The sequence below is a fragment of the Streptomyces sp. NPDC001889 genome (assembly GCF_053594535.1).
Genome location: NZ_JBSFER010000011.1, coordinates 57,672 through 173,014, shown reverse-complemented (window position 1 = coordinate 173,014; position 115,343 = coordinate 57,672). Strand labels below are relative to the sequence as shown.

The following is a 115,343-nucleotide window of genomic DNA, read 5'->3' as shown; positions in this document are numbered from 1 at the left end:
GGCCCGGGAAACATTCGTCCATTATGCCTCGCGGCTGTGTCACCGCGGCAATTCGGCGGCGGCGTGGTGTCGCCTCCGGTCCGGCGGACCGTGGCCGCGGAGGCATGGCCGCCGCGGCTGCCGAGGAGCGGACCCACCGCTCGGTCCAGGCGTCGACCGGCGGGAACAGGCCCCGCGGGTGGCAGATCGCCGTCGAGGTCTGGCCGCTGTTGCGCCGCGGTCCGGGGGTGGAGAAGGTGCCGCCGCTGCCGTGCGGCGGGACCGGGTCCGGGTCCGGGTCCGGGTCCGGGGAGTGCCGCGCGGATGATTCGTGCGGTGGCGGTGGTCTCCTCGACGGGGGCACCGGTGGAGCGGGTCGGGTGAGGGCCGGGAGGAGACCGGGACCGCTCGCACGAGTCGTGCGGTGCCACCCGGCCCCCCGCCCGTCCCCGGACGGCGATTTTCGGACCGCAGACCATGATCAAGTCATTCATCGCCGGCCAGGCAACCCGAGCCGTGTCGCAGTCATGTCAACCATTGAACGAGGTGCGCGGTGATCATTCCGCCCGCGCCACCCACCAGGAGAAGGAGCCCCCCACATGTCCGAGCTTCCCGTCCACCGCCCCGCGCCGGCGCGAAGAAGAACGACGCGTCTCGGGGCCCGGATCGGCGCCGTTGTGGCCGCCCTCTGCGCGACCATCGCCCTGGCGCCGTCCCCGGCCTCCGCGAACCCGGTGGCCATACGGTTCCAGATGTACATGTACAACGAGTGTCTCGACTCGGACATGTGGGGCAACGCTTACACGCACGACTGCGGTACCAGCAACCCCTATCAGAAGTGGATCGTGTACAGCGGTCCACGGGGCTGGCAGCTCCAGAGCACACAGACCGGGCGCTGCCTCGCCTACACGCACAGCTGGGGACAGGCCAAGCCCCGTACCGTCGAGTGCAACGCGGCCGACGACGAGCAGTGGTGGGTCGACTACGACACGAGCCAGTACGTCAACCTGGTCAACTACTCCGTCCGGAAAGCCATTCAGTGTGTGTGCAACTCCCAGGGCGACCTGGTCATGGTCAACCCTGACCTGGGCAACTACGGCCAGATGTTCCGCGCCATCCCCGTGTAGCGGAAGGCCCCTTCCCGGCCGCGGGCAGTGACGGACGGCGGCACGGACGGCGGCAGCACGAGCATCGGCACGGGTCCGGCCGGCGCGGCCACCGTGTCCCCGCGGGTGGTGCCGTGTCCCGGAGGGCCGGCGCTCGCCCCGGCGCCGTCGCGGCGGCGCGACGCAACCCCCATCGGGACCCGGCGGCTATAGTTCCGGGCAGCGTCGCGTGCCGATGGCGGACGGATCGTCAGGCATGGAGGCGCCGTATCGAAAGGTGGCTCCGGCCATTCCCACTCCGATGTCACAGAGAATCACGCTCCACCCCGCCGAGGACCGGTTCCCCGGCCCCCGGCCCGCCGTCCTCGTCCTGCCCGGCGGCGGCTTCCGGCAACTCCCGCCGCGCGAGTTCCCCGCGCGCGAGCCGCGCACCGCGTCCTGGACGACCGCGCGCGCGGCCCGGCCGCGACGGGAGGACGTTCGTGTCGACTGACCGCGTCACCGCCTGGGGCGGGGAACTGCGGCGGGTGCACGGCAAGCTGCGCACCGCGCTGGCACTGGCCCGGGCGGGACTGGACGGCGGCGACCCCGACGCCGCCGCGACCGACCTGCTGCTGTTCTGCCACGGGTTCTGCGCTGCCCTCTCCGGCCACCACCGCGCCGAGGACGGTTCGCTCTTCCCGGAACTGGTACGGGCGCGACCCGACCTGGCGCCGGTGGTCGCGAAGCTGACGCAGGACCACAACATGATCGAGCACCTCATCGGCGGCTTGCGGAAGGCACTGGCCGACTCGGCCGACCCGGAGGTGGCGCACCACCACCTGGACGGCATCGAGGCGGTCATGGAGACGCACTTCAGGTACGAGGAGAAGCAGATCGGAGCGGTGCTGGACGACATGGACACCGACTTCGACCGCACCGAGATCTTCGGCCCGATCAACTGAACCGCGTCCCGGTCGCGCCGCCGCTTCTGACGGCGCGACCGGGGCCCGGGCGCCGGCCCTCGACCGCCGGGGCTTCGGCGAGGCGGTGAACCGTAGTGGGGACGGCGGGCTCGACGCGGCGCGTGGCGACCGAGCGGGCCGGGGAGAGGGCGTTCAGCCAGGTGGACGGCGGGGCCACCCGGGAATCGGGGTGCTATAGCCGCTCCGGCTGCCAGAAGCACGGCGCCCGCCCCATGACGTACCGCTCAGTGAGATGATCCGCGCGAATCGCGCATGAACCGCTCCGCGCGGGCAGGCGCGCAGCGGGCCCATTCCGCGGCTCCCACGGTTGCCCGCAACCGGCGGCAGCCCGCTGGTCAGCGCCTCTCGGAAGGGCGCGGGCCCAACCCGCCGCAGGGCCGGCGGCCGAGGTCCCCCGGGCGTACGCACGGCTGAGGCGACCGGTCCCGGTTGTCCGGGAAACCGCCACGCCCGCACCGCTGTTGGGGCATCCTGTTGTCGGTGACACGAACTCCCCACCCCGCTCGGCGCACGTGGCTCCGCGTCGTGCTGATCGCGGTGCTGGCCTGTACATCGCTCCTCCTGGCGTGGGGCGCGCGAGACGCCGAGTTCGGCAGCGTCGAACAGCTGATGGCCATCGCGAGCACGTTCGCCGGACTCGGGTCCCTCGGGGCGGCCGTCTTCCAGCTCCTGCCGCCACCCGCTCCACCCCGGGACGCGGGGGAAGTGGCCGACCAACTGGCGGACAGTGTGTCGGGGCAGTGGACGGAGGAAGCCACCGCCCGCGAGCTCCGGGAGCCGCGGGTGATTCCACTGTCCTGGGCCGCCACCGAGAGACAGGTGGCCGCACGGGCCGAGGCCATCTTCGGGACCCGGACAGGCCGCGTTCTGCGCATGTCCCTCGAAGGACGTCTGGAAGGCGACTTCTCCACCGCCTGCGCTCAACTCGCCGACGGATACGGGCGTATCCCCAGCGGACGGCTCGTGGTGCTCGGAGAACCGGGCGGCGGCAAAACCGTACTGGCCCTCATGCTCACCCTCGGCCTCCTCGCCCAGCGCGCTCCCCAGGGCCCTGTCCCCGTGATGCTGTCCGTCTCCTCCTGGGACCCTGTCAACAAATCCCTCGACGACTGGATCACCGACACCCTGGCAGCCCAGTACTACGGCGGCCAGACCCACGCCCCTCGTCTGCTCCTCAGCCGGCAGATGCTGCTTCCGGTCCTCGACGGGCTGGACGAGATCCCCGAAGCGGCCCGCCGAAACGCCGTCCGCGCCCTCAACGCGGCCTGTGGCGACGGCCGCGGTCTCGTGCTGACCTGCCGGTCGACCGAGTATCAGGACGTCATCGAAGGCGGCTCGGCCCCCCTGCGCCGCGCCCCGGTGGTCGAGGTGGCGGCGGTGCCCGTGGTGGACGCGGTCAACTACCTGGCAGAGGTCGACTGGCCGGAGGGCGTGGACTGGCGACCGGTCTACGCCCGACTGGACGAGCACCCCGAGGGCGCCGCGGCCACCGCGCTGTCGACCCCTCTGACACTCACCCTCGCCCGCTCCGTCTACCGGAACTGCGGCCGTGATCCAGCCGAACTCCTCGACTTCGACAGTCGGCACGGGGTCGAGGACCACCTCGTCGACCACATCATCCCCGCCGCCTACGCCCCCGCACCGGGTTCCCTCCCCCTACCGGACGATGACACCTGGCAGCGGAACGCGGAACAGGCGGAGCGGTATCTGACGTTCCTCGCCACCCACCTGCACGGGTACGGGGAGCGGGACCTCGCGTGGTGGCGCATGAGCGGCCGGCTCTTCTCCCGGTGGGCCGGGCTGGTGGTGGGCCTCAGCCTCGGTCTGCTCACGATGCTTCTCGCGGCCGGGGTGCAGAAACTCCTGGGAGGCGATGTCGGTTACGCGGCTGTTCTGGGTGCGGGAGTCGCCGTACTGGCGATGCTGACCTGGTACGCGGCACCGGAACGGCCCCCGGGCCGGGTCTCCTTCGCCCGGCGCGGCTCCCTGCGACGGCTGTGCGCGGGCTTCGGCGCGGGTTTCGCTCTGGCATCCGCGCCGGCCGTCATGGTCCTCGGCACACAAGCTGTCATGACGACCTACGGCGAAGGGTGGACCACCGCGGATGTGGTCGCTCTGTCCCAGATGGCCGCGTTCGCCGCGGGAGCCGCGCTGGCCGTCGGAGCGGCCTTCGCCGTCCACCAGTGGCTCAACACACCGCCCGAGGGGTCCGCCCGCGCGACTCCGGTGGGACTGCTGCACCAGGACCGCAACTCCGCCCTGGTGGGCGCGGGACTCGCCGGCGTCATCTTCGGAGCTGCCGCGGTCCCCCTGCTGGTCACCTCGGTCTCCCTGGCCTTCGTCGTCTTTCTGGCGCTCATGGGCTGGGCCGGCGAGCCCCGGCTCACCGACATCCTGGCCCGGGTGACAGACGAGACGGGAGCCTATGACTCCCTCCCGCGCGTCCTCGCGGCCACCGTGCTGCTCGGCACGGTCTTCTCCGTGCTGATGCTCCTGCACCGCGCCTGGACGAAGTTCGCCCTCCTCCGCGTGTTCCTCGCCGCGGGGGGCAAGGTGCCCTGGAACTTCGTGCGGTTCCTGTCCGACGCGCGCGACCGGCAACTGCTGCGCCAGTCCGGCGGCACCTACCAGTTCCGCCACATCCATCTCCAGGAACGCCTCGCCGGCCGCTCCCTCGCCCGCGACCGCGCCCTCGTTCCCCGAGCTCACCTTGTCCGCCGGCGACGTATTCGACTGGCGAGCGCGGGAGGCGCTCTGGCGGTCGTTCTCCTCCTGATCACCTTGATTGTTCCGGGTGATCCCTCCCGGATTACCCTGTCCACCGGCAGGATCGATGCGATGAGTTTCGGTCCGGCGGGCACGCGGACCCTTGTCACCGCCGACAGGGATGGCATCGTGCGACGCTGGGACACGGAGAATGGTGAGAAGGTCTGGGAGCGGAGAATCAGCGGCCTGGTCGACTGGACCGATTACGACTACGGCGAGGACGAGTACACCTTCGATATGAGCATCGAGGTGAACAGGGATGGGGTCCTGCTGTTCGGAGAGGATGAGAATCAGTCTCCCCGGGAGTGGAAGATCCCCTGGAACCGGTCGGAACGCATAACAGACAAGGAAATCAACAGTTACTCGGTGGTGGACACCGCGGCTCGCGGCCGCTATCAGTTCGGGATCAACGGAGTGGACACCTACTTCATGGACACGCGGGCCGACAGTGATCTCGGTGTGCACGGCGGCGTGTATCTCGGGGAGTACTACGGGGGTGCCGTGAGCGAGAGCGGAGTACTTGTCACCTTTCTCGGTGACTCAAGGACCATTGACGTGTACGAATCGGGTGTGAAACAGCGCAGGTGCGGCGACATGCCGGGGGAGCGGTGGGCGATCGACAACACCGGTGAACGGCTCGCCAGCGCTCTCGGGGCGACCGCCCACGGGTGGGATCGCTGCGCCAAGGACTGGTCGTTCGACACGCACAAGCCGATCGACGCCCTTGCCCTGAGCGGGAACGGCGCGGAACTGGCGCTCACCGTCGACGGCATGACCCGTATCTATGACACGTCCGAGCTCGACTAGGGCCTCGGACGCAGATCGTGGTCTTGCTGGAGCCGTGAACGGCGAACCGCGCGGACGGCGGGGTTCGTCAGGCGCGGCGGGCCGTGCCCGTCCGGGTGGCATGATCGGGGGCATGAGTGATCGTATTGTCGCCGCTGCCGATGGTTCGTCGAAAGGGAACCCCGGCCGAGCCGGGTGGGGCTGGGTGGTGGCCGACGCGCGCGGTCTGCCGCAGCGCTGGGAGTCCGGCCCGCTGGGCACGGCCACCAACAACGCCGCCGAACTCACCGCGCTGCTGCGCCTCCTGGAGTCCACTCCTTCCGGTACCCCGCTGGAGGTGCGGATGGACTCGCAGTACGCCATGAAGGCGGTCACACAGTGGCTGCCCGGCTGGAAGCGCAACGGGTGGAAGACGGCCGGGGGCAGTCCGGTCGCCAACCGCGATCTGGTCGAACGGATCGACGCCCTCCTGGCCGGCCGCGAGGTGAACCTCGTGTACGTTCCCGCGCACCAGGAGGGCGGGGACGTGCTCAACGCACTCGCCGACCAGGCCGCGAGCGACGCCGCCGCCACCCAGGAGGCCGGCGGGACCGCCCTCGGCCACGCCCTGCCCGTCCCCGCGCCGGAACGGACCACCCCGCCCCGGCCCGCGCGACGGGCCGGGGCCCAGCGGAAGAGGAACAGCGGCTCGAACGGGAGTGCCCGGACCATCACCGCGAAGTTCGCCGGCCGCTGCTCCTGCGGTGCCGCCTACACGGCCGGGAGCAGGATCGCCAGAGTCGGCGCCGGATGGGGACACCCCGGCTGCGGGACAGCGGAGCAGGCCACCGCCGGTCAGTGAACCGGAGCAGCCCTCCCCGAAGCCCATGACCGCGCGAACCGCTGCGGACGGACGGCGGCGCCCAGGGACGGCGAAAGACCGTGGGCCGGACCGTGTGAGGAGCGCCGGCCCGCCGAGAGACCTGCCGGGAAACGGCCCCGGGGCCGTTCGCGGACCGTACCGCTCACCCCCGGTCCGTGGCGATCCCCTTCGCCACCCATCGCGGGGCCGGGCCTGCCCGCGCGCCCGTGCGGCACTGCCGGTCGCCCTGCCGGGGTGGGTGCGGCGGCGGGAGCGTGACATCGCCCCGGGGAGGGTGGGTCGAGGGGCGTTGAAGACCCTCCGCGCTCCGGCCCTCCCTGGTGTCGCGTGGTGGGGGAGCGGGTGATGTGCACCGAGAGGCGTACGCACACTCTTCACGTGATATCCCCTCAATGGAGAGATGTTCTCAGCCGGCTTCGTGCCCTGACGCAAGGCTCTGCCGGCTCCCGCGAGGGTGGATCTCCCCTGCGTGCAGAGCTGCTGACGCGCTGACGGGGAACAGATTCGAAGGGGCTCATTCCGTACCGTATAGCTGCGCTCTTCGGGGGAATGGCCGGAGTTTCTGTGAAGGCGCTGTGTCAGCGTGTGGCCCTCCGGGTGGCCGTGAGGTCGCCCGTCCTCCTCCCCTCCTGGAGCCTTCATGGGTTCACGTGCCTTGAGCACGCCCGTTCGGCGTGCCCGCAGACGGTCCGGCCTGTTCCTCGTCTCCGGTCTCGCCGCTCTCTCCCTGACGGTCACGGCGCTCCCCGCGCTGGCCGCCCCGACGGACCCCGGACCGTCGTCCGTCTGGGGAAAGAACGATCCCCCTCTGACCTCTCCTCCGGTCAAGGTCGGTTCCAACCGGCCGGTGCCCAACGAGAACCAGGCCCCGGCCCCGGCGGAGCTGGCCGCGTGGCGGGCGGAACAGGGGAAACGGGTCGCCGCCGGCGGCGGCGCAGCGCAGACACGCCGGGCCGGTGCGGCTACCCCGTTCGAGCCGGAGGGCCAGGGGGCGGTTCCCTGGCACCGGATCTCCGACTTCCGGATCACCGACTCGCTGGTCGCCCGGATCAATCTCTCCAACGGCAATCTGATGCTGGCCGGTACGGACTTCGACATCGCCGGGGTGGGCCAGCGCCTCCGTCTGACGCGCACCTACAACTCGCTGGACGCCCCGTGGGGCAAGGTGTCCCAGCGCTGGTGGCAGGGGTACGAGCGCTATCTCAAGATATCCACGGGCGAGGTCGTCCTCTATGACACGACCGGCGACACGGTCCGCTTCACCCCCGCCTCGGGCGGCGGATTCACGACGCCGACGGGCTACTCGAAGGACCTGAAGAAGAACACGGACGGCACCTACACGCTCACCAGCCGCAAGTCCGGAGCGAAGGACACCTACAACACCCACGGAACGCTGACCGAGGTCACCGACCGGAACAAGGGAAGGATCACCGTCACCCAGCACGACCAGGGCACGGAGCACAAGGGCTTCAAGCTCACCGAGACGCGCTCCGGCCGGTGGGTCGACCTGGTGAAGACGTATCCGAACCAGTGGCAGGCCAAGGACCACACCGGCCGCACGGCGGTCTTCGACCTGAACCCGGCGGGCGATCTGGCGAAGACCACCGACACCGAGGGCAAGGCCACGGTCTTCGACTATGACTCCGCACGGCGACTGACGAAGATCACCACACCCAAGGGCCGGGTCACGGTGTTCACCTACGACAGCGCCGACCGGGTCACCTCCATGCTGCGGGCCACCGCCTTCAACGGCTCCGGGCACACCGGCCCGACGTACACCTACGCCTACTCCGCGGCGAGTCCGCAGGCCGCCGGGACCACCACGGTCACCGATCCGGAACAGCACGCCACCCAGTACGAACACAACGCCGACGGTGAGGTCACCAAGGTCACCGACGCTCTTGGCCGCAACCGTGCCACCACATTCGATGCCAACCGGAACGTGGCGACGGCCACCGACGCGATGGGCGTCGGCGGTGCCGCCGGGAATGTCACCGCCTACGGATGGGACGGGCGGAACAACCCCACCTCCGCGAAGCTGCCCACCGGCGCGACCGCGTCCATGACGGGCTACCAGACGATCGCCGGAGCGGACCTCCCCGGCTCGATGACGACCGCCGACGACGAGAAGACCGACTACACCTACGACACGGCGGGCAACACCACCTCCGTCGCCGTGACCGGCACCGGTGGCGGCACCCGGACCTTCGAGCACAACCCCGCCACACCGACCTGCGGCGGGTTCGAAGGGCAGCGCTGCAAGGCCACCGTGAAGATGACCGCCACGAAGTCGGTCTCCACGGCCTTCCGCTACGACAGCCAGGGCAACCTGGAGAAGGTCACCCCGCCCGCGCCGCTCGGCCACAGCAGCTACACCTACGACTCGCTGGGCCGCCCGCTGACCGTCACCGACGGGCGCGGGACCACCACCACGTACACCTACGACCACCGCGACCGCACCAAGACCGTCACCACCGCGAACGCCAGTGTGCGGTACGAGTACGACAGCGACGGCAACATCACCCTGCGCTCCGACGGCAGCGGCGTCATCCGCTACGAGTTCGACCCGCTGTCCCGGGAGACCGTCCGCACCCTGCAGAACGGCTCCCAGACACAGCTCGCCTACACCCCCTCGGGCAACGTCGACACCTACACCGACCCCGCCGGCGTCACCGACTACACCTGGAACGCCGTCAACAAGCTGACCGCGCTCAAGGAACCGACCGGCAACAGGACGACCACCTTCGAGTACAACCGCAACGACACCCGCACCAAGACCACCTATCCCGGCGGAACCGTCCAGACCGTGACCCCCGACAACTCCGGCCGCCCCCAGAAGATCAAGGCCACCTCGCCCGCCGGGACCCTGACCGAGCTGGACTACTCCTACCTCAACGGCACCAAGGACGGCGGCAAGATCCGCACCCGCACAGACGCGGTCGCCGGACTGAAGACCACCTACAGCTACGACAGCGCGGGCCGGTTCTCCTACGCCAAGGAGGAACAGGGCACGGCCCTCGTCGCGTCCTGGCAGTACTGCTACGACCTGGCCGGGAACCTCACCTCGCAGGGCACCGACCCCGGCTGCCCCCGCGGCACCACCTACACGGTCAACGACGCCCAGCAGATCATCGCGAAGAACGGCTCCACCGCCGGCTGGTCCCACGACGGAGCCGGGAACGAGACCTCCGGGGCCTCCACCCCCGAGGACGCCCGCACCGCCGAGCAGTGGTCGGACTACGCACAGCTCACCTCGCTCACCGTCGGCGCGACCACCTACACCGGGCAGTACGGCTCCACCGACCAGAGCGAGCGGATTCGGCTCGGGAACACCTTCTTCCACAACGGTCCGCTGGGCCTCTCGGCCACCAGCACCGCCGGCGTGGACCGGGGATTCAACCGGGAACCCGGGGGCACCCTCAACTCCATGACCACCGGGGGCACTTCCCACTACTACCTGACCGACGCGGTCGGCAGCGTCGTCGCACTCGTCGACGGAGCCGGGACGAAGGTCAACACCTACGCCTACAGCCCCCGGGGCGTGAAACGCGCCACCACCGCCGAGACCGTCCCCCAGCCCTACCGGTTCGCCGGCGGCTACCAGGACCCCACCGGCCTCTACCACTACGCCGCCCGCTACTACGACCCCCACATCGGCCGCTTCACCCAGCCCGACCCCTCCGGCCAGGAGAAGAACCCCTACCTCTACGCCGAAGGCGACCCCGTCAACCGCATCGACCCCACCGGACTCCTCAGTTTCGGCGACATCGCTGAAGCGGTCACACCGTGGGGAGATGTCAAGACGGCCCAGGCATTCGGAAGCGCTCTCGGAGACGGTGAGTGGGGACAGGCCGCGTCCATCGGTTTCGGGTGGGCAACGGGCGGAGCGGTCGCCAGCGCCTGTACAGCCGGGGCGGTGATCTCCGTGGGGCCGGCCGGAGCGGCCGCCGCACCGGGATGCGCACTTGTTGGTGATGCCGCAGGCAACTTCGCCGAAGATCAGACCACGCAGGCCTGGTCGTAGGATTCTGTTCGGGGCCGGTGGAGGCAGTCAATATCCTCCACCGGCCCCACGAGCTCGACACACGGAGGTCCAGTGCTTCACATCGCAGAAAATCAGGGAAAAGGGTCGTGGATTCCCGACGGGATGGAACTTCCAGTAGCCCTGACAGGGCTTCTCTTCGTCGCGTTCGTCATCGCTTTCATCAAATGGCGCCAGAGGTGACGCAGGTGACTCACTCGCAGTGAACGCCAGGTGGGAGGAGAAGCATCACGTGGATCACAGTACTGCAAAAATAGTCAGAATACTTGGGCTGGTGATACTCGGCCTGACTCTGGTCATGGCAATATCGGTCATTGCCCTGTTGGCTGCGGGGGCAGAATTCACTCTCATCATGACTGCTCCCATCATTTTTCTGGGTATAGGGTTGCTGATATTCAGAACCGGAAGCGGATCGGCGAAAATCCAGAAGGACTAGCCGAAGCGGCCTGCCGATTACTCCGATGCGCGGAGAGGGTTCACCCACCCGCCGGAGGTGGGACACAGCACGATTTTCCCGGGCGGGACGGCCCGGAGGTTCCTCCGCGACGGTCCCGGCTCGCCTCCCTCGCCGACGGCTCCCCGCACACGGGTCACCACCGGCACCGGGTGCGCCGCCGCTCTCGCGGCCACCCGCCTCGGAGCCGACCGGGTCACCGGCGTCGGCATCGCCCCCCACCTGGTCGAAGCCGCCACCGACCGTCCCCACGCCGTCGGGGTGCGGGTGCGCGGGCGGACGGGGGAGTGTGAGGCCGCTGCTCTCACTTCCCGGACGGGTCGGGTGCCTCAGCCCGCGGCCGAGCACTGGCGGGACGCCCCTTTCGCCGCCGGGACGGCCGGCTGATAGCAGCGCCCTGCCCGCCGCGGACGCGACCCCCGGCCAGGGGGCGTCCACGCGGCCGTCACGCGTGCCGAAGGGGAGTGTCCGTATTACGGCCCGGGGCCCGGCGGGTGCCTCACTCGTCCTGGTCGGTACCGTCCTGTCCACGGGAGCGGGCGATCCGGCGCAGCCGGTGGTGCCGTCCGGGCCCGGCCTCGGAGATCGCCTCGCCGACCATCGCCCGTACCGCCTCCCGTACGCCGTGCAGCGCTTGGCCGCGTGCGGGTCCGGCGCCGGGGTCCGCGCGCAGTTCCTTCAGCAGTGCCCAGCACAGCAGCAGCATGACCACCACGAAGGGCAGCGCCACCAGGATCGTCGCGGTCTGGAGCGAGTTCAGCCCGCCGGCCACCAGCAGCACGGCCGCCACCGCCGCCATCAGTACACCCCAGACGACCACGAGCCAGGTCCGCGGCGTCAGCGCGCCTCTGCTGGTCAGCGACCCCATCACCAGTGACGCGGAGTCAGCGCTGGTCACGAAGTACGTCATCACGAGCAGCATCGCCACCCAGGAGGTGACCGACCCCAGCGGCAGCGCGTCCAGCATCGCGAACAGCGACGCCTCTTCGCCGTCCTTGAGCTTCGCGGCCATGTCGACCTCGCCGGTCGCGTCCAGCCGGATACCGGTGCCGCCCATCACGCAGAACCAGACGACGGTGGCCCCGCTCGGGACGAGCAGCACCCCGATCAGAAACTCCCGGATGCTCCGGCCCCGGGAGATCCGCGCGATGAAGGTTCCCACGAACGGTGCCCAGGAGAGCCACCACGCCCAGTAGAAGATCGTCCAGGAGCCCAGCCAGGTGCTGTCCGTGAAGGCGCCGGTCCGGGTCGCCATCGTGACCAGCTGGCTGACATAGCCGCCGATGCTCGCCGGGATCGCGTCCAGGATGTAGACGGTCGGTCCGAGCACGAACACGAAGAGCATCAGACACGCCGCGAGGACGATGTTCATGGTGCTCAGCCACTTCACGCCCTTGTGGAGTCCGGTGAACGCGGAGATCACGAAGGCCGCGGACAGGGTGACGATGATGAGCAGTTGCACGGTCGTCGAGTCCTTCACGCCCGCGGTGAGGTTGAGGCCCTTCGCGACCTGGAGGGTGCCCACCCCCAGGCTCGTGGCGGTCCCGAACACGGTCGCGAACACCGCCAGCAGATCGATCAGCTGACCGGGCCGGCCGTTGGCCCGGCGTTCCCCGAGCAAGGGAACGAACACCGAGCTGAGCCGGTTGCCGCGGCCCTTGCGGAAGCCCGCGTAGGCGAGCGCGAGGCCCGCGATCCCGTAGATCGCCCACGGGGTCAGGGTCCAGTGGAAGAACGAGTACTCCAGCCCTGTTCCCGCCGCCGCGCCGGTGCGCGGCTCCACTCCGCTGCCCGGGGGCGGTGCCAGATAGTGGGTGAGGGGTTCACCGACGCCGTAGAACATCAGGCCGATCCCCATGCCCGCGCTGAACATCATCGCGATCCACGCGAGATTGGTGAACTCCGGCTCGCTGTCGTCCGTGCCGAGCCTGACCCGGCCGTAGCGGGAGAAGGCGAGCAGGACGCACAGGACGAGGAAGGCGTCCGCCGCGATCACGAACAACCAGGCGAAGTTGCCCAGCACCCAGTCCAGGGCTGAGCTGGACGCGCTGTCGAAGGACTCCTTCCCGATGGCCGCCCAGGCGACGACGCCGAGGACGACCGCGACGCCGACGACCACGACCACCACGTCGGGGGAGGTGTCCCGGCCGTCGGGGCGGTGGGACTCCTCCGGCCGCTCTGACTCTTCGATCGATTCGCTGCTCACCGGGGTCACTATGGTGGGGAAAAAGCCGTCATGTGCCCATGGCACGCCGATTGCCCCACCCGTGTGGGTTCCCGCGTTCCCCGGAGCGATGCCCGTGGTCGTCGCCGCTGTGCGGGTGGGCGGTCGCCCCCCGTGCCCGCATCGGCAGCGCCAGAGGGCCGTGCGGACGGTGTCGGCGCCGGCGCGTGGCGGGCGGCTTCGAGGACCGCCCTGTCGCCACCTGGCCGGGGTTGGCCGAGGGCGATGTCCTCCCGGGCGCCGCCACCGGTCCGGTCAGGGGGTTGTCGTCGGTGTGGTGGAGCCGGTGGCTGATCCCCGGGCCGGGTGCGCGGGGTTCGCCGGGGCGCGGCTGATACCGGGTGCGCCCGCCAGGCCATCGGGGGTGTTCGGCGGGCAGCGCGGTGCCGTCGTCCACCTCCCCGGGCCACCGGCCGTCCGGGGTTCGGGTCGTCGTGGTCGCGGCCGTGGACCCGGCCGCGCAGCGGCTGCCCATCACCGTTCACGCCGTCCAGCGTGGCAGCCGCCACTGACATCGGCGCCCGTGGCGCGTACGGGCTCCGGGCCGTCAGGCGGACGCGCAGGACGGGCAGGGGGCCGGGGGCCGGGGCTCGACACAGACGTCGTCGATCACGGGGCCGTTGGGGGCGGCCGCGCCGGTGGTGCTCGTGAAGGCGAGGGTCGTGGTGGGGCCGCCCGCCACGAAGGTGAACCGGCGGGTCACATACCCCATGGCGGTGTAAGTCTTCCCGGTGACGTCGAAGGCGAAGTCCTGCACGTTCTGGCCGTCGACGAGGACGGTGCCGGTCTTCACGGCGGGATCGGTGTCGGTCGGGTTGCCCGCGAGCGCGTAGGTGACGGTGTAGGTGCCGCCGGGAGCCGTGGCGAAGGTCTGGCTCACCGCGCCGGTGCCGTTGAGGTCGACCGACTGATCGCCCTCGGCGGCCTGCCAGGTACCGGCGCCGATCAGGTCGACCGCGCCCCGGCTCACGGACCACGGCCCGATGTCCTCCCCCGGGAAGTACGGGGTGAAAAGGCCGGCGGGGGCCCTGGGGTACTCGAATCCGCCGTCGTGGAAACGGGTGACGGGCGGCACCGACGCCACCGCGCCGGAGCCGGTGCCGGCACCGGAGAGCAGGACCGCGGCGGCCACGGCGACAGCGGAAACGCGCGAGGAAAACATGGGGCACTCCCTGGGAGGTGAGCACGAGGGCCGGGCTCTCGCGATGGCGGGCGGAACACTCCCCGCCGGTCGGGCCCGGCGATCCAGGCTAAGGGGGCCGCGCGCCCCGGGTGCAGACGCTGTCAGCCGCCGTGAGCGGCGCCTATGGGGCACTGAGCAGCGCTCGTCACACCAAGGCGCCCCCTACGGCCTCCCGCGCCCCCGTCCGTACCGGAGGAGCGTCCGGGGCCGCCGGGAGAACCGCCCGCCACGGTCGCCGTGTGATCGCTCCATCACCGCCGGAGGGAGGAAGAACTGCCGGAACCCTCCGGCGAGCAGGACACGACGGGACGGGACGGGAAACGGCGCGAGGCCCGACACCCCGTGGGCCCCGGTCCGGAACGGCGTACGGTACGGACCGGGGCCCACCGGCACGGCGGCCCGGCCACCCGCTACGACAAGAACGACAAGGAATCCGTCACGAGTGGGACACGGGCGCGAGATGCTCGTGTGCCCAGTCGGCGAATGTGGTGGGCGAGATGCCCAGCGCTCGGGCGAACTCGGGCCGGGCGGGCTGGAGGACCTCGTTGTTCCAGTCATGTCCGGCGCCCCACCTCGGCATGCCCGCCGCAAGGGCATCGTCAAGGCTCATGGAGGGCACGGTCACGGGCACGCCCCACGCGGCGGACAGTGTCCGCGCGATCCGCGCCATCGTGAGCAGGTCACCTGCCAGCTCCAGTTCCACTTCGTGGAACCGGTCGGGGCTGCCGATGGCGTGCGCGGCGGCCGAGCCGATGTCCTGCGTGGCCACCAGTGCCAGTTCGGTGTCGGGTCTGAGCACCGTCAGCAGGCCGCCACGGGGTCCGTTGGGCGCCAGCTGGGGCAGGTTCTCCATGAAGAACGCGGGCTTGAGCACCGTCCAGCGGGGGAAGCCCGCAGTCCGCACCGCCTCCAGGATGGCCTGCTTGGTGTCGAAGTAGCCCTCCAGCGCCGCCCAGCGGCCGTCGGCCCAGCCGGGGGCCCGGGTGTGCGCACCGACTCCACTGGTCGAGGACTGCACGAAGTGCCGCACTCCCGCCGCTTTCGCCGCGTCCATCAGGTTGGCGGCCTGCGCGAGCTCTCCCGCGAAGTCGACGCTGGTCTCGGTCATCGGCGGCATCTGCACCGAGAACACCGCGTGGACTCCCTCGACGGCCGGGCCGAGGGAGGCCGGGTCGGAGAGATCAGCCCTCACCAGTTGTGCGCCAAGCGCCTCGACGGCCCTGGCGGACTTCGAGCGGGGGTCGCGCACGAGCGCGCGCACCGGTACGTCGGCGGCCAGAAGCGCGCGGGCGGTGGCCCCGCCCTGGCGGCCGGTACCTCCGGTGACCAGGACAGTGCCGTTGTGGGTGGGCATGGTTGCTGCTCCTCACGGGCCGGAGTACAGAAACGGCGGGGCCCGCCGTTTCCCTTCCGGTAAGATATGGCGGGGCCCGCCGTTGAGCAAATGAGGAGATCATGACCGGTCAGCGATCGGATGCCCGCCGCAACTACCAGCGCATCCTCACCGTCGCCGAAGCCGAGGTCGCCACGCACGGCGCCGATGCCTCCCTGGAGCAGATCGCCCGCACCGCCGGCGTCGGATCGGCCACCGTGCGCCGTCACTTCCCCACGCGCCGCGCACTGCTCGAAGCCGTCTTCCAGGAGCGCATCGAGGGCTTGTGCGAGCACGCCCACCGGCTGAGCGGGGCCGACGACAGCCGCGCCGCGCTCCTGGAGTGGCTCCACGGTGTCGTCGTCTACGCCGTCTCCGCTCGCGGATTCGCGGACACCCTCAGCTACGAGCCACCCACCGACAAGCCCGGCCCGCACTCCTGCGCCGACATCATCGAGGCGCCCGGCACGCTCCTGCTCCAGCGAGCCATCCGCGACAAGGCGGTCAGGCCGGACGTCACCTTCCACGACCTGCTCACTCTCGCCACCGGCATCGCACTGGCCACCGAGCGCCACAGCAATCCCGCGGCCCAGGCCGATCGCCTCTTCCACCTCGCCGTCGAAGGACTCAGCCCCGCCGGGCGGGCCACCGACTCCTGAACCAGCCCGTCCAGCGGCGACAGCGGTGAAACCCGGCCCGCACGCTGCTCACCCACGCCGCAGCGGGCCGGTGCGGGCGGAAGGCAGCGTCATCGAGAATCCGGTTCCGCCTTCGCAACGAGCCAGGCGGACGAGGGCCGCCACGGTCCTTCCACGTCAGCCCAGGTCTTCTTCCCCCAGTCGGCTGCCGCCGCCTCATCGCGCGGCAACGGCCCGCCGCTCCGGCCCCGGCGCCGAGACTGGCGATGGTGTTCTCCAGCAGCCGTACGGCGGCCACCGCGCGGCCCCGGCGGCGCAGCGGGGTCGCGCACACCCGGGTCGCTTCCGCCGGGACCTCCGGACGGCCCGACTTCCCGGTCGCGGCGACGGCCGCTTGGGCGTGCTGCCGGGCCCCGGCGCTGTCGGCGGCGGCCGTGGCGGCGTGATCGCCTCCTGGCCGGGGAGCGCCCAACTGGATGTTCTCGCGTGCGCTCAGGGGCCGGCGGGTGAACGATTGCGGGACCGGGGCGACGCGCTCCGACATGGTTGCCGGGCCGGCGTCGGCGAGAGTCGAGAGCGTCCCACCGGACGGTGCCGCTGGAGCGGCGCGCGCCGTCCCGGGCGCGGCGGGGGTCTGCGCCACACGTACCGCCCCTACCGTCCGTGCCATCGAAAGGAACGCATCCGCTCAACCGCCGCCGCCCGTCCGCCCCTTCCGGCATCCTGCTGGCCCGAGGTGAGCCCAGGCCGCCCGGAACCGGGCGCTCAGGGCCGCACGTCCCCCGTACATGCTGATCATCCTGGGGATACTCTTCGCCGTCGCGCCCGCCGCCGTCTGGATGACGATCGCCCGCACCCGCCCCGTCGGCTTCGCGATCGGCGGCACACTGCTCGCCGGAGCCAGTCTGCTGATCGGCGTCCAGCAGGGCTGGATCGAGGCTCCCAGGCCCGATGCGCATCTCGTGTTCACAGCTCTCGCGCCCCTGCTCATCGCCTGCGGCACCAGACTGGAAGGACGGCACGAGAACCCTCCTTCCCCGAAATGGATCTCCCTCCGCAACAGCGCGATCGGCTTCCTGGGAATGCAGTTCGCCCTCACCCTCGTGGTCGGCCTTCTGTACGCGCTGATGATCAGCGAAGGCTCGGACGCCCCGCCGTCCAAGGCGCTCCCCTCATTGCCGCCAGGCATCACCCTGGTCAACGAAGGGACCAGTTGCGGTTCCGGCGGCTGCTGGCGCGCCGCGACGGTCACCAGCGAGGATGGCCTGTCCCGTCCGGAAATCCTTCGCGCGATGGGCCTCCAGCAGGAGAGCTGCCGCTCCAGCGGCTGGCTGCTCGACTGGCGTGACGTGTGCGTCGGAGCCAAGGACAATGGCGAGAACGTCACCGTCTACGCCAGCTGGGGGTACTGAGGGGTGAGCCCGAAAGGGGCGGGGCCACGCGATGATCTTGTGTGCGGCGTCCCGAGGCCCCAGCGTCACGGGCACCAACCGGGAGGGCGGCGGGGGCGTTCCGGACGTTCCGGTTCTGGCGGAGATCCGGGGGGAACGGAGCAGAGGCCGGCCCGGAACCCGGCTTGTGGTCGTGCCGTCCGACAAGGCGTACTCGTCCCGCGCGATCCGCGGGCATCCGCGCAGACGCGTGATCCGGGCCGTGATCCCACAGCCCGCCGACCCGACCAGACCGCCAACCCCAAACGACGGGACAGCGACGTCGGCGGGCCTCCCGGTCTTCGACCGGGAGGCCCGCAAGCGCCGCAACACCGTCGAACGCCGCATCAGCAAGCTCAAGGTGCGACACGAGGTCGGAGCGCAGACCGTGACGGGACTCGGACCACGGTGCCGACGGTGATGTGCACGGCTTGGCTGCGGTGGCACTGAGCACGCAATACCAGTGGCCCACGCGCCTGGTTAAGGCTGGGCGCGTGGGTTTCGCCGGGATTGTGGCGGAGCGTTAGGCTGCTGTCCGGCAGAGCCCGCCCGCCGGGAGCCGTCGCCGGCTCACGGGGCGGCGGGCCTCAGCGGGCTCCGCCGTAGGTCACCAGCAGACCGATCGCGGGCGCCGTACTGGACCCATGGCGGATCATGCCCGTTGAGGTGTAGTTGTGGCCGTTGATCTGAACCGGGTAATGCTCGGTGTTGTTCAGCTCCCTGTAGACGAGTCGGGACAGGGAGGACCAGTTGTTCTGCAGGCTGATGCCGAATCCGCCTATGTGGTAGTAGCGGTTAGTGCCGTCGAGTTCTCCGTTGTGGCTGATTGACATGGCGATTCGGCTTTCGATCCATCCGAACCGGGCCGCTTCGGAGACCGCTCCAATGAGGACCGCCATGGCGAACTTGCGAGCGCTGAAGTTGTTGGAGTTCATGTTCTGGAGATCGCTGATGGCGGCGCCGAAGCTCGGGCCTCTGTAATCTCGGTTGGCTCGATTTTGATCGGCATCGAGACTTCCGTAGGCCCCGGAGAAGGGCATGGTCCTGACCAGGGTGTTCCCGCCGGGGTAGGCGTTGAAGAATCGCGTGGCGAAGTAACCGGGAGTGTCGTTGAAGGCGAAGGTGCTGCCGTTGGCGGTGAAGGCGTCGACGTAGAGGTTGTCGAGTCGCACATAAATCGTGAGACGGTGGGGAGCCGAAATGTTGTTGTTGTCGATCACCCGTATTTCCGCGTAACGCTCGGTTTCGGTCATGGTTCTCATGAACCCGTTGGTAACATTGTGGGCGGAGAGATTCCTCAGCTCGCTCAGCATGGACCGGTACCGATTCGCGGCCGCGATATTGTTCCCATTGCCCAGGTTGGTGATGTTCCAGTTCATGACGTTCCAGTGATGGCTGGTGGCGGCTTGCGCAGGTAATGCGGAGACCAGTTGCGTACCGCCCAAGAGAGCTGCGATTGCCGTGAGTATGGCGAGGAAGCGTATCGCATGACTGCGGAAGAAGGGTTTCACCGGCATTTTTTCCTGTTCTTGAGTGAGTAGTTCCGGTTCATTCTGTCGAGGAATGGCCGGGTGGCGGGGCAGGTGTGGTGGTGCCCGTTCGGGTGTGGCCCCAACTGTATTGATTTGTTGGGCCTGTGGGCATCTGCGGACATGCCGGCGACTGGTGTTCTCGGGTCGCTACGATTGATGCTGAACAGTGCCGGAGGAGCTTGACCGCCGTGATGTGAGCGCCCCGTTTCCTGACGGCCGATTCGCTGCCCTCCGAGAGACAGGCGTCGGGCACCGGGCCCAGCCATCCGTTGTGGAAGGCGAGTTACGTGTCGTTCCCGGACCGGCGGTGAAAGGAGCCCGGGGACGACGACTCTGCGGGTGGTGGGCAGGCAAGCGGACTGGGCAGGGGGAATCGGCGCGGCCCAGTTCGCTCACCACGGTGCTTCAGGGAATGGCACGGCGTTCCGTGCAGGAATGCCATTCTCGCGATGCCGTGGTGCCGGCGGACGTCCAGTGCGCCGAAACACGTGCTGGCAGGCCGCTGCCGGACGGCGGGGGACACTCTCCAGGCCGGTCCACCGTCCGAGAATCACGCCTTGCCATCCCTCCTGTCGATTTCTCGCACGCGGCCTGATCTCTGCACCTGCGGTGGCTCTCTGAACACGCCCGGAACCGGCCGTTCTCGGCGACCGACTCCGGATGAGAAGTGCGGCGTCACTCATAGATTGGCAGACAATGAGATTCCCGGGCATCGTGGAAAACCACGAACGAAGGAGGTCCTCTTGTTCGGCGTGTCCGCCGCAGTTGACGATGGTGCGGGCGATGCCGGCGCAAGCAGGGTTCTGTTCTACCCTCGTTCGTGTCGGTGGCGGAGCCGGCGGCAGTCGGCGAGCCAGGCCACGGGTGTGTTCGCTCGGCGGCTTCCTGCGGCGGTGATGGAGCCGGTCGACCACCTCGCGCACGCCGCCGAAAGCCGGCGGGACGGCCGCCGTCAAACCGATCCTGCCCACCGGTCACCGGCGCCGGGCTCCCGCCCGTCACCACAGAAGCGGCGGTGCGCGGCAGTGAGGCTCTCGGCCAACTGCACCGCCCGGAGGGGGAGACGGGCGGGACGAGTTCGGCGAGCGGTTCAGGGATCTCGGTCGCGTCGATCTCGACACGGATGCGGCCCTTGCCGGGGCGATGGTTGGTGTACATGCGCTCGCCGGCGTGCCGGCGACACCGACGACCGTATCGCCCGTCCAGCGTCTGCGGGGCGCGCGAAGGGCGGTGGGAGGCCGGTCCCGGCAGTGCGGTGGTCGCCGGTCGCCCCCTGCCACCAACTGTCCGGTCATCCAACGACACCACCGATCGAAAGTGCTGCTGATTTATGAGACCATCCCTGTTCACTGTCGCCCTGCCCGGCCTCGGACAACTGAGCACCATGGCCAAGCCCCGGGGCATGGACTGGCTCGCGGACGAAATGAACGCGCTGAGCACCGCCGGCGTTGACATCCTGGTATGCGCGCTCACTCGGCCCGAACTCGACGAACTCGGGCTCGGGGCGGAAGAGCGGGAAGCAGTGGCCGCAGAGCTGCAATTCGTCGCGATCCCCATAGCCGACCGCACCGTCCCCGATCTCGCCACGGTTCTGCCCACACTTCGCACCCTCGCCGAACGGCTCCGCGAGGGCGCACACGTCGTTACCCGCTTCGGCATTGGACGGGCGTCCCTCCTCGCCGCAGCACTCCTCATCCTCAACGGTGTCGATCCCGAAACAGCGTGGAACCGGCTCGAACAAGCCCGGGGCCTCGCCGTCCCGGATACCGCCGAACAACGGGAGTGGACAGGGAAACTGCTCACACATGCATGATCTCGACAACCGGATTCCACGGAAAGTGTGGGCAGTCAGGGCGCGGGTGGCGCCAGGTGATGCCTGCGGGGGGCGACGACACCGAACGTGAGCAGCGTGCCGAACAGCTTCGGCGCGGGCCGGCTGTTGCGGTGGTGCGTGACGAGCGGGCCGATGGCCGGCGTCAGGCTGTGGAGACGGTCTCCCGGCACCGGTTCGCCCCGGGGGTCCACCCGCCGGCCGAGAAGTCTTCGCCGCGAGGGTTCACGTGGTGGGAGCCGGTCACCGCCGAGCCGGACCCCGAGCGGTGGCTCACCGCCGCCCACACCAACCAGACCCTTGGTTTCCCAGTTCGACGGCGAGGAGTCCGACGGGACAAGCCCGAGCGCCGACCACCATCACCGGGCCCGGCGCCCTATCCACAGGAGCACCGCCCATCAGCGGGCGGCACTGGCCCAGGGCAGCCGGCCGGCCACCTCGCGGCCCTGGAAGCTGTCGAGTGACGCTCTGTCAGGTCTCCGCTCGGCGTGATCACCCTGTTCATCACGCCCCGAAGGGGCATTGCCGCTCAGCGGGCGGTGCGTACTCCGAAACGTGCCAGGCAGTGCCAGACCTTCTTGAGGTCCTGAAGGTTGTACCGGCCAGCGCGGGCGACATCCCCGATGACTCTGGGGTTGAGAAGGCCGTCAACGGCGATCTCAGCACCCAGGTCGACGTATTCCTGCCCCCGGTAGTGTGAGTGACGTCGTAGTTCAGCCACGCTGAGCTGAAAACCTGGGTGCCATTCGATGGGGCACGGAAGGCGATGAGCCGCGGACTCAACCTCTGTGCCGCGATAGCTCGGGTCCAGCACCAGCGCCTCGACGTCACAGCCGAACCTGACCCGTCCGTGAATCTGTGCCTCGATGTGACCGTCCAGGGCGTCCAGCCCGCCCACCTCAGCCAGCCCGATGAGCGAGCAGCGATCCGCTGTGCCGAAGTCAGACGGCTCGGTGGAACTGTCGGGGTAGCAGAACGTGGTGCGCATCAGGGTCTCGGTGGTGAGTCTGAAGTACGAAGAGCCGAACCGCGGTGCGCCACCGACCGGATCACGGCGGTAGTTCAGCGCACCGTATACAGGGCGCTGGTCATCCGGAGCATCGTCGTACGCACCGCCAAAGATGCGACTCTCCCAACGCCACCTGTCTCCACCAGGGTGGGCGGTGAGACCACCGTTGCTCGTTCCGGTCACGAACTGCGACCGGTAGGCACCGTCTTCCACCATCCGGGCCAGAGTCGGACGATCCCCTGCGGGACGGTCGGGATGGAAATGCATCGTCACCCGGAGGTCCCCGGTGAGTGGCTCTCCTCCACAGGAAGCCGCGACATACCGCAGAGCCTTCTCCTGAAGCGATACGACACTGTCAGCACCCATGCGTGGAGTGTGCACGGACGGTACTGCGCAACGCACGTCAGTTTGCGGGACAGCGACAGCCTCGCCTGAAGTCCATGGCATGGGCTCGGCGGACACCGCGTTTGCGCCGGAAGCATGGAGGATCATGACCGCGGACGGAAGGCATTTCGTCCTGCTGACCGCCTCGCCGAGGGCGTGGCTGACCGCCGACCCGGCCGCGGCCGGCCAGATCACCGACGCACGACGCCCTCGGCAAGAGCGCCGCGCCGCCCGCATCGAGGACCGCGTGCGCCAACTGCGCCACGCCGGCGATATCGCCAGCGGCGGACAACTGCTGACCGAAAGCATGATCAGCCTCAAACTCGTCGTACGACTCCTCAAAGACCGCAGCTGCACAGAAAGGCACGGCGCCCGGTTCCACCGCTCCGGGGAGCAGCGCGTGCGCGTACGCACTCAAGTGATTCGGCTGCGGCCCGCGCTGTGCACGGTGCCGCGATCCGCCGGCCGATGGCACCCGGCGACGCGGATGACGGACGGCCCGGACCGGCTGTCGGCGGGGCTCGTGAACGGCTCGGCGGGCGGACCGCACGTCGCGCCACCCCGGCCCCGTCCGGACAGCCCTGCCGGTGCGGAAGCTCGCGGCGCGGGCCGTGCCAAGGGGAGTCCGGCCGGGCTCCTCCCGAGGCGCTCGGTCATCTGGGCGGAGGCGTGACCGCAGTCGGCGACCGCCGCCGGCTCGGGGCGGCGGGTTGGTGACACCACTCGTCGGCCTGCACTTCTGGCCTGGCTCGGGAGGCTCCCGCACCGGCCGAGGGCTCGTACCAGCACAGTGTTCTGTGCGTTCGGGGAGAGCGGTGGACCGCGTCAGGTCAGGCCCCGACAGCGCCGAACGCTCCCGGGGCGGAAGGTGACGAGCCCGACGCGCCCCCGGGATGTGCGTACTCGTGGCACTCAACACCCTGTGGCTGCCCGATGGGTTCACCCGGCGGGCGCGTGCCGGGCCGGTACGGCGGCCCTGGGGCGGGAAGTGGGCCCCGGGCCGGACGCCCCTTGCCTCCGGCCCGCCGGCACGTCCGGGTCGAGCGCGCTCCGCCGAGGGGTGTCGTGCAGGTCGATGCGGACGGTCATCAGTTCGGTGGTTCCCATGACACGTACGACGACCGCGTTGAGGGCGCGCAGGGGGTGGTGGCGGCCGAGTTGCCGTTGCCGGGCGCAGGGGTCGTCGTCGGGGAGCAGATGAGCTGTGCCGTCTCTCCAGACGAAGTGCCAGCCCTGCCGGAGCCTGACGCGGACCTGCGGATTCTTCTCAATGTTGCGTACGTATCCGGCTCGCCGGCCGTGTTCGGCGATGATCCAGAAGGTGTCTCCCCGCCGGCCGTTGCCGACCGGGGTGGCGCGGCGCCGGCCGCTGACACGCCCGCGGGTCTCCAGCAGGGCGTAGCCCAGCGGCATCAGCCCGATGCGCAGCAACAGGCGGATGGGCGGGTTGATCAGATACCGCTGTACGGGGGTGACCAGGGCGCGCTTGAACCGTGCGCTGGACAGTGTCAGGGCGATATTGGCCGCGAGAGCGGCGCTGAGGGCGGCGGGCAGTACGGCGCCCCGCGGTGCGCTGGGGTCGATGAGCCACCAGGCCCACACCAGGACGGCCGCGATCGTGGTGGCGGTGAGCAGTCCGAGTGCTCTGGATGGATTGAATCGGTTATGTCCCATACGACTGTATTGTAGTCCTTATGAAGGAATCGCGTCAGGTGAAGCTTGCCGATGCCCTGCTGCGTATCGCCGCCACTCGCGGGCTCGACCAGGTCAGCGTGCGGGAGGTCGCCTCCGCCGCGGGGGTGTCCATCGGAGCGGTGCAGTACTACTTCTCGACCAAGGACGAGATGCTCGCCTTCGCCTTCCGGCAGGTGGTGGACCGCACACGCGCCCGTATCTCGGGCCTGGAGGCCGCCGCGGGGCGCCGGCGTGCGATGGGGGCCGCTCTGCGGCAGCTCCTTCCGCTGGACGCGCAGCGCCTCGCGGAATGCCGCGTCTACCTCGCCTTCGCCGCGCGCGCGACGACCTCGCCCACGCTTGCCGCCATCCAGAACGCGACCCTGGGCGCCATCCACGACGAGCTGCGGCGGACGCTCGCCTCATTCCCCGCCCCGTCCTCCGGTCACCTCGTTCTCGATCCGGCCCGGGACGCCCGGCTGCTGCTCGCCCTGGTCGACGGCCTCATGTTCGACGCGGTCACCGCTCCCACCGCACTGCCCCCGGCCAGCGCGGCCGAAGCCCTGGACATCTACCTGGAACGGCTCCTGCCGGGCAGCGACTGACCACCTCCCCTCCCCGTGTCACGTCACGAGCGCCCGGCGGACGACGCCGCGGTGGACGAACGGATTCCCGGGGCCGTGCGAGGGCGACGCGGTACGGCCCGGCTGCCTCCGACGACAGCCGGGCCGGCTCTCCGCGGTCCCTCGTCACATGCCCGGGGTCATTCGGTGACCCCGTAGTAGGCGGCGAGAAGCTGGGCGATTTGCTGGGCGTGGGGAGCGAGAGCCGGGAGGTGGGCGGCGAGCGCGGTGCGGGTCGCGTCGGTGAGCGAGGGGAGGGTGGTGGCGGCGGTGGAGACGTAGGGGTCGAGGCGGCGGATGAGTTCGTAGTTGCTGGGGATGTCGATGGTGCGCATGTCCCTGGCCAGGGAGGGGGGTGTGTCGCTGGTGACGGGAGGCAGGACGCGGGAGAGGAAGGTGACGCGGTGGAGGATGCGCCAGCAGGGAGGTTTGGTGTCGCTCTGGCGGGCCTGGCGCAGGGCGTTGGCGTTGGCGTCGTTGCTGTTCGCGAGCCAGGTGGGGTCGATGACCTTGTTGTAGAAGTCGTCGAAGTGGGTGGTGTCCTGGGCGAGGTAGAAGGTCATGAAGCGGTAGGCGTCGACCTTGCCGGGGACCAGGACGGGTTTGTCGTTGAGGTATTCGGGGGTTCCGTCGGCCCTGTACTTCTGGAGGTCGCGGTTCGGCTTGCAGATGACGTCGAGGCTGTGGCCGCGGCTGGTCTCCTGGGAGCGGCGGCGGGTCTGGGAGTAGCCGCCGCCGAAGGTGGCGTCCATCTGATAGCCGACGCCGGCGCCGGAGATGAGGATGTTGATCTCCAGGGATGCGGTGACCTTGTTGGTCCAGGTGTAGGAGCCGGAGACGGTTTCGTTGACGACGTCGATGGTGCCGGTGGTTTCGGAGAAGAAGCCTCCGTCGGCGGTCCAGACATAGGTGTTGGCGATGTTGCGGTTGGCGAACGCGCCGGCGGATTCGGTGTCCGGTTTCGCGTCGGGCTTGGCGGGGGTGATGCCGGTGAAGTTCTTGAGGATCTTCGCGGCCTGCTCGGCGGTGGGGTCGGGGTCGCCGACGCCGGTGGAGACGCTTGCGTAGAAGTTCTCCAGTTCCTGGCGCTCGCGCAGGATGCGGCGTTTGATGGCGTACGCCTCGCGGGGTTTGAAGTAGCTGTATTCGCCGTACTGGGCGGCGGTGGGGTAGGCCTCGTCGAGGATCTTGCCGCCCTGGTCGGTGAGGCCGATCGCGCCGTCGAGAGTGCCCTGCTTGGTGTACTGGGGGTTGATGGGGAAGGTGATGATGTTCCAGTCCTTGGGGATGTCCGGGTTGGGGAGCATCCGGTAGGCGACCAGGGCGCCGGTGTGCGCGAGGCGCAGGGCGTAGACGTCGGCGGTCTCGGACTGGACCAGGGCGTAGCCCTTGTTGTCGGGGAGGTAGCGCCTGCCGACGGTGGTGTTGCGGATGCCGGCCGGGGATTCCCAGTAGCCGGTGAGGGCGGCGGTGGTGTTGCGGTCGACGGTGGTGGCCTGGGAGACGGTGACCTCATTCGTCCAGGTGCTGGCGTAGTCGGTGGCGTTGGTGACGCTGCCCTTGACCTCGATGGAGACGATCGGGTTGGAGACACCGAGGCCGAGTGGCGCGGTGACCGACATGGCGCCCCATTTGGCGTTGGCCTTGACCGCTGCCTTGAAGGACATATCGAAGCGGCCGGTGCCGGCGGAGCCGAGGACGGAGGTGACCTTGTCGGCTTCCTTGAAGGTGACGCTGGAGGCTCCGGCGGGGTCGCTCTTGCCGGTGAGGTTCTCCGAGGGGACCGGGGGCGCGCCCTCGATGTAGCCGATGAGCTGGGGATCGAACTGGACCTGGCTGACCCACTCGGTGATCAGGTCACCGACCTTGTAGCCGGTGATCAAGTGCCACGCGCCGTCGGTGGTGTGCGTGTAGGCGCGTTTGAGGACACCCTGTGCCTGTCCGTCGGGGGTGTACTGGAGATCGGCGTACTCCGCGGCGGCCGGCGGGCTGGAAACGCGTTCCTGGAAGAAGGTGCGGACGCCGGCGAGGGCGGAGCGGACGGCGGCGGTGTCGGCGGAGACCGGTGCGGTGGACAGGACGATCCGGGGGCGGGTGGCGTCCGTGCCGGGATCGAGGTGGTTGCCGCGCAGTGACAGGTCCGCGACGGCATCGGTGGTGGCGGTGGTGGAGTCGGCGTCGAAGGGCCAGTAGCCGAGCAGGTCCTGCGTGTCGCCCTTGAGACGGGTGAAGAGGCTGTCGAGGATCTGCTCGGGGGCGCGGGCGGTGCGCCAGAGCCGTACCTCTTCGAGAGTGCCGGTGTAGAAGTCGCCGAAGGTACCGCTGTTCTTCCGGGCGCCCAGGGTGAACTGGTCATCGCCCCAGTCGGTGAGGGGGTTGGTGACGGGGACGTCGGCGGGGATGGTCCGGCCGTTGCGGTGGAGGAGGAAGCGGCTCGCGAGCGGGTCGGGGTCGGGGGCCCAGCGGGCCCGGCGCAGTTTGAGGTCATGGCCGCCGACGGGGTCGGCGGTCGTGTTGCCCTCGTTCTCCTCGAACGTCCAGCGGGCGACGAGCCCCTCGTCGCGGGGCAGGACGGGAGTGCCGAGCTGATTGTTCTCCCGGGCCTTGCCCCAGATCCGCACCTCGCCGATCGTGCCGGTCAGACCGTGGACGGCGGCGCCGTCGCGGGCGCGCCCGATCTCCAGCGCCCCGCTGTTGCCCCGGGGGCCGGGGCCGGTGTACCGGCCGCTCTCGGGGAGAGTGACTCCCGGCAGGGGTGTGGAGGTGCCGAGGGCGAGTTCGGTACCGTCGACGACGACCCGGATGTCCTGCCATTCCGCGACATCGACCCGTTCCACGACGTCGAACTCCTGGTTCGCGGTGTTACCGGACGCGTCGGTGACGGGGAAGCTGCGCTTGCCCTTCACCTCCTGGGTCGTGCTTCCGGCCTTGCGGACGACTCCGATCCGGTGGAACCCCGCGCTGATCGCGGTGGCCGTGGTGAAGCGTCTGACGACCGGGCCCGGCTCCTCGAAGGCGAACTCCAGCCTCCCTCCGGCCAGCAGCGAGAGCTGGTAGGGGACGCCGGCGTCCGTACCCTCCCCGAGACGGCCCTTGGACACCAGGCCCTGGCGGGTGGCGGTCGAGTCGATATGGACGAAGACCTCGACGGTCAGATCATCCGTGATGTCCAGCTGATCGGCGTCGGGAGTCTCCGCCCAGGCCGCGCCGTCGAACCGCAGCGCCCACGACTGCTCGTACACCGCCGCCAGATGCGCCCACTCCCCGCTCGGGTAGCTCTCCCGTCCGGTACGCGCCTTGTCCCCGACGGCGGCCTGCACACGGTAGGTCGTGAGTGCGGAGTCGGCTGCGGCGGGCTCGCCGTCGACCTCGCCGTGGCGGTTCTGGCCGCTGATGTCGGTGAACAGCGGCTGTCCGTCGGCATAGGGGATACCCAGCCGGTTCTTCTCGTACAGATAGGCCCCGCTGAGCCCCGTCTCGCCTGCGGTGACGCGGCGGAAGCGGTCGGCGTGGATGTCGGCCGCGGTGCGGGCCGTACTCCAGGTGCGGAACTCCGCCAGGGCGCCGGAGAAGTACTTGTACGGTGAACCTTCATCGGTGCGTCCGATGATGAGATAGTCCGAGCCCGTGGGCAGTGTGGTGGCGGTGCGGCGGGCGACCTCGATGCCATCGCGGTGGATGACCTGCGCCAGGGTGGCGCGGTCGAAGGTGACCGCCCAGTGGTGCCAGTTGCCGTCGGTGTAGGCACCGCTGGTGGTGAGGGTCTGCGCGGTGCTCCCGTAACCCACGGTGAAGCTGAACTTCCCCTCCGGGGTGAAGCCCACGGACAGACCGGTCCACCTGCTCGCGACGATGGTGTCGACGACGGTACGGCCGGTGGTGCGCTGGAGCCAGCACTCGATGGTGAAGGCCGTCTGCGTGGGGTCCAGATCCCGGATCGCGATGTCGTCGTTGGTGCCGTCCAGCAGTATCCCGCCCCGTACGGGGTCTCCGGGGACCAGGGCGAGCGCCGCCTTGGTCTGTCCCCGGTGGAGATGCAGGAGCCGGGCCCGGGCGCCGGGTGCCCTGCCGGGGTTGATCCACGCTTCGGCGGTCAGGTCTCCGGCCGGGGTGGCGACCTGGTCCAGCCGGCTGTCCGGCAGGGTGAGGCGCTGAGCGATGCCGTCGAAGTCGAAGGCCCGGCCCGGGGAGTCCCCCCGCCACCTGGAGCCGTACCCTGAGGCCCGCAGTGCCGCCGTGCCGTTGGGTACGGGAAGATCGGCGCCGGCCGCTCCGACAGTGATCCACCGGGACCCCCCGGCGAGTGAGGCGCCGGGGCGGGAGGCCGTGGCCAGGGAGATGTCGTAGCGGACCAGGGCCACCGCCGCCCCCGCCGTGGCGCCTGCCGCCGGAGCGGGGAACACGGTCACCGTGGTCGCACCCGGCTCCACGGCGCTGGTCACCCGGTGGCAGGCGTCCCCGATCCGCAGATATCCGGCGGCGGGCAGCGCGACCGGGACGCCTGCGGCGAAGGTGACCGTACCGCCCTGGACCGAGGCCACCGTCCCCACGGGGACGCCCTCCGAGGGCGCCCCGTTGACGACCGCGGCGAGCTCCCCCGCCGCGCGGGGCAGCCCGCGGAACGATTCGCTCTCCGCGCCCCTCGTGACCGTCAGATCGCACAGCTCCGCGACCGCGGCCCCGTTCACCGTGTGATCGGTGACGGTGATGCTCGTGGTCCTTGGGCTCAGGTCCACACCGGGGTCCCGGGCGGTCAGCAGCACGGTCTGCCCGCCACCGGTCAGCTGCTGCGCGCCCCGCAGCGTGCCGGTGTCGAGATAGGCGGCGAAGAACTGGCCATTGGACCCCTGGAAGTAGAGCGCGACCCGGCCGGCCGCCCCGTCCATCACCGACGGCGTGGCGGAGGTCCGGGCGAATGTGAGCAGCGCACCCGCGCTGCTCAGCCCGCGCACATCGACAGCGATGTGGGGGACGGGCAGGACCAGGTCGGCCTCGCCCAGCAGCGCGGCGGTACGGCGGGCCAGTTCCTCGCGGGCGGGCGGGATCTCGGCCCGCTTGGCGACGAGGTCGCTGTTGCGCTGGGCGAGGAGCCCGTCGATCACGACGATGCGGTCGGCCTTGGCCTGGAGCGTCGTGTCCGGGACGACCCCCACCTTCTCGACCGTGTAACCGACCGCCGTGCCCTCGTCGGTGAACTGCCAGAAGGAGAAGATGCCCATCCAGACGTCCTGCCCGGCGTTCTGGAGCTGCACGCTGGTGCTCCATGAGCCGCGGACGTACCACTGCTGGTGCACTTCGGAGGTGTTGAGGGGCTGGAACTCGGCACCGTGGTGGGAACGGTAGACAGTCTGCACACCCATGCCCGGTGCGCTCTCGTTCACCAGCGCGTAGGTCGGGTTGCCGTACCGGGAGGCCGTGCCGGCCCGCACCAGCCGCCATCGGGTGTGGGGCGCGTTGGTGCCCACGGGCCCGATCAGGGTCGCCTGTGTCAGGCCCCCGTTCGAGGGACCCAGGACACCGAAGGCGCTGGAGAGTCTGACGATCCAGCGGGTCGGGTCGCCGGCGGCGGCGTTGTTGGATGCCGTTATCGCCTGTTCCAGGGTCGCCTTCTCCGAGGTCAGGGCGGTGATCTCGTTCTCGATGGCGATGGCCTGCTGCTCCAGGCCGGTGAGGATCTGCTGCTGGGCGCTGACCAGGTCGCTGGTCTGCTCGACGGGGCGGCCGAGTTCGGCGAGAGCGACGACATCGGGGATGTCGGCGAGGCGTCCGTCGATGCCGACGCCGAAATCGACGGCGGCGACATGGGCATCGGCCGTGGCGTTGCCGGAGGGGCGGGTGGCACAGGCCAGCAGGACCCGCGCGTTGCGCTTGGCGGGCTTGGGCGCGCCTCCCTGGTCGGCGACCGCGTCCTCCTGCTGGTAGTAGAGAGCGGAGCTGAGTCCGGAGACGATGTCACGGCCGCCGAGGGCGAAACTGTCGCGGCGAACTCCGGGGTGTTCGCCGACGGGAGCCTGGGAGGTCACCCACTGCGGGGCGCTGTCCAGGTTGGCGTGGGCGGCGGTGTCGGTCTGGTCGTAGGCGGTGGTGCCGCTGCCCTCGTCGAAGCGGTAGTAGGCCACCAGCCCCGGTTCGTTGCCGATCAGCCGGTAGCGGCTGCTGTCGGCGATCTCGCTCTGGCCGCGTGCCCGGTTCCAGATCCGCACCTCGTCGATGACGCCGCTGTAGTGCGGGCCGCCCGCCTTGGCCCCGATGTGCAGCAGCGCCGAACCGTCCCCGTTGCTCGGGAGGGGCTTGTCGCCGCCGAACTCACCGTTGACGTACAGGGTCGCGGTGGTGCCGTCGAAGGAGGCGGCGATGTGCGCCCAGGTGTCCGCCGGGATGTTCTGGAGAGAGGTGAGAGTACCGCCGCTGTGGTCCAGTGCCACCTGGCCGGTGCCGGTGACCCGCAGCTGGAAGCCGCCCTGGCCCGCGGCGCCGGACCAGCGCGCGAGCACCGGGCCGCCCGCCCCCCGCGGCCTGACCCATGCCTCCACCGCGTAGGCGCGGCCCTGGAACTTCAGCGCGGGCGCGTCCCCCATGTTCAGATAGTGGGAGGACCCGTTGAACCGGAGCGCGGTCTCGGGGTGCGGGACATCGGGGGTGACGGGGACCAGCGGGAGGCTGGTGAACGGGCAGATCCCGGGCTGCCGCTCGTACACCGATCCCCGGTACCGCGGGTCGGGGCTGGTCCAGTAGCGGCTGCCCTGGGTGTTGAACAGCCCCTCCGGGGTCTGTTCGATACTGAAGGCGTCGATCCGCCCGGTGACCTTGTTGTGGGCGAAGAACTGCCACCGCTGCCGGCCCTGGACCGCGGTGGGGACGAGGACGGCGGTGAACCGGCCGCCGGTCAGGTTCCGGATCAGGTCCAGCTCCTGGGTCGGCTCGAAGAACGGCCTGCCGTCCATGTCGGACGCGCCCAGACTGTCCTTCTCCGACGCCGGAAGCGTCTTGTGCCGGCTCCGCTTGAAACGCACCTCCGACACCGGCTTCAACTCGCCCCCGACGAGCAGGAACCGGTCACACAGCAGCGTCCCGTCCACCACCGGCACCGCGACCTGCGCGCCGCCCGCCGTCTGCACATCCACCCGGGAACGGTCCCCCGTGGAACCGGACCCTTGCTTGAGAGGGAATACGGCGTCCGTGTGATCCCGGCCGATCGCCTGTCGCAGCACGACGACATGGGAGCCGTCGGAGAGGACCTGGAACGGCGCGCCGGGCGCCGTGAGACGCGCGGTCGAGGACAGAAACGTGTCGGTCTCTGCCGGCTCCAGGGCCTCGTCCGCCTTCGCCTCGGCCCGGCCGCCCTTCTTCACCACCGGCATCACGGTCGCCCCCACGACCGCGTAGCCGACCTTCACCACCTCTGTGGGGAACGGCAACTCGACCGGGTTCTCCGACCAGTACGCCGCGTCCAGCTCCCCCTTTTCCTCGTCGAAGGAGGAGAGGTCCAGGACCGTGTAGACGATTCTGCGCCGGTCGTCGAGTGCGAAGGAGAGCACCGTGCCCTGGTGGCGCACCATCGTCGTGTGCGTGTAGACGCGGTCGCTGTAGATCTTCACCAGACTCTGATCAGCCGTGGTCATGGGCCATCCGTCCTCGGACAGGCCGCCCCTGTACCAGGGGCGGGGCGGGCGGGAGGAGCATGTGCCGGGTGGGAGAGGCCAGTCGCCCCAGGGGCGGCGGAGACGCGGTCACGACAGGCCCGGCACAGCAGACCACAGCCCTGCCCCACCGAATATCGAACAGAACACCAAAGCCGGTCGAACGCTCAGGGAATGGCGCATACCTCATCACTTCATCGGACAAGCACCGCCACCCGCCCGCACCGACGGCTCCGCCCGGACACGCCCGCCGCCGGGCCGCGCGTCCACCACACCTCCGTCAACCACGGCGACACGCGACCGGCTCCACCCCGGCGGCCGTCCGCACATGGCGCTCAACAGCGCCGTCGAGCCCCCGGCGCTGCGAGCGGGAATGGCCTGAACCCCTGTTCGCCACGGTTCGGCGGCTTTCGCTGCCTCAGCTGCCTTCGCGGCAGCAGTTCGGCCGCGCCCGGGCGGGTGCTCGGCCGGTGGGGGCAGCGGTCACGGAGCGCGCTGCCCCCGACATGCCGGTGCCGGCTCGCCCAGCCGGCCGCCACCGCCGATCCTGTCGATCTCCACCACCGCACCCCCGGTGCCTGGGCGGACCGGGCGCTGCCCGCAGTCGCGGTGCCGCTGCTCGCCGAGCCCCCGCCCTCCCGGCTGCCGAGGACGCCGCGCTCGCCCGGATGGTCGGCGTGGTGCGCGTGCTGCACCTGTCCGACCCCGGCACCGGCACGAGGTCCCTGCCCTGCCATCGGTCGCTCCGGTCGGGGCCCGGTGTCTACTCGGGAACACCCTGGAAGCCGGTCAGCAGGGTGTCGAGGATTTCCTGAGCCCCGGTGTACGCCGGGGCGCTCGGCTGCTCGCCGGGTGCCGGGGCCGGGTCCGAGGGACTGCTCCCGGCGACTTTGAGCACCTCGACGAGGAAGCGGCCGTTCGTGCCGTAGACCAGAGCCTGGCCGTACTCCAGGGACACGTCGGCCGGTGCGAGGGGGTTGCTCGGCGTGTTGGGCGGACTGTAGCCGGGGGCGATCCTGCCGTCCGGCCCGGTGCTCCAGTCGGGCCCGGGTGACGGCGGCGCAGCCCGGTACCGGGCGTCACTGATGACGGCCACCCCCGGGCCGTGCCTGCCCGTGGTGGTGCGCGCGGCGGTGGTGACCGGAGCCTGGGAGCGGGAGGGGGTGGATGCCGGGGGGTGGACGCTGCGGGGGCCGCAGTCGCGGGCCGCGGTCAGCACCTCGGCGAGCAGTTCGGCCTTGTCGGCCCGGCGGGGCAGGAGGTAGATGCTGACGGTGAATCCGGGGTCGAGCCGCTGCGACCGCAGTTCGTACAGGGCGGGTACGGACACCGGTTTGCGTGTGGCCGCTCCCTTGTCGGTGACGCGCGCGTCGCGGTCCCGCTCCACCAGTCGGCAGGGCGCGATCCCCAGGGGCCGGTCCGGCCTGGGGCGGTGGACCACGCCGTCCCTCAGTGCGGAGACTCTCCGGTCCAGTTGGGAGTCCATGATTCGCTGCATGTAGGAGGGTTCGAACTCGTCCTCGGAGGCAGCCGGGGTCGGTGCCCCGTCCGAGGAGGTGCACCCGCTCACCAGCAGACCGCCCAGAACCGCCGCCGTCGATAAGAGCCGCCCTATTCGCATGCCCCGACGATACGGCAACCACCCCTGCCGGTGTCACGGAAACCATTTGCTGGATGGCGGAGTCAAGTTCGGCCGCGATCCGCGCGGTCATCGGTCGGTGGCCTTGCGGGCGCGGGGTCGAAGCGACTGCGTCCGAAGATCCTTTTCCGCTTTGTCTGCTGGTAGCCTCAAAGGCCAAAATGACTGGTCCCTCTGCTCGTTGTGGACCGGCTGTGCGCATTTCTCTTCACTTGGAGATTCCTTGACGACATACGAGCCTTTCGCCACACCGGGTGTGCAGGTGTGCTCTCTCAAGGTGACCGCGCATCAGGAGATCGCGGCGGGGACCACGTACAGGATCGTCCGTTTCCCCTTTGGCGCGGACGAGTCCTCGGACCGGTTCCAGATGCACGAGGAACTGCAGCCGGACGGCCAGAGCGTGGGCAATTGGGCGGGGGACGACCGCAGCGGCCTCATCTGGCCGTCACGATCCGGGTGGGGCCAGCTCTACGCGATGATCCAGTGGGAGGCCGCGAGCCCTGCGGGCGGCTACACCGAGCTGCGGGACCAATTCGTCCGCAGCCCGCTCACCGCCCCCGACACCACGGCGACCGATCATCGCGCGCCGACGCCCGGCGGCCAGTACTTCACCAAGGGCCACGGCATGTTCGTCACCCCCGGCGTGCCGATCGCCCTGCGGGTGATGCATAACGACGCCAGCCCGCGGAATCTGATTCTCGCGGAGTTCAAGCTCGTCATTCATGAGGCGGCCTGAGCGATCGGTGGGGGCAGGGGTGGCCGGGTCCGCCGTACTGTCCGCCCGTCATTGCCGGGTGGCGGTGTCGTTGTGGCCCACGGCCCGTTCGAGCGATGCCCGGGTGGCCGCGACGGGATCTGCGAGCCCGCGCCTGGTGGCGGAGGCCGCGCGGACGGGCCGCGGCCCCGAACCCGCTGTCCGGGTCCCGGGTCCAGCTCTGGACGGTGGTGCGGTTGCGTCCGCCGTGCTGGGCGATGTGGATGGTCCAGCCGTCGATCTTGGAGACGATCCCCGCGTGGTTCCAGCGCCGGTGGGTGGTGCACCAGGCGAAGGCGATGTCCCCGGGCCGGACGTCGAGCAGGGATATCTCCTTGCCCTTGCGGTGCTGCCCGAGGTGGGTGCGGAGTTGGGCGGTGACGGTCCGGGTGACGCTGTCCCCGTGCTGGAAGCCGAGTGGTGTCCGCCTGCCATGACCCGGATGCCGGGGTCGAGCCCGGCCGCGATCCTTGCGGTCGGACAGTGGGTCGGGGCCGAGCGGGTTGAACCCGACCCAGCGCGGACGGAGCGGGTTGACGAGCTCCGCGGTGCGCCGGATGCCGAAGCCGTGTGCTTCGGCGTCCAGGACGCCGACGTTGTGCCCGGCCTGCCGGGCGAAGGTGGCGATGTAGCCCATGCCGAGGACCGGCAGCGTGTAGTCGTTGACGCGGGCCCGCCGGTCGTAGTCCCGCAGGGGCGCGTTGACGAGCAGGCAGTCGAGCAGCCGGTCCGGTTCGGCTCCGGCGATCAGGTCGTGGTCACCGGCCGGCGTGTTCTGAGGTACGGGCCTGGGACCCCCAGGTGAGTGTCGTCAGGGTGAGAGCGTGCAGAGCGCCGGCCTCAGGCCCGCGATGCGGCGCCACTCCTTCTCGAAGGACCTGCCGGTCCTGTCGCCGAGAGGCCAGTCGCAGGACGGCGCGATGCGCGCCGCCCAGGTCCGCACAGCGAGGTCTGCATGCGGGTAGACGGCGGAGTCACCGGTGAAGTCGGCCGCGGCGGTCTGGGCCGTCCAGGGCCCCACCCCCGGGATCGTGCCCAGCGCCTCCGCGACGAGCCCGGCGGGCGCGAGCCGCTCCCACTCCTGTCCGTGGTGCGGGATCGCTTCCGCGGCGGCCCGCAGCATGGGCCGGTGGAGCCTGGCTCCCACCGTCGCGAACTCCTCATCGGTCAGACCCGGGACCCGCTCCGGACCCGGTGCGGGATGCCGGGTCCGACCGCCCGCGGACACCGGGGCACCATAGCTCTCGCACCAGCGCCGGTAGAGCGCGCGCTTGGCCGGCACGCACGATCTGCCGCGGCACCGCTGTGGTGACCGCGTCCCACAACGACGGCGCGGACAGCCGCACGACCGGCCCCAGACCGATGAGCCCGGTGCGGAGCGCGGCCGGGACACCCGCCGGGAGGACTGCCGGGTCCGCGCTGACAGCTTGCGGCTTGACATCCTCGCCACCCGACACGCACCTGAGCGACGGCCCGGCCGGCCCGGAGACGGCCATCCACGTCCCGCCTCCCGACCGCAGGGCACGCGCCCAGGTCCCGTCGGCATCCTCGGTCCAGGCCGGATGGTCGGTGGCCGGCACGGTACTCATCAAAGACTCCCCGGTCGCGGGGCGGTGCTCCCCGCCGGCATGCCGCTCCAGGGCGAGAGCTGTGGGCGGAAGCGGCAACCCGGGGACTTCTGCCCTGGGCGGAGGCCCTGTGTCGCGGCGCCTCGCTCACCCACACGCATGAGCCCACCAACAGGCCGTCCCGCCTCCACACCCTGCGCCTGCGGGATGTACCGCGGGCCTCGCGCCGCACGGCCTCACGGGCCGGGATCTCCGCGCCACGCACGTCCCGGAAGGGAGTCCGTCTGGCTTGCGGGTCAGAACGGATGCTGAGAACGCATCCGGGGTCGGTGAGGGCTCAGCGGCATACTGTCGCGCTCACCCGCGCCAAGTACGTTGAGTGACATGCGAGTTGACAGGCATGAGGCACGTGCCAATGCTTCATTGCATGTGCTGAGGGGGTCCATGGAAACATCTGATCTGACGGGTGACAGCCTGGTGAAAGTCCTGGCGGCCCTCGCCAGTCCGCACCGGATGCGTGTACTCGCCGCCCTGGCAACAGGCCCCACCTACGTGAGCCAACTGGCTCGGGACCTGGGGATCAGCAGGGCGCTGCTCCAGGTGCACCTCAAACGGCTGCAGACGGCCGGCCTGGTCTCGGACCGCGTCGAAGTGTCGGATGACGGTAAGGCGATGAAGTTCTACGAAGTGGTGCCGTTCGCGCTGTGCCTCACGCCGCGGACACTCGCCACCGCGTCCGAGTCGCTGACCGGCAATGCCGACCGCGGCGAAACCGCGGAGAAGGAGAACTGAAGCACATGTCCGATTGGCTCATCGAAGAGTTGGCTCTCTTCCTCGTGGTCGGCGCCGTGCTGGTGGCCGCGATCTGGCTGATGGCGGTCAAGCAGCGCTCGAAGGCAGAGCTGGTCAGGGACACCAGCTACCGCACGATCGCGGAGCGGGCGGTCGCAGCCCAGGAAGCCACTCAGCACGACCTGGCCAGCATGGATGCCCGGATGGCCAGGATCGAACGCATTCTCAAGGATGTGGACTGAGTCATCCGCGCCGTACCCTGGCAGACGCTGGCGGCTACGGGGTGCCGACCTCAGCGGGGCCCGCCGCTGGTCAGTTCCTCCGGACCGTCCTCGTCGTCGAGCCCGGGTCCCGCTGTGGCCCCAGAGCGCAGTCCGCGAGCTGAGTGCTGCGTCCCGTGGACCGCAGCCCGTGCACCGCCTGTGTCTACAACCCGGCCGTCACCCGGATTCCGCCGTCCCCGGACCGGCCGCGTGAGGCGATCAGCGGGCACCTCGGGGAGGCACCAGACCCCAAGAAGCCCCCTGCCCGCCGACTGCGCAGGACAACCGCCCCCGGACAGGGGGCGAAGCGGACGAGGAGGGATGATCCGGCGCGCGAAGAGACCATGCGGCGACTGCCCCTGGCGCCGAGACGTGGGGCCCGGGAAGTTCACCAGAGAGCGCTACGACTCCTTTGCGACACACCCCGCGGCAGCCGGAGATCGTCGAGAGCTCTGCCGCTTGCCTCGCGCAGGGGCTGTTCGCCTGCCACATGATCGAGGAGAACGATGTCGCGTGCGCGGGCTGGCTCGCCGTCGCCGGGAACCAGCATCTGACCGTGCGTCACGCCCCGGCGCGCGGCCTTCCGCCCGGCCACGTACTGAAGCCCGGTGACGGCTGGCCGCCTCTGTTCGACGGCTTCGACCAGATGGCCGACCGTCAGGCCCCGCCCCAGCCCCGACCCCGCAGGAGAAACGTCCCCGGTGACCGAGCCCTTCCGCGTCGGACACTCCCGGCAGAACGCTGATGCTGCTCGCCACGGTTCCAGCGGAGTCCATCCGGCCCGGCGGAGGCCCCACATGGCCACGGCATGGCCCTGGATACGCGGACCGGGCCGCGGTGTCACGCCTGCGAGAGCCGGACAGATCGGCCGCAGCTACTCGTTCGGGTGATTTGCGCTGTGCCGGGACGATACCGGTTCTGGGCGGGCAGGCTTCACGGAGCCGAATCCGTGAGGTGAAATGGTGGGATTTTCACGTGAGTACGGGCACGGGATCAGTGAGGGGCCGACTCCGGCGGACAGGGCGAGGGTGCCTGTTCTGCCGTATCCGAGCGGCTGGTCCGCGCTGGCGTTCTCCACCGAGGTGCGGGCGGGCGTTGTCCTGACCCGGCCGCTCGCGGGTGAGGACGTGGTGCTGTACCGGTTGCGGACGGGGACGGTTCGGGCCGTGCGTCCCTACTGTCCGCACCTGGGTGCGCATCTCGGTCTGGGGCGGATGGAGGGGGACGATCTGGTGTGTCCGTTCCATCTCTTCGCGTTCGGCCCCGACGGAGCGTGCGTGCGGACGGGCTACGGCACCCCACCGCCCAGGTCGGAGCTGGACACGCTGCCGGTGCGCGAAGCCAACGGGGCCGTCTTCGTGTGGCGGCACCACGACGGACGTGCCCCGGACTGGTCGATCCCCGACTGGCATGTGATCGGCCACCTGCCCGCCCGCAGCGCTGTGTGGGAACTGGCGGGGCATGTGCAGGAGGTGATCGAGAACTCGGTGGACGTCGGGCACTTCGCCACGCTCCACGGCTGGAAGAAGGCAGACGTCGGCGGGCCCGTCGCCTATGACGGAGCCGGCTTCCATGTGTCGCTACGGGCACATGAGTCGGCGCCGCTGCTGGGAGACTTCACGGTCGAGGTGGAGGTGGACGGATACGGGCTGGGGTGTCTGCACGCCGATGTGTACACACCGCAGGTGGGTCTACGGGTGTGCACGACGGTGATGCCGACCGCGATCGGCCCCAACCGGATGCAGTTCCGGCAGCTGAACCGGCTCGCGTTCAGCCAACCGGGACGGCTGCCGGGCCCGCTCTCCCGGGCGGTGAGCCGGACTGCCGCACGGCTGCTGAACCGTACGGTCTTCCGTGCCAGCTGCGAATTCACCGCCGCGGACTTCCCCATCTGGCACCACAAGCAGTACCGGCAGCCACCCCGCCTCGCCCAGGGCGACGGACCGATCGGCCCTTTCAGACACTGGGCACGCCGCTTCTACCCCCACCCGAAGTAGGCGACCACAGCACCCCCCGGGCCCTGAACCACAGCCCGAGAAGCCTGGCTGACCGTTCCGTTGAGCAGCCAGGACAGGTCGGGGCTTGTGAGGAGACACGCACGGCGATGGATCTGGGGCCACCTGTTCGTGCACTCAGCACCGCGCGTGCACATGCTCGAAGCCACCCGCGCCAACGCCGACGTGCTCGCCCCCGGCCGCCTGTCCTGCACCACCTGCCTGCGCGTCGCCCGTCGCATCGCCCTGACGCCGCCGGCGGACTCTTCCCCTCGCCACCGCCGCCCACTCCGACTGATGCTCGACGAACTCCTCGCCAACCTCAATCCACCCCGGCGAACCGGACGCCCCCGCGCGCCATCAAACGCATCATCTGCGGCTCCCTCATCAAGAAACCCGGCGAACGCGACACTCCACACCACCGCGCAGCTTCAACCTCCCACCAGCCGAACGAGCCTCTCAGCTCACGAGATGGCACGACGTAGAGCTTTGGTGGGACTCACTCCGGATCCGTCTACGGAAAAGACCGCGGACGAATAGCGTGGCAACGCGCATATCGTCATCGCAGGTGCCCATAGCCGGGTCGGCCTCATCCTTTCCCGGCTGCTCGTGGGCCGGGAACACCAGGTCTCCGGGATCATCCGCCACCCGGAGCAGGCGAACACGGTCCACGCGGCCGGCGCCGGGGCCGTGCTCCTGGATCTGTCCGACACCCCGGCGGAGCGGCTGGCGGAACGACTCGACGGCGCGGACGCAGTGGTCTTCGCCGCAGGCGTCGGTCTCGGCGACGCCCCGGGCCGGGCGAACCCCGTCGACGGCGTGGCGGCCCTGACGCTCGCGGACGCGGCGCGGCTCACGGGTGTCCGGCGCTGCGTCATGCTCTCCTCCATGGCCCCCGGCCCCGCCGCCCACTACCCCAGGAACCCGCTGGTCGAGACGTACCTGCGGGCCAAGGGCGAGGTCGACGAGGAGCTACTGGCCCGGCCCGCCCTGGACTGCACCGTCCTACGGCCCGCCTGGTTCCGGGACGGCCCCGGCGCCGGACTCGTCCGCCTCGCCACCACCACCGGCCCCGGCGAGATCGACCGCGCCGATGCCGCCGCCGTCCTCGCCGCGCTGCTCGACACCCCCGCCACGGCCGGGCTGACCCTGGAACTGGTCTCCGGCACCACCCCTGTCGCCGAAGCGGTCACGGCCGCCGCACTCCAGCGCTGAACCGACGCTGAGCCGGCGCCACGGAATGCGCGGGCCCGCCGGATGCACCCGGGCCGGCAACCCCGACACTCACCACATCACGCAACTCAGGCCCCACGAGAGCTTCTGAACATCCGTCATACACGATGCAGGGGCCGGCTTGGCCCGTCACTATGGCGAGTGGGTGCCGCGCAGTCGGCGCAGGAGAAAGCCGAGGCCATCCACGACCTGGCGGCCGATGAGCAGGTCGCGGTCCGGGTGGCCGCCGACCTGCTGCGCCGCCCGGCGGTAGCCGAACGAGCCGCGGCCGATGACACGGCCAGGCATCTGTTCAACCGTGCACAGAACGACCGCCTCATCGGTCGCCGGAGCGGCACCTCAGCGGCACGGCTGGTGCGAGAACCAGCACTGGAGCGCGACCCCGTCAGGTTCAAGGACGGGTTCCTGCGGAACTGGCGAAGCCTCCGGTGCCGGCCGGATACGCAGGCGTACCGGGCCGGACAGCGGAGGCTTCGCCGGGCCGTGCCCCTCGGTGGAGAGCGGTCGCACGGCCGGTCGGTGGGGCGGGACGCGGGGCCCACGGGAAGGGGTCGCGGGCTCATTGGACCGCTTCACCGGACCCGTACCGGGGGCAGCTGCGGCGGGGATGGTGTCCGGGGCCTCACGGAGCGGGCCCGGACGCGTCCGTCAGAGGGGCGCCCGGACGGTCACAGGGTCCAGTTCCAGGCGTAGATGCGGTTCGGGTTGACATCGCCGTACGCGTAGCCGGGGCTGAGGACCCCGATCTGCCACACGCCGATGCAGGAACCGCCCCGGTACAGGGCCATGTTCCCGTTGGTCCGGTTGTAGGCGCTGCGCGGCGCGGAAGCCCCCTGCGGCACCGCGCCCTGGCACTGCAGACCGTTGGACGGCTTGGCCAGGGCCCAGCCGTTCCCGGAGAAGTTCGCGCCCTCCCAGAAGCACATCGCGCCGTCAGGACACTGCTCCGGCCCCCGCGCGCCGCTCGGCAGGGCGATGGCACCGGCGGGCAGGACGGACACGGCGGCCTTGACCGGAGCGTCGCTCCCGGCCGGGGCGGACTGGGCCGGGGCGGCGGTCGCACCGAGAGCCAGAACGACGGCGCCGACGGCGCTCGCGATGGCCGTTACGGCCCTCGTCCTCGACGTACGGATCATGGCGTACTCCTTCACATTCCCCGCACGGAGGACATGTCCGTGCCAGGGCGAACGGCCCGACTGATGAAGGGCCGCCCAGAGCACACCAGCCCCCGCGCCGCGCCGATAGCCCTCGATCGGACGCATCACTCGTCCGAGCGATAAAATGCGCTTGTATGACTATGGCGGACATACGGAAACCCCTTCCGGCCGGGGAAAACAACCTTCGGATCAAGGGCTGCCCGCGACGGATGTCAATGCCTCACATCTGGGAATCACCCCTGTGCGAGGGCTGATTGATCTCCGGCATCCGCTGGTTCCCTGACGCGCGGCGCCCGATCGGTCAACCGAATGGGTACTTCCACATCGACGGCGCACACGCCATCCCTTCATCGATTTCCGCGCCCGGCACACCACCCCGGGCACGCGCGCCACTGATGCCCGTCGCGGATGGCCAGGTGCTCAGCGACTGGTGGCAGCGCAGGGCGCGCGGCGCCGGCGAGGCGTCGCCCAGGGCGGCCGGCTCGCACAGCACGGGACTGGAACTGCCCGTGCTGTGCGAGCCGGCAACGGCACTACCAGGTGCTCGCCGACCTGGTCGACGCCGACGGTCACCTCTCCCACATCGCCCCCAGCGTCATGCTCGACGGCGACGACATCGACACCTGGAGGTGGCGGCTGCAGGAACCGGGCACCTGGGCGCGGCTCCTGCCCGAACAGCGCGACCGCCTGGAGGCGCTGGGCATGCGGGGCGCGGCCCTCCCCGTGGCGGCCATCGCCCCGGCGGACACATGCCGTGGAGGAGGGCGAACCGCCCCTCAGGGCATGGCCAGTCGAGCGCTTCCCGGCAAGCCGCCTGAGGCGGCTTTTCGGGATTGCATCCTCGTCGTCCGGCCCGAGCTGGAGTCCCTGCGGGCCACCCCGCCGCTCGACGCGCCGGCTTCCGCATCCCCGGCGGCCTGGGTCGTCTCTTTCGGATCGTGCCGGGCTCGCGAGCCCTGGTGCCGCGCCTCGCCGCGTTGTCGTCGGTCGCCGATGCTCCGGGTGGGCTCCCTCCTCCGCCTTGCGATCCACGGCACCGGACCCCGCTCACCGGTCCGGCCCGATCCGAAAGAAACTCCCTGCCCCGCTACGTCACCGGGGACGCCGCCGGGATCGCCCAGGGCATCGTCCTGGCCACCATCGCCGCCATCGCCGCCGCGCCCGCCGTCACCCGCACCGGCGCCGTCCGGCTGGCCGGAGCTGGGACAGGCCCCGGCGCGCTGAAGACTCGAGTGGATGGCCCGAGAGGGATCAACGCGCACGACCTGGGTCCGAGGACGGCCCGTGCGGCGGATTCTCGTGTTGTGCCAGCAGACTGGTGATCCCTGCACGGACGAACTCTCGTGCCTGCTCGGCGCGTTGGGCCCGCCAGTCGGCAGAGGCAGACGGGTCCTTCTGACGGTCCTTCCCGTATCTGCGTTGGCGGATGTCATCCACGACTCCTGCCGGTGCTCCCATGGAGCGCAGTTCTTCGAGGGCTTGTCCTTTGGTGATCAACTGGCCATTGCGCAGGGTCACCGATGCTCTCGCGAAGGTCAGCATCCCCAGGTCCACCCAGATGTCCTGGAGCCACAGTCCGGCCTTGGCGCTGCCTGTCACAGGCAGCCAGTAGTCCTCCAGCTCGGCCCGGATGAACTCGGCGAGCTCTTGATCGCTAACCCTGGGCAGCAGGCCGGCCGGTGGCGGTCCGCTCAGGACAACCGCCCCCAGGGCCAGTTCGCGCCGGCTCACAGGGGAGACGGGACGCTCGAACCACTCGCCCTGAGCCCAGGCCGGATGTTCCTGCGCCGTATCGGACTCGCGCCCCCGGGGCACATAGGTGCAGTGCAGGGCCCGGGCAAGAGGGACGTCGGCGATCAAACGCCCATGCACAACTCGCAGTTCCTCTTGCTGCACGTCATGGAGTTCCGTACCGACCAGCGCCACCAGATCCAGATCACTCCGCCCGTGCTGGTAGTCCCCCAGAGCCAGCGATCCATGCGCCCAGAGAGCGGCCAGAGGCACTACGCCTCCGACATCGGACGTGAAGCGTGCAAGCAGAGGCTTCACATCACCGGGGAGGTCGCGCACCGAGGTCGTTCCTGTGCGGAAGTTGCCCATCGCGGCGGAGGAGCCGAGCGGGTGTTCCCGGATCTGATCCTGTTCTTCAGCGGACAACTTGGAGCTCCTTCTTCTGCCTGTTCCGCGGGTTGAGACCACTGGGCACACCGGACTGAGACGGGGCGACCTGGCGGACTGTGGCCGTCGGTACGTGGTAAATGCGTTGGCGTGCCGCACCAGGCCGTTCGGGTCGGGATTCGAGGCGGCCCGTGGTCCAGCCGGCCGCTTCCGGACGCTTGAGTTGCCGGCAGAAGGTGTTGAGCCATGGGCTGCCCCGGGTCACCTGCCTGATGACGCCTGGAACGGTTCACCAAGAGGGGACCTACCCGGTTCAGAGGAACGAATCCCGCTCATGTGTTCCTCTCTGGCACGGCTACGACACATCCGCGCGGAATCCGACACGAGGAAGGAGATCCCACAGCCCGTCACGGCGTCTCCGGTCCGGACCGCCCCGGGGCGTGTGCACCCACGACCAGCCCGGCGTGGGCGAACGCTAGCGGAAAGTTCCCGACCCGGTACTTCAGACGGGGTCCCATTCCTGGAGACCGAGGGCGCTGCTCAGCGCGAGGAGTCGGCCGAACAGCGTCTCGGCCTCGTCGCGGCGACCGATGAACACGAGGACCTCGACGAGCCGGAACGAGCACAGGAGGTGTCCCGGCGGTAGCGCCACCGGGTGGCCGGGCCCGACGCCCCGGCCGGGGCCGGGCGCCAGGCTCCGTGGTCGTCGGCGCACAGCGGCCCGGTGAGGATGGAGGGCGAGCCGGAGCGGGGCAGGCACAGCCAGTCGCCGGTGCCGTTCCGGTCCACCAGGGCGGAGGTTTGGAGGTCGCCGGTCAGGGCGTGGTCCGTGGTGCGTGACCTGGAAAGGGATTCCTCGCGGGTAGCTGGAACGGAACAGGGGCGCCCGCCGGGCGGGCGGGGCGGGTCAGCGGCGCTGGACGAACCGCATCCGAGTGGTGCGGGTGCGGCCGGGACCGAGTTCGTAGTGCCATCGCAGGGCCTGCGCGGGTCTGGTGACGGCGGGCACGGCCAGAGGGCGGGAGAAGCAGCTGGTGACATCCGCGTGGATCAGCCCCGGCCGGGCCGTGAGGCCCACGGTGACCGGCCCGTTGGGGACTGCCGGTGGTCGATGGCTTGGGCGACCGACGCCGTCACGGCCTTCACCAGCCCCTGCGCCCGGCTCCGGGCGCCCCGGAGAAGGAAACCGTGGGTCACCCCGGTCACCGAGGGCAGATGAACCGCATCGGCGGGGAGGACGAGTGACACAGCGGCCCACCCTCCCCGGCCCGGGGCTCCGCGGAAGCGGGCCGGGCCTCCGCCGGCAGGCCGGCTTCTTCCACCACGACCGACCGGGTCGCGAGCATCCGCAGCACCCGCGGTACTGTGTCGCGTTGGGGCCGAGCTCCGAGGCGGCAGGGACGATGAGCCGGCCGCAGCCGAGCAGCGGCCCCAGATGCCGCCGGCCCGGCCGCCGGTCCGGCGCGAGCCGCGTGTCGCTGTCGGCAGCCGCGCCCAGAACCCGGTAGCGGCGCCCGCGCGGCCTCCTGGACGAGAACCGGTGGCACCAGCAGGCGCTGGCCGTCGCCGACGCAGGTGTGGACGAGGGCGGGCAGGTGCCGGGCGTTCACTTCGCCCTCCGGCGCGTCCTCGTCTTGATGCGGGGTTTCCGGTAGTCCCGGGAGTTGCCGCACACCAGGTTGCCGGTCACGGTGATTCCCGGCGGGGACGCTTCGCAGCCGGGTGTGCAGCATGCCGGCGAGGTCGTGGATGTGCTGCCAGCGGTCCTGACGGAAGTAGCCGGGCCTGGTCCCGCCCATCAGGCGCAGCAGCGGGAACGCCTGGGGCACCGTGACGTCGCCGACACGGACGCGAGGCCGTTCACCCGGGGGGTGACGGAGTCCATCGGGCAGTGGTGGATCTGCGCCTTCTGGCCGGGGCTGGAGAGGGTGACCCGAGGGCCGGTGCGATGCTCGCCACCGCCGCCGCCCGGCTCAACCAGGCCGAGTTTGTCGAGCAGGGCCAGAAGCTGCTGGAAGAGACCTATGGCCGCGACCGTCCGACCGACGCCCGGTTCGCGGAAGCGGGCAACCGCGAACGCCCCGGCGTCCTTGACGCCGACCTCGTCCGGGCCCTGCGCACAGGCGCCCAGACCGATGCGTCCGACGACGTGCTCGACGCCCTCGCCCGGGCCCTCGACGCCTCCCCGGTGTTCTTTCGGAGCGACAGCGCTGAGGTCGCCCAGGTCGTCGCCGCGGTGAGGGCGGCCCAGGCGGGCCTCACGGTGATGGCGGCACGAGGGGCCGGCGAGGACGGTCTCCCGGCCGAACTGCTCGATTTCGTCACCGACACGTTCGCCGGCATCCTCGACCCCGATCCCCCCGGCGGCCGATGAGACGAGGGCCGCCGCACGGTGCGACGGCCCTCGCATCGTCAGGGCTGCAGTTCGATGTGCCGGGGAGTGCCGTCCCCCAACGCAGCGAGCGCGGCCTGCCACAGCGGCCGGACAGTTGCCGGGATCTCGTGCGGCTCGATGGCCTCCGGCGCGGCGAACCGGTACGCCTCGATCTCCCCCTCCTGAACCCGTACGGAGCCCTGCTGCCCGGCCGTCAGCTCACCCGCGTCGTACACGTAATAGATGTGGGAACCGCCCTCGGGCTTCACGATGTAGGCGCTCACCAGAAGCCGCTGCACCGCGAGGTCGAGGCCCAGTTCCTCGGCGATCTCCCGCCGGCATCCCGCCGACGGTGTCTCGCCGCTGTTCACCCGCCCGCCGGGCAGATTCCATCCCGCCTTGTAGCCGGGCTTGACGATCAGGAAACCGCCCTTCCCGTCCCCGATGAGGGCACCGGCGGATACCTGCGGGCGGGCGTGTGTCTCGTTCTCGATGATGCTCTCCGGTCTCAATCGGGCTCAGGCAGTGGCTGTGGCGGGATGGCGGCCGAGGAGCTGCTGGGCAGCCTGGTCGCTGGCGCGGGTGTACGCGGAGGCGACCGCCCGCAGATGGGGGATCTCGGCGGCCAGGTCGCCGCCCGGGTGGAAGGGGAGGGGGGCCGGGCAGCCCGGCTCTGTGCCCAGAGTGGTCCGGGCCGCGCGGTTCCAGTACGCCTCCGCGTGGATTTCGTCGCGCCGGGCGAAACGCAGTGCCCGATCCGCCAGGTCGGCGGGAGCGTGCCGGCGCAGCTCGTGGATCGAGTCCCTGACCTCGGTGACGTACCGGCCGAGCTGTGTGGTGCACGACTCGCCGGCCCGCCCGGCGGGATCACGGACCAGACTGAGGGCGGGGCCGAAGCGGTGGCCGTCGAGGAGACGGCTCGACTGATGGCGGACGACGTCCGGGGTGACCAGCGCCAGGTCGCGCCAGAGCGGATGCAGGTCGATCAGGCCGCGATACGTGCGGTAAAGGGCGGTCCCCGCGTGGACGGCCGGGGCGATGGAGCCCACTACCCACAGGAGGAAGCCCAGGTACAGGAGCGAGTCGGTCACCGCCTCCTGTGCTTCGGCGAACTCGTCGCTCACCGGATCGACTGTGATCAGCACGACATAGGTGACGCGTGCCAGGGCGTAGAGAACCAGGACGATCATCCCGACGGACATCATGCCCAGGCCGACGCGCAAGGACCTTATCGGGGCATGGCACCGGGTGGAACCCCACTGAACCGCGCACACGGCACCGGCCGAGGCGGTGTAGCCGTAGAAGAGCCCCATGTAGATGGCAAGCGCCACCTCGCCGGCGTGCCGGGCCATGAAATGGGCGGTGGCATCCGGGTGCGGGGTGCTCAGCCCGGTGAAGAATGCGAGGGCCATGATCGCGATGGTGCCCAGCGAGGCGCGGGTCGCGATCCGGTGGACCCGGGTGGCGGTTCGGGCGTGCCGCGACGCCGAGGTGGCTGCGTCGGCGTCCTGACGGACGGCGGTCACGTACTTCAGGAGGACGCAGATCCCGAGGATTGCCAGGCTGTGTTTGGCCAGGTAGGCCAGGTCGGGCACGCCGAGGGAGTTGATGAACTCGCGGCCGGGCTCGGTCCGCGACAGCCACGAGGCCACCCCCTGCCGTGCGTGACTTCCACGAACGCCTCGCCACCATCCTCACACCGGACAGCGGAGAGCAGCCGAACTGAGAGACGGCCCCGGTCTCGGTGCCCTTCAGGATGCCGATTCATCCGAGTCAGAGGACTTACGGCCGCGGGCACGTCGTAGAAGGCGCCTCGCCAGCAACACCACCCAGGCCACCAGCATCAGCGTCGCGGCGACCCTCACCCAGGGCGCGGTGCCGCTACTGGCCGCCGTCCACCCGAAGAACAGGATGCTCAAGCACATCCAAGCCGGGCCATCAAGGAAATCGCCCCTCGGGTCTCGTGACACCCCAACCCCCTGCCCAATTTCGCGGCCTGTTCGCCACGGCAGAAGGATACGGCAGCGGATCGAGCAGTCCCCGATCGCGGTCGAGTGACTCTGCCGGCCACCACGCGCTCCGGCAGTGACGTCAATTTCTCGTGAACATCCACGAGGCTCAAGATCGCAAACTGCTGCTCAAACCAGAAGGCAAACGCTGCTGCTTGAGGTGAACGAAGCCACGGCGTTCTGGCCGTCGACGCGTTCTCCCGAGTCGGTGACACGCTGGAATGCCCGCCCCAGCACGTCCATGACCTGCTGGCCCGCGAGTTCATCGACGAAGTCCACGACGAGGTCGCTGTCGAACGGGCCGGTTCCCCACGTTCCCACGCATGGCTCCTGATACGGCTGTCCCGGACGAATACATGGTTCCAGGAGCCACTGACATCGGTCACGGGGCGAGGGTGCCCCGCTTGCTGAAGCCGGCACGACCGAGCGTCTGACACTTGGGCATTACGGCTGACTGTATCTCTGTGCCCGCCCTGAACAGGACCGGGCCCGGGGCACCCTTCGGACGGTTGCGGTGCCTGTGCGGGCCGCGAGACCGGGCCCCTGCCAGGAACAGACGGTGGGTGAGGATCTCTCCGGTCAGCGGACGCGGAGAAAGCCGGCGTACTTCTCCTGCCACAAGGAATCCGGTCGCCAGGACCTCTCCGGGAGCCCCGGGGATCACCCCGGGGCCCACCGCTCAACGCTCGACAGCACTCCGCGATCCATGCGCCGTGCCGCCCGTACGACAGCCCCGTCGTTTCCGATGCCGATGCCGGCCCCGCAGAGCTGAACCCGGCACGCGGGCAGCGCGGCGGCCGCCGGTCCGGCAATGCGCCGAGGCTTTGGTGGGCCACGTCCTCGGCAGTAGGCCGCGGAGCGGATGCGGCCCTCCCACCTCCGCCGGGAGTCCGGCCCGGGTGCGACCCCCTGTCGGCGCCGGTGCCCGCCCCGTGAGCTTGCCGGCGCGGGGCCGTCACTCCAACTGCCGGGCCGGAGCGCCGGCCGGTCCCTGCTGGGCGGTCACTTCACGCAGCGCCACCACGGTGAGCCCGATGATTCCGGCGATGGCCCGGGGATCGTCGCGCAGCGTGTGGAAGAGGGGCATGCGGCCATCGCGCCCACCTTGCCGGGCAGAGCGGGGATGGCCACTGCCGCGTCACTGTGATGGCCGTGCCGGCGGCAGTGGCCGAGCTGCCTACCGCTGGGCGGATGCGCGTCAGTCCGCGTGACCGTCGCGACGCCTGCGGCAGTGAGGCCGGGCAGGACGTCAAGGCGCAGGGCCCCCGCGCATCGTCGCCGGTTGTCTCCGATTGCGGCCACCACCACTCGAACGGCCTGCCGGACTGCTCGCCCCGGTGGAAATCTCCTCACCACGGATGAGGCGGTCCACCAGGTAGTACACGCAGGTCCTCTGCGTACCCGAGCCCTCGTGCTCACGCGGGAACCGGTCCGCCTCAGGGTGCTGCGTTCCCTCGGCCGCACGATCGTCCACGACCGCTGCCCGTCCTTCCGCTGGACCCTCGATTCCCCGACCGGGACGTGCCGCACCGCCGCCCTCTCGCAGATCAGCCCGGAGACCGCCGAGGCCCTCGCCGCCGTGACGGCGGCCACCACCGCGGCGCGCCGGCACCTGGATCTCCCCACCGACCCCGCCGGGGGCCAGCCGTGCCCGGGCCGCGTACCGGACAGCCGACCACCCCCGGACCCCGCCCCGGCCGAGACGGCGCGGCCTCGGGCCCGGATACCGGGGCATCGGCACAGGGCCCTGAACCCGCCCGCCTCGCGCTGCCGCGTGCTGCGCCCGGGGCGGGGTGCGCGCACGCTGGAGGGTATGGAGAGTGCGCCGATCACCGTGCACCGGCCGTCGCCGTCCGGCGGCCGGCGGGTCAGCGTGCACCGCAACAGTCGGGACGAGATCCTGGGCCTCGCGTTCTCCGATACGGATCTCCAGGTCTTTCTGGAAGCCGCGGGCATCACCGACCCGGAACTGATCCTCGACCATCCCGCCTGGGTGGAGTGGCGCGGCATCGGCGCGCACCGCTGGACCGCCGACTGACACCACCCGCGCCGGCGGGGGGCTGGAGTGGCTCCGATCACGGGAAGCTCCAGGCCTGGGACGGGAACGTCACCGTGGTGCTGGACCACGGCGCCTGGTCCCTCATGGTGGCCTCGGTTCCGATTCCGGCGGAGATCCGTGAACCCGGCGAGGGGTACGGGATCGTCGTCGATGTCACCGGCCGCTGCATCGCGGGCGAGAAGGCGGACCAGGCCGCCCGGAAGATCCTGGGCCAGGACGGACAGGTCCCCTCCGGGGGAACTCCTCGCCGCCCGCGGTGTCGCCGCGGACTGGGCGGCGAGGAGTTCCCCCGGGGCACGACGGCGCTCGCGCTGCCGCCCCTCTTGCGTCAGTTGAGGTACGTTCCCGTTGGCATCATGCCGAGTCCCGCCGAGAGGCTGGTGAAGTAGAGAGTGTTCGAGCACGCTGTCCGGGTCCCGCCGAACGGGTTGGGGCACGTCCTGCCGTTCTGGGTCGCGGACATGAGGCCGTGGGCCACGACCCCGCCGGACAGACGGTAGCTGTAGACGGGGCCGCCGCTGTCCCCCTTGCCGGCGATGTACTCCCAAGGGGAGTAACCGGTGACAGCGGTATACTTCTCCGTACCGTTGAACCACCTCCAGTAGTAGCCGTCGTCAACGGGCACACCGCATCGTTCTCCGGTCAATGATCCGCTGACACAGACGTACTGGCCCTTGAGAACGTCTTTCACGGAGTACACGTGGTGTACAGGTTGGAACGAGTTCTTGACGGGCAGGCCACCCACGATGGAACCCCCTGACATTTTCCTCGGTTCAAGCTTTATGAGCGCCGCATCGTTCTGCACATCTATGTGGGAAACGGTTCCCAGATGGCTGTCATTGGCGGTTTGCCAACTCTGGCCGACTTTCGTAGTGCAGTGCTCTGCCGTGATGATGAAGTCGTCTTTTGTACCACGCTGGGAGGCGGTAAATCCGGAGGTACATCTGGAGCCGGACACCGTTCTGATGGCCTGTCCGCCGAATTGCGGGCTTGTCGGGAGGCCGATGCGCTCATCGCCGATGGGAGAGGCGGCGCTGTCGGCCTTCAGGGTGACCGGTATCCCCCGTGTCAGGGACGAGGGGATCACTTCGGCGGCCTTGAGCGGTTTCACACCGGCACGGGGGGCTGTGTCGGGTACGTCGATTCCGACGGTGAGGGAGTCCCCGTCCTTCCCGGCTCCCACGCTCACGATTCTCGCACCGCTCACGCGGACCCCGGACTTGGCGATCGCGCGCATCGCCTTCTTCAGCTCTTCGGCGGTGTAGCGGGTGGCGGCGACCTTGACGTTCAGCCCCTTCTTCCGATGCGACGCGATCACACGGGTGACGTCCTCGGGAGGCTTCCCCTTCCAGCGGAGTGTGTAGCCGTTCGTCTCCACGGAGATCGTCAGGTCGTTGTATCCGCCGGCAGGGTCCTTCTCCACCAGTTCGGTGATCTCGTCCGCCGCCTCCAGGATCGGAGCCTGACGCATCATCAGAGCTTTCGCGGCCGCCCTCTTCTCGGCCTCCGGGGACGCCCCGGAGGCGGGGAGCCCCCTGTCGCCCGCCGAGGCGGAGTACGCGCCCGCCGGAATCAGCGGGAGGGCGAGCGCCAGCGTCGCCCCGATCGCTGTCACGGTTCTGGAGAATCTCATCTGTGATTGCCTTTCGAAGTTGCCGATGCTCGAATCGCCGGTCACACCGCACGTCCCGGCCGCGTGCCGAGTGCTCAGGTGCGGCGGCAACGGTCGCGGAAGTCCTGTGTCAGGTCCTCGTCCACGGGCTCCAGGAGCCGTCGTTGCGGCGCTGGATGTACCACCACCGGTTGTCCGTGCCCTTCGCGGTGAGCCTGGGAGTCTCGGTGTCGTTGTTCGTCACATACACGGCGCTGCGAACATCGCCGCCCATGGACTTCCAGGCACCGAACTCGTTTGGCTTGCCCCAACTCGTCCAGACGGCATAGTCCGTTCCCACGACGACGGCCTGGTCGTGACCGTTGGGGTAATTGACCCAGGAAACGCCGTACTCGCAGTAGAACCTGGCTCCCCCCAGGCTTTTTTGCCCCAGGACGCATACCTCCATCGAGGCGGCCCGAGCGGACGGGGCGAAACCGGTCAGAGTGGTACCGGTCAGCGCCAGAGCCGTGACGGCGAGAGCCGCCCGGCGGGCAAGGGACGTATTCATGCAAACTCCTGGATCGGTGTCGGGTCACAGCCCACGACGGCCCGCCGTCGCCCCTGCCGCACCGACGAGAGCCGGACGAGCGAGGCAGAGGCGCGGGTCGGCACTTCCCGGAGCGGATGGACGGACCACCCCCGTGAAGCACCGTCAGGACTGCGCTGAAGGCGGTTCCCTCGTGTATCTGGTGACATGGCGTCGACAGGGGGAAGGTTGCCCCGCTTCCCCGACATGGCCGGAAGAATCTGTTCCGGGCTCTTGCCGGTGGCTGGTTCGCGGCAGCAGGCGGTTCTCCTCGGCGCGGTGCACGGGCGGCCCGGTGTTGGCGCCCGGGCACCAGTCCTCCGGCGAGCTGGGTACATGTACCTCCATGGCGCGCGTACGGGTGCGGTGGCCGGCCGTGGTGGACCGGGCGAGGGAGATCGTGGACAGCTACGACGGCGGTGTCACGCCGCGGCAGGTGATGTACCGGCTGGTGCCGGAAGGGGCGCTGCCGCACACGGCACCGATGTGCCGCCGCCTCTCCGCGCACCTGGCCCGCGCCCGGCGGGAGGGCCGGTTCCCGGACCTGATCGACACCGTCCGCGAGGTCCACGTCCCGCCGTCCTGGGACGGCGCGGACGCTTTCGTCGCCCGGATGCCCGGCTGGTTCCGCCTCGACCGCACCGAGGGCCAGGAGCATGCGCTGTACGTCGCGGCGGAGAAGGACCCCCTGCGCCGGCAGCTGACCGGCCGGCTCGACCAGACCGGCATCCCGGTCCTGGTGGTCCGCGGCTTCGGCTCCCAGTCCTCCGCCGGCGTCGTCCGCGACCGCGCCACCGCGGACCCCCGCGACGCCGTGCTCCTGGTGGTGGGCGACTTCGACTGCTCCGGCGAGGACATCGAACGCGACTGGGTCGCCCGGACGGGCTGCTGGAGCCACACCGAGCGGGTGCTACTGACCTACGACCAGGTGAAGCGGTACGGGCTGCCCGCGACCGAGGGAAACCTGCCGGCTGGATTGTGAGAGCCCGCAGAGCTGCCGCGCTACGAGAGGCTGCCTCAGCGCTCTGAGGCCCACCCGGCTTGGTCCGTCATGGCCCGTCGCCTGACGGGGCTGGTAGCTGACTGGCGCGGCGTCGACCCCGCTGAGTGCGCACGCCGCGCCGGACAGAGCATCCAGGTCCTCTTCCGGCACTACGCGAAATACCTGGCCGAGACACGCGACCACGCCAACCGGCTGATCGAGGACTCCATGCGGAGCCGGAAGGGCGCCTCCGAGGTCGAGTTAACCGGCCACTGGCCCGGAATGGCCCCGGAACAGCTGGTCAGAAGTGGGATACGGGTGGGAGAAATCGGGAGTAACGCCGAGTTTCGAATCGCCGCACAGAACCGCGTCACAAAGGGCGCCCGCCAGGGAAAACCCCTGGTCAGGCGCCCTTTTCCTGGGTCTAGAAGAAGCCCAGCTTCTTCGGCGAATACGACACGAGGAGATTCTTCGTCTGCTGGTAGTGCTCCAGCAGCACCCGGTGCGTCTCACGGCCGATCCCCGACAACTTGTATCCGCCGAAAGCCGCATGCGCCGGATACGCGTGGTAGCAGTTCGTCCACACCCTGCCCGCCTGAATGGCCCGGCCGGCCCGGTAGGCGGTGTTGCCGTCGCGCGTCCACACCCCGGCTCCCAGGCCGTACAGCGTGTCGTTCGCCGTCCTGATCGCGTCGTCGAAGTCGGAGAAGGAGGTGACGGCGACGACCGGGCCGAAGATCTCCTCCTGGAAGACCCGCATCCGGTTGTCGCCCTCGAGGACGGTCGGCTGGACGTAGTACCCGCCGGCCAGCTCGCCGTCGTACTCGATCCGCCGGCCGCCGGTCAGCACCTTCGCGCCCTCCTGCTGGCCGATGTCCAGATAGGAGAGGATCTTCTGCAACTGGTCGTTGGACGCCTGGGCGCCGATCATCGTGTCCGTGTCCAGCGGGTGGCCCGGGACGATTTGTTCGGTGCGGGCGATGCCCGCCTCCAGGAACTCGTGGTAGTGACCGCGCTGGATCAGGGCGCGGGACGGACAGGTGCAGACCTCGCCCTGGTTAAGGGCGAACATGGTGAAGCCTTCGAGCGCCTTGTCACGCAGATCGTCATCGGCGGCCCAGATGTCCTCGAAGAAGATGTTCGGCGACTTCCCGCCGAGCTCCAGGGAGACCGGTTTGATGTTCTCGGAGGCGTACTGCATGATCAGCCGCCCGGTGGTGGTCTCCCCGGTGAAGGCGATCTTCGCGACGCGCGGGCTGGACGCCAGTGGCTTGCCCGCCTCCACGCCGAAGCCGTTGACGATGTTGAGCACGCCGTCCGGGAGCAGATCGGCGACCAGGCTCAGCCAGAAGTGGATCGAGGCCGGGGTCTGTTCGGCGGGCTTGAGCACCACCGCGTTGCCCGCTGCCAGGGCCGGAGCGAGTTTCCAGGTCGCCATGAGGATCGGGAAGTTCCACGGAATGATCTGCGCGACCACCCCCAGCGGCTCGTGGAAGTGGTACGCGACCGTGTCGTCGTCGATCTCGCTCAGCGTCCCCTCCTGGGCGCGCAGCGCCCCGGCGAAGTAGCGGAAGTGGTCGATCGCGAGCGGGATGTCCGCGGCCAGGGTCTCCCGTACCGGCTTGCCGTTGTCCCAGCTCTCCGCCACCGCCAGCTCTTCCAGCCGGGCCTCCATCCGGTCGGCGATCCGCAGCAGGACACCGGCCCGGTCACCCGCGGAGGTACGGCCCCAGGCCGGTGCGGCGGCGTGGGCCGCGTCGAGGGCGCGTTCGACGTCCTCCGCGGTGCCACGGGCGATCTCGGTGAACGGGCGGCCGTTGACCGGGCTCGGGTTCTCGAAGTACGCACCCCGGGCCGGCGGTACGTACGCCCCGCCGATCCAGTGGTCGTAGCGGGGCTGGTACGAGACGATCGCGCCGTCGCTTCCCGGTGCCGCGTATCGGGTCATCTCCAGAGCCTCCCGGTGACGGACGCCGCCGCCACCTCGGGACGACGGTCACCGGGAGGCTAGGAGCCCGGACGTTGCGATCAGGTTGCGCCGCGCCCGTCGCCCCCGCCGGCGCGGCGGGTCAGCCGGCCCTGAGGAGATCGGCGCACCGCTCGCCGATCATCATGGTGGTGATGCAGGGGTTGACGGTGGTCAGCGTGGGCATCACGGAGGCGTCGGCCACCCGCAGCCCGCGCACCCCCTTGACCCGCAGCTGCGGATCGAGCGGCGAGTCCGCGTCGTCCACCGCGCCCATGCGCACGGTTCCCGCCGGGTGGTAGACGGTGTTGTGGGTGTCGCGGATGTACGAGAACAGCTCATCGTCAGAACCGAGCGCGGGCCCCGGGGCCAGCTCCCGGCCGGCCCACCCCGCCATCTGCGGCTGGGCGACGATCTCGCGGGCGAGCCGCAGCCCGTGTGTCATCACCCGGATGTCGTGCTCATGGGTGAAGTAGCGGGGATCGACCCTCGGCTTGTCCCGGAAGTCCCGGCTCCGCAGCCGGACCGTGCCCCGGGAGCGGGCCCGGGTGACATTCGGAGTGAGACAGAAGGCGTTGTCCGAGGTCGGGTAGCCGCGCCGGTAGGTGTTGAGATCGAAGGGCACCGAGCCGTAGTGGAACATCAGATCCGGCCGGTCCAGACCCGGTTCGGTGTCCGCGAAGACCCCGATCTCCCACCACTGGGTCGACGAGGTGACCATCGGCTGCTTCGCCTCCCACATGATCACACCCTCGGGGTGGTCCTGGAGGTGGGAGCCGACTCCGGGGGCGTCGACCCGGATCTCCACCCCGGCCTCCCGCAGATGCGCCGCGGGACCGATCCCCGAGAGCATCAGGAGCTTCGGGGAGTCGATGGCGCCGCAGGAGACGACCACCTCGCGACGGGCCCGTACCGACCCGGTGTGCAGGGCGTCCGGCTCCAGGAACTCCACTCCGTCGCACCGGCCGCCGTCGTCGAAGAGCAGCTCTTTGGCCTGCACTCCGGTGCGTATGGTGAGGTTCGGCCGGTCGAGGACCGGATGCAGATACGACACGGAGGCCGAGGAACGGGTGCCGTCCTCACGGCAGTTGATCTGGAACCAGTGGGCACCGCGCACGACCGTCGAGCCGCTGTTGAAGGGAGTCGTCGGGATACCCGCCGCCGCGCAGGCCGACAGCAGCGCCCTGCCGCACGGGTCGTTCGGCGGTACGGTCCGGATGGTGACCGGACCGGAACGGCCGTGGTGCTCACCGGGGCCGTCGTTGGACTCCAGACGCCGGTAGAGCGGGAAGCACTCCTCGGCACTCCACCCGGAGGCGCCCAGCGCGGCCCACTCGTCGAGATCCTCCGCCGGCGCCCAGAAAGCGATACAGGAGTTGTGCGAGGAGCAGCCGCCGAGCACCTTGGCCCGTGCGTGGCGCATAAAGCTGTTCCCGTTGTCCTGTGGTTCGACGGGGTAGTCCCAGTCGTACCCCGAGTCCAGCAGCGCCATCCACCGGTCCAGCCGCAGAATGCTGTCGTCCCCGACATCGGAGGGTCCGGCCTCCAGGACGCAGACGCTCACCCCCGGGTCCTCGGTGAGCCGTGCGGCGATGACGGCTCCCGCGGTGCCGCCGCCGACCACCACATAGTCGTACACGGGAACGGACGAGGGGCCGGAGGCAGGGACGGAACTGCTCCGAGAGGGCATGGGGAACTCCAGGGAGGGTGAGGGAGAGTCGGAGAGGGGGAGGGGGAGGGGGTCAGACGGAGGACGGCCGGTCGCCGGGCGCCTCGGCCCGGTGCTCGTCGAGCACGCCGGTACGGTGCCGCTGCACGAACCAGTAGTAGGCGAAGCCGCCCGCCGCGACGATCCCGATGAACAGGAACGCGCCCCAGCGCAGATACCAGTGCTGCTCACCGGTGGCGTTGTAGACCTCGGCGCGCGGCCAGGCGAGGTTGAGCGACATGGCCGCACCCCACACGACCGCGACGATGTTGACGGGCAGTCCGAAGCGGCCGAGCGAGAAGGCGCCCTCGGCGGGCTTCCAGGTGCCGCGCAGCCGCTGGATCAGCATGGGCACGGTGACCAGCAGATAGGCCAGATAGATCATGATGATCGCGATGCTGGTGATCACCGAGAAGATCTGCGGCTGATTGATGTTGATCACCAGGATGGCGACCCCCACCAGACCGATCACCACGGCCGGGGCGACGGGGGTGCGGAAGCGGGGGCTGACCCGGGCGAGCAGGGAACCCGCCGGCAGATTGTTGTCGCGGGCCATGGCGAACATCAGCCGAATCCCGGCCGCGTGGACGGCGAGCACACAGACCGTGATCGCGACGACGACGCACCAGAGCACGATCTCGCCGACCGTGGAGCCCAGGGTCTCCAGGACCACGTACTGCAGTCCGCCGGTGGTCAGCTCCTCCGACGCCAGATCGGGGACCGCCATCAGCGCGAAGAGCAGAATGAGCCCGCCGATGAGGAAGGAGGCGACCAGGGCGCGCAGGATCGCGCGGGGCGCGTTGCGGCTCGGGTTGTGCGACTCCTCGCCGAGCGAGGACGCGGTGTCGAAGCCGTACATGACATAGGCGGAGGCCAGCGATGCGGTGAGGAACGCGCCGAAGTATCCGATGGAGTGGTCGCCGCCGAGTCCCTGGGTCTCGGTGAGCGTCTCGACGGGACCGCGGGTGATGCTCGCGGCGAGCAGCACGATCAGCGCGACGGCGGCGATCAGTTCGATGAACACGCCCGCCGAGTTGATCCGTGCCATCAGCTTGACGCCGAAGGCGTTCACCAGGGTGGAGAAGAGGATGAGCACCGAGCCGAGGAGCACCGCGTTCGCGGCGGCGTCGGACGTACCGGTGCCGTCGCCGACGAACTGGAACCAGTCGTCGATCTGCGGCAGCGTGATCTGGTAGGCGAGCGCCACGGCGGCCAGGGTCACCATGGTCGCCGTGAGCATCATCCAGCCGCCGAGCCAGCCGGTGTGCGGACCGCCCATGGACTTGGCCCAGTTGTAGACGGACCCGGCGACGGGGTAGCGGGCCGCCAGTTCGCAGAAGCAGAGGGCCACCATCAACTGACCGGCGAAGACCAGGGGCCACGACCACCAGTAGGACGGTCCGCCGAAGGAGACACCGAAGTAGAAGAGCTGGAAGGTGCCGGTGAGGATGGAGATGTAGCTGATGCCGGCGGCGAAGGTGTGGAAGGTGCCCAGCGTGCGCTTCAGTTCGGGGCGGTAGCCCAGCAGACCGAGCGCGTCGTCGTCCCCGGGGGCCTTGGCGCCCCCGGGGGAGGATATCCCTCCGTCCGGTCCGGCGCTGCTCCCCGGCCGCCCCTCGGGGGATGCGGAGGCGCCCCCGGGGCGCTCCCCGGTCACGCGAACCAGCCCTGCGGGCGGGGAGCGAGATTGCGCCAGACGTGCTTCGCTTCCTGGTACTCCGCGAGACCGGAGGGACCCAGCTCGCGCCCGAAACCGGACTGTTTCATCCCGCCCCACTCGGCCTGCGGCACATAGGGGTGGAAGTCGTTGATCCACACGGTTCCGGCCCGCAGCCGGGACGCCACCCGCCGGGCCCGTCCCTCGTCCGTCGTCCACACCGCCCCGGCCAGACCGTAGACCGTGTCGTTGGCGAGCGCCACGGCCTCCTCCTCGCTGTGGAAGCGCTCCACCGTGAGCACCGGGCCAAACGATTCCTCACGGACCACCGACATCTGTGCGGTGCACTCGTCCAGCACGGTCGGCAGATAGAAGAAACCGTTCTTCAGTGCCGGGTCCTCCGGCCTCCGGCCACCGCAGCGCAGCACCGCGCCCTCGGCCAGCCCCGCCGCCACATACGCCTCGACCTTCTCCCGGTGCGCGGCGGAGATCAGCGGCCCGGTGCGGGCGGCCGGGTCGAAGGGACCGCCCAGCCGGATGCGCTCCGCCCCCGCGACGACCGCGTCCGTGAACCGCTCGTGCAGTTCGTCCTGGACCAGCAGCCGTGCTCCCGCCGAGCAGACCTGCCCCGAGTGGAGGAAGACCGCGGTGAGCGCGTAGTCCACGGCGGTCTCGAAGTCGGCGTCCGCGAAGACGATATTGGGATTCTTGCCGCCCAGCTCCAGTGCGACCTTCTTCACCGTGGGCGCGGCGGCGGCCATCACCCGCCGTCCGGTCACCAGTCCGCCGGTGAAGGAGACCAGATCGACCCCCGGGTCCTCGCTGAGCGGCGCCCCGGTCCGGGGCCCCGCCCCCAGCACCAGATTGGCCACCCCGTCGGGCAGCCCCGCCTCGGCCAGCAGCCGCATCAGCAGCATCGCGGTGTGCGGGGTCAGTTCACTGGGCTTGAGGACGAAGGTGTTGCCCGCGCCGAGCGCCGGGGCCACCTTCCACGCTGTCTGGAGCAGGGGATAGTTCCAGGGGGTGATCAGGGCGCAGACCCCGACCGGCTCGTACACCACCTGGCTGTCGGCGTCCGCGCCGCCGGTGTCGACGACCCGCCCGCCCCCGCCCGCCGCGGTCAGCGCGCCGAAGTAGCGGAAGCAGGCCGCGATGTCGTCCATGTCGTACTCGCTCTCCACCAGCCGCTTCCCCGTGTCCAGGGACTCGGCCCGGGCGAGCGCCGCCTTGTCGCGCTCCAGGAGGCTCGCGACCCGCAGCAGCAGGGCGCCGCGCTCGGCTGCCGGGGTGCGGGGCCAGGGGCCGTGGTCGAAGGCCTCCCGGGCGGCGGCGACGGCCGCCGCCGCGTCCGCGGGGCCGGCCTCGTCCACGGCCGCCACGAGAGTGCCGTCCGCCGGGCAGCGGATCTCCCGCACTCCTCCGTCGCGGGAGGTGGTCCACTCGCCATTGATGAACAGTTCGGGCATGTAGGTGCGCTCCTGGTGTCGGACGGCCGGCCACGGCGGCGTCTACCCGGGCTACTCACGGGTAATCACATGATGTCGATCTTTCTCTGCTGGTGGTCGCCGAGGCCGTCACCCCCGTTGCCAGCTGTCGAGTTCGCGGACCCGGGCGAGTGCGGACGGCCGCTGGGACGAGGGGAGCACGGAGGCCAGGGCGCGCCACACCGGGAGGTCGTCCTCGCCCCAGGGGCTGTGCGCCCAGTCCATCAGCAGCCCGGGATCGGCCCGCGACAGCAGGGCGGCGCGCACCTGGTCCGCGAGTCTGCGGCGCAGCCGGACCACCGCGGGCGCCCGGGAGGCGGGCAGCAGCGGGCCGGCGTACGCGCCGATCGCGCCGGTCAGCGCCCCCGAGGCCAGCCGCCGGGCGACCGCGGTGAAGTCCGTGTCCACCCGGGCGGCGAGCCGATAGGGCCGGGAGCAGAGCAGCCCCGGCCCCAGCAGACCGCGCAGCCGGTGCAGTTCGGCCCGCAGGGTGACCGGGGTGACCGACTCGTCCTCGTACAGCTCGATCAGCAGTTCGTCACCGCCGATGCCCTCCGGGCGGTTGGCCAGCACGACCAGGATCTCGCTGTGCCGGCGGCTCAGCCGGGTCCTGCGCCCGCCCGCCGTCAGCAGTGCCTCGTCCCGGCCGAGCGCGGAGAGCTGCACCTGGTCGGGGCGGGGGGCCGGGGTGAGCAGCGCGAGCTGGGACTCGGCGGCGCGGGCGACGGCTCCCACGAAGGCGAGGCTGTGCGGATGGGCGAGCCGGTCGCCGCCCGTGATGTCCACGGCGCCCAGTACCCGTCCGCTGGCCGGGTCGCGGACCGGGGCGGCGGCGCAGGTCCAGGAGTGCACCGGGCGGCGGAAGTGCTCGGCGGCGAAGACCTGGACGGGTCTGCCGACCGTGAGCGCCGTCCCGGGCGCGTTGGTCCCGGCGACCGACTCGGCCCAGCGGGCCCCCGGGACGAAGTTCATCCGTCCCGCCGCCCGGCGCGCCCCGGGCGGCCCCTCGACCCACAGCAGCCGTCCCTGCGCGTCGCAGACCGCCACCAGATGGTCGCCGTCCCGTGCGTAGCTGCCCGTCAGTTCCCGTACCAGCGGCATCACCGGGGCCAGCGGATGGCTCTCGCGGTGGGCGAGGACGGCGTCGTCGTCCATGTCGATGCCGGGTGTGCCGTCGGGATTCACCCGGGCCCGGGCGGAGCGCCGCCAGGAGTCGGCCACGACGGAGCGCACGGGAGGTCCGGACCGGCCCTCGGCGAGGTAAGCGTCGTACGCCCGGCGCAGCACGGCGAGCCGTTCGACCGGGTCCGCGCCCGGTTCCAGGGCCACCCACGGGTCGTTCACATCGGCCTCCCCGCCCTCCAGCGCGACCGAGGCGGCCGGGGTGCGGCAACGGGCGGTACGGCGGACGGGGCGCTGGGCGTGACATGGGGTACGGGCGCCGCCTCCGTCCCGGCGGAGCGGCTCCGCCGGGACGGAGGCGCGCCCGGGTCAGGCGAAGTTGACGAGACGGATGTAGCGCGTCCAGTCCCAGAGGGGGCCGGGGTCGGTGTGCGTGGCGCCGGGGACCTCGTGGTGACCGATGATGTGGGCTCGGTCCTTGGGGATGCCGTACCGCTCGCAGACCGAGGCGGTGAGGGCCGCCGACCGCTCGTAGAGCGCATGGGTGAAGTAGGCGGGCCGGTCCACCCAGCCCTCGTGCTCGATGCCGACGCTGCGGGTGTTGTGGTCCCAGTTGCCCGCGTGCCATCCGATGTCGCGCTCCCGCACACACTGCGCCACATAGCCGTCGGACGAGCGGACCACATAGTGGGCGGAGACCTTCCTCGCCGGGTTCTGGAAGATCTTCACGGTGTCGGTGAAGGTCTCCTGGGTGACATGGATGACGACGACATCGATCCGGTGGGACGAAGGGCGTCCGGCGGCGGTGTAGTTGGACGCCGACGCGGGCAGCCAGTGGGCGCCCGGGTAGTCGGTGCCCGCCCTGGGGGCGGGCGCCGGCCGGGCGTCGGTGGCCCGGGCGGCGGCAGACGGCAGCAGAAGGCCGGCGGCCGCCGCGGCGGCGGCTCCGCCGATCACTTTTCTCCGGTCCATGGGGCCTCTCTTCCGATGGGGCTGTCGGTGACCCCGCCGGGTGGCGCCGGGGTCACCGAGAGGATCTCCTGTCGGCGGTCGTTCGCCGGGGATGTCCGGTGAGGCGGGTGCGCCGGTGTCGCCGACCCGGTGGCGCTGATGTCGCTGTTCCGGCGCGGGTGTCCTGGTGTGGCGTGATCCGGTGTCGCGAACGGAAGGGGCTGAAGTGACGGAAGGTGCGGAGGGGGCGCAGCGGAGGGAGTGGACCGAGTGGACGGAGACGGCTGACCGGCGGGGTCCCCTTCACGGTACGGCGTCAGGGCGCCATCGGCGGATTTTTCTGGCAACTCGGCGCAGAGCAAATAGAGCTGTGGTAGGGCGGGTGCCGAGGGCGGAGCCGCCCGGGGACCGGACCCGGGCGGCTCCGGTGGGGCGGGAGCGCGTGGCCCGTGATCAGTCCGTCAGCGACCGCGGCAGCCGCACCTGGACCACATGGGTGTCGACACCGCTGTCGATCAGCCGTCCGTCCGGGCCGAAGGCCCCGGGCCCGTCCGTCATCCCGAAGTCGTTGTCGTTGACGAGCGCGAGAGTGCGCTCGCCGGCCAGGGCGATCCCCTCGATCTTCCCGGGCACCCCGGGGACCGTACCGAAGTCGACGACCAGGGACTTCTTCAGCACCGGCACGCCCGCCGCCGAGGGGTCACCGGTCTGCTCATAGCTGGGCGAGGTCGCCGGGTCGTCCCAGCGGCTGCCCAGAATGCCCGCGCCGCGCGGCAGGGTGACCCGGTGGAGCCGGGACGACTTGTCCGTGCGCTCCTGCACCAGCAGGGTGCGGCGGTCCAGTGCGACGAGCGAGGAGATCTTCAGCTCCGATGTGTCGCTCTCGCCGGGGTCGACCACGTTCACCGGGTCGAACCGGTAGGCGTACTCCGCCGTCACGGCGCCCTCCGCCGGGGAGAAGCGCACCAGCCGCACATTGCGCGACGCCTCGCCCGCGGCCACGTCCGGCACCGACAGCGGACTCTGCACCGCCGCGACCAGATCGCCGCCGGGCAGCAGGGCCAGCCCCTCGAAGCCCCGGTTGAGCTTGCGCTGGAGCAGAATCGCCGGCAGCGCCTCGACCACCGGATAGCCGGCCCCTTCCAGCCTCAGCCCCTCGGGCACATAGCGGGCCAGCACCCGCCCGCGGGGGGAGACGTGCACCAGCGAGGGGCCGTACTCGTCGGCGAGCCAGAACGAGCCATCGGGCGCCCGCACCATCCCCTCGGTGTCCAGACCGCTCGGGTTGTACGGGAGCGGGGTCCGCGCGTCGTACGTGTACGGTGCCTCGTCGCGGGACGCCTGGTTGGGCAGGCCGGTGACCGGCGCGCCGGAGGAGGTGGTGAGGGGAATCGCCTTGAGCACCCGCACCCGCTCTCCGGACACCCGGATCTTCACCAGCGCCGGGTCGAACTCCGGCACCGGGAAGGTGCGGCGCTTCGTGCCGTCGACCCTGATCTGCCCATTGGGGCCGCGGTCGGTCACGGTCCAGAACTCGCCCTCGCGGCCGGCCGGGTGGAGATCGCTGCCGACGCCGAGACGGACGCCGCGGTCGTCGGAGACCGAGCCCGGCAGCAGCGCGTTGCTGAACTCGCCCAGGGGGATCTCGTCGAGGACGGCCGAACCCACCAGGCGCGGCCGCTCCTCGGGCTCGCTCCCCGGCGCGGGGGCGACACCGGTGGCCGTGCCGGTCACGGCGATCGCCGTCACCAGGGCGATCGGCAGGGCCGCGGTGAGACGGCGGCGCCGTACGGATGAGGGCTGGGTGCGGGGGGACATCGGGCCTCCTTGGTGGGGACAAGGTGGATGGTTCCGGCGGACCGGACGTGCCCGGGGGGAAGGGCTCGGCCGGTCGTCCCATCCGGACGCCGGATGGCGTCGGGATGAAGACTGCCCGACGACCCCGCGCCCCGGGGCGCGTTTCGCCGATTCCGTTGGTGCCCGTGCCACCCCACGGGGTACGGGGGGTGGGGGATGCGCCCTGATACGCCCGGGGCCCGTGGGGTGTCCCACGGGCCCCGGCTCCGCCTCGGCTCTCCGTCAGCCCGCTTCGCCCAGCGCCTCCGCGAGCGCTTCCGCCGGGTCGTGGGCGCCCGGGCCCGCCGGGCACCAGTGGCCCTGCTCCCGGCGGTAGGGCCACCAGCGGCCGTCGCCGCCCAGCCGCAACTGGGTCTCGGCGCCGATGACCGTCCAGCGGCCGGGCCCGGAGGCGCGCAGCCGGGGCCGGGCCGCGCCCTCCCAGGCCGAACCCAGCACGGCCGCCGCCCGGGCCAGCTCCTCCTGGCCGGGCGCCCACACCTCGTCCAGGACGGCGAGCCCCGCCGCGCCGCCCGCGCGCCAGGCCCGTACCGCGCGGTCCAGTCCGGCGCGTCCGCGCCCGGTGCTCTCGGCCAGCCGGCGGGCGATCACCGGCCCGGGCACCGAGGCCGCCAGCCGGACCGCGTCCTCGCCGGCCGTCAGCGCGGGCTCCGGGGGCTGGCGCCCATGGCCGGGCGCGAGCGCCTCCGCCAGCAGCCGATGGGCCCGGGCCGCGGCGTCGGAGGCCAGGAACTCCAGCGCGTCGGGGTCGATCCCGGGCGCGGGCTCGCTCCCGCTGTCCAGCGCGGGCGGCCGGCCCGGCTCGGCGGGTACCGCCGGGGGAGCGGGCAGCGGCGGCAGGATGTCCCGCGCGGCGAAGGCCTCGTCCGCCCGCACCCCGCGGTCCGCCGGTCCGCTCTCCGCCTCGGCGCTGGGGGAGGAGCCGGCCGCCCGCGCGACGCTGCGCAGCTGGAGTTCGTCGAGGAGCCGGCGCTCCCCGCGCCCCCGCAGCAGCAGGAGGACGAAGGGGTCCTGGTCCAGCAGCCGGGCCACCTCGTAGCAGAGGGCCGCGGTGTGCGGACAGAGATCCCAGGCCCCACAGCCGCACTCGGGCTCCAGATCGCCGATGCCCGGCAGGAGTTCGACCCCCGTCGTGGCCGCGTCCTCGACCAGGTGCGGCGGCATCTCGCGGTCCAGCAGCGCCGCGATGTGTTCCGCCCGGTCGACGGCCATGTCGAGGAACCGGTCCCAGGCGGTGTCGGTCAGCTCCGTGAGCAGCACATCGCAGCGGTGTCCGGTGCCGTCCCGGTCCCTGACGACCGCGGTGATCCGGCCGGGGCGCACCGAGACCGCCCCCACCGCGCCGGCCCGCGCACTGCGGCGGCCCCGGGTCAGCTGCTCGCCGTCGAGTGCCGTGTCCTGAAGGGCCTTGAGCCAGGCCTGGCCCCACCAGCTGGCGGCGAAGCCGCGCCCGCGCGCCGGCGGCTGCGCGGGGAAGGTCCGCACCTCGTCCCCCGCACCGCCGTGACCGGACCGGCCGCTCCCGTGGCCGGCGTCGTCCGATTCCTCGTGTTCCTCGTCTTCCCGGTGTTCCCCGTGTTCGTCGTGTTCGTCGTGTTCCTCGTGTTCGTCCAGGTCGTTGAAGTCGTTCATCGTGTTCCGCCGCCCCCTCGCAGCTCCACCAGATCCGCCAGTTCGGTGTCGGTCAACTCGGTCAGCGCGGCCTCGCCGGAACCGAGGACCGCGTCCGCCAGCCGGCTCTTGCGCGCCAGCATGTCCGCGATCCGGTCCTCGATGGTCCCCTCGGCGATGAGCCGGTGGACCTGCACCGGCTGGGTCTGCCCGATGCGGTACGCCCGGTCCGTGGCCTGGGCCTCGACCGCCGGGTTCCACCAGCGGTCGAAGTGGACGACATGCTCGGCCCGGGTCAGATTCAGCCCGGTGCCCGCCGCTTTCAGGGAGAGCAGGAAGACCGGTGCACCGCCGCTCTGGAAGCGGTTCACCATGGCCTCGCGCTCGGCCACCGGCGTACCGCCGTGCAGGAACTGTGTCCGCACGCCCCGGGCGGCGAGATGCCGCTCCAGCAGCCGCGCCATCCGGACGTACTGGGTGAAGACCAGCACGCTCGCGCCCTCGGCGAGGATCGTGTCCAGCAGTTCGTCCAGCAGTTCGACCTTGCCCGAACGGTCTCCCGTCCGGGGCTGTTCCTCCTTCAGATACTGGGCCGGGTGGTTGCAGATCTGCTTGAGCGCCGTGAGGAGCTTCATCACCAGCCCGCGCCGCTCCATGCCGTCCGCGCCGGAGATCGCGGCCAGCGTCTCCCGCACCACCGCTTCGTACAGTCCGGCCTGTTCGGCGGTGAGGGAGACGGCCCGGTCGGTCTCCGTCTTCGGCGGCAGCTCCGGGGCGATGCCCGGGTCGGACTTGCGCCGCCGCAGCAGGAACGGGCCGACCAGCGTGGCCAGCCGCCGGGCCGCCGCGGGATCGTCGCCTCCCTCCACCGCGCTCGCGTAGCGGGTGCGGAAGGTGCCGAGCCGTCCGAGCAGACCGGGTGTCGTCCAGTCGAGGATCGCCCACAGCTCGGACAGATTGTTCTCCACGGGGGTGCCGCTCAGGGCGATCCGTGCCTTCGCGCCGAGGGTGCGCAGTTGGCGGGCGGTCGCCGAGTACGGATTCTTGACGTGCTGTGCCTCATCGGCGACGACCATGCCCCACGCCACACCGGCGAGTCTCCCGGCGTCGAGCCGCATCGTGCCGTACGTCGTCAGAACGAACTCCCCGTCCGCCGGGTTCCCGAGTTCGCGGGAGGGGCCGTGGAACCTGCGGACCGGTGTGCCGGGCGCGAACCGCTCGATCTCCCGCTGCCAGTTGCCCATCAGGGAGGTCGGGCAGACCACCAGGGTGGGCCCGGCGGCCGACGCGTCGGTCTGCCGGTGGAGATGGAGAGCGATGAGGGTGATGGTCTTGCCGAGGCCCATGTCGTCGGCGAGACAGCCGCCGAGCCCCAGGGACGTCATCCGGTGCAGCCAGTTGAGGCCGCGGAGCTGGTAGTCGCGCAGGGTCGCGTCGAGTGCGGCGGGCTGGCCGATCTCCTGAACCCCGCCCTCCGGGTCGGCGAGCCGGTCGCGCAGCCGCGCCACCCAGCCGGACGCCTCGACCTCCACCTGACGGCCGTCGACCTCGGCCGTGCCGGTCAGCACGGCGCTCAGCGCGTCGATCGGCGTCAGCTTCCGGTCCTGGCTCCCCTGGGCGCGCCGGACCTCCCGGGGGTCGACGATCACCCACTGGTCGCGCAGCCGCACCAGCGGCCGGCCGGTCTCGGCGAGCCGGTCGAGCTCCTCGCGGGTCAACGGGCGGTCGCCCAGGGTGAACCGCCAATCGAAGGCGAGCAGGGCGTCGGCCGACAGCACGGAGGGCAGCCCCGACCCGGTCGCCGTCCCGTGGTCGTCGGGCGGGCCGATCACGGCGCGGGCGGTGAGCCGGTGGGCCAGCTCCCGGGGCCAGTGGATCTGGACGCCGCACGCCGCGAGCGCCCCGGCCGCCTCCCCGAGCAGCTCGGTGACCTCCTCGTCCGCGAGGTCCAGGGAGTCGGGGACGGCGGCGTGCAGCAGCGGGCCGAGCGGGGGCCAGGCCCGGGCGGCCCGGCGGAGGGCCAGCAGCGCGTCCATCCGGGCACGCGGCCCGAACGCGCTTCCCGGGCGGTCCCCGCCGGCCCACACATCGGCGGTGTCCGCGACCACGGCCGGATCGCTGACGCTGTGCATCTGGAGCACGGCGCGGAAGGCCGGCCGGGCACGCTCGTCCCCGCCGTCACCGGGATCGGTGCCGAGGTCGCCGGTGAGGTCGATCCGCAGGGACAGGCGTACGCCCGCGTCATGGCCGGCGGCGATCTCCGCCGCCCACGCCCGGTGCCCGGGCAGTCGCCGCGGTGCCTGCGCGGTGAACGCCGCGTCCCCTGCGGCCGCGGGCGCCGCGGGGGTACGGGGCAGCCCGTCCGCGACCGCGTCGAGAAACGACCGCAGCAGCCCTTCCGGTTCCGGCAGCAGCGGTACGCCGGACTCCGGGGCGTCCAGGGGTACGGCATGGGCGCTGGGGGGCATGGAGGCGGCGAGGACACGGACGCGCTCCAGGTCCTCGGCGGCCAGCGGGCCCATCCGCCAGGAGTCGTGGTCGGTGGGGGTGAGACCGGGGAGCAGCAGCCCGCGCGCGGCGAGGTGCAGGGCGAGCACGGCGGCCGACCCCCAGAAGACGGCGGAGGGGGAGGCGCCCTCGACGGTGCGTGCCCTGGTGAGGACGGGCAGCGCGGCGGAGACGGGCAGCAGCAGCGCGGGCACGGCGCGCGGGCGCGCGTCGTCCTGGACGACCGTCAGCCGGTCCGTGTCCAGGAGCGGGCCCGTGTCCGGGCCCGTGCCCCGGTCCGTGGCCGGGCCGCTGTCCGGGTCCGTCGCTCCGCCGGGGTGCCAGAAGGCGACCCGGCCGGTGCGGGCCGGGTCCCCGGGAAGGAACACCACGGAGTGGCGGGCGAGGAGAGCCGGGGAGGGCGGAGGGGGAGCGGAGGGGTCGGGGGAGGCAGGGGAGGGCGTTGCCGCGGGGGGCCGGTGCACAGCGATGACGCATTCCTCAAATTTGACTAGCGCACAAGTGGGAGTCGCCGAGGGTACTCGATCCGGCGCCGGAGCGCTTCTCACCGGAGCTGTGATCCGCCCCACTCTCCCCGGTGCGGGCCCGGGGTGTACCCAGCACCACCCCCGGGGGCGGGGGGCCACCACCCGTGCGCTCCGGGTGGTGGCGTCATGGCCGCGCGTGCCGCCGCTGCCTACGTTTGAGCAGGTCAGGACGAGCGAACGCCAGCACACGCCCAGGACCGGAGAATGCCATGCCCCACCCCACCGCCACCCTCCCGGACGCACCGTCCGGGCCGGCCGCACAGGGCTCCGCCGACGGCCCCTCCCCGGAGCCCTCCCGGCGCCCCGGTTCCGAGTTCGCGCCCCTGCTGCGGACCGTTCGGGAACAGGGGCTGCTGGGCCGCCGCACCGGCTGGTACGCCCGGGGCATCGTTCTCAATCTGCTCGCCCTCACCGCCGTGATCACGGGTACGGTCCTCGCCGGCGGGTCCTGGTGGGTGCTGACGCTCGCCCCTCTGCTGGCCCTGTTCTCCACCCGCACCGCCTTCTTCGCCCATGACGCGGGGCACGCGCAGATCACCACCGACCGCCGCCGGAGCAGGATCATTCAACTGGTCCACGCCAATCTGCTGCTGGGCATGAGCCAGGAGTGGTGGAACGACAAGCACAACCGGCATCACGCCAACCCCAACCACATCGAGAAGGACCCCGATGTCGCGGCCGACATCCTGGTCTTCACCCGAAAGCAGGCCGTGGGCCGCGCCGGATTCCGCCGCTGGCTCACCCGGCACCAGGCCTGGCTCTTCTTCCCGCTGACCACTCTTGAGGGCATCGCGCTCAAGGTGTACGGCTTCCAGTCGGTGTTCCGCCGGCCGGCGGAGGGGGACGCCCGCCTCCCGGCCCGGGGCCGCCTGCTGGAGGGCCTGCTGCTCGTCCTGCACGTCGCCGGTTACGCGGCCCTCCTGCTGGCGGCCATGCCGCTCGGCCGGGCCCTGGTCTTCGCCCTTCTCCACCAGATGCTCCTCGGGCTCCACCTGGGCATGGCCTTCGCGCCCAACCACAAGGGCATGGAGATGCCCGACGAGGAGAGCGGGAAGGGCTGGGGGCATCTGCGCCGACAGGTCCTCACCTCCCGCAATGTCCGTGGCGGCCCGGTCACCGACTGGCTGCTGGGCGGTCTGAACTACCAGATCGAGCACCATCTCTTCCCGAGCATGCCCCGCCCGCACCTCAGGCTGGCTCAGCCGCTGGTACGGGCCCACTGCCGCGCCCTGTCCCTGCCGTACAGCGAGACCGGGCTCATCGACTCCTACCGGCAGGCGCTGGGGCACATGCGCGAGGTCGGGGAGCCGCTGCGCGGCGGAGCACCCGTGTGACGGCCCCGCGGGCCCGGCCGGGCGCATAGTGGAACTGTGCGGTACGCCCGCACGTTCCCCCCGCAGGAACGGCGAGAGCCGCACGAGGAGGCGTCGAAATGTCGACACGTACAAAGATTGTCATCGGAGGGGTGGCCATCGGCCTGCTCCTGATGACGGTGATCCCGTTCTGGGCGGCGCTGCTGGTCGTCCTCGGGGTCCCCGCGGTGGCCTATCTGATGCTCGACCCCGGGCAGCGCCGCAGGCTGCGCAGGGTCTCCCGCAAGGAGCTGGGCCGCTGAGCCCGCTCCGGCCGGGCGCACGGCGGCGGTGGCGGGTGGCGTGAACGGGTGGGGTCCGGCTCCGGGCGGGGCGGCGGGCGGATTCAGCCGTCCGGCCGCCAGTCCTCCCTGGCCAGGGCGTATTCCACCTCTCCGTGTTCGGAGCCGGCGATGACTTCCGGCCAGTCGCCGAAGTAGGAGCGGACAAACCGCAGGCCCGCTTTCTCCATGACCCGGCGCGAACGGGTGTTGACCGCCATCGTGTTCGCGGTGACGCGCTGGACCCCCGGTCCGGTGAAACCCTTGTGGAGGAGAGCCCGCGCGCCCTCGGTGGCATAGCCGCGGCCCCACGCGGCTCTGTTCAGCCGGTATCCGAGTTCGGTCACCGCGGCGCTGTCGTCCCGGAGCGGCCGGAACTCGAACCAGCCCAGAAAATCCCCCGTGGCCCGCTCCTCGGCGGCCCAGAATCCCGGATTGCCGATGCAGGGATAGTGGCGGGTCAGCCGGGGGAGGGAGTCCTCCCGCACCGCCTCCGGAGTGGTCGGACGGCCGCCGTTGAGGAAGCGCATCACCTCCGGATCGCTGTCCAGCCCGACCAGGTGGCCCAGGTCCGCCGAGGTGACCGGGCGGAGGGCGAGACGCTCGGTGGTGAGGAACACATCCATGATCAAATCCTTGTCGAGGGCCCGCCCGTATGCCAGGGGATATTTCCCGGGGAAAGCGTCCGGGATCGCGACTCCCGCCGCAACGGGCCGAAAGGCCCTCTTGAATATGCCGCTCGAATGTACCTGTATCGTCGCTCCATTTGGTGTGCCGGTTGCACCTTGCCGTGCCGTCCCGGGTGCGAAAGGCTTACCGCAACACGGGGAACGTATGAGCGGGGAGGGATCAACCATGGCGTTGGACAAAGGACTTGACTGGCTGCTCGACGATCTGACCAAGCGGATCGAGCACATCAGGCACGCACTGGTGCTCTCCAACGACGGTCTGGTGACGGGGGCGAGTACCGCGCTGGCGCGCGAGGACGCCGAGCATCTCGCCGCGGTCTCCTCGGGGCTGCACTCGCTGGCGCGGGGCTCCGGACGGCACTTCCGCGCGGGCCGGGCCCGCCAGACCATGGTCGAGTTCGACGAGGCGCTGCTCTTCGTCACCGCCGCGGGGGAGGGCAGCTGTCTCTGCGTGCTGAGCGAGGCCGAGGCGGATGTCGGCCAGATCGCCTACGAGATGACGCTGATGGTCAACCGGGTCGGCGAGCATCTGGGGGTCGCGGCCAGGCAGCCCGGTATGGTGCGTCGCTGAGCTGCGAGAACTCCGGCCGGACCGGGCCTGGGCCCCTGTCGTCGCGAGGTTTTCCACAGGCCGGGCGGAGTGTCACCGAGCCGGGCTATCGTCGTCACCGAGAGTATTCATCGCTCACGGGGGAGACATCATGGCAATTGACGACGGACTGACTCCGGCCCGGGCCGCCCGGCTCCTGGAGCTGAAGTCCACCGAGCTGGATCTCGCGCTCCAGCTGGGACACATCGACACGGCACCCGGTTCCGCCGGGGGGCCGCCGCGTGTCCCCCGGCGGGAGGTCGACCGGCTCCGCGATGCCGGAGGTCTGCCGGACGAGCTGCGCGAGCGCCTGCGGACCGTGGGCACGAGGGAGGGAGCGGGGCTGCTCGCCATCAGCCCCGAGCGCTTCACCCGGCTGGCCCGCGCCGGTCATCTCACCCCGGTCACCTTCTCCGTCAACCGCTACCACGCCGTCGTCTGGCTCTACCTCGCCGAGGAGCTCAGGCGCTTCGCCCGGGACCATCCGGCTCTCCTCGGCAGGGCGCCGGCCGGACGGCGCGCGCTGCCGCGCCAGGGGGAGGACCGCCGCCCCCGGGGCTGGCGCGCCCGCAGGCTGGACCTGCTGGTGCGGGCCGCCGCCGGACCGTGGCAGCGGGCCGCCGCCCTCGCGGCCGTGCTCCCTCCCGCGTCGCTGGCCGGGCTGGTGCCGGATTCCGCCGAACGGGCCCATCTGCTCCTGCTGCGCCCCGCGTTCATCCCGGTGCGGGCCCGGTCGGCCGCGGCCCGGCAGGTGGCGGAGCGGCTCCTGGCGGCGGACCGGCCGGAGGAGATCCACCGGTACCGCATGGGCCTGGTGCGAGAGCTGGCGGAGGCCCGGCGGATGTGCCCGGCGCCGGGACCGGCGATGCCGGCGCCCCGGGACGACCCCCGCGCCGCGGGGGCGCCGGGTCCCGGAGTGGTGGAGCGCGCGCACACCGGGACCGCCCGGCCCGCGCGGGCTGTCGGGCCGGGTCCCGGAGCGGTGGGGAGCGGGGCGCCGCCGGGGAGCGCGGACCCGGGGCCGGCGGGCGTCCGCACCAGGACCGGACGGCGTGTCGCGGTCCGCCGCCCCGCCGGGCGGGGTCTGCTCGGGAGGCTGCGGCTGTGGAGGCCGCGCGGGGCACGGGCTGAGGCGTCGCGGGAAAGACCCTAGGTCGTCTCTTTCGGATCGTGCCGGGCTCGCGAGCCCCGGCACCGGACCCCGCTCACCGATCCGGCCCGATCCGAAAGAAACTCCCTAGGCGGCTTCGTGGGGCATGGACGGGACGGTGGCCCCGCCGCCGTCCTGGACCGCCTGCACCACGGCCTGGTGGAGAACCCGGCTCTCCTCCTCGGACGGGCAGGGCGTGGGGCTGCCCGACAGCGTGAACCAGTCGGACGCCCCGCTGTACTGGACCGCGACGCGCGCCTCACCGTCGGCCCAGGTCGTGTGCACGCTGAGATCCCCGGTGAGCACACCCACCTCATCGGTGAGAACCCCTCCGCGCCCGGTGTACACGCCGGTGGTCGTCCACGATGCCCAGCTCATCCTCCCAGGCTCGCACCGCCGGGCCGAATATGCGAGCGAAGTCCTCCGGACCCCCGGAACAGCCTCTCACCAGGGGTTCCCCGCGCCGCCGCATGAAGCTCCGCTGTGGGACCGCTTAAGAAATCCTCGATGGACGCCGGCGGCCCCACTGGGCAGATTGGTGCCGGTCCACTGATCACCGCTGTCATAGTCTGCGATGAATGGTGCGATTGTTCCGTTCGGTCATTCACTGAGTGATCACCTTCGATGTCATGCCTGGAGCGGCCCCGATGAAGGCACTTGTCAAGCAGCACGCCGAGCCCGGTCTGTGGCTCATGGATGTGCCGGAGCCGCAGACCGGTCCCGGCGATGTGCTGATCAAGGTGCTCCGCACCGGGATCTGCGGCACCGACCTCCACATCCGCTCCTGGGACGCCTGGGCCCGGCAGACGGTCGCCACCCCGCGGGTCCTCGGTCACGAGTTCGTCGGAGAGGTCGCGGCCGTCGGCGCCGATGTGCGGGACATCGCGGTCGGCGACACCGTGAGCGGCGAGGGGCACCTCGTCTGCGGCAAGTGCCGCAACTGTCTCGCCGGGCGCCGCCATCTGTGCCGGAGCACGATCGGTCTCGGCGTCGGGCGTGACGGCGCGTTCGCCGAGTACGTGGCCCTGCCAGCGTCCAATGTGTGGGTGCACCGCACCCGGGTGGACCTGGACATCGCCGCGATCTTCGACCCCTTCGGCAACGCGGTCCACACCGCGCTCACCTTTCCCCTGGTCGGTGAGGATGTGCTGATCACGGGCGCCGGACCGATCGGGATCATGGCCGCGGCGGTCGCCCGGCACGCCGGGGCGCGCAATGTGGTGATCACCGATGTCAGCGAGTCCCGTCTGGAACTGGCCCGCAAGGCCGGTGCCACCCTCGCGCTGAATGTCTCGGACCACGGCATCGACGAGGCGCAGCGGCGGCTGGGGCTCAAGGAGGGCTTCGACATCGGCCTGGAGATGTCCGGCCGGGCCGAGGCCATGCGGGACATGGTCGACAACATGACCCACGGCGGGCGGATCGCCGTGCTGGGCCTCCCCGCCCAGGAGTTCGCGATCGACTGGGCGAAGGTCGTCACCTCGATGATCACGATCAAGGGCATCTACGGGCGGGAGATGTACGAGACCTGGTACGCCATGACGGTGCTGCTGGAGGCCGGGCTCGATCTCACTCCGGTGATCACCGGCAGCTATGGATTCCGGGACTTCGACGCCGCCTTCGACGAGGCCGCCACCGCCCGCAGCGGCAAGATCATCCTCGACTGGACCCGTTGACCCGTTGACCCGTTGACCCGTTGACCCGCTGACCCGTTGACCCGCTGACCCCTGCCCCGGCCGACCCGGTCTGACGACCGGGCCGTCCAGCGACCGGCCGATCGGCCGGCCCACCGTCCACCGCCCGCCGTCACCCCCGAGGGAGCACTCACCATGTACGCGTCCGTCCGCGACGACCTCCGCACCACCCTGGACGAGATCCGCGCAGCCGGTCTCCACAAGCCCGAGCGCGTCATCACCACACCGCAGAGCGCCACGGTCTCCGTCGCCGCCGGCGGCGAGGTGCTGAACTTCTGCGCCAACAACTACCTCGGGCTCGCCGACCACCCCGAGGTCGTCGGCGCGGCCAAGGAGGCGCTGGACCGCTGGGGCTACGGCATGGCCTCCGTACGGTTCATCTGCGGCACCCAGGACGTGCACAAGGAGCTGGAGGCGCGGCTCTCGGCCTTCCTCGGCCAGGAGGACACCATCCTGTACTCCTCCTGCTTCGACGCCAACGGGGGAGTCTTCGAGACCCTCCTCGGCCCCGAGGACGCGGTCATCTCCGACGCGCTGAACCACGCCTCCATCATCGACGGCATCCGCCTCTCCAAGGCCCGCCGCCACCGGTACGCCAACCGCGATCTCGCCGACCTGGAGCAGCAGCTCAAGGAGACGCAGGACGCCCGGCGGCGGCTGATCGTCACCGACGGTGTCTTCTCCATGGACGGCTATGTCGCCCCGCTCGCCGACATCTGTGATCTCGCCGACCGCTACAACGCCCTGGTCATGGTCGACGACTCCCACGCCGTCGGCTTCGTCGGCCCCGGCGGTCGCGGCACCCCCGAGCTGGCGGGCGTCATGGACCGCGTGGACATCATCACCGGCACCCTCGGGAAGGCCCTCGGCGGCGCGTCGGGCGGGTACGTCGCCGCCCGCGCCGAGATCGTCGCCCTGCTGCGCCAGCGCTCCCGCCCCTACCTCTTCTCCAACTCCCTCGCCCCGGTGATCGCCGCCGCCTCCCTCAAGGTGCTCGATCTGCTGGAGTCGGCCGGGGAGCTGCGGGAGCGGCTGCGCGAGAACACCGCTCTGTTCCGCTCGCTGATGACCGAGGCCGGCTTCGACATCCTCCCCGGCGACCACCCCATCGCCCCCGTCATGATCGGCGACGCGGCCGAGGCGGGCCGGATGGCGGAACTGCTGCTGGAGCGCGGGGTCTATGTCATCGGCTTCTCCTACCCCGTGGTCCCGCTGGGCAAGGCCCGTATCCGGGTCCAGCTCTCCGCCGCGCACTCCCGCGAGGACGTGGAGCGGGCCGTCGCCGCGTTCACCGGGGCACGCGAGGAGCTGAGGGGCTGAGACCGGCGGAGGGCCGGCCGGACCCCGGCTGACAGAATGACCCGGTGATCGACCCCCGGCGGCTGCGCATCCTGCGGGCCGTGGCGGACCACCGTACGGTGACCGCCGCGGCCTCCGCGCTCTATCTCACCCCCTCGGCCGTCTCCCAGCAGCTCAGCGCGCTGGAACAGGAGACCGGCCACACTCTGCTCATCCGCAGCGGCAAGGGGGTCCGGCCGACCGCGGCGGGGGAGATCCTGCTCACCCACACCCATGCCGTGCTGGCTCAGCTGGAGCGGGCGGAGGCCGAGCTGGCCGCCTACGCGGGCGGGGCCGCCGGGGAGGTGACGGTGGCCGCCTTCGCCACCGGCATCGCCGAGGTCGTCGCCCCGGCCATGGGCGTTCTCGCCGCCGGCCATCCCGGCATCCGGATTCGGGTCCGGGACGCCGAGGGGGACGAGAGCCTGCCGCTCGTCCTCGACGGCGAAGCGGATCTCGCGGTCGCGGTCGAGTACCGGGGAGCCCCCGGCGACGACGGGCTGCGGCTCTCCCGCGTACCGCTGTACGCGGAGCCGTTCGACGCCGTTCTGCACCGGGACCACCCCCTGGCGGCGTCCGGGCGGGTCGCGCTCGCCGAGCTGGCCGGCAGCGACTGGATCGGCCCCTACCCGGGCAACCCGTGTCACGACATGGTGCTGCTCGCCTGTGAGCTGGCCGGTTTCCAGCCCCGTCTGGTGCACTCGTCCGACGACTTCCACGCTGTGGTGGCGCTCGCCGGCGCGGGCGCCGGAGTCGCGCTGGTGCCGCGCTCGGCCCTGCGCGGCACGGTGCCCCAGAACGTGGTCGTCCGACCCGTGTCCGGCCCGGCGGCGACCCGGCGGGTGTTCGCCGCCGTGCGCCGGGGCGCCGAGGACCACCCCCTGATCAGCCCGGTGCTCGAAGCGCTGGCCAAGGCGGCGGCCCGCATCCCGGCGGGCTGAAACGGACGCCTCAGCCCGCCGGGGGCACCAGGGCCTCCTTGAGCCCGGTCTCCAGCGGGGTGTTCGTGCCCCGCAGATAGGCCCTCTCGTAGGCACTGTCGCCGACGCCCGCGCGCGCGGCCCGCTCGCACTGCTCACGCACCGCGGCCAGCTCCGGAGTGCCGCGCTGCGGATGCCCGACGGTGCTCCAGAACGCCTGCCCCGTCCCGTACACCTGCCCCGCGCGCTCGCCGTCACCGGCCGCGGCGATGGCCGCCGCCAGCAGATCCAGTCCGAGCGCGATACCGAAGCTGTCCCCGATGCCCCGCTTGCCCTCCAGCATCGCCCGCGTGTGGCCGGCGGCGTCATGGGGTTCCCCCGCGAAGAGCGCGATCAGACTGAGCTGGTAGTCCAGATAGGCACGGGTCCAGGACTCGCCCCGCTCCACACAGCCCCGCCGCAGCGTCAGCGCCCGCTCCCGCGCCTCGGTGAGCCGGCCGAGACCGGTCAGCGCGAAGACCCGCACCAGATGGCAGCGGAGCCCGGCGCCTGAGTCGAAGGGAGCGGCCGACGCCGCCCCGAGCGCCTCGGCCGCGATCCGGTCCGCGTCCAGCGGCCGGCCCGTCAACAGCGCGATCAGCCCGCCGAGATATCCGGCCTCCAGCGTCCCCTCCGGAATGCCGTCCCGGCGCGCCGACCCCGCGCACGCCTCGCTGATCCGCCGGGCCGTCCCGTACTCACCCTGAAGAGTGACCGCGACCCCGAGTGCCCACAGCCCCCGGGTGCGGTCGGGGCCGCCGTGCGGATGGGCGGCCAGGGCCTGTTCCAGATAGTCCCGGGCCTCGTGCAGATGGCCGCAGCAGCTCCAGAAGAATCCCACCAGGCCCATCAGCCGCAGCGCCCGCCCGGGGGACGCGGTCAGTAAATGGTCCAGCGCGGTGCACAGATCGGTGTGGACCTCGCCGATCCTGCGGTACCAGTAGGCCTGTTCCGGCCCGAGCCACCGCTCGTCGGCCCGGTGCGCGAAGCGCAGGAAGTGATCGGCGTGCCGCTCGGCCACCGCGCTCTCCTCGTGCAGCGCGCGCAGCCACATCCGCCCGTACTCCCGGATGGTGTCGAGCATCCGGTAGCGGACGCCGCTGCCGCCCTCCACCTTGACGGCCCGGATCACCGACGCGGCCACCAGCCGGTCGAGCAGGGGGCCGATCGCCCCGGCGCCGAGCGGGCCGCCCGCGCACACCGCGCGCGCGGCCTCCTCCTCGAAGTCGCCGCGGAAGACGGTCAGCCGTGCCCACAGCAGCCGCTCCAGCGGTGCGCACAGCTCATGACTCCACCCGATCGTGGTAAGCATCGTCCGGTGCCGCTCGGGGTGGGCCGGGGCGCCGTCGGTGGCCCTGAGCACATCGAAGCGCGAGGTGAGCCGTTCGGCGATCTCGTCGAGTCCGGTGCGGCCGGCCTGCGCGGCGGCCAGTTCCAGGGCCAGCGGAATGCCCTCCAGCCGGCGGCAGATCCGCACGGCGGCCTCCCCGTCCCCTCCGCCTCCGCCTCCGTCGTCTTCATCGCCCCCATCATCCCCTTTGCCCCCATTAGTCCCGTCTGTTGGGGAACCTCCACCGCCCGGCCGTGAGCCCCGCCCGGCGCCGGACTTGGTTCCGGACGGTCCCGCTCCGGCCGCCGCCACCCGCTGCCGGAACAGCTCCAGCGCGTCCGGTTCGTCCACGGACAGCGGGGCGACCTCGATCAGCCGCTCGCCGGTCATGCCCAGCGGCTGCCTGCTGGTGACCAGTACACGGAGCCCCGGGACGACCGTCAGCAGATCGCCGACCAGCGCCCGGCAGGGGTCGAGGAGATGTTCGCACGAGTCCAGCACCAGCAGCAGCCGCTTGTCCATCAGCCACTCGCAGAGCGCGTCGACCGGCATCCGAGGGGTGTGGTCGTTGAGCGCGCAGGCGTCCGAGACCGTCGACGTCAGCAGCCGGTGGCCGTGGAGCGGGGCCAGATCCGCCCAGGCCACCCCGTCGGAGAACGCCCCGGCCGCCCGTCTCGCGGCGCGCAGGGCCAGACGCGACTTGCCCACGCCGCCGCTGCCGACGAGCGTGATCAGCCGGTCGTGCCCCAGCGCCCGGTCCAGCCGGGACAGCTCCCGGCTCCGTCCCACGAAACTGGTGGATTCCTCGGGGAGATTGCCCAACACGGAGTCAGTCTTGCCTATGGAAGCCTTGCCTGAGGCAACCTCATGAAGGGGTTGACGCCGCCTCCACGGCCCGTTTGAGATTGCGCAGCGTCCGGCGTATGTTGCCGCGCTGGAAGTCGGCGAAGGTCTGGCCGCCGGTGGCCGCCCGGTCGAAGGTGTTGGCGAGGCCGTCCGGCCAGCTCCGCCGGTCGTCCCGCCAGGTCTCCGTCACCCGCGTACCGCCGTCGACCGCGTCGAAGCGGTACTCCCAGGTGGCGATCCGGCCCCGCAGCAGCGGTCGGCGGAGGCCGATGGCGTGCACCCGGAAGGCGAAGCGCCGGCCCGGATCGGCCGCCGTCACCGTGCAGCGCGTGGTCCAGCGCAGCCCGCCGCGCTTGTTGTGGCCGTCGAACTCCATGCCGACATGGGCGCCCGCGCCGCTGTCGCGCACCGTGGCACCCAGATTCTCCGGGCTCCAGCGGCCCATCAGGGCCGGATCGCTGACCTGCTCGTAGATTGTGGACGGTGCGGCCTGGATGACGATGCAGTCCGAGACCGACAGGGTGCGTGGCATGGTGGAGGACTCCGGTTCGTGTGGGCGTGGCGGCTTCGTGGCGGGCGGAGGCTGGTGCGGGGCCCTTGCCCCGGGAGCGGGATTCAACTCCTCTCCGGCGGTGTCTTTCCGCCGCTCCGGCCGGAACGGGGGCCGAGGTGCCGGGAGCGGAGGCGGACCCCAAGGTTACCTACTGGTAGGAATCTGCGAGGCCGGGCGCGTGCGGCGACAGGGCGCGCCGGCCGCCGGCTTCCGCGCGTGGATGTCCGTGCGGCCGATGGCTCTGTTCGCCGCCGGGGCCGCCCTCCGCGCCGGGCTCCCGGCCGTGAGTGAGGTGATGCCGGTCGGCCGCGTCGGTCCCCGCCCGCCCCGCGGCCCCGTGGGATCGGGCCATTCCGGCCGGGCTCCTCCGTCCCAGAAAGCGGAATGTTCCCGTCCGTTCGACTACCGATAAAGAAAAGATAAGCGCAGAATGAAAGGGCGCGCCCCCGCGGCGCGCGGTTCGGCCGGACGATCGCGGACACGATCGGCAGAGAGCTGAAGGAGGCGATTCGTATGGCCGGCGTCTCGCACAGGGAAGACGTCTCGCACCGGGAGGATCTGGCGGGGCATCCCGACATCACGGAGATGCGGGATCGCTATGCCCGCGTGCTCGGAGGGCGCGATGTCGCCCTCGTGGACGGCCCGGTGTTCCTGGTCGGCCTCGCGTGCGCGGTCTCCCCGTGGATCGTCCACTTCTCGGGGAGCCAGCCCGCCCTCGCGACCCACAACCTGATCATGGGCGTCGCGATTGTCGTGCTGGCGCTCGGATTCACCGTGATGCCGCAGAGGATGTACGGCCTGAGCTGGGCCATGTGCGCGATGGGCGCGTGGCTCGTCGTCGCGCCGTGGATCGTGGGCAGCAGCCCGGACGCGGGTGTGATCTGGACCAATGTGATCCTCGGCGGCCTCACCTTCGTGCTGGGGGTGGTCTGTACGGCGGCGGCGATGAGAAGCGGCCGGGGCGCCGGATGAACCGGTCTACGAGTCGCTCAGCAGCCAACTCCGCGGCGAGCGCTGACGAGCGGTGTTGAGCAGGGCGTGGATGCGCTCCCCTGCCTGGTCGGCGTCCTTGACGGGCGAGGCGAAGGCGAGGCGCGCATCCTCGTGGCTGCGGATGTACTCCAGCCGCAGGGTGATGCCGTAGCGGTCGATGGCGAGCGGCAGCGCCCGCCGCACCCCGAGCGTCACCCTCGGCTTCACCAGCCGCAGCAGCAGTCCGACGACATCGCCGTGATCGTCGGTCAGATGGGTGAGCATCCCGGCCTCGCAGGTCGCCAGGGGGTCGGTCTCCGCGTCCATCAACTCGTCGAGCCCCACGGTGATCCGCTCGCCCCCGGCGTCCAGGACCGCGTGGGAGAACTCCATGCAGCGGCTGCCCTCGGGTGTCGCGTGCCCGGCGGGGGGCAGCAGCCAGCCCGCGAGCAGGACCCTGGCCCGGACGCGGTCGCGGACCGGGGTGGGCGCGACATCGGTGAACTCCAGCGAGGCGCGCACGGGTCCGCCCTCCGGCGCCGGTGGCGCGTCGCTCTCCCAGGCGCGGGACAGTGCCGGGTGCAGATGGATGTGCTCGGCGACCCCGGGCCCGTCCAGCCGCGACACCTCCGTGCGCCCCGCGTCGGTGACCACGGTCATCGAGTCGGCGGCGGTGAGGATCGAGCGGATGCGTTCCGCGCTCGACGGTCGCACGGGAGGGGCATTGAACAGTCGGCGCATCCGGGTCTCCACATCTCCGCACACCGGGACAACAGTGAGAGTTAGGTATGCCTAACCTAACCCGCACTCCCCGTCATCGCCAAGCCCGTGCGCGGGGGCGCACCGATACACACCGGGCGCGGCGCCTCCCCACGGGCCCCGCACCCGGGCGTGTCGGCAGGACGGCGGCCCGCCGGAAGCTCCGGCCCGGCGGCAGTTCCACGATCCCCTCCGTCGGCCGCCGCATCCCCGCGCCCGGGATGGCGGAGCCCGTGCGCACCGGAGTGCGCCGGCTCCTGTCCGGTCCGCGCGGCCAGTGCCGCCCGGAGCCGCTCGTACGGCAACTCAGCCCCGTCCTCGGCCCACTCGCCCGGCAGGGTGGTCGTCGTGCACGGCGAGGGCGTCCGCCGGCAGCTCCCGCGAGCCCGTGTCGGCTCCGGCGCACGCACCACAAAGGCGCCCGGGGTGCCCCGCGCCCGTACCCGGTCCACGGCGGCCACGGACAGGGCCGGCCGCGTGGCGGTCTCCCGCAGCACCCGGCCGGTGCCGGTGTCCGCCCGGCGGCAACCGAACAGGCGGACGGCACCCCTGGGGGGCACCCCGCTCAGGGGTCGAGCGCCCGCGCCGACACCGGCAGTCCGGGGGCCTGGTGGCCGCCGCTGGCCAGCATGCGCACCTCACCGCGCTCGCTGATCTCCGCCCGGACGATACCGGTGTCGTCCTCGTAGACGGGATGGCCGCCGGCGCCCGCCCGCTCGGTGCGCCGGACGACCACCACGTCGTCCTCCGCGCCCGACGCCTGGAAGACCAGCTCGTACCTCTCCGCGTACTCCATGGGATCTCCTGACACACGCACCGGCCGGGTGGGCCCGCGCCCACGCTCCCGTCCCCCGGCCGGTCGCCGGGGACGGGTACGGCCCGGCACCATCCTTCCCCAGCCCCGCCCCCGGCGCCTGGGGAGGAGGCGCCCGGCAGCGGCCGGCCTGGCCGGTATGCGCCTTGTCCGGGCGCCGGCGCCGGCGTCACGATGACAGGGCCGACCGGAGCCGCGCAGCCGAGGAGGGCCCCATGGACAGCCCAGAGCCGCCGCCGACGATCCGTGGTCTGCTCCCCGACCACCGCGACACACCACTCGACCGGGTGCCCGAGGAGGATCGCTGCGCCGTACTGGCGCGGGCGGGTTCGGCGCGCGAGACCCCCTCCGCCTTCCAGTCCTCGGGATCGGTCCGGCCCGCGCCGTAGGCCCCTGGAGCTCATGTGCCCACGGCCCCGCGACCCTTCCGGCAGTTCGTGGTCAAGGTGCACAGCCGGTGCGATCTCGCCTGTGACCACTGCTATGTCTACCGGCACGCGGACCAGAGCTGGCGGGGCCGCCCGGTGACGATGTCACCGCGCACCTTCGCCCTCGCCGCCGCGCGGATGGCCGAGCACGCGGCGGCGCACGGACTGCCCCGCCTCCACGTGGTCCTGCACGGCGGGGAACCCCTGCTGGCGGGCCGGGAGAGACTGCGCGGGTTCGCCCGGGAACTGCGCTCGGCGCTCCACGGCGTCTGCGACCTCGACCTGCGGATGCAGACCAACGGGCTGCGGCTGGACGACGCGTTCTGCGCGATGCTCGCCGAGGAGCGCATCGTCACCGGTGTCTCCCTGGACGGCGACCGGGACGCCAACGACCGGCACCGCGTCAGAGCCGACGGATCGGGCAGCCACGACCAGGTGGTCGCCGCCGTGCGGCGGCTGGGGGCGCCCGCGCACCGGCGCGCCTTCGGCGGGCTGCTGTGCACCGTCGACGTGGCCAACGACCCGGTCGCTGTCTACCGTTCGCTCTCCGGTCTCGACCCGCCCGGGATCGACTTCCTGCTGCCGCACGCCACCTGGGACCGGCCGCCGCCCCGCCCGCACGGCCCCACCGACTACGCGGACTGGCTGATCGCCGTCCACCGGCGGTGGACCGCGGACGGACGGCCGGTCCGCATCCGGCTGTTCGAATCGATCACCCGGCTCACCCACGGCGGTACGAGCCTGACCGAGGCCCTGGGACTGGGCAGCTCGGACCTCCTCGTCGTGGAGACCGATGGCGCGATCGAACAGGCCGACTGGCTGAAGACCGTCGCCGAGGGAGCCCCCGCGACCGGTTTCCACGTGGCCCGTGACACCTTCGACCGGGCGGCCGGTCACCCCGGCATCCTGGCCCAGCGACAGGGCCTCGACGGCCTCTCGGCGCAGTGCCGGGCCTGTCCCGCCGTCGACGTCTGCGGCGGCGGCCTGTACGCCCACCGCTTCCGCACCCCCGCCCCCGGCCGGCCGGGCGGCTTCGACCACCCCTCGGTCTACTGTGCCGACCTGCTGAAACTCATCCGTCACGTCGAACGGTCCGACGCCCGCACCCCCGTGCACGGACTGAGCCCCGCCCACTTCGACGCCCTCGCCGCCGGGGCCGGCGGAGCGGACGCCGTCGCCGCGCTGGCCCGGGCCCAGCACGGGGTGCGCCGGGTCCTGCTCGCCGCCGCGCACCGCGCCGCCGCCCCGGGGACGGCCGGACCGGAGACCCCGACCGGGAGGACCACCGAGGCGGAGGCGGCGGGCTGGCGGGCGGTGCTCGGACTCTCCCCGGCCGCCCTGGACATCGCGCTCACCGACCCCGGAGTGCGTCCCTGGGCCCTCGGCGTCTGCGAGAGCGGCGCCGCGGACCCCGGGCGCCCGGCGGAGATCGCCCTGTCCGCCGCCGCGCGCACCGGAGCCCCGCTGCGCCTGACCGTCCCGCTGCGCGGGGGCAGCGTCCACCTCCCGGGCCTGGGCCGGCTGGTCACCGGCGCCGCGGCCGGTTCCCTGGCCATCGCGACCGAGCACGGCCGGATCACCGTCGACGGCACCCCGCTGGCCGCCCTCCCCGCCCCGTTCCGCTGGCAGCCGCTCCGGTATCTGGCGGCCGAGGGGATACGGGTGGCGCTGGAGGACACCGCTCCGTATCCGGTGCCCGTGCCCCGGCTCACCCGCGCGCGGCACCGCGCCTGGCAGAGCGCCTTCCGCGCCGCCTGGCGCGTGCTGCGCGAGAGCCACCCCCGGCAGGCCGGGGAACTCGCCGCCGGGCTGCGCTGCCTGGTCCCGCTGCCGGGGCCGCCGGGACCCGCCGCCGTCCGGATGTCCCGGCACACCTTCGGGGCGCCGGCCCTGGCACTGCCACCCACCTCCGAGGCGTTCGCCCTGCTGCTGATCCAGCAGCTCCAGCGGATGAAGCTCGCCGCGCTGGCGGATCTGTACGACCTGCTCGCGCCCGGCGCCGGCCGGTGCCGGGTCGCCTGGCGGAGCCGGCCCCAGCCGCTGGAGACCGTACTGGAGGAGGCGTACGTCCATCTGGCCCTGGCCGGCGCCCACCGCGCCCTCGCCCGCACCGGCGGCGCCCGGTCGGGTCCGGCCGGTTTCAGCGGCCCGGCGGCGGCCCGGCGGGCGGCGTACTGGCACGGCGCGGTGCTCGGCGCGCTGGACACCCTGGACCGGTCCGGCGCCGCCACCGCGGTGGGCGAGCGGCTGCTGCGGGGCATGCGCCGGGGCGTCCCGGCGGCCGGAGGGGCCGGGTGAGCCGGGCGGAAGGCGGGGCGGGCCGCCGCCCGGCCACCGGGCCCACGGGGGCGCGCGCCGGAGCACACCGGCCCCGCGCAGCGGGAACCGGCCCGCACGGCAACTCGCGGGCTCCAACCACTAGTACCCGTCGCGCCTTTCGCGCTCCAATGGACTCCTCAGCGCCGGCCCGGCGACCGTGTGTCACCGGACCGGCGAGTGGTGATCGCGGGGGAGGCGATGCCATGACCCATCCTTTTGCCTCTTCGCAGGCGCTGGCCGTGAGCCGGGACCCGTACTTCTTCCTCAGCTACGCCCGCATCCCCTCCAGGGAGGAGGAGCGCAGCCGGGACCACCCCGACCAGGACCTGGTCGATTTCCACCGGGAGTTATGCCGTCACATCATGCAGCTCACCGACCACGACGGCACCGAGCCGCCGGGTTTCCTGGACCGGCGCATGGGCATCGGCGCCGACTGGGAGCGCCATCTCAAGGAGGCCCTGGCGACCTGTCAGGTCTTCGTCCCCGTCTACACCAAGCGGTACTTCTCCCGGGAGTGGTGCGGCAAGGAGTGGGACGCCTTCGCCCGGCGGCAGGCCCGTCAGCATCTGACCCGGCCGTACACGGTCAACGCGATCGTCCCCGTGCTCTGGCTGAGCCCCGCGCATCTCGACATGCCGCCGGTCGCCCAGGCCGTCCAGTACATCCACCCCGACCTCGGGGCCTCGTATCTCAAGATGGGCCTGTACGGGCTGCGGGAGGCGGGCTACGCCATCCAGTACCGCAGAGCGGTGTGGGGCATCGCCCAGACGATCGTCAAGGTCGCCCAGCAGGCCCGTCTCGAAGCCTGCGACACCGCGCTGTTCGAAGACCTCCGCAATGTCTTCGAGGAGGGACCCTGAGATGCCGCTCTTCTTCCTGAGCTACGCCCGCATCCCCGGTGACCGGCGCAGCGGGCCCGACCCCGACCGGCTGGTCTTCGACTTCTACATGAAGCTGCGCAACCGGGTCGCCGCCCGGGCCCGGGTCGCCGGGGTCTCGGCCGGCTTCGTCGAACTGCCCGGCACCACGGGGGAGGAGGTGACCGAGGCGCTCGCCGGCTGCCGGGTGTTCGTCCCGCTCTACTCCAAGCGGTACTTCACCGACTCCCAGTGCGGCCGGCAGTGGACCGCGGTCACCCGCAGGGCGGCCCCGGCGCCCGGTCCCCGGATCGTGCCCGTGCTGTGGACGCCCTATCCGGCGGCCTCGGTGCCGGAGGCCGTGCAGGAGACCCCCGCCCTGCCGGAGACCGCCGGCGACGCGGAGGACGGCTACGCGGCCATGGGGCTGCACCAACTGCTCGACCTGGAGGAGAACCAGGCCCTCCAGGTGATCGAGTGGCTGGCCGGGCGGATCGTGGACTCCGTCCCCGAGTCCTGGGCGCCGGGCGAGCTGGCCCCCTCGGACCTCGCCCGGCTGCCGGACGCCTTCGCCACGCTGCCGCCCAGCCCGCCGCTGCGGATCACCGTGCTCGCCCCGTCCGAGGAGCGGCTGCCGATCGGACGCGAGCCCGCCCGCTACGGCCCGCGCCCCCTCGACTGGAGTCCGTACGGCCCGGTGGCGGGCGGTCCGGTGGCCGAGCAGGTCACCGAACTCGCCCGGAACCTCGGCTTCGACCCGGAGGTGGTCTCGTTCGACAAGGCCCTGGACGAACTGGGCGGGAGCGGCACCCCGGCCGCGCCCTGGATTCTGATCGTCGACCCCTGGGCGCTCCAGGACGCCGGGGTGGCCCGTGACGCCCGGGCGTTCGACGCGGCGAGCCGGCCCTGGACCGCTGTCCTCACCGCACTCGCCGACGACGACCCCCAGACCAAGGAGCACGCCGAACGGCTCCGCGGACTGCTGGAATCCACTTTTCCCCGCTATCTGAGAGAGGGGAGAATCGGGCAGCAGTCGGCCGTTCGCGGTCTGGTCACGGCGGACGCATTCGCCCTGTGGTTCGGGGAGTTGGCCGAGTCCGCCTACATGAGATATCTGCGATACATTCAGCCGCAATCGCCCCCGCGGAGCACGGGCCGGGGGAGAGGGCCGGGGGCCGGCGAAGACGGACTCGGCACCGACGAAAGCGGCGCGGAGGCAAGGCCATGACCGGCGAGAACGCGGGCAGGATCATCACGTTCTATTCGTACAAGGGCGGTACGGGCCGCACCATGGCGCTCGCCAACACCGCCTGGATTCTGGCGTCGTCGGGCCGGCGCGTCCTCGTGGTCGACTGGGATCTCGACGCCCCCGGGCTCGACCGCTTCCTCCACCCCTTTCTGGACCGGGACCGGCTGGCCACCACGCCCGGCGTCCTCGACCTGGTGAGCCGCTTCAACCAGGGCCTGCTGGAGCAGTTGCGGCTGGAGGAGGTGCACGGCGGCCCGGCCTGGAGCGGCGACGGGCCGACCGTGGACGACGCCTGGGTCGCCGAGCGGGCCCGTTTCAACCACTGCGTGATTCCGGTGGTCTGGGAATTCCCGCGGAACGGACGGCTCGATTTCGTCCCGGCGGGCACGAAGAACAAGGGATATCTGAGCGCCTTCTCCCAGTTCGACTGGAAACCGTTCATGGAGGGCCGGAGCGCCACCCAATTCATCGAGGCGCTCAAACGGGAGTTCGTGCAGAATTATGATGATGTGCTGATCGACAGCCGTACCGGTCTCAGCGATATCTCGGACATCTGTACGGTCAATCTGCCGCATACGCTGGTCGCCTGTTTCACCCCCAGCAGCCAGAGCATCGACGGAGCCGCCGCGGTCGCCGAGCGGATCGAGGCGATGTACGGCAACCGCAGCATCCGCATCCTCCCCGTGCCCATGAGGGTCGAGGACACCAACGGCCAGGCCGACCGGCTCGACGCGGCCCGCGCCCAGATCCGGCTGCGGTTCGGCCGGCTCCTGGAGCGGCACAGCACCATCGCCCCGCACGACTACTGGGGCCGGGTCGAGATCCCGTACCGCCCCGCGTACTCCTACGAGGAACTGCTCGCGCCCTTCCGCGACACCCCCGGGAACCACTCCTCCCTGCTCGCCGCCTACGAACGGCTCACCGCCGTCGTCTCCGACGGCGCCGTCACCGCCATGCCGCACATGGAGGAGCACACCCGGCAGCGCTATCTCGACCTCTTCACCCGGCGCCGGCCGCTCGACGTCTCCGACGTCTACATCAGCCATGTCCCGCAGGACCGCACCTGGGCCGAGTGGATTCGCTCCGTGCTGGAGGCCGCCGACTTCCGGGTCCATCTCGCCCAGGAGGCCACCGGCGAGGGCGGCCGGCTGAAGACCGAGACCGAGCGCGGTGTCGAGGCCACCTCGCACACCCTCGCCGTGCTCTCCGCCGCCTATCTGCGCTCCTCCCGCTTCCGCACCACCTGGGAGACCGTCTTCTCCCCCGACCGGCTGGGCAACCGCCGCAATCTGGTGCCCGTGCGCGTCGAGGAGATCGCCCTGAGCGCCCCCTTCACCGAGCAACTGGTCGACCTCACCCGCTGCCCCACCGAGGACTCCGCCCGGGAGGCCCTGCTGCGCGTCTTCGAGGTGACCCCGGAGCCGCGCGCCCGCACCCACTACACCGGCGCCGACCGCAGCGCCCCCCGCTACCCCGGGGCCGAGCCGCCCGTCTGGTCGGTCCCGCTGCGCACCACCTCCTTCACCGGGCGCACCGAACTGCTCGACGCCATCCGGGAGGGCCTGCGCAACGGGAACCAGACGATCCTGCTGCGCGGGATGGGCGGCGTGGGCAAGACCCTGCTGGCGCAGGAGTTCGCCCACCGCTTCAAGGGGGACTACGACGTCGTCTGGCACATCCAGGCCGAACAGCTCAACCTCGCGGTGGAGCAGTACGCCGCGATGGCCCCCGAACTGGGACTGCCCGAGCGCAAGAACCCCACCGACGCGGCCCGTGCGGTCCGCGACGCCCTCGACCGGGGCGAGCCGTACCACCGCTGGCTGCTGATCCTGGACAACGCCGACGAGGCCGACCGGCTCACCGACTTCCTCGCCCGGGGGCGCTCCGGCCACATCATCGTCACCAGCCAGCGGTCCGAGGGCTGGGGCCGCCACGCCGAGACGATCGAGGTCGGGGTCTTCACCCGCTCCGAGAGCGTCAGCCATCTGCGCCGCCGGCTGCCCGACATCGGACCCGACGAGGCCGACCAGCTCGCCGCCGAACTCGGCGATCTGCCCATCGCCGTCGAACAGGCCGCCGCCGGGATCAAACAGACCGGTCTCAACGCCCGCGAGTACATCCGCCTCCTCCAGAAGCCCACCGCGGGCAGCGGCGCGCCCCACGACGGCGACGAGGTCGCCGATCTCACCAAGGCCACCGGCGGCACCTGGGACTTCGCGATCGGCCGGCTCAGGGAGAACTACCCGCCCGCCGTACGGCTGCTCCAGCTCTGCTCCTACTTCGGCCCCGAGCCCATCTCCATGGATCTGCTCCAGGGTGTGGAGATCGCCCGCTCCCTCGGCGGCGGACGGACCGTCTCCCGCGCCTACCAGGAGCTGAGCCGCTTCGCCCTGCTCCGCGTCGACCGCAAGGCCCGCTGCGTCCAGGTGCACCGGCTGATCCAGCGCTCCATGCGCAACCGGATGAGCCCCCAGGAGCAGGAGAGCGCCCGCCACATGGTCTACCGGGCGCTGATCGCCGCCCGGCCCGGCAAGGACGACCCCGAGGACCCGAGCACCTGGGACCAGTACCGCATCATCTGGCCGCACCTGGGCACCCCCTGGTCGATGGTCACCGCCGACGACGGCGTCCGCGAGCTGCTCGTGGACCGGGTGCGCCAGCTGCGCCGCCGGGGCGAGCTGACCCAGGCCCTGGAGCTGAGCGAGCGCTGTGTCTCCGGCTGGAGCGCCGCCGGCGACCCCGACGAGCGGTGGACGCTTCACATGCGCTTCCAGATCGGCAACATCCTGCGCGCCCAGGGCCGGTACGAGGAGTCGCTCGCCCTGAACTCGGCGGTGCTGGAGCGCCAGCTCGACGTCCTCGGCGACAAGGACGACCAGCATGTCCTGATGACCACCAGCAGCATCGCCGCCGATCTGCGCGGCCTCGGCCGCTTCGCCGAGGCACTCCAGTACGACCGGGAGACCCATCGCCGCTACAGCGAGGTCTACGGCGAGGACCATCCGCGCACCCTGAACGTCGCCAACAACCTCGCCGTGTCCCTGCGCGCGTCAGGCGACTACTACGGGGCCCGTGACCTGGACCGCCGCACCCTGGAGACCAGGGAGGAGATCCTCCTCCCCGACCATCCGCTGACCATCGAGTCCGCCGTCAACCTCGGCCGCGACCTGCGCGACTGCGGCGACTACGCGGCCTCCGTCAATCTGCTCAAGCGCGCCCACGAGCGCTGTCTGCGCAATGTCGAACTGACCGAGGGCGCGCCGACCGTGCTCAACACCGTCAAGGGCCTGGCCGGATCGCTGCGCGGCGCCGGACGGCCGGGGGAGGCGGAGCAGTTCACCCGGCATGTGCTCAAGCACATGCCCGACAGCGACGCCGGAGACTCCCCGGAGCGGCTGCTGATCGAGATGAACCTCGCCGCCGATCTGATGGCCCTGGAGAAGGACGACGAGGGTCTCGAACTGCTGCGCGGGGTGCTCGGCGGACTCGGCCGCAGCCTCGGGGCCCGGCACCCCTCCACCATCGCCTGCGCGGTCAACTACGCCGTCCATCTGCTGCGCGCCGGCGACCAGGCCGAGGGGGAGGCCCTCCTCGAACGGTCCGTGACCGCGTACACCGAACTGCTCGGCGAGAGCCATCCGCACGTACTGGCCTGCCGGGTCAACCTCGGCAGCGCCCAGGCGCTGGGGGGCCGGCCCGACGCGGCGCGGCGCACCTACGAGTCGGCCTTCGACCAGTTGCGCGAGGTGCTGCGCTCCAACCATCCGTCGACGCTGGTGTGCGCGGGCAACCTCGCGATCGTGCTGCGCGATCTCGGCGACCACGGGGCCGCCGAGACCATGCGGGACGGGGTCCTGGCCGAGATGGTCAAACGGCTCGGCACCGAGCACCCGAGGACGGCGGCGCTCCAGGAGTGGCGGTGGAGCGCGCTGGAACTCGAACCGCACCCCATCTGAGACCCCCTCGGCCGGTGGACCGGAGGGGGGTCAGACCGTGTGCGTACGGGCGTTGTCGCGGACCCAGGCCAGGATCGGCGGCAGCGCCGGAAGGGCGGCGAAGTGGGCGGCGGAGGGCTGGAGCACCGCGCTGGCTCCCGGGATGCGGCCCGCGAGCCAGTGGAAGTGGCTCACGGGCGCGAACACATCGTGCTCCCCGTGCCAGAGCAGCACGGGCACCCCGTCGATGCTCTGCGGCCGGAACCCCCAGGGAGTGCGGAAGGAGACCAGATCGTCGACCCAGCCCATGGGCTGCGGCGGCCCGTCCGGTCCGCCCGGTGACGGCTCGGCGCTCCCGCCGACCGCGGAGAGGTAGTTGAGGAGCAGCAGATCGCGGATTCCGGCGTCCTCCACCACCCTGCGGTCCACCACGGGCATCTCGGTGGTGAGCGAGTTCAGCAGCGAGGAGGGGTTCCTGCGGATGGCGTCGGCGCTGCGCGCGAGGAGCGCGCCGACGCGCGAGAGATCGGGGGACTCGGCCATCAGGGTGTACGTCATCACATTGGACTCGGCCATGCCGGCCAGCCAGTCCAGCCCCTCGGCGTCCGGGGGAGCGATGGTGACCACGGCGGCGGCGCTCGCCACCCGCTCGGGGGCGAGCGCCGCGCAGGCCAGCGCGTGCGGACCGCCGCCGGAGCGCCCCACCACCGAGTACCGCCGCAGCCCCAGCGCGTCCGCGATGGCGGTGACATCACGGGCCGCGTCGGCGACATTCCGGCCGGCGTGCCGGTCGGAGTCGCCGTACCCGGGGCGGTCGTAGGCGATGAGACGGATTCCGAGGTTGTGCAGATGGAAGGTGCGGGGCCGGGGCCCGAGCCGGCTGCCGGGCGTGCCGTGCAGCAGGAACACCGGGTAGCCCTGTGCGTCGCCCCACTCGTCGTAGGCGAGCTTTCCGTCGCGGTCGGGCGCCTGGACCAAACCCACCGTTGCCTCCCGTTGCCAGCGGCTCGGCCGGAACGGCATCTCACTCCAGGATGCTGGACCCGGTCGCCGCCCGCAGCACGCTAATCAGCCGAACTGGCCCGGCCCGCCGCTCGGCCGGCCGTTACGACGGTAGCCGACCGGCCACGGCGGCGTGCCGCCAACGCCGCCGAAGCCCCGGTTCGCGGGGTGACGGCCCCCCGCCCCGGGTTGACGCCGCGCGCCGAGCGCGGCGCGGGCCGTCCGCCGGGGCGGTTCACGGAGCGGTCCCCTCCAGCCGCCGCAACCGCTCGGCGTCCCCCGTGCGCGGGCAGGTCGCGCAGGCCTCGGCCGGGCGGATCGTGTAGAAGAGGCAGCAGCCCATCCGGGTGCGGGTGGGGTGGGACCGGCCGTCCCGGTCCACCAGCCCGCGGAAGGCGGCCCCGCCCGGGTAGGGGCTCACGGCGCCCGGCAGCAGCTCCCCGGCCTCCCGGACGGCCCGCTCCTCGTCGCCGAGCATCCGGCCCAGATACCAGATTCCCGAGACGAGATCGTCGGTGACCATGCCCCACAGCGCCCGGGGTCCGCGCCGCAGCCGGGGGCCGATCGCCGCCAGCACCGGCCGCACATGGTCGGCGACCGCCGCGCGCAGCTCCGCGCGGAGCGCCTCCTCGCCGGCGACGACCCGCACCCCCGGCAGCCCCGCCGCCGGATCGTCGGGCAGACAGGAGAAGGCGCCCGGCACGACCGCGTAGGACTCACTCGTACGGCTGATTCTGACCTGGTCCGGACGGAGCCGCGGAACCCGTCGCTCCAGATACCAGGGGCCGCTGATCAGCAGCGAGGCCGACCAGAGAAAGCCGTGCAGTGCCCGCGAGGCGACGACATCGGGCCGTGCGGTGTGGTCGTAGCGGCTCTGGATGCGGCCGGCCTCGGCGGCGAGGAAGCCGTCGAGCAGCTCGGGACGGCAGGCCAGCTCCGCGCCGTCGACCCAGCCCTGGGCGGCGGGCGTATGAGGCTCCGCCACCACCACGTCGAGGGCCGCGCACAGCCGGGCGAGCCGGTGGTAGGCGGAGGCGAGCAGCGTGGAGCAGCTGAGGGCAGCTCCGGCAGGTGCAGGCGCCGGGGCCAGAGTCACGGGTACTCCTCAAAGGGAAAGTGCGAGGGGGGAGAAGGTAAGGCTCACCTTAACCACATCTTCGGACCAGATCGTTAACTGGGGCGGTGGTGAGGTGAATTGGCTTTATTAGGCTCACCTAACCTAAGCTCCGGACGGGGTGACCCGGAGCGACCACAACCGCTGCGACCTGGGAGTTCGTCCCGGGCGCCGCTGCCGGGCCGCCTCGGTCGGCCCTGTCCTGTTCCTGCCTGTCCCCTGCCCAGTGAATGTGCGCGCGGAAGTATTTCACCCATGCAGATGTATGTGCTCGCCCTCAATCCCACCGATTCGGTCACCGAGGGCTTCCTTCCCGCCGCCCGACGGCTCGGACTCACCGTCACCCTGCTGACGGACCAGCCCCGGGCGCACCGCGACCGCTACCGGGACATCCTCCCGGACATCGAGATACTCCCGTGCGATGTGCGCGACTTCCACGCGGTCATCACCCTGATCTCCGCGCACCGCCCCCCGGACGCCGTCTTCAGCAACAGCGACCACCTCCAGACCCCGGCCGCGCTGGCCGCCGCGTACTTCGGCCTCCCCGCCAAGAGCTGGCAGGCGGCCCTGCGCACCAAGGACAAGGCCCAGATGCGCCGGCACCTCCCCGCGGACCGGGTGCGCGCGGTGGAGCTGGCGGGCCACCGGGACCCGGCGGAGATCCTCGCCCTCGACCCCCCGATCCCCTGTGTGGTCAAGCCCCGCGAGGGAGTGGCCAGCGAGGACGTGGTCCATGTCGGGGACCGCGGCGAACTCGTCCGGCAGTGCGCCCGCGTCCGCGCCCGCCGCCCCGGCGCCGCGCTGGTCGCCGAGGAGTATCTGCCCGGCGAGCTGTACACCCTGGAGACCCTCGGCGACGGCCGCGGCCTGCACGTCCTCGGCGGCTTCCACACCGAGCTCTCCCCGCTGCCGTACTTCATCGAGGAACGCATGGCGTTCGTCCCCGCCCACCCCGCACCCGTCCTGGCCCAGGTGCTGGAGCGGCTCGACGCCCTCGGCGTCGGATTCGGGGCCTGCCACACCGAGTTCGTCGTCCACGAGGGCCGGGTGCGGCTGATCGAGGTCAACTACCGCGCCATCGGCGACCAGTGCGATCTCCTTCTCGCGGAACTCCTCGGCATCCCTCTGTTCGACCACATCCTGCGCACCCATCTCGGTGAGCCGCTTCCGGCCGATCTGCCCGTCCGCACCGGTGTCGCGGCCCGTCTCGCCTACCCCCTGGCCGACCGAGCGGGCACCCTGAGCGCAGCGCCCGGACCCGCCGATCTCACAATCGACGGTGTGAAACTCACCTACCGTCCGGCGCGCTCCCTCGGCGAGCGCCACGACCTCCACCACACCAACCGCGACTTCCTCGGCATCGTCCGCGCCACCGGCCCGGACCAGGAGTCCGTGGACCAGGCAGTGGACGACTTTCTCGCCGGGCTGAGCTGGGAGATCACACCGTGACGGTGACCCGCACCGACCATGAGACCCGCCTGCTGCTCACGGTGCTCAGCACCCTGCTGCGGGAGGATGTCGTCGGGCTGCGCAGCCGCAGCACTCCCCACGAGCGGCCCGACGGCACCTGGCTGCGCCTCGGCACCGGCGCACCGGAAGAGGACGCCTGGCTGCTGCCCGTCCGCCGCACCGACCCCGGATTCCAGTGCGACACCGAGGCCCGGCTGCCCCTGCTGCGCCGTGAGTCCGACGGCACGGAGCTGACCACGGCCGGCGCGATACTGGCCGCCCTCGGCGAACTCGCCGACCCCCGCGACCGGACCGGCTTCGAGGCCTTCGCCGCCGAGTGCCGGCGGGAACTGGCGGCCCGGCGGCTGCACACCGCCACCCACGAACCCATCACCACCGGCCTCACCGGCCGCTACGGCGCCGACCCGGCCCGCTGGACGGGCCCGGCCGCCGCGCTCGCCTTCGACACCCTCGCCGCCCGCATCGACCACCCCGTCTACCCCACCGCGCACAGCAGGCCCGGCCTCACCGAGGACGACCTCAGGGCCCACGCGCCCGAGTTCCACCCCCGCTTCCCGCTGCGTCTGCTCCTGCTGCCCCGGGACGCCGTCACCGCCCGGGGCTGGGACCCCGCCCTGGTGCCCTCGCTCCCCGCCCCGGACGAGGACCGGATCGCGCTGCCCGTCCACCCGCTCACCGCCGGGGACGCCCTGCGCGAGGCGCTGCGCGCCACCGGGCTCGACCGCGCGGCCGAACTCGTCCCGGCACCGGGGCCCGACGCCGTACCCACGCTGTCGATGCGGACCGTCGCCCTCACCGCCGACCCGGCCGTCCACCTCAAACTGCCCCTCGCCACCTCCACCCTCGGCCGGCTCAACCGGCGCACCGTCAAGCCCGGCACGCTCGCCGACGGCGCGGCCGGCCAGCGGCTGCTGGAACGGGTCATCGCCCGCGAGCCCCGCTTCCGGGACACCGTCCTGCACGCGGACGAGACGCGGTACGCGCACGCCGGGCACGACCTCCTCGCCGTCCTGCTGCGCCGGCTGCCGGCCGGACTCGACGGCGCCGCCGTCGTCCCCCTCGCCGCCCTCCTCGCCCCCGCCCCCGACGGCAGGCCCGTCGTCTCCCACCTCGCCGACCGCTTCCACGGCGGCGATCCGGCCGTCCTGTTCGACGCGCTGCTGACCCTGCTCCTCGACTGGCAGACCACCCTGTTCGGCTACGGCATCGCCCTGGAGTCCCACCAGCAGAACATCTCCCTGCTGCTGGACCGGCCCGGCGGGCGCACCCGGCTGCGGCTGCTCCTCAAGGACAACGACGGACCCCGCGTCAACACCACCCGCCTCGGCGACACCCTCGGCCCCCGGGCCGTCTCCTTCGACGACCGGCGGATACTCCACGACGGCGACGGACCCGTCCTCGACCTCTTCACCACCATCACGGTCCATCTGTGCGCGGGCGCGCTCGCCTTCGGGCTCGCCCGCCACGGATACGCGCCCCTCGGCCGGCTGCTCACCCTGGTGCGCGACCGGCTCGACGAGGCCGCCGGCCGGCTCGCACCCGAGCGCGGCGCCCTGCTGCGCACCCATGTCCTGGACGCGGCGGAGCTGCCCATCAAGGCCATGGTCACGGCGGGCACGCTGCTCGCCAAGGAGAGATCAGGGGCAGAGGACATCAACAAGCACTACGGCACCGGCCCCAACTATCTGGCACCGGGAAGGAGGAGTCGATGACCAGCACCATCCCCGACCGCCCCGCCGGCCCCGCGGGCCCGCCCTCCCGGCTCCCCACGGCCGACGAGGCCGTCGCCCACACCCTCCTCAACTGCCTGCTCCGGGAGGTCTCGGCCCCCGAGCACCAGACCGCGGTCGGCGGCGGCCATCTGATGCTCCGGCTGCCCCGGCGCGGCGTGCTGCTCCGGATCGGTCTGCGCCGCACCTCGCTCCTGGGCTCCCACCGCTTCACCGGCCCGGTCACCGAACGGCGCGGACACGGCTGGGCCGAGGTGGACTGGCGGCAGCTCGCCGCCTACACCCATACGGAGCTGTCGCTGCGCACCGGGGCCCGGAACGACGAGTTCCTGCCCCAGGTCGCCGCCAGCCACCAGGGGGTCTCCGCGGCCCTCGCCGCCCACGGGGGCCCCGCCCGGGAAGGGGCCGGCCCGCTCGCCGCCTATCTCGCGTCCGAGCAGTCCCTCGTCCTCGGGCACCGCTTCCACCCCACCCCCAAGGCCCACAGCTCGGACCCGGCCACCTGGTCCGCGTACGCGCCGGAGGCCCGCGCCGCCTTCCCGCTGCGGCTGCTCGCCGTCCGGGAGCACCTCATCGCCCGGGAGTGCGCCGAACCCGGCGCGGACGCGCCCCTGGACCGGATGCGGCCGGTGCCCGAGGGGTACCGGCTGCTGCCCGCCCACCCCTGGCAGTACGAGCAGTTGCGCGACCGTCCCGTCGTGCGCGCGGCCCTGGAGCGGGGCGACCTCCTCGACCTGGGCGCCGGGAACCGGATCTTCACCCCGACGGCCTCGGTCCGCACCCTCTACGACGGCGACACCTTCCTCAAGTTCAGCCTCAATGTCCGGATCACCAACTGCGTCCGGAAGAACGCCCACTACGAACTCTCCGGCGCCGTCGCCCTCACCCGGATTCTGGCGCCCGCGCTCGCCGATCTCGCCGCCCGCTTTCCCGGCGCCGGGATGCTCCGCGAGCCCGCCTACCGCAGCATCGCCCTCCCCGGTCCCGGCGGGCACCCCGACATCGGGGTCCTGGAGGGCTTCGGGGTGATCGTGCGCGAAGGGCTCGGCGGACAGCTCGCCCCGGGCACCACCCCGCTGCTGGCCGCGGCCGTCGCCGACGAGTACCCCACCGGCCCCGGCCATGTCTCCCGGCTCGCCGGGCAGGGGCCCGAGGCCGCGCTCGACTGGTGGCGGCGGTACCTCGGCCTGCTGGTGCCGCCCGTGCTCGCCGCCTACTTCGACCACGGCCTGGTCCTCGAACCCCACCTCCAGAACGTCATCGTCTGCGTCGGCGCCGACGGGCTCCCCGCCCAGGTCCTCTTCCGCGACCTGGAGGGCACCAAGCTGGTGCCCGACCACCACGAGGAGGCGCTCGCCTCGCTGCCCCCCGATGTCGCGGGCCCGCTGGCCTACGACGCCCGGCACGGCTGGGACCGGGTCGTCTACTGCCTGCTCGTCAACCACATCGCCGAACTGCTGGCCGCCCTCGCCGATCTGCACCCCCGGCACGAGCCCGCCCTCTGGAGCGCGGTGCGCCGCACCATCGAGGAGTACGCGGAGTCCTCGGGCCGGCCGCCCCGGCTCCGGGCCCTGCTCGCCGGGGTGCCGCTGCCCGCCAAGGCCAATCTGCTCGCCCGCTGGGACCGCTCGGCCGACCGTCACGCCGGATACGTCCGGCTGCCCTCCCCGCTCGCGGAGGACGTCCTCACCCAGGTGACCCGCGCCGAAGCCGATCGGAGCCCCCGTTGATCCCGCCCGCCGTGCACCGGCTCGCCCGCTCGCTGCCCCCCGGCCGGCTCCCCGCCTATCTGTACGACCTCACCGCCCTGGACGAGCACGCCCGCGCGGTCCGGGCCGCCCTGCCGGAGCGGGTCGAGCTGTACTACGCGGCCAAGGCCAACCCGGAACCGGAGATCCTCACCGCGCTCTCCCCCCATGTCGACGGCTACGAGGTCTCGTCCGGCGGTGAACTCGCCCATGTGGCCGGCGCGGTGCCCGGCCGTCCGCTGGCCCTCTCCGGACCCGGCAAGACACCCGCCGAGATCGAGGCCGCGCTGCGGCTGGGCGTGGACCGCTTCCATGTGGAGAGCGCCCATGAACTCGCGGTGCTCGCCGCCCTCGCCGACCGCCTCGGCACCCGAGCCCGGGTGCTGCTCCGCTTCAACCTCGCCGTCGACGGCGCGCTGCTCCGGGGCAGCGCCCTGGCCATGGGCGGGCGGCCCGCCCCCTTCGGCATCGACCCCGCCGACGCGGACGCGCTGGTCGGCCGGCTCACCGGCCCGAGCCTGCCCCGGCTGGAGTTCCTCGGTGTCCACGCCCACCTCGCCAGCGGACTCACCGCTCCGCAGCACCTCGCCGTCGCGGCGTCCGTGACCGGCTGGTCGGCGGCGCTCGCCGCCCGGCACGGCGTCCGGCTGCGCGAGGTGAACCTGGGCGGCGGGATGTCCGTCGACTACACCCGCCCCGAGGCCCGCTTCGACTGGGCCGGCTACGGCTCCGGTCTCGCCCGGATCGCCGCGGCCCACCCCGGCACGGTGCTGCGCGTCGAACCGGGCCGGGCGCTCACCGTCCACTGCGGCTGGTACGCCACCGAGGTGCTGGACGCCAAGCGGAGCCACGGCGAGGACTTCGCGGTGGTCCGCGGCGGCACCCATCATCTGCGCACCCCCGCCACCAAGGGCCACGACCAGCCCTGCGCCGTCCTGCCCGTCGAGGAGTGGGACCATCCCTGGCCCCGGCCGGGGACCGGGGGCGGCCCGGTCACCCTCGTCGGGCAGCTGTGCACGCCCAAGGACCTCCTCGCCCGCTCCGTCCCCGTGCCGGACGGTCTGCGGGCGGGCGACCGGGTGGTGTTCGCGATGGCGGGGGCGTACGCCTGGAACATCTCGCACCACGACTTCCTGATGCACCCCAGGCCCGGCTTCCACTTCCTCGGCGCCCCCGCGACACCGGCGGCGGACGGCCGATGACGGACGGAGTCCGCCGATAGGGTGCGGGAGGGGGTCCCGGAAGGAGCTGAGCCGTGGCGCCGACGCCCCAGGTGGCACCGACGGTGGCGATGGTGGTGCTGACCCTGACCACCGGGATGGTCGAAGCGGTGAGCTTCCTCGTCCTGGGTCCGGTCTTCACCGCCGTGCAGACCGGGAATCTGCTCTTCCTCGGCTTCGCGGTCGCCGGCGAGGAGGGACTCTCCCTCCTCGCCCCGGCCGGCTCACTGGCCGGCTTCACGGTGGGCGCGGTGCTCGGCGCCCGGCTGGAGGCCGCCGTCGAACGGCGCGGCGGACGCTGGTTCACCGTGGCGCTCCGCACCGAGGCGGCGCTCCTGGCGCTCGCGGCCCTGCTGCTGGCCGGGCCGGCGTCCGGCGCCCACGGGGCGGTCACCGCCGTGGTCGCCGCCGCGATGGGGCTGCGCAATGCCACCACCCTGCGCGCCGGGGTGCCGGATCTGACCACCACCGTCGCGACCCGCTCGCTGACCGCCCTGCTGGCACCGCCGGGACGGACCGCCCGGGTGACCCCGGACACCGCCGCCCGGCTCCGGCGGGCCGCGGCCGTCGCCACGATGTTCGCCGGCGGCCTCCTCGGCGCGTGGCTGCTGCGCCGGGAGGTCGCCGCGCCCGTGGTCCTGCTGACGGTGGCCGGGGTGGTCCTGGCCACCGCCGCCGGCGCGGCGGCCGGGGTCCGGCGGCCACCGCGATAACCGGATGCGCCGCCCCCGCCGCGGATGATTGGGTTCCGTTCCATGAGAGAACGGCCCGGCACCATCGACGACACGGTGGTGCGCGACGCGCTGCGCGCCTGGGACATCGAGCCCGGCACCCTCGACTACGCCCCGGTCGGCTTCGGCGACCACCACTGGATCGCGAGCGGCGCCGGCCGCTGGTTCGTGACCGTCGCCGACCTCGCCGACAAGGAGCACTGCGGCACCGGCACCGAGGCCGCCCGGCGCGGGCTCGGCCGTGCCCTGGAGACGGCCGTCGCGCTGGGCGGGCGCCCGGGCCTCGGCTTCGTGGTGGCGCCGCTGCGCACGGCCGCCGGCGAGTCGCTCCGCCCGCTCCCGGACGGACGCCACGCCATCAGCGTCTTCCCGTATCTGGAGGGCTCCGCCGGCCGGTTCGGCGAGGAGTTGCCGGAGCCCCGGCGCGTCCGCGCCCTGGAGACGCTCGCGGCCCTGCACACCGCCCGGCCCCCGGCCGCCGTGCCCGTCCTCCGGCCCGAGCTGCCGGGGCGCGCCCGGCTGGAGAGGGCCCTGCGGGAGACCGGACGCCCCTGGAGCGGTGGCCCGTTCTCCGAGCCCGCCAGGGAACTCCTCGCGGACGGAGGGCTGCGGGCCCCGCTGGAGGAGTTCGACCGGCTGGTGCGCCGGGTCCGGGAGGGCGGCGCGGAGCCGGTGGTGACCCACGGTGAGCCGCACCCCGGCAATCTGCTGTGGCAGGGGGAGGAGGCGCGGCTGCTGGACTGGGACACCGTGGGTCTCGCGGTGCCCGAGCGGGATCTGTGGCTCGTCGCCCGGGAACCGGCCGATCACGCCCGCTGGACGGAAAAGACCGGCCGCACCCCCGATCCGGCCGCGCTCGCGCTCTACCGGCTGCGCTGGGATCTGGAGGATGTCACCGCCTTTCTCGGCTGGTTCCGCTCATCGCATGCCGAGGGCCCGGACACCGCTCTGGCCTGGGAGGGATTCTCGGCCACTCTGGAACGGCTCACGGAGGGATGACCGCCCACGGCGGTTGCCGTACCGAGCGATGAACGGCCGGGCCCGCCCCCGGTGCGTCATTCGGGCCAGGGCGAGTCCAGGATCGTCCGTACGAAATCCCCTCGTTCGAAACCGGGGACATAGTGCTGGAGCACATCCGCCTTCACATTGCCGAATGTGGTCGCGGGCTTGGGGCGGATTCCCTCGGTGAACGCCTCCAGGATGCGCCGCTTGAAGTCTGGGCGCGGATGGAGCGTGACGATTGCCGCACGGTCCGTGTCGGAGATGGCGTCGAACCCGATTCCGAGCACGTCGTACTCGACTCCCGCGGTGACCAGCGCCACTTCCGGCTCCATGAACTCGGGAATACCGGGGGTGGTGTGCAGGGCGATGGCGGTCCACACCCGGCGGACGCTGTCCTCGGGCACTCCCCGGGCGGCCAGAAAGCGCCGGGCCTCGTCCGCGCCGTCCACCTCGAAGCGCCGTCCACTGCCGTGGAAGCGCTCGCCGAGGCCGAGGTCGTGGAACATCGCCCCGATGTAGAGCAGCTCGGGGTCGAACGAGAGTCCCCGCGCGCGGCCCTGGAGGGCACCGAAGAAGTAAACCCGGCGTGAATGGTCGTAGATGAGGGAACCCGTCGTGTCTCGTACCAGCTCGGTCGCCTCCTGTGCGAGCTTGGTGTCCGGAACGGGCACGCCGGCGACCGGTGGGAGGTCGTTCGTCATGGGTATTCACAGCCTTTCCTCGTACGATTTCTTTGAGTGTGCCGATCCTGCCGGGTTCTTCCGGTGACGGCCACGACCCCCGGTATCCGTGTCCCGTTCGACGGGGCGCCGGCCGGGCTCACCGACAAGGAACGCGGTATCACGCCGTGTTCACCGCGTGATGGGAGGTGCTGGGTGAACGTCGGTACCAGAGTGATCAGTGGGACGCCTGGGGCTGATGGTGACCGACATCACTTACCGCGGGAGTGCACGGATTCCGTGTTTCGAGCGTCTCCATAGGTGTCAGTAAAACGTCAACGACCCGCGTGTGCGGATGTGTTAGCGGTGCGGATATACGGCTGCTCGGATCGGGGACGTCCGGCTGGCACGTTCTTTTCAGCAGCATGACGGTATGTGATGAATCAACTACATCAACTCCGCGTATTGCTCTCGTGTGGCCACACAGTGGCCCCAGACAGTCCCGTGTGGGCCAGGGAGAAAGCATGAAACCGTTCGCGTGGAACTACGCACGTCCGGCCGAGTTGGCGCCTGTGATCGACCAGTACTCGTACGACGCCTCGCTCCAGCTCAATGTGCTGGCCGACGGGCGCCCCGCCATCATGGACCGGGCTCTGCTGGCGGCGGTCGGCACCACCACCTCCACAGCCGGTTCCGCCACCCACTTCGACGACTGAGAACGCCGCGCACGATGACGGTGCTGATCCTGACCTGTGAGCAGGATGTGACCGCGGACATGGTGGTGGCGCAACTCCATGAGCAGGGCGTCCCCCTGGTCCGGTTCGACCCCGGCGACCTCCCCGGCGAGAGCGCGCTCTCCGCGGAGTACGTCCGGGGCGACTTCCGCGGCTATCTCTCCACGGGGGGGCGTGTGGTGAGCATGGACGGCCTGCGCTCCATCTGGGTGCGCCGGCCGGGCGAACCGGCCGCGCACGCCCCCGAACCGTCCGCCTGGCTCTCCGCCGAGACCGGGCAGGCGCTGTACGGAATGCTCGACTGCACCGCGGCGCGCTGGATGAACGACCGGTGCGCCGCGGCCAGGGCGCGGCTCAAGCCGTGGCAGCTCCGCCTCGCCCACCGGAGCGGCTTTCCCGTGCCCGCCACGGTGATCACCACCTATCCGAAGGTGGCCCAGCAGTTCGCCGACCAGTACCGGCAGGTGGTGGTCAAGGCCGTGTCGGGCCGGCCGCCGGGCGACCCGCCGATGGCGCTGCCCACCACGCTCGTACCGCCGGACGCCGACTTCTCGGATGTGGCGGCCGGTCCCACGCTGCTCCAGCGGTATGTGGCCAAGCGCGCGGACATCCGGCTCACCGCGGTCGGGGAGGAGTCGTTCGCGGCGCGGAAGGCCGCCGGGCCGGGGCAGGTCGACGGGCGGTTCGGCGACACCGGCCACACCTGGGAGCCGGTCGAGGTCCCGCCCCGCGTCCAGCGGGCCGTCGAGCAGTACCGGCGCGCGGCGGGCCTCGCGTACGGCGCCTTCGACTTCGCCGAGGACACCGAGGGGACCTGGTGGTTCCTGGAGTGCAACCAGGGCGGCCAGTTCGGCTTCGTCGAGCTGGAGACCGGACAGCCGATCGCCGCGGCGGTCGCGCGCTGGCTCGGCGCACCGGGGGAGTCCCCATGACGGCATGAGAGAGGCGCCCGGGGGACCGGGCGATACGGAGCTTCGCGGATCATCCACACTCTGCGAGATTCCTTCACGGAATGTGTTTTGGGCATAAGCTGCGGATCTCGTGCCGGGCCCACATGTGGGGGGTGCCCGGCCCTGATCTGTGAAGGATGCTCATGCGCCACACGCGTACCCTCGCCGCCGCCGCCGTCGCGGCCTGTCTCGGCGGTGCCGTTCTGCTGCCCTCGCCCGCGCAGGCCGCCAAGGGCTCCGTCCATCTGTACAAGATCCACTACGACAGCCCGGGCAAGGACAACCGCAGCAACTCCAGCCTGAACGGCGAGTACGTCCAGATCCGCAACACCACCAAGTCGGCCGTCAGCCTCAAGGGCTGGACCCTCACCGACAAGGCGAACCACAAGTACACCTTCGGCGCCTACACCCTGGGCAAGGGCAAGACGGTGACGATACGCACCGGCAAGGGCAAGAACACCGCGGCCACCCGCTACCAGGGCCGCGGCGCCTACGTCTGGAACAACGACAGGGACACGGCCACGCTGAAGAAGGCCTCCGGCTCCACGGCGGACACCTGCGCCTACAACTCCAGCCGGGTCGACTCCAAGACGTGCTGACCGGCCGCCGGCCGTGACGGTGTGCCCGCCCACCGGGTGGGCACACCCCGTCCCTCCGCCGCCGTCCGGCCTTCCCGACGATCAGGCCCCGCGCCGCGCCTCCCGTTGCTAATCTGCTCGTCAGCGCAGTGCCGGGGACCGGGGGGAGGACGGCGGATGCGACCGAGGCTCGTTCTCGTCCACGGCATCGGCCCGCCGCGCGACCCCGCCCGGGAGCGAGCCGAGTGGACGGCGGCCCTCGCCACGGGCATGCGCGCCGCCGGACACAGCCGCCTCGCGGCCGAACTCACCGGGGGCCGGGGCATCGACACCGTCTTCGCGCACTACGGAGACCTCTTCCGCCGCGACCAGGCCCAGGGCCAGGGCGGCGGCCACCTCCCCGCCGGCCCCGGCGCGGCCCTCCTCGCCGAACTCCTCATCGCCTGGGTCGACGCCCTCGCCGAGGCGACCGACGACCCCCGCGAACGCGCGCTGCTCGACCACGCCCGGGCCCAGGCACAGCCCCGCGCCCAGAGCCAGGGCGGACCCGCCCTCGTGCGCCGCGCCCTCAACGTGGCCACCACCGTGCTCTCGCTGCGCCCCTGGGGCCCGGCCGCCCGCTGGATCACCCCCAGGCTGATGGTCCACCACCTCGCCCAGGTCGCCCGCTATCTGGCCCGTGGCGAGGAGGACGCCACCGGCCGCGCCCTCCACCGGCGTGCCCGCGCCCGCGTCGCCGAAGCCCTGGGCGAGGGGCCCGCCCTCGTCGTCTCCCACTCCCTCGGCACCGTCGTGGCCCTGGAGACCCTCCACGAACACCCCGCGCCCGTCCCGCTCTTCGTCACCCTCGGCTCCCCGATCGCCATGCGCACCGTCGTCTGGCCCCGGCTGCTGCCCCAGCCCCCGTCCGTGCCCGACAGCGTCCACCGCTGGCTCAACTTCTGGGACCGCGACGACCTCATCGCCGTCCGCCCCCGTCTGGAGCGGGAGCTGAGGCCCGGCCCCACCGGGGTGCTGCCGGTCAGCACCCGCACCGACGCCGACGGCCTGTGGGTCCACTCCGCCACCACCTACCTCGCCCGGCCCGATGTCGCGGGACCCGTCGCCGAAGCGCTGACGGACTCCGCCACCGGCCCCGGCTGAGCGGGGCGGCGGGACGGCATGAGACACGGACACCCCGAGCGCCACGCCCTGGTCATCGCACCCCAGTGCACCTCCATGGGCCGTCTGGTCCGGCTGGAGAAGGCCGCCGCCGCACTCGGCGCCGTCCTCACCGACCCCTCGGTGGGGGACTGCCGGCCCGGCCTCCCGGACGGGACCACCACCCTCCTCACCGGCGACCACCTCACCAGCGCCGAGATCACCGCCGCCGCCGAACGGGCGATCCAGTACGCGGCCGAACGCGGCGCGGTCCTCGTCCTGGCCTTCCTCGGCCACGGGCTCACCCCCGGCGGCAGCGGCACCCTCCACCTCATGGCCGCCGACTCCCACGACGACCTCAGACACCGCTCCGTGAAAGTCACCGACCTGCTCACCACCGCCCTCGACCACCCCGCGATCCCCGGAGTCCTCGGCATCGTCGACACCTGCCACGCGGCCGGCGCCCTCCCCGCCGCCCAGGACCTCACCTCCGGCACCACCCTCGGCAACACCCGCATCGCCCTGCTCATGGGGGCCTCCCTCCACGAGGAAGCCGTCGACCTGGCCTTCTCCCGGGGCCTGACCGCCCTGCTGCGCTCCGGCATCCCCGGCCGCGGCCCCACCCTCACCACCGCCGACCTGCGCTCCGCGCTCCGCGCCACCCTGACCGGACAGAGCGTCACCGGCCTGGACTACGACGGCACCGCCGGCGAACCCCTGTGGTTCGCCCGCAACACCCGCGCCGGCGAACCCCTCCCCGGCGGCCTCGGCGGCCCCCTCGCCCACGAGGAACTCACCGAGGCCCTCGCCGCCCTGGACCCGCCGCCGCCCCTGCCCGACACCGGCGTGCCGGCCGCCGAGCGCTGCCGCGACGAGGTGCTCACCCGCCCGGCGGGCCCCGCCCGCGAACGCGCCCTGCGCGCCCTCGACAGCCTCCTCCTCGCCCTGCGCACCGTCATCTTCATCCGCTCCTGGACCGGCGCCGGCCTCACCACCGAGGCCCTCCGGCACGCCCTGCACACCCTGCTCGCCGCCGAACAGCGTGTCCCCGCGCCCGGGACCGCCGTCACCGATGTGGCGATCGTCGACGAACTGGCCTTCAACCACCCCGCGTCCGAGCCCGACGGCCGCGCGGCCCTCGCCCGGTTCACCGCCCTCCTCGGCCTGCACTGCGGCAAGCGCCCCGACGACCCCGAACTCCTCGGCTGGGGCCGGCTCATCCAGGCACCGGCCCAGGTCAACGACGCCATCCGGTACGCCACCGCCCGCGGCGACGAGCAGCGGCTCGGCCTCGTCGTCAGCCTCCACTCCTCCCTCGCCGGCGAGTGGCCCGAGACCCTCGACGCCTGGCTGCTGCTGGACGGCTCCGTCCTCCACCACGAGCAGTTCCCCGCCGAACCGGCCGACCGGCCGGGCGCCGAGGCCGCGCTCGAAGCGGCCGCCCTCTGGGCCGAGGACCTCGCCAGAACCCTCCGGCTGCCGCTGAAACGCCTCGACATCGCCGTCCCCGGAGCCCTGCTGCTGGAGTGGCGGCCCGAGGAGGCCGGCACCGCGCTCCTCCTCGGAGTGCGGTTCGACGTCCGGCTCCACTGGAGCAGCAGACTCACCCCCGACGCCGTGCTGCGCAGCGTCGACACCACCGTCGCCGAACGCTGGGAGACGATCTCCGGCGCCGCGTCGGGCGCGCCCGTCGACTGGCTGGCCCACGAGGACCTCGCCGACCGGCAGCTGCTCCGCGGCCGGCTGCGCACCGGCCGCTACACCCGGGGCATCGGTCTGACCCAGCACCCGGGCGGCGACCCCCGGCTGCTGGAGATCCTGCTCGCCTACACCCCGGTCCTGCTCTGGCCCCGCACCGACCTCGGCTTCCCCGAGGAGCGCCACGGCTGTCTCGACACCCGCTGGTGGGCCATGCCGGGAGCGCTGCTCCACGCCTACCGCGAGAGCTGGCGCGGCGCGGACGCGGGCGATCTCGCCGAACTGCGGGCCGTCTGGGACGACCGGGAATGGCTCCGTTTCTGCTGGTACTTCCGCTCGACGCCCACCGGGGGCGCGCCAGCGGCCGACGAAGGGGGCGCATGACGGTGGAAGCCCACTACCGGGGCGACGGAGTCGCCCGACCGGGGACCGAGCTGCCCGAGCCACCGCCCTGGCGGACCTTCCCCCGGGACTCCCCGGCCGATACGTTCCAGCCGCCCGAGGGCCTGGCCGCCGCCGTGAACGCGGCGCTGGCCCTGCGCCGCCCGCTGCTCATCACCGGCGGCCCCGGAACCGGCAAGTCCACCGTGATCGAGCAGGTCGCGGAGGAACTGGACCTCGGCCCGGTGCTGCGCTGGCACATCACCTCCCGCAGCACCCTGGCGGACGCCCTCTACCGGTACGACGCGCTCGGCCGCATCCACGCCCACCGCCTCCAGCAGGAGCGGGCCCGCACGGACACCGCCGCGCCCGCCACGGGGTCCGACGACATCGCCGACTTCCTCACCCTGGGCCAGCTCGGCACCGCGCTGCTCCCCGCCGGGCGCCCGCGCGCCCTGCTCATCGACGAGATCGACAAGGCCGACCTCGATCTCCCCGGCGATCTCCTCGACGTACTGGAACGGGGTGAGTTCCGCATCCCCGAGCTGCTCCGGGAGGGCGGGGACCGGGCCGAGGTGCGGCTCTGGGACAGCGATCGGCGCGGATCGGTGCACCGGGGGCACGTCCAGTGCACCGAGTTCCCCTTCACCGTGATGACCAGCAACGGCGAACAGGAACTGCCCGCCCCGTTTCTGCGCCGCTGTGTCCGCTTCACCATGCCGAGGCCGACGGCGGAGCTGATCCGCCGGGTGGTCCGGGCCCATCTCCGGCTGGAGGTGGGCGCGTCGGGGCCGGAGGCGGAGCTGGTCGACGACTTCGTCCGGCGGGTCGCCGCCGGCCAGAGCGTCGCCGTCGACCAACTGCTGGGCACCCTCCATCTGCTCCACGGCGCTCCCGCCTCCGGACAGGAGCGCGAGCAGCTGATCGCCCTGCTGATGCGGGACCTCTCCGGTGCCTGACGGCGACCGGGCGGACGAGGCGGCGCCGGCCCGTCCGTCCGCCCTGACCACCGTGGTCGGGGCGCTCGGCGGGCTCGGCCGGGACCTGGACGGTGTCGCCGTCGCCGAACTGCTCTGGCTGGCGGCCCGCCGCCCGCCCGCGCCCCCGGCCGCCCCACCGGACCCGGACCGCGCCGCCGCCGGCGCGCCCGCCCCCGGCGCCGACGAGCCGGCCGGCCGGGAGCGGCCCGCGGCCCGCCGTCTCTTCCCCGCGGTCGCCGAGCCCGGCGGGCCCCGTGTCCCCGCCCGCCGGCTGCAGGTGCCGGCCGGCTCCGCGCTGCCCCGTTCCCGGCGCATCGCCACCGCTCTCAGGCCGCTCGGCCGCCCCTGGCGCGACGGCCGGGAGCTGCGGCTCGACATCGGCACCACCATCGCCGACTACGCGCGCGGCGGGGAACTCGTTCCCGCGTTCCGGCCCGCCCCCGAGCGCTGGTTCGATCTCACCGTCGCCCTCGACCGCTCGCCCACCATGAGGGTCTGGGACGAAACCATCGGCGAACTGCTCTCCGTACTGGCCCGGACGGGGGTCTTCCGGACGCTGCGCGTCCAGCGGACCGACACGGTGGAGCCCGCCGGCGCCGGCGCGCCCCACCGTCCCCGACGGCTGACGCTCGTCGTCTCGGACTGCGTCCCCGGCGACGGCGGGCTGTGGCCCCGGGTCCACCGATGGGCCACCGCCGGGCCCACCGTCCTCCTCAACCCGCTGCCGCCGGGCATCTGGCGCCACTGCGGGCTCGACCTCCCGGCGGTCAGGGTCGCCCCGCCGCCCGGCCCCGGCGCGCGCAACGGCCGGCTCCCCTTCGCGACACCGCCGCTGCTGGAGCCGGAGCCGTCCGGCCCCGGGTCACGGTGGCTGCCCGTCCCGGTCATCGGACTCTCGCCGCGCTCAGTGGAGCGCTGGGCGCGCACCCTGATGCGCGGGGACCCGGCGGGTTGTCAGGCCGTGCTCGTACCGCGCGCCGGGACGGCGGTGCGGCCCGCGCAGCCGCCGCCCGCGGTCACGGACGCGGCCGGGCTGATCGAGTCCTTCCTCCACCGCGCCTCGCCCGCGGCCCTCCGGCTCGCCGTGCTCTGCTCGCTCTACCCCCGGCTGACCACGGGACTGCTCCATCTGGTCCGCCAGGAACTCGTCCCCGACGCCACGGCCGCCGACGCCGCGACGGTCGTCGTCGGCGGCCTTCTGGAGATCACCGGGGCGGGCCCGGCGGACAGCGGCGGACCCGTGCTGGAGTTCCGCCCGGGGGTACGGGAGCTGCTGGCCCACCGCCTCGGCGTCCGGGACGCCCGGCGCACCCACGACGCGGTCAGCCGCTTCATCGCCGAGCGCGCCCCCGGCCCGGCCGGTCTCCCCGCGCTGGTCCCCGACGAGCGGGGGGAGTCGGCCGTCGCCCCGGGGATCGCGCCCTTCGCCTCGGCGTCGGCGGAGACCCTGCGGAGGCTGGGGATGCCGGTGGCGGAACCCGCACCGCCGCCGGCCGCCGCCGCCGGGCGCGCACCCCTCCCGGAACCGGTGCCCGCGACGGTGCGGGACACCGGCCCCGAACGCCCGTACTTCTTTCTGAGCTACGCCCGCACCCCCGCGCCCGGGGCCGGCGGCCCGGACCCGAATCTCTGGGTGGAGCGGCTGTTCATGGATCTCTGCGCCCATGTGGCGGCCGTCGCCGACCTGCCCGACGGGATGCGGCCCGGGGTGATGGAACGAGGACCGGAGCCCGGCGCGGACCGTGCGGAGCCGCCGGCCGAGGCGCTGGCCCGCTGCCGGGTCCTCGTCCCGCTCTACTCCCCGCGGTACTTCGCCAGCGAGCTGTGCGGCCGGGAGTGGGCCGCCTTCGCCCGGCGGACCGCCCGGAAGGGAACCAGGAGCAGTCGGGGCAGCGAGGCGATCGTGCCCGCGCTCTGGGTCCCGGTCCCGTCCGGCCGACTGCCGGCGGCGGCCGAGCGGCTCGGCTTCGACCACCGGGCCATCGGCGACCGCTACGCCGCCGACGGCCTCTACGGTCTGGTCACGCGGCGCGCCTTCCTGGAGCAGTACGAAGCGGCCGTCCACCGGCTGGCCCTGCGCATCGTCTCCGTCGCCGGGTCCGTCGAGGTCGCCCCCGTCGGCCCGGCCGGCGACGGGCGGGTGCCGAACGCCTTCGCTGAGCCCCCCGGCGGGGCGCGTCCGGTACGGATCACCGTGGTCGCCCCGAGTGTCTGGAATCTGCCGGAGGGGCGGGACGGCCGCCACTACGGCCCCCACGCCCACGACTGGAACCCCTTCTTCCCGGAGTCGGGACGCCCGCTGGTGGAGACGGCCCGGGAACTGATCGGCTCGCTCGGCCGCGAGGTCTCGGTCGAACCCTTCGACGAGCACGCCCCGCCGTTCCCCGGGCCGGAGATCCTGCTCATCGACACCTGGGCACTGGAGGACGGTCCGCTCCGCGACCGCCTCGCCTCCTACGACGCGCTGCCGCGCGCCGGGACCCTTCCCCTCCTCGTGTGGAGCGGCACCGGCGCTCCCCGGCCGTCGCGTTCCGAGCTGTACCGGCGGCTGATGTCGGCGATGCCGCGCCTGATGGAGACCGTGACCGCCGAATCCGACGCGCTCAGCGCCCTGGGCGCGGCGACCTTCCGCGCGTTGCTGCCCGAGGCCGTACGCGCCGCCGAACAGCGGTACGGACGGGCCGCCGGCCCTCCCTGACCCCGCGCGGGCGTGCCACCGCGGTCCTGCGGCGGCACGCCCGCGCGCGGGCCCCGGTCAGCAGCAGCGGGACTGCGGATGCTCCTCCAGCTGCCGGGTGCGCAGCCGCTGGAACTCGCGCGGCGACGGCGGCGGCAGCTCCGGATGCATGCGGAGGTGGCGCTCGCAGTGCCGGTCGTAGGCGCTCTCCCCGGTGAGTTCGCGCAGATACCAGTGGACCGCGCGCAGCCCCCGCAGGACCGCCGCCGCCCCGGACGCGACCGCGCCGCTCACTCCCGTACCCCCGCCAGCGGCTCCGCCTTCGGTGCGTTGAGCGTGGACTCCACATAGGGGGTCTCGCTCGTCGCCGGGGGAGTGGGGGAGCGGCGGGCGCGCACGCACACCACGGCCGCGTTGGCGATGACGGTCGCCACCAGCACCACGAAGACGATGATCAGCACACCGTCCACGGTCGAGTTGGTGACGATGGTGTGCATGTCGTCCATGTTCTTGGCGGGCGGCAGCACCGTGCCCGCGTCGATGGCGTCCGCGAACCTGTCCCGCTGGGCGAAGAAGCCGACCCGGGGGTCGGGCGAGAAGACCTTCTGCCAGCTCGCCGTGAAGGTGATGGCGACGATGAAGGCGAGCGGAGCGCCGGTCACCCAGGCCCAGCGGAACCGGCCCGACTTGACGAGCAGGGTGGTGGCCACCGTGAGGGCGACCGCCGCGAGCAGCTGGTTGGCGATGCCGAAGAGCGGGAAGAGCTGGTTGATCCCGCCGAGCGGGTCGGTGGCTCCGGCGTAGAGGAAGTAGCCCCACCCGGAGACCACCAGCGCGCTCGCCAGCCAGATGCCCGGCTTCCAGTTGACCCGGCCGAGCGGCTTCCACACATTGCCCAGCATGTCCTGGAGCATGAACCGCCCCACCCGGGTGCCGGCGTCGACGGTGGTCAGAATGAAGAGTGCCTCGAACATGATGGCGAAGTGGTACCAGAACGCCTTCATCCCCTCGCCGCCGATGACATCGGAGAAGATCTGCGCCATCCCGACGGCCAGGGTCGGCGCACCGCCGGTCCTGGCGACCAGGGTGCTCTCCTCCACCGCCTTGGCCGCCGCCGTCAGCTCCTCGGGCGAGATGGTGAAGCCGAGGTTGGCGACGGCCTGGGAGGCGGATTCGACGCTGGAGCCGAGCAGTCCGGCCGGGGAGTTCATCGCGTAGTACAGCCCGGGGTCGAGCACGGAGGCGGCGATCAGCGCCATCACGGCGACGAACGACTCCATGAGCATCGCCCCGTAGCCGATCATCCGGACCTGCGACTCCTTCTCGATCAGCTTCGGCGTGGTGCCGGAGGAGACCAGGGCGTGGAAGCCGGAGAGCGCGCCGCAGGCGATGGTGATGAAGAGGAACGGGAAGAGCGACCCCGCGAAGACCGGTCCGTCTCCCGAGGAGGCGAACGAGGTGATCGCGTCGGCCTGGAGCACGGGCGCCGCGAACAGCACCCCGAGCGCCAGCAGCACGATGGTGCCGATCTTCATGAAGGTGGAGAGGTAGTCGCGCGGCGCGAGCAGCATCCACACCGGCAGCACCGAGGCGATGAACCCGTAGACGACGAGACAGAAGACCAGGGTCGTCGGGCTGAGGGTGAAGGTGTCGGCCAGGGAGGAGTTCTGGACCCAGCCGCCGCCCACGATCGCCAGCAGCAGCAGGACGACACCGATCAGACTGGTCTCCAGGACCTTTCCGGGCCGCAGGACATGCAGATAGAAGCCCATGAACAGGGCGATCGGGATCGTCATGGCCACCGAGAAGGTGCCCCACGGCGAGTGCGCGAGCGCGTTCACCACGACCAGCGCCAGCACCGCGAGGAGGATGATCATGATGATGAAGACGGCGATGAGCGCCGCCGCGCCGCCGACCTTGCCGATCTCCTCCCGGGCCATCTGCCCGAGGCTCTTGCCGTCCCGGCGCATCGAGAGGAAGAGAACGACCATGTCCTGCACCGCGCCGGCGAAGATGACACCGAAGACGATCCAGATCGTGCCCGGCAGATAGCCCATCTGCACCGCGAGCACGGGACCGACCAGGGGCCCGGCGCCCGCGATGGCGGCGAAGTGGTGCCCGAGCAGCACCCGGCGGTCGGTGGGCTGGTAGTCGACCCCGTCGTCCAGCCGCTCGGCCGGGGTCGCGCGGGTGTCATCGGGCTTGAGCACCCGGTTCGCGATGAACCGCGAGTAGAAGCGGTAGGCGATGGCGTACGACCCGAGAGCGGCGCCGACCAGCCAGACGGCGGAGATCTCCTCACCCCGGGCCAGGGCCAGCACACCCCAGCAGACCGCGCCGGTCAGGGCGACGGCCGTCCACAGGAGGATCGATTTCGGATGGGCCCGTGAGAGGGGCGCGGAGGACCGGGACACGCTGGCTCCTTGGCGGTTGGCGGTGGATGGATCGGACAACGGTCGGTACGGGGCGGGGTGCGGTACGGGCCGGGGCCGGGCCGGATCAGGGCTCGGGCGGACGGCTCCGGGCGGGCCGGGTCAGCAGCCGGGCCGCGAACAGGGCGAGACTCGCGCCGGGCACCCAGGCGAGCTGGTACCAGTAGAAGAACGGCACCCCCGCGAGCCGGGGCCCCTCCCGCGCGTACCAGGGCACCCACAGCAGGGCGGCCACCGGCACGGCCAGAGCGACACCGGCCGCCACCCGGCGGACGGTTCGTCCCGTACCGGATGCCGTCCCGCGATCGTCCGCGGCCATCGATTCCTCCACTGCTGTCCCCGTCTGTTCCCTGATTCCCGCTGGTCTGTGGAAGAGTTGCCGATCTCCGCGGTTTGGTTGACACGGGACGCCGGGAAGATTTCCGCCCGCTCCCGCCCACCCTCCCCGGAGGGACGAGAACGAGACCCGGGACCACCGGCGCGTGATGTGCGCCCGGTGCGCAGCACGGACGGTGAGGCATGACCGAAGGAGCCGCAGTCGCGGCGTTCCTCGCCGTCATCGGCGCTGCCTCGCTGCTCGCGGCACGGGCCCGCCGCTTCCGCACCGGCGACGCCCTCCCGGCGCTGGACGGCTGGGCGCTGGCCGGCCGGAGCCTGGGCCCCGGCTGGACCTGGCTGCTGCTGGGCGGAACCATGTTCACGGCGTACACCTTCACCGCCGTACCCGCGCTCGCCTACGGCAATGGCGCGCCCGCCTTCTTCGCCGTCCCCTACACGGTGATCGTCTGCCCGCTGGCCTTCGTCCTGCTGCCCAGGCTCTGGGCCGTGGCCCGCGCGGACGGCCACATCACCGTCGCCGACTTCGTCCGGGCCCGCTACGGCTCACCCGCGCTCGCCCTGGCCGTCGCCCTCACCGGCATCCTCGCGACGATGCCGTATCTCGCGCTCCAACTCCTCGGCATCCGCGCCGTGCTCCGGGCCGGCGGTGCCGACCCCTCCCCCTGGCTCACCGGCGACGCCGCCATGGCCGTCCTCTTCGCCGGGCTCGCCATCGCCACCTACCGCCACGGGCTGCGCGCCCCGGCCGTCATCTCCGGCTTCAAGGGCGTCGCCGTCTTCTGCTCGGTGCTCGCCGCGATCTGGCTGGTCCTGGAGCGGTTCGGCGGCCCCGGAGCGGTCTTCGACGCCGCCGCCGTCCGGCTCGCGGACCCCGGCGGCCCCGATGCCTCCCTGGTGCTCGCCGACGACCAGCAGTTCGCCTTCGCCACCCTCGCCCTCGGCTCCGCGCTCGCCCTGCTGCTCTACCCCCACGTCCTGACCGCCGCCTTCGCCGCCTCCGGGCCCGCGGCCCTGCGCCGGGCCTGTGTGGCGCTGCCGGCCTGGACGGCGGTGCTCGCCCTCTTCGGGCTCCTCGGGATCGCCGCCGTCGCCGCCGGGATACGCACCCCCGACGGAGGCGCCGAGTCCGCCGTGCCGATGCTGGTGGACCAGTTGATGCCCGCCCCGCTCGCGGGCCTCGTCCTCGGGGCGATCACCGTGGGGGCGCTGGTCCCCGCGGCGGTGATGTCGGTCGCGGCGGCCACCTCCTTCGTGCGGAACGTGTATGTCGAGTACTTCCACCCCACCGCCACCCCCAAGCGGCAGGTACGGGTCGCCCGGGCGGTCTCCCTCACCGCCAAGGCCGGCGCGGTCGTCTTCGTCCTCGGACTGCGCGACCAGGCCGCCGTCAACCTCCAGCTCCTCGGCGGGGTCTGGATACTCCAGATACTCCCCGCCGTCGTCATCGGCCTCTACACCCGCCGGCTCCACCACCGGGCCCTGCTCACGGGCTGGGCGGCGGGCATGGTGTCCGGTACGGTCCTGGTGGTCCGGGAGGGCTTCTCCCCGGTCGTGCCCCTCGGCTTCGGCGGCCGTTCCGTGGAGATGTACGCCGGGCTCGCCGCCCTGCTGCTCAATCTGGCCGTCGCCGC

The 115,343-nt window shown here is 71.8% G+C and carries 90 protein-coding genes and 2 pseudogenes (1 of these 92 only partly in view); 51 read left to right on the top strand and 41 right to left on the bottom strand.

Going from position 1 to position 115,343, the window contains the following annotated elements; translation table 11 throughout:
- Positions 1-578 precede the first annotated feature (578 nt).
- The 7 genes from ACWCRA_RS14885 to ACWCRA_RS14855 all read left to right on the top strand — a co-directional run bounded on the left by ACWCRA_RS14885 (position 579) and on the right by ACWCRA_RS14855 (position 10,942).
- Positions 579-1,106 (top strand): RICIN domain-containing protein, encoded by a 528-nt coding sequence (locus ACWCRA_RS14885; protein ID WP_351543976.1) that lies wholly within the window; start codon positions 579-581, stop codon positions 1,104-1,106.
- A gap of 280 nt (positions 1,107-1,386) precedes the next feature.
- A complete protein-coding gene (locus ACWCRA_RS14880) occupies positions 1,387-1,578 on the top strand; it encodes a hypothetical protein (RefSeq protein WP_351543974.1) in 192 nt (63 codons plus the stop codon).
- Positions 1,568-2,029, top strand: a complete 462-nt coding sequence (locus tag ACWCRA_RS14875) for a hemerythrin domain-containing protein (protein WP_351543973.1) — start codon at positions 1,568-1,570, stop codon at positions 2,027-2,029. Before ACWCRA_RS14880 ends, ACWCRA_RS14875 begins: the two co-directional genes overlap by 11 nt.
- 501 nt (positions 2,030-2,530) lie before the next feature.
- Positions 2,531-5,623 (top strand): NACHT domain-containing protein, encoded by a 3,093-nt coding sequence (locus ACWCRA_RS14870; RefSeq protein ID WP_451067763.1) that lies wholly within the window; start codon positions 2,531-2,533, stop codon positions 5,621-5,623.
- A gap of 100 nt (positions 5,624-5,723) precedes the next feature.
- Positions 5,724-6,443 (top strand): ribonuclease H family protein, encoded by a 720-nt coding sequence (locus ACWCRA_RS14865; RefSeq protein ID WP_451067762.1) that lies wholly within the window; start codon positions 5,724-5,726, stop codon positions 6,441-6,443.
- Positions 6,444-7,191: 748 nt separating this feature from the next.
- Entirely contained in the window at positions 7,192-10,488 is a 3,297-nt protein-coding gene (locus ACWCRA_RS14860; RefSeq protein ID WP_451067803.1) for an RHS repeat-associated core domain-containing protein, read from the top strand.
- A gap of 250 nt (positions 10,489-10,738) precedes the next feature.
- Positions 10,739-10,942: a hypothetical protein gene (locus ACWCRA_RS14855; RefSeq protein ID WP_351543963.1), complete on the top strand. Its 204-nt coding sequence runs from the start codon at positions 10,739-10,741 to the stop codon at positions 10,940-10,942.
- Positions 10,943-11,459: 517 nt separating this feature from the next.
- On the opposite strand, the gene ACWCRA_RS14850 is transcribed toward ACWCRA_RS14855, so the two are convergent.
- The 3 genes from ACWCRA_RS14850 to ACWCRA_RS14840 all read right to left on the bottom strand — a co-directional run bounded on the left by ACWCRA_RS14850 (position 11,460) and on the right by ACWCRA_RS14840 (position 15,721).
- Complete coding sequence (locus tag ACWCRA_RS14850) at positions 11,460-13,166, bottom strand: BCCT family transporter (protein WP_451067761.1); 1,707 nt, start codon at positions 13,164-13,166, stop codon at positions 11,460-11,462.
- Positions 13,167-13,731: 565 nt separating this feature from the next.
- Positions 13,732-14,346: a choice-of-anchor C family protein gene (locus ACWCRA_RS14845; RefSeq protein ID WP_451067760.1), complete on the bottom strand. Its 615-nt coding sequence runs from the start codon at positions 14,344-14,346 to the stop codon at positions 13,732-13,734.
- 457 nt (positions 14,347-14,803) lie between these two features.
- Positions 14,804-15,721 carry an NmrA family NAD(P)-binding protein gene (locus ACWCRA_RS14840; protein ID WP_451067759.1) on the bottom strand — a complete coding sequence of 306 codons (918 nt, stop codon included), beginning with the start codon at positions 15,719-15,721 and terminating at the stop codon, positions 14,804-14,806.
- Positions 15,722-15,822: 101 nt separating this feature from the next.
- Between ACWCRA_RS14840 and ACWCRA_RS14835 the strand changes: the two genes are divergently transcribed.
- Together ACWCRA_RS14835 and ACWCRA_RS14830 are read left to right on the top strand one after the other, a co-directional pair.
- Entirely contained in the window at positions 15,823-16,398 is a 576-nt protein-coding gene (locus tag ACWCRA_RS14835; RefSeq protein ID WP_351543955.1) for a TetR/AcrR family transcriptional regulator, read from the top strand.
- Between the two features lie 767 nt (positions 16,399-17,165).
- The gene (locus ACWCRA_RS14830; protein ID WP_451067758.1) at positions 17,166-17,789 is read left to right on the top strand and encodes a hypothetical protein; all 624 of its coding nucleotides are present in this window, start codon (positions 17,166-17,168) and stop codon (positions 17,787-17,789) included.
- A gap of 605 nt (positions 17,790-18,394) precedes the next feature.
- Here ACWCRA_RS14830 and ACWCRA_RS14825 read toward each other — a convergent pair.
- The gene (locus tag ACWCRA_RS14825; protein ID WP_351543946.1) at positions 18,395-19,318 is read right to left on the bottom strand and encodes a ribosome-inactivating family protein; all 924 of its coding nucleotides are present in this window, start codon (positions 19,316-19,318) and stop codon (positions 18,395-18,397) included.
- Between the two features lie 1,351 nt (positions 19,319-20,669).
- Here ACWCRA_RS14825 and ACWCRA_RS14820 point away from each other — a divergent pair.
- Positions 20,670-21,152, top strand: a complete 483-nt coding sequence (locus tag ACWCRA_RS14820) for a tyrosine protein phosphatase (protein WP_451067757.1) — start codon at positions 20,670-20,672, stop codon at positions 21,150-21,152.
- A 547-nt stretch (positions 21,153-21,699) separates the two neighbouring features.
- Here ACWCRA_RS14820 and ACWCRA_RS14815 read toward each other — a convergent pair.
- Entirely contained in the window at positions 21,700-22,545 is an 846-nt protein-coding gene (locus ACWCRA_RS14815; RefSeq protein WP_351543941.1) for a DUF3626 domain-containing protein, read from the bottom strand.
- 79 nt (positions 22,546-22,624) lie between these two features.
- Here ACWCRA_RS14815 and ACWCRA_RS14810 point away from each other — a divergent pair, with 79 nt between their 5' ends.
- On the top strand, positions 22,625-23,236 hold the full coding sequence (locus tag ACWCRA_RS14810; protein WP_451067756.1) for a hypothetical protein: 612 nt from the start codon (positions 22,625-22,627) through the stop codon (positions 23,234-23,236).
- Between the two features lie 389 nt (positions 23,237-23,625).
- On the opposite strand, the pseudogene ACWCRA_RS14805 reads toward ACWCRA_RS14810, so the two are convergent.
- Positions 23,626-24,018: pseudogene (locus ACWCRA_RS14805) on the bottom strand (nitroreductase/quinone reductase family protein); the annotation flags it as partial.
- A gap of 257 nt (positions 24,019-24,275) precedes the next feature.
- Between ACWCRA_RS14805 and ACWCRA_RS14800 the strand changes: the two are divergent.
- The gene (locus ACWCRA_RS14800; RefSeq protein ID WP_451067755.1) at positions 24,276-24,842 is read left to right on the top strand and encodes a TetR/AcrR family transcriptional regulator; all 567 of its coding nucleotides are present in this window, start codon (positions 24,276-24,278) and stop codon (positions 24,840-24,842) included.
- 158 nt (positions 24,843-25,000) lie between these two features.
- On the opposite strand, the gene ACWCRA_RS14795 is transcribed toward ACWCRA_RS14800, so the two are convergent.
- A complete protein-coding gene (locus tag ACWCRA_RS14795; protein WP_451067754.1) occupies positions 25,001-32,482 on the bottom strand; it encodes a LamG-like jellyroll fold domain-containing protein in 7,482 nt (2,493 codons plus the stop codon).
- Between the two features lie 781 nt (positions 32,483-33,263).
- On the bottom strand, positions 33,264-33,986 hold the full coding sequence (locus ACWCRA_RS14790) for a hypothetical protein (RefSeq protein WP_451067753.1): 723 nt from the start codon (positions 33,984-33,986) through the stop codon (positions 33,264-33,266).
- Between the two features lie 376 nt (positions 33,987-34,362).
- Between ACWCRA_RS14790 and ACWCRA_RS14785 the strand changes: the two genes are divergently transcribed.
- Entirely contained in the window at positions 34,363-34,875 is a 513-nt protein-coding gene (locus tag ACWCRA_RS14785; RefSeq protein WP_351543923.1) for a hypothetical protein, read from the top strand.
- Here ACWCRA_RS14785 and ACWCRA_RS14780 read toward each other — a convergent pair.
- Together ACWCRA_RS14780 and ACWCRA_RS14775 are read right to left on the bottom strand one after the other, a co-directional pair.
- Complete coding sequence (locus tag ACWCRA_RS14780; protein WP_451067752.1) at positions 34,856-35,530, bottom strand: hypothetical protein; 675 nt, start codon at positions 35,528-35,530, stop codon at positions 34,856-34,858. The two genes, ACWCRA_RS14785 and ACWCRA_RS14780, sit on opposite strands and share 20 nt — an antisense overlap.
- A 174-nt stretch (positions 35,531-35,704) precedes the next feature.
- Entirely contained in the window at positions 35,705-36,040 is a 336-nt protein-coding gene (locus tag ACWCRA_RS14775) for a hypothetical protein (protein ID WP_451067751.1), read from the bottom strand.
- Between the two features lie 805 nt (positions 36,041-36,845).
- Here ACWCRA_RS14775 and ACWCRA_RS14770 point away from each other — a divergent pair.
- The 7 genes and pseudogenes from ACWCRA_RS14770 to ACWCRA_RS14740 all read left to right on the top strand — a co-directional run bounded on the left by ACWCRA_RS14770 (position 36,846) and on the right by ACWCRA_RS14740 (position 41,436).
- The gene (locus tag ACWCRA_RS14770) at positions 36,846-37,253 is read left to right on the top strand and encodes an ArsR/SmtB family transcription factor (protein WP_451067750.1); all 408 of its coding nucleotides are present in this window, start codon (positions 36,846-36,848) and stop codon (positions 37,251-37,253) included.
- 5 nt (positions 37,254-37,258) lie between these two features.
- Positions 37,259-37,495 carry a hypothetical protein gene (locus tag ACWCRA_RS14765; RefSeq protein ID WP_451067749.1) on the top strand — a complete coding sequence of 79 codons (237 nt, stop codon included), beginning with the start codon at positions 37,259-37,261 and terminating at the stop codon, positions 37,493-37,495.
- 342 nt (positions 37,496-37,837) lie between these two features.
- Positions 37,838-37,936: pseudogene (locus ACWCRA_RS14760) on the top strand (DUF6283 family protein); the annotation flags it as partial.
- Positions 37,929-38,261, top strand: coding sequence for a DUF6283 family protein (locus ACWCRA_RS14755; protein WP_451067748.1), 333 nt, complete (start codon positions 37,929-37,931; stop codon positions 38,259-38,261). The pseudogene ACWCRA_RS14760 and the gene ACWCRA_RS14755, both read left to right, overlap by 8 nt.
- A gap of 217 nt (positions 38,262-38,478) precedes the next feature.
- Complete coding sequence (locus tag ACWCRA_RS14750; RefSeq protein WP_451067747.1) at positions 38,479-39,513, top strand: Rieske 2Fe-2S domain-containing protein; 1,035 nt, start codon at positions 38,479-38,481, stop codon at positions 39,511-39,513.
- 552 nt (positions 39,514-40,065) lie between these two features.
- Positions 40,066-40,725 carry an NAD(P)H-binding protein gene (locus ACWCRA_RS14745; protein WP_351544040.1) on the top strand — a complete coding sequence of 220 codons (660 nt, stop codon included), beginning with the start codon at positions 40,066-40,068 and terminating at the stop codon, positions 40,723-40,725.
- A 42-nt stretch (positions 40,726-40,767) separates the two neighbouring features.
- Positions 40,768-41,436 (top strand): DUF6192 family protein, encoded by a 669-nt coding sequence (locus ACWCRA_RS14740; RefSeq protein WP_451067746.1) that lies wholly within the window; start codon positions 40,768-40,770, stop codon positions 41,434-41,436.
- On the opposite strand, the gene ACWCRA_RS14735 is transcribed toward ACWCRA_RS14740, so the two are convergent.
- From ACWCRA_RS14735 to ACWCRA_RS14720, 4 genes are all read right to left on the bottom strand, one after another.
- Positions 41,412-41,879, bottom strand: coding sequence for a peptidase inhibitor family I36 protein (locus ACWCRA_RS14735; RefSeq protein ID WP_451067745.1), 468 nt, complete (start codon positions 41,877-41,879; stop codon positions 41,412-41,414). The genes ACWCRA_RS14740 and ACWCRA_RS14735 overlap by 25 nt on opposite strands.
- A 1,272-nt stretch (positions 41,880-43,151) precedes the next feature.
- Positions 43,152-44,057: a hypothetical protein gene (locus ACWCRA_RS14730; RefSeq protein WP_451067744.1), complete on the bottom strand. Its 906-nt coding sequence runs from the start codon at positions 44,055-44,057 to the stop codon at positions 43,152-43,154.
- A 463-nt stretch (positions 44,058-44,520) separates the two neighbouring features.
- Positions 44,521-44,733 carry a hypothetical protein gene (locus ACWCRA_RS14725; protein ID WP_451067743.1) on the bottom strand — a complete coding sequence of 71 codons (213 nt, stop codon included), beginning with the start codon at positions 44,731-44,733 and terminating at the stop codon, positions 44,521-44,523.
- Positions 44,734-44,925: 192 nt separating this feature from the next.
- Positions 44,926-45,096 carry a hypothetical protein gene (locus ACWCRA_RS14720; protein ID WP_451067742.1) on the bottom strand — a complete coding sequence of 57 codons (171 nt, stop codon included), beginning with the start codon at positions 45,094-45,096 and terminating at the stop codon, positions 44,926-44,928.
- Between the two features lie 870 nt (positions 45,097-45,966).
- On the opposite strand from ACWCRA_RS14720, the gene ACWCRA_RS14715 reads away from it, so the two are divergent.
- Positions 45,967-46,392: a hypothetical protein gene (locus tag ACWCRA_RS14715; RefSeq protein ID WP_451067741.1), complete on the top strand. Its 426-nt coding sequence runs from the start codon at positions 45,967-45,969 to the stop codon at positions 46,390-46,392.
- 38 nt (positions 46,393-46,430) lie between these two features.
- Here the strand turns inward: ACWCRA_RS14715 and ACWCRA_RS14710 are convergent, their stop codons facing one another.
- From ACWCRA_RS14710 to ACWCRA_RS14695, 4 genes are all read right to left on the bottom strand, one after another.
- On the bottom strand, positions 46,431-46,904 hold the full coding sequence (locus ACWCRA_RS14710) for an NUDIX domain-containing protein (protein WP_451067740.1): 474 nt from the start codon (positions 46,902-46,904) through the stop codon (positions 46,431-46,433).
- A gap of 6 nt (positions 46,905-46,910) precedes the next feature.
- Complete coding sequence (locus tag ACWCRA_RS14705; protein ID WP_451067739.1) at positions 46,911-48,044, bottom strand: MAB_1171c family putative transporter; 1,134 nt, start codon at positions 48,042-48,044, stop codon at positions 46,911-46,913.
- Positions 48,045-48,530: 486 nt separating this feature from the next.
- Positions 48,531-48,722, bottom strand: a complete 192-nt coding sequence (locus tag ACWCRA_RS14700; RefSeq protein WP_451067738.1) for a DUF4259 domain-containing protein — start codon at positions 48,720-48,722, stop codon at positions 48,531-48,533.
- Positions 48,723-49,356: 634 nt separating this feature from the next.
- Entirely contained in the window at positions 49,357-49,488 is a 132-nt protein-coding gene (locus tag ACWCRA_RS14695; protein ID WP_451067737.1) for a hypothetical protein, read from the bottom strand.
- A 726-nt stretch (positions 49,489-50,214) separates the two neighbouring features.
- Between ACWCRA_RS14695 and ACWCRA_RS14690 the strand changes: the two genes are divergently transcribed.
- Entirely contained in the window at positions 50,215-50,439 is a 225-nt protein-coding gene (locus ACWCRA_RS14690; RefSeq protein ID WP_451067802.1) for a hypothetical protein, read from the top strand.
- Positions 50,440-50,513: 74 nt separating this feature from the next.
- Positions 50,514-50,849, top strand: coding sequence for a hypothetical protein (locus tag ACWCRA_RS14685; RefSeq protein ID WP_451067736.1), 336 nt, complete (start codon positions 50,514-50,516; stop codon positions 50,847-50,849).
- Here the strand turns inward: ACWCRA_RS14685 and ACWCRA_RS14680 are convergent.
- On the bottom strand, positions 50,789-52,138 hold the full coding sequence (locus ACWCRA_RS14680; RefSeq protein ID WP_451067735.1) for a hypothetical protein: 1,350 nt from the start codon (positions 52,136-52,138) through the stop codon (positions 50,789-50,791). The two genes, ACWCRA_RS14685 and ACWCRA_RS14680, sit on opposite strands and share 61 nt — an antisense overlap.
- Before the next feature lie 64 nt (positions 52,139-52,202).
- A complete protein-coding gene (locus ACWCRA_RS14675; protein ID WP_351543879.1) occupies positions 52,203-52,622 on the bottom strand; it encodes a hypothetical protein in 420 nt (139 codons plus the stop codon).
- A gap of 364 nt (positions 52,623-52,986) precedes the next feature.
- Between ACWCRA_RS14675 and ACWCRA_RS14670 the strand changes: the two genes are divergently transcribed.
- Complete coding sequence (locus tag ACWCRA_RS14670; RefSeq protein ID WP_451067734.1) at positions 52,987-53,622, top strand: hypothetical protein; 636 nt, start codon at positions 52,987-52,989, stop codon at positions 53,620-53,622.
- Positions 53,623-54,046: 424 nt separating this feature from the next.
- Here ACWCRA_RS14670 and exaC read toward each other — a convergent pair whose 3' ends face one another.
- The 9 genes from exaC to ACWCRA_RS14625 all read right to left on the bottom strand — a co-directional run bounded on the left by exaC (position 54,047) and on the right by ACWCRA_RS14625 (position 68,950).
- Complete coding sequence (gene exaC / locus ACWCRA_RS14665) at positions 54,047-55,570, bottom strand: acetaldehyde dehydrogenase ExaC (protein ID WP_351543873.1); 1,524 nt, start codon at positions 55,568-55,570, stop codon at positions 54,047-54,049.
- Between the two features lie 121 nt (positions 55,571-55,691).
- A complete protein-coding gene (locus tag ACWCRA_RS14660) occupies positions 55,692-57,278 on the bottom strand; it encodes a GMC family oxidoreductase (protein WP_351543871.1) in 1,587 nt (528 codons plus the stop codon).
- Positions 57,279-57,330: 52 nt separating this feature from the next.
- Positions 57,331-58,875: an APC family permease gene (locus ACWCRA_RS14655; RefSeq protein ID WP_351544037.1), complete on the bottom strand. Its 1,545-nt coding sequence runs from the start codon at positions 58,873-58,875 to the stop codon at positions 57,331-57,333.
- Between the two features lie 74 nt (positions 58,876-58,949).
- Complete coding sequence (locus ACWCRA_RS14650; RefSeq protein WP_351543869.1) at positions 58,950-60,419, bottom strand: aldehyde dehydrogenase family protein; 1,470 nt, start codon at positions 60,417-60,419, stop codon at positions 58,950-58,952.
- A 108-nt stretch (positions 60,420-60,527) separates the two neighbouring features.
- Positions 60,528-61,781, bottom strand: coding sequence for a GAF domain-containing protein (locus tag ACWCRA_RS14645; protein WP_351543866.1), 1,254 nt, complete (start codon positions 61,779-61,781; stop codon positions 60,528-60,530).
- 147 nt (positions 61,782-61,928) lie between these two features.
- Positions 61,929-62,531 (bottom strand): N-acetylmuramoyl-L-alanine amidase, encoded by a 603-nt coding sequence (locus ACWCRA_RS14640; protein ID WP_351543863.1) that lies wholly within the window; start codon positions 62,529-62,531, stop codon positions 61,929-61,931.
- Between the two features lie 432 nt (positions 62,532-62,963).
- A complete protein-coding gene (locus ACWCRA_RS14635; RefSeq protein WP_451067733.1) occupies positions 62,964-64,328 on the bottom strand; it encodes an esterase-like activity of phytase family protein in 1,365 nt (454 codons plus the stop codon).
- A 261-nt stretch (positions 64,329-64,589) separates the two neighbouring features.
- Positions 64,590-65,999: an SWIM zinc finger family protein gene (locus tag ACWCRA_RS14630; protein ID WP_451067732.1), complete on the bottom strand. Its 1,410-nt coding sequence runs from the start codon at positions 65,997-65,999 to the stop codon at positions 64,590-64,592.
- A complete protein-coding gene (locus ACWCRA_RS14625) occupies positions 65,996-68,950 on the bottom strand; it encodes a DEAD/DEAH box helicase (protein WP_451067731.1) in 2,955 nt (984 codons plus the stop codon). Before ACWCRA_RS14625 ends, ACWCRA_RS14630 begins: the two co-directional genes overlap by 4 nt.
- Positions 68,951-69,222: 272 nt before the next feature.
- Here ACWCRA_RS14625 and ACWCRA_RS14620 point away from each other — a divergent pair, with 272 nt between their 5' ends.
- Both ACWCRA_RS14620 and ACWCRA_RS14615 read left to right on the top strand, forming a co-directional pair.
- Complete coding sequence (locus tag ACWCRA_RS14620; protein WP_351543851.1) at positions 69,223-70,347, top strand: acyl-CoA desaturase; 1,125 nt, start codon at positions 69,223-69,225, stop codon at positions 70,345-70,347.
- A gap of 98 nt (positions 70,348-70,445) precedes the next feature.
- Positions 70,446-70,628 carry a hypothetical protein gene (locus ACWCRA_RS14615; RefSeq protein WP_351543848.1) on the top strand — a complete coding sequence of 61 codons (183 nt, stop codon included), beginning with the start codon at positions 70,446-70,448 and terminating at the stop codon, positions 70,626-70,628.
- A gap of 83 nt (positions 70,629-70,711) precedes the next feature.
- Here ACWCRA_RS14615 and ACWCRA_RS14610 read toward each other — a convergent pair whose 3' ends face one another.
- Complete coding sequence (locus ACWCRA_RS14610; RefSeq protein WP_351543845.1) at positions 70,712-71,272, bottom strand: GNAT family N-acetyltransferase; 561 nt, start codon at positions 71,270-71,272, stop codon at positions 70,712-70,714.
- Between the two features lie 229 nt (positions 71,273-71,501).
- Between ACWCRA_RS14610 and ACWCRA_RS14605 the strand changes: the two genes are divergently transcribed.
- Entirely contained in the window at positions 71,502-71,906 is a 405-nt protein-coding gene (locus ACWCRA_RS14605; RefSeq protein ID WP_351543842.1) for a roadblock/LC7 domain-containing protein, read from the top strand.
- Positions 71,907-72,036: 130 nt separating this feature from the next.
- On the top strand, positions 72,037-73,077 hold the full coding sequence (locus ACWCRA_RS14600) for a DUF6397 family protein (RefSeq protein ID WP_451067730.1): 1,041 nt from the start codon (positions 72,037-72,039) through the stop codon (positions 73,075-73,077).
- Between the two features lie 84 nt (positions 73,078-73,161).
- Here ACWCRA_RS14600 and ACWCRA_RS14595 read toward each other — a convergent pair whose 3' ends face one another.
- On the bottom strand, positions 73,162-73,452 hold the full coding sequence (locus ACWCRA_RS14595; protein WP_351543838.1) for a hypothetical protein: 291 nt from the start codon (positions 73,450-73,452) through the stop codon (positions 73,162-73,164).
- 269 nt (positions 73,453-73,721) lie between these two features.
- Between ACWCRA_RS14595 and tdh the strand changes: the two genes are divergently transcribed.
- From tdh to ACWCRA_RS14580, 3 genes are all read left to right on the top strand, one after another.
- Positions 73,722-74,750, top strand: a complete 1,029-nt coding sequence (gene tdh, locus ACWCRA_RS14590; RefSeq protein ID WP_351543835.1) for an L-threonine 3-dehydrogenase — start codon at positions 73,722-73,724, stop codon at positions 74,748-74,750.
- A 153-nt stretch (positions 74,751-74,903) separates the two neighbouring features.
- The gene (locus tag ACWCRA_RS14585; RefSeq protein WP_351543833.1) at positions 74,904-76,088 is read left to right on the top strand and encodes a glycine C-acetyltransferase; all 1,185 of its coding nucleotides are present in this window, start codon (positions 74,904-74,906) and stop codon (positions 76,086-76,088) included.
- Between the two features lie 44 nt (positions 76,089-76,132).
- The gene (locus tag ACWCRA_RS14580; RefSeq protein WP_451067729.1) at positions 76,133-77,047 is read left to right on the top strand and encodes a LysR family transcriptional regulator; all 915 of its coding nucleotides are present in this window, start codon (positions 76,133-76,135) and stop codon (positions 77,045-77,047) included.
- A 10-nt stretch (positions 77,048-77,057) separates the two neighbouring features.
- On the opposite strand, the gene ACWCRA_RS14575 is transcribed toward ACWCRA_RS14580, so the two are convergent.
- Together ACWCRA_RS14575 and ACWCRA_RS14570 are read right to left on the bottom strand one after the other, a co-directional pair.
- On the bottom strand, positions 77,058-79,220 hold the full coding sequence (locus ACWCRA_RS14575; protein WP_451067728.1) for an ATP-binding protein: 2,163 nt from the start codon (positions 79,218-79,220) through the stop codon (positions 77,058-77,060).
- 40 nt (positions 79,221-79,260) lie between these two features.
- Positions 79,261-79,773, bottom strand: a complete 513-nt coding sequence (locus tag ACWCRA_RS14570) for an SRPBCC family protein (RefSeq protein ID WP_351543825.1) — start codon at positions 79,771-79,773, stop codon at positions 79,261-79,263.
- 534 nt (positions 79,774-80,307) lie between these two features.
- On the opposite strand from ACWCRA_RS14570, the gene ACWCRA_RS14565 reads away from it, so the two are divergent.
- Entirely contained in the window at positions 80,308-80,766 is a 459-nt protein-coding gene (locus ACWCRA_RS14565; RefSeq protein ID WP_351543822.1) for an SPW repeat protein, read from the top strand.
- A 6-nt stretch (positions 80,767-80,772) separates the two neighbouring features.
- On the opposite strand, the gene ACWCRA_RS14560 is transcribed toward ACWCRA_RS14565, so the two are convergent.
- Both ACWCRA_RS14560 and ACWCRA_RS14555 read right to left on the bottom strand, forming a co-directional pair.
- Entirely contained in the window at positions 80,773-81,507 is a 735-nt protein-coding gene (locus ACWCRA_RS14560) for a DUF2470 domain-containing protein (protein WP_351543819.1), read from the bottom strand.
- A gap of 583 nt (positions 81,508-82,090) precedes the next feature.
- A complete protein-coding gene (locus tag ACWCRA_RS14555) occupies positions 82,091-82,321 on the bottom strand; it encodes a DUF6296 family protein (RefSeq protein WP_351543817.1) in 231 nt (76 codons plus the stop codon).
- Positions 82,322-82,554: 233 nt separating this feature from the next.
- On the opposite strand from ACWCRA_RS14555, the gene ACWCRA_RS14550 reads away from it, so the two are divergent.
- The 5 genes from ACWCRA_RS14550 (at position 82,555) to fxsT (ending at position 91,148) form a co-directional block, all read left to right on the top strand.
- Positions 82,555-82,728: an FXSXX-COOH protein gene (locus tag ACWCRA_RS14550; RefSeq protein WP_351543814.1), complete on the top strand. Its 174-nt coding sequence runs from the start codon at positions 82,555-82,557 to the stop codon at positions 82,726-82,728.
- 15 nt (positions 82,729-82,743) lie between these two features.
- On the top strand, positions 82,744-85,065 hold the full coding sequence (locus ACWCRA_RS14545) for an FxsB family cyclophane-forming radical SAM/SPASM peptide maturase (RefSeq protein ID WP_451067727.1): 2,322 nt from the start codon (positions 82,744-82,746) through the stop codon (positions 85,063-85,065).
- 224 nt (positions 85,066-85,289) lie between these two features.
- The gene (locus ACWCRA_RS14540) at positions 85,290-85,946 is read left to right on the top strand and encodes a TIR-like protein FxsC (RefSeq protein WP_351543808.1); all 657 of its coding nucleotides are present in this window, start codon (positions 85,290-85,292) and stop codon (positions 85,944-85,946) included.
- Between the two features lies 1 nt (position 85,947).
- Positions 85,948-87,171 carry an FxsC protein gene (gene fsxC, locus ACWCRA_RS14535; RefSeq protein ID WP_351543805.1) on the top strand — a complete coding sequence of 408 codons (1,224 nt, stop codon included), beginning with the start codon at positions 85,948-85,950 and terminating at the stop codon, positions 87,169-87,171.
- Positions 87,168-91,148, top strand: a complete 3,981-nt coding sequence (gene fxsT, locus ACWCRA_RS14530) for an FxSxx-COOH system tetratricopeptide repeat protein (RefSeq protein WP_451067726.1) — start codon at positions 87,168-87,170, stop codon at positions 91,146-91,148. Before fsxC ends, fxsT begins: the two co-directional genes overlap by 4 nt.
- A 30-nt stretch (positions 91,149-91,178) precedes the next feature.
- Here fxsT and ACWCRA_RS14525 read toward each other — a convergent pair whose 3' ends face one another.
- Positions 91,179-92,150 (bottom strand): alpha/beta fold hydrolase, encoded by a 972-nt coding sequence (locus ACWCRA_RS14525; protein WP_451067725.1) that lies wholly within the window; start codon positions 92,148-92,150, stop codon positions 91,179-91,181.
- 214 nt (positions 92,151-92,364) lie between these two features.
- A complete protein-coding gene (locus tag ACWCRA_RS14520; protein ID WP_351543796.1) occupies positions 92,365-93,225 on the bottom strand; it encodes a (2Fe-2S)-binding protein in 861 nt (286 codons plus the stop codon).
- A 273-nt stretch (positions 93,226-93,498) separates the two neighbouring features.
- Here ACWCRA_RS14520 and ACWCRA_RS14515 point away from each other — a divergent pair, with 273 nt between their 5' ends.
- From ACWCRA_RS14515 to ACWCRA_RS14490, 6 genes are read left to right on the top strand one after another with little or no spacing between them, the layout of a single operon-like run.
- On the top strand, positions 93,499-94,692 hold the full coding sequence (locus tag ACWCRA_RS14515; protein ID WP_351543793.1) for an ATP-grasp domain-containing protein: 1,194 nt from the start codon (positions 93,499-93,501) through the stop codon (positions 94,690-94,692).
- Positions 94,689-96,425 carry an IucA/IucC family protein gene (locus tag ACWCRA_RS14510; protein ID WP_451067724.1) on the top strand — a complete coding sequence of 579 codons (1,737 nt, stop codon included), beginning with the start codon at positions 94,689-94,691 and terminating at the stop codon, positions 96,423-96,425. The genes ACWCRA_RS14515 and ACWCRA_RS14510 overlap by 4 nt, the downstream gene beginning before the upstream one ends.
- A complete protein-coding gene (locus ACWCRA_RS14505) occupies positions 96,422-98,173 on the top strand; it encodes an IucA/IucC family protein (RefSeq protein WP_351543787.1) in 1,752 nt (583 codons plus the stop codon). The genes ACWCRA_RS14510 and ACWCRA_RS14505 overlap by 4 nt, the downstream gene beginning before the upstream one ends.
- Positions 98,170-99,393: a type III PLP-dependent enzyme gene (locus tag ACWCRA_RS14500; protein WP_351543785.1), complete on the top strand. Its 1,224-nt coding sequence runs from the start codon at positions 98,170-98,172 to the stop codon at positions 99,391-99,393. The genes ACWCRA_RS14505 and ACWCRA_RS14500 overlap by 4 nt, the downstream gene beginning before the upstream one ends.
- 53 nt (positions 99,394-99,446) lie before the next feature.
- On the top strand, positions 99,447-100,124 hold the full coding sequence (locus ACWCRA_RS14495) for a YoaK family protein (RefSeq protein ID WP_451067723.1): 678 nt from the start codon (positions 99,447-99,449) through the stop codon (positions 100,122-100,124).
- A 42-nt stretch (positions 100,125-100,166) separates the two neighbouring features.
- Complete coding sequence (locus ACWCRA_RS14490) at positions 100,167-101,141, top strand: phosphotransferase (RefSeq protein WP_351543779.1); 975 nt, start codon at positions 100,167-100,169, stop codon at positions 101,139-101,141.
- Positions 101,142-101,197: 56 nt separating this feature from the next.
- Here the strand turns inward: ACWCRA_RS14490 and ACWCRA_RS14485 are convergent, their stop codons facing one another.
- The gene (locus tag ACWCRA_RS14485; RefSeq protein ID WP_351543777.1) at positions 101,198-101,845 is read right to left on the bottom strand and encodes an HD domain-containing protein; all 648 of its coding nucleotides are present in this window, start codon (positions 101,843-101,845) and stop codon (positions 101,198-101,200) included.
- Between the two features lie 482 nt (positions 101,846-102,327).
- On the opposite strand from ACWCRA_RS14485, the gene tgmA reads away from it, so the two are divergent.
- The 7 genes from tgmA (at position 102,328) to ACWCRA_RS14450 (ending at position 110,962) form a co-directional block, all read left to right on the top strand.
- Positions 102,328-102,519, top strand: a complete 192-nt coding sequence (tgmA, locus tag ACWCRA_RS14480) for a putative ATP-grasp-modified RiPP (RefSeq protein ID WP_351543774.1) — start codon at positions 102,328-102,330, stop codon at positions 102,517-102,519.
- A gap of 14 nt (positions 102,520-102,533) precedes the next feature.
- A complete protein-coding gene (gene tgmB, locus ACWCRA_RS14475; protein WP_351543771.1) occupies positions 102,534-103,469 on the top strand; it encodes an ATP-grasp ribosomal peptide maturase in 936 nt (311 codons plus the stop codon).
- A gap of 161 nt (positions 103,470-103,630) precedes the next feature.
- Positions 103,631-104,086 (top strand): lamin tail domain-containing protein, encoded by a 456-nt coding sequence (locus ACWCRA_RS14470; RefSeq protein WP_351543768.1) that lies wholly within the window; start codon positions 103,631-103,633, stop codon positions 104,084-104,086.
- Between the two features lie 156 nt (positions 104,087-104,242).
- Entirely contained in the window at positions 104,243-105,208 is a 966-nt protein-coding gene (locus tag ACWCRA_RS14465) for a hypothetical protein (RefSeq protein WP_451067722.1), read from the top strand.
- 18 nt (positions 105,209-105,226) lie between these two features.
- Positions 105,227-107,287, top strand: a complete 2,061-nt coding sequence (locus ACWCRA_RS14460) for a vWA-MoxR associated conflict system protein (RefSeq protein ID WP_451067721.1) — start codon at positions 105,227-105,229, stop codon at positions 107,285-107,287.
- Entirely contained in the window at positions 107,284-108,243 is a 960-nt protein-coding gene (locus ACWCRA_RS14455; RefSeq protein WP_351543759.1) for an AAA family ATPase, read from the top strand. The genes ACWCRA_RS14460 and ACWCRA_RS14455 overlap by 4 nt, the downstream gene beginning before the upstream one ends.
- Positions 108,236-110,962 carry a TIR-like protein FxsC gene (locus ACWCRA_RS14450; RefSeq protein ID WP_451067720.1) on the top strand — a complete coding sequence of 909 codons (2,727 nt, stop codon included), beginning with the start codon at positions 108,236-108,238 and terminating at the stop codon, positions 110,960-110,962. Before ACWCRA_RS14455 ends, ACWCRA_RS14450 begins: the two co-directional genes overlap by 8 nt.
- 57 nt (positions 110,963-111,019) lie before the next feature.
- Here the strand turns inward: ACWCRA_RS14450 and ACWCRA_RS14445 are convergent, their stop codons facing one another.
- From ACWCRA_RS14445 to ACWCRA_RS14435, 3 genes are all read right to left on the bottom strand, one after another.
- Complete coding sequence (locus ACWCRA_RS14445) at positions 111,020-111,235, bottom strand: YbdD/YjiX family protein (protein ID WP_351543753.1); 216 nt, start codon at positions 111,233-111,235, stop codon at positions 111,020-111,022.
- Complete coding sequence (locus tag ACWCRA_RS14440) at positions 111,232-113,355, bottom strand: carbon starvation CstA family protein (protein ID WP_351543750.1); 2,124 nt, start codon at positions 113,353-113,355, stop codon at positions 111,232-111,234. Before ACWCRA_RS14440 ends, ACWCRA_RS14445 begins: the two co-directional genes overlap by 4 nt.
- Positions 113,356-113,440: 85 nt before the next feature.
- Positions 113,441-113,692: a DUF3311 domain-containing protein gene (locus ACWCRA_RS14435; RefSeq protein WP_351543747.1), complete on the bottom strand. Its 252-nt coding sequence runs from the start codon at positions 113,690-113,692 to the stop codon at positions 113,441-113,443.
- 200 nt (positions 113,693-113,892) lie between these two features.
- Between ACWCRA_RS14435 and ACWCRA_RS14430 the strand changes: the two genes are divergently transcribed.
- Positions 113,893-115,343: the 5' portion of a sodium:solute symporter family protein gene (locus ACWCRA_RS14430; protein WP_351543745.1), read on the top strand. Its footprint extends 115 nt past the window's final position; only the first 1,451 of its 1,566 coding nucleotides appear in the window; its start codon is at positions 113,893-113,895; its stop codon lies beyond the right edge, outside the window.

What these genes read in the sequence shown, in the direction of transcription:
- ACWCRA_RS14885 (WP_351543976.1), top strand. Translation starts at nt 579, where the DNA reads ATGTCCGAGCTTCCCGTCCACCGCCCCGCGCCGGCGCGAAGAAGAACG.
- ACWCRA_RS14880 (WP_351543974.1), top strand. Translation starts at nt 1,387, where the DNA reads ATGTCACAGAGAATCACGCTCCACCCCGCCGAGGACCGGTTCCCCGGC.
- ACWCRA_RS14865 (WP_451067762.1), top strand. Translation starts at nt 5,724, where the DNA reads ATGATCGGGGGCATGAGTGATCGTATTGTCGCCGCTGCCGATGGTTCG.
- ACWCRA_RS14845 (WP_451067760.1), bottom strand. Translation starts at nt 14,346, where the DNA reads ATGTTTTCCTCGCGCGTTTCCGCTGTCGCCGTGGCCGCCGCGGTCCTG.
- ACWCRA_RS14840 (WP_451067759.1), bottom strand. Translation starts at nt 15,721, where the DNA reads ATGCCCACCCACAACGGCACTGTCCTGGTCACCGGAGGTACCGGCCGC.
- ACWCRA_RS14835 (WP_351543955.1), top strand. Translation starts at nt 15,823, where the DNA reads ATGACCGGTCAGCGATCGGATGCCCGCCGCAACTACCAGCGCATCCTC.
- ACWCRA_RS14830 (WP_451067758.1), top strand. Translation starts at nt 17,166, where the DNA reads ATGCTGATCATCCTGGGGATACTCTTCGCCGTCGCGCCCGCCGCCGTC.
- ACWCRA_RS14820 (WP_451067757.1), top strand. Translation starts at nt 20,670, where the DNA reads ATGAGACCATCCCTGTTCACTGTCGCCCTGCCCGGCCTCGGACAACTG.
- ACWCRA_RS14815 (WP_351543941.1), bottom strand. Translation starts at nt 22,545, where the DNA reads ATGGGTGCTGACAGTGTCGTATCGCTTCAGGAGAAGGCTCTGCGGTAT.
- ACWCRA_RS14810 (WP_451067756.1), top strand. Translation starts at nt 22,625, where the DNA reads ATGGGCTCGGCGGACACCGCGTTTGCGCCGGAAGCATGGAGGATCATG.
- ACWCRA_RS14795 (WP_451067754.1), bottom strand. Translation starts at nt 32,482, where the DNA reads ATGACCACGGCTGATCAGAGTCTGGTGAAGATCTACAGCGACCGCGTC.
- ACWCRA_RS14790 (WP_451067753.1), bottom strand. Translation starts at nt 33,986, where the DNA reads ATGGACTCCCAACTGGACCGGAGAGTCTCCGCACTGAGGGACGGCGTG.
- ACWCRA_RS14780 (WP_451067752.1), bottom strand. Translation starts at nt 35,530, where the DNA reads ATGGGCTACATCGCCACCTTCGCCCGGCAGGCCGGGCACAACGTCGGC.
- ACWCRA_RS14770 (WP_451067750.1), top strand. Translation starts at nt 36,846, where the DNA reads ATGCGAGTTGACAGGCATGAGGCACGTGCCAATGCTTCATTGCATGTG.
- ACWCRA_RS14765 (WP_451067749.1), top strand. Translation starts at nt 37,259, where the DNA reads ATGTCCGATTGGCTCATCGAAGAGTTGGCTCTCTTCCTCGTGGTCGGC.
- ACWCRA_RS14740 (WP_451067746.1), top strand. Translation starts at nt 40,768, where the DNA reads ATGCACCCGGGCCGGCAACCCCGACACTCACCACATCACGCAACTCAG.
- ACWCRA_RS14735 (WP_451067745.1), bottom strand. Translation starts at nt 41,879, where the DNA reads ATGATCCGTACGTCGAGGACGAGGGCCGTAACGGCCATCGCGAGCGCC.
- ACWCRA_RS14715 (WP_451067741.1), top strand. Translation starts at nt 45,967, where the DNA reads ATGCTCGCCACCGCCGCCGCCCGGCTCAACCAGGCCGAGTTTGTCGAG.
- ACWCRA_RS14695 (WP_451067737.1), bottom strand. Translation starts at nt 49,488, where the DNA reads ATGCCCCTCTTCCACACGCTGCGCGACGATCCCCGGGCCATCGCCGGA.
- ACWCRA_RS14690 (WP_451067802.1), top strand. Translation starts at nt 50,215, where the DNA reads ATGGAGAGTGCGCCGATCACCGTGCACCGGCCGTCGCCGTCCGGCGGC.
- ACWCRA_RS14675 (WP_351543879.1), bottom strand. Translation starts at nt 52,622, where the DNA reads ATGAATACGTCCCTTGCCCGCCGGGCGGCTCTCGCCGTCACGGCTCTG.
- ACWCRA_RS14670 (WP_451067734.1), top strand. Translation starts at nt 52,987, where the DNA reads ATGGCGCGCGTACGGGTGCGGTGGCCGGCCGTGGTGGACCGGGCGAGG.
- exaC (WP_351543873.1), bottom strand. Translation starts at nt 55,570, where the DNA reads ATGACCCGATACGCGGCACCGGGAAGCGACGGCGCGATCGTCTCGTAC.
- ACWCRA_RS14660 (WP_351543871.1), bottom strand. Translation starts at nt 57,278, where the DNA reads ATGCCCTCTCGGAGCAGTTCCGTCCCTGCCTCCGGCCCCTCGTCCGTT.
- ACWCRA_RS14650 (WP_351543869.1), bottom strand. Translation starts at nt 60,419, where the DNA reads ATGCCCGAACTGTTCATCAATGGCGAGTGGACCACCTCCCGCGACGGA.
- ACWCRA_RS14640 (WP_351543863.1), bottom strand. Translation starts at nt 62,531, where the DNA reads ATGGACCGGAGAAAAGTGATCGGCGGAGCCGCCGCCGCGGCGGCCGCC.
- ACWCRA_RS14635 (WP_451067733.1), bottom strand. Translation starts at nt 64,328, where the DNA reads ATGTCCCCCCGCACCCAGCCCTCATCCGTACGGCGCCGCCGTCTCACC.
- ACWCRA_RS14630 (WP_451067732.1), bottom strand. Translation starts at nt 65,999, where the DNA reads ATGAACGACTTCAACGACCTGGACGAACACGAGGAACACGACGAACAC.
- ACWCRA_RS14620 (WP_351543851.1), top strand. Translation starts at nt 69,223, where the DNA reads ATGCCCCACCCCACCGCCACCCTCCCGGACGCACCGTCCGGGCCGGCC.
- ACWCRA_RS14615 (WP_351543848.1), top strand. Translation starts at nt 70,446, where the DNA reads ATGTCGACACGTACAAAGATTGTCATCGGAGGGGTGGCCATCGGCCTG.
- ACWCRA_RS14610 (WP_351543845.1), bottom strand. Translation starts at nt 71,272, where the DNA reads ATGGATGTGTTCCTCACCACCGAGCGTCTCGCCCTCCGCCCGGTCACC.
- ACWCRA_RS14605 (WP_351543842.1), top strand. Translation starts at nt 71,502, where the DNA reads ATGGCGTTGGACAAAGGACTTGACTGGCTGCTCGACGATCTGACCAAG.
- ACWCRA_RS14600 (WP_451067730.1), top strand. Translation starts at nt 72,037, where the DNA reads ATGGCAATTGACGACGGACTGACTCCGGCCCGGGCCGCCCGGCTCCTG.
- ACWCRA_RS14595 (WP_351543838.1), bottom strand. Translation starts at nt 73,452, where the DNA reads ATGAGCTGGGCATCGTGGACGACCACCGGCGTGTACACCGGGCGCGGA.
- tdh (WP_351543835.1), top strand. Translation starts at nt 73,722, where the DNA reads ATGAAGGCACTTGTCAAGCAGCACGCCGAGCCCGGTCTGTGGCTCATG.
- ACWCRA_RS14585 (WP_351543833.1), top strand. Translation starts at nt 74,904, where the DNA reads ATGTACGCGTCCGTCCGCGACGACCTCCGCACCACCCTGGACGAGATC.
- ACWCRA_RS14570 (WP_351543825.1), bottom strand. Translation starts at nt 79,773, where the DNA reads ATGCCACGCACCCTGTCGGTCTCGGACTGCATCGTCATCCAGGCCGCA.
- ACWCRA_RS14565 (WP_351543822.1), top strand. Translation starts at nt 80,308, where the DNA reads ATGGCCGGCGTCTCGCACAGGGAAGACGTCTCGCACCGGGAGGATCTG.
- ACWCRA_RS14560 (WP_351543819.1), bottom strand. Translation starts at nt 81,507, where the DNA reads ATGCGCCGACTGTTCAATGCCCCTCCCGTGCGACCGTCGAGCGCGGAA.
- ACWCRA_RS14555 (WP_351543817.1), bottom strand. Translation starts at nt 82,321, where the DNA reads ATGGAGTACGCGGAGAGGTACGAGCTGGTCTTCCAGGCGTCGGGCGCG.
- ACWCRA_RS14550 (WP_351543814.1), top strand. Translation starts at nt 82,555, where the DNA reads ATGGACAGCCCAGAGCCGCCGCCGACGATCCGTGGTCTGCTCCCCGAC.
- ACWCRA_RS14540 (WP_351543808.1), top strand. Translation starts at nt 85,290, where the DNA reads ATGACCCATCCTTTTGCCTCTTCGCAGGCGCTGGCCGTGAGCCGGGAC.
- fsxC (WP_351543805.1), top strand. Translation starts at nt 85,948, where the DNA reads ATGCCGCTCTTCTTCCTGAGCTACGCCCGCATCCCCGGTGACCGGCGC.
- fxsT (WP_451067726.1), top strand. Translation starts at nt 87,168, where the DNA reads ATGACCGGCGAGAACGCGGGCAGGATCATCACGTTCTATTCGTACAAG.
- ACWCRA_RS14525 (WP_451067725.1), bottom strand. Translation starts at nt 92,150, where the DNA reads ATGCCGTTCCGGCCGAGCCGCTGGCAACGGGAGGCAACGGTGGGTTTG.
- ACWCRA_RS14515 (WP_351543793.1), top strand. Translation starts at nt 93,499, where the DNA reads ATGCAGATGTATGTGCTCGCCCTCAATCCCACCGATTCGGTCACCGAG.
- ACWCRA_RS14505 (WP_351543787.1), top strand. Translation starts at nt 96,422, where the DNA reads ATGACCAGCACCATCCCCGACCGCCCCGCCGGCCCCGCGGGCCCGCCC.
- ACWCRA_RS14490 (WP_351543779.1), top strand. Translation starts at nt 100,167, where the DNA reads ATGAGAGAACGGCCCGGCACCATCGACGACACGGTGGTGCGCGACGCG.
- ACWCRA_RS14485 (WP_351543777.1), bottom strand. Translation starts at nt 101,845, where the DNA reads ATGACGAACGACCTCCCACCGGTCGCCGGCGTGCCCGTTCCGGACACC.
- tgmA (WP_351543774.1), top strand. Translation starts at nt 102,328, where the DNA reads ATGAAACCGTTCGCGTGGAACTACGCACGTCCGGCCGAGTTGGCGCCT.
- tgmB (WP_351543771.1), top strand. Translation starts at nt 102,534, where the DNA reads ATGACGGTGCTGATCCTGACCTGTGAGCAGGATGTGACCGCGGACATG.
- ACWCRA_RS14470 (WP_351543768.1), top strand. Translation starts at nt 103,631, where the DNA reads ATGCGCCACACGCGTACCCTCGCCGCCGCCGCCGTCGCGGCCTGTCTC.
- ACWCRA_RS14465 (WP_451067722.1), top strand. Translation starts at nt 104,243, where the DNA reads ATGCGACCGAGGCTCGTTCTCGTCCACGGCATCGGCCCGCCGCGCGAC.
- ACWCRA_RS14460 (WP_451067721.1), top strand. Translation starts at nt 105,227, where the DNA reads ATGAGACACGGACACCCCGAGCGCCACGCCCTGGTCATCGCACCCCAG.
- ACWCRA_RS14455 (WP_351543759.1), top strand. Translation starts at nt 107,284, where the DNA reads ATGACGGTGGAAGCCCACTACCGGGGCGACGGAGTCGCCCGACCGGGG.
- ACWCRA_RS14435 (WP_351543747.1), bottom strand. Translation starts at nt 113,692, where the DNA reads ATGGCCGCGGACGATCGCGGGACGGCATCCGGTACGGGACGAACCGTC.